Origin of the sequence: Collimonas sp. OK242, assembly GCF_900107095.1 — a bacterium.
In the GTDB taxonomy this organism is placed as follows: Bacteria; Pseudomonadota; Gammaproteobacteria; order Burkholderiales; family Burkholderiaceae_D; genus Collimonas.
In genome coordinates this window covers 173015-286729 of record NZ_FNOR01000002.1, presented here as the reverse complement: position 1 = coordinate 286729, position 113715 = coordinate 173015, and the positions used below count along the sequence as shown (strand labels likewise).

The 113715-nt window shown below is 55.5% G+C and carries 113 protein-coding genes and 3 pseudogenes (2 of these 116 only partly in view); 48 read left to right on the top strand and 68 right to left on the bottom strand.

The window, feature by feature from the left end:
* Window positions 1-213 carry the 3' end of an ABC transporter substrate-binding protein gene (locus BLV81_RS02925; protein ID WP_092352218.1) on the top strand. It extends 726 nt beyond the left edge of the window, so 213 of the gene's 939 nt are visible here — the last part of the coding sequence; its start codon lies off the left edge, out of view; its stop codon occupies window positions 211-213.
* Window positions 214-448: 235 nt separating this feature from the next.
* Window positions 449-1525, top strand: a complete 1077-nt coding sequence (locus BLV81_RS02920; RefSeq protein ID WP_092352216.1) for a porin — start codon at window positions 449-451, stop codon at window positions 1523-1525.
* 95 nt (window positions 1526-1620) lie between these two features.
* On the opposite strand, the gene BLV81_RS02915 is transcribed toward BLV81_RS02920, so the two are convergent.
* From BLV81_RS02915 to pcaC, 7 genes are all read right to left on the bottom strand, one after another.
* Window positions 1621-2109, bottom strand: a complete 489-nt coding sequence (locus tag BLV81_RS02915) for a GFA family protein (protein ID WP_092352364.1) — start codon at window positions 2107-2109, stop codon at window positions 1621-1623.
* A gap of 140 nt (window positions 2110-2249) precedes the next feature.
* A complete protein-coding gene (locus BLV81_RS02910) occupies window positions 2250-4259 on the bottom strand; it encodes a DEAD/DEAH box helicase (RefSeq protein WP_092352214.1) in 2010 nt (669 codons plus the stop codon).
* A 301-nt stretch (window positions 4260-4560) separates the two neighbouring features.
* Window positions 4561-5322, bottom strand: a complete 762-nt coding sequence (locus BLV81_RS02905) for an ABC transporter permease (protein WP_092352212.1) — start codon at window positions 5320-5322, stop codon at window positions 4561-4563.
* Window positions 5319-6251, bottom strand: a complete 933-nt coding sequence (locus BLV81_RS02900; RefSeq protein WP_092352210.1) for an ABC transporter ATP-binding protein — start codon at window positions 6249-6251, stop codon at window positions 5319-5321. Before BLV81_RS02900 ends, BLV81_RS02905 begins: the two co-directional genes overlap by 4 nt.
* Window positions 6244-7407 carry an ABC transporter permease gene (locus BLV81_RS02895; protein ID WP_092352208.1) on the bottom strand — a complete coding sequence of 388 codons (1164 nt, stop codon included), beginning with the start codon at window positions 7405-7407 and terminating at the stop codon, window positions 6244-6246. Before BLV81_RS02895 ends, BLV81_RS02900 begins: the two co-directional genes overlap by 8 nt.
* Complete coding sequence (locus BLV81_RS02890) at window positions 7404-8333, bottom strand: glycine betaine ABC transporter substrate-binding protein OsmF (protein WP_092352206.1); 930 nt, start codon at window positions 8331-8333, stop codon at window positions 7404-7406. The genes BLV81_RS02895 and BLV81_RS02890 overlap by 4 nt, the downstream gene beginning before the upstream one ends.
* A 52-nt stretch (window positions 8334-8385) precedes the next feature.
* On the bottom strand, window positions 8386-8769 hold the full coding sequence (pcaC, locus tag BLV81_RS02885) for a 4-carboxymuconolactone decarboxylase (RefSeq protein WP_092352204.1): 384 nt from the start codon (window positions 8767-8769) through the stop codon (window positions 8386-8388).
* Window positions 8770-9112: 343 nt separating this feature from the next.
* Between pcaC and BLV81_RS02880 the strand changes: the two genes are divergently transcribed.
* On the top strand, window positions 9113-10228 hold the full coding sequence (locus tag BLV81_RS02880; protein ID WP_092352202.1) for an ABC transporter substrate-binding protein: 1116 nt from the start codon (window positions 9113-9115) through the stop codon (window positions 10226-10228).
* 79 nt (window positions 10229-10307) lie between these two features.
* Here the strand turns inward: BLV81_RS02880 and BLV81_RS02875 are convergent, their stop codons facing one another.
* The gene (locus BLV81_RS02875; RefSeq protein WP_092352200.1) at window positions 10308-11102 is read right to left on the bottom strand and encodes a type IV pili methyl-accepting chemotaxis transducer N-terminal domain-containing protein; all 795 of its coding nucleotides are present in this window, start codon (window positions 11100-11102) and stop codon (window positions 10308-10310) included.
* A 272-nt stretch (window positions 11103-11374) separates the two neighbouring features.
* On the opposite strand from BLV81_RS02875, the gene BLV81_RS02870 reads away from it, so the two are divergent.
* From BLV81_RS02870 to BLV81_RS02860, 3 genes are read left to right on the top strand one after another with little or no spacing between them, the layout of a single operon-like run.
* Window positions 11375-12406, top strand: coding sequence for an MBL fold metallo-hydrolase (locus tag BLV81_RS02870; protein ID WP_092352198.1), 1032 nt, complete (start codon window positions 11375-11377; stop codon window positions 12404-12406).
* Window positions 12385-12630: a hypothetical protein gene (locus BLV81_RS02865; protein ID WP_255364895.1), complete on the top strand. Its 246-nt coding sequence runs from the start codon at window positions 12385-12387 to the stop codon at window positions 12628-12630. The genes BLV81_RS02870 and BLV81_RS02865 overlap by 22 nt, the downstream gene beginning before the upstream one ends.
* A gap of 46 nt (window positions 12631-12676) precedes the next feature.
* Window positions 12677-12901, top strand: a complete 225-nt coding sequence (locus tag BLV81_RS02860; protein WP_092352196.1) for a hypothetical protein — start codon at window positions 12677-12679, stop codon at window positions 12899-12901.
* A gap of 78 nt (window positions 12902-12979) precedes the next feature.
* On the opposite strand, the gene BLV81_RS02855 is transcribed toward BLV81_RS02860, so the two are convergent.
* The 6 genes from BLV81_RS02855 to BLV81_RS02830 all read right to left on the bottom strand — a co-directional run bounded on the left by BLV81_RS02855 (window position 12980) and on the right by BLV81_RS02830 (window position 17804).
* Window positions 12980-13609, bottom strand: coding sequence for a malonic semialdehyde reductase (locus tag BLV81_RS02855; protein ID WP_092352360.1), 630 nt, complete (start codon window positions 13607-13609; stop codon window positions 12980-12982).
* 118 nt (window positions 13610-13727) lie between these two features.
* The gene (locus BLV81_RS02850) at window positions 13728-14657 is read right to left on the bottom strand and encodes an MlaD family protein (RefSeq protein WP_092352194.1); all 930 of its coding nucleotides are present in this window, start codon (window positions 14655-14657) and stop codon (window positions 13728-13730) included.
* Window positions 14658-14675: 18 nt separating this feature from the next.
* Complete coding sequence (locus BLV81_RS02845; protein WP_092352192.1) at window positions 14676-15488, bottom strand: ABC transporter ATP-binding protein; 813 nt, start codon at window positions 15486-15488, stop codon at window positions 14676-14678.
* 52 nt (window positions 15489-15540) lie between these two features.
* Window positions 15541-16665 carry an MlaE family ABC transporter permease gene (locus tag BLV81_RS02840; RefSeq protein WP_092352190.1) on the bottom strand — a complete coding sequence of 375 codons (1125 nt, stop codon included), beginning with the start codon at window positions 16663-16665 and terminating at the stop codon, window positions 15541-15543.
* Window positions 16666-16731: 66 nt separating this feature from the next.
* Window positions 16732-17490 carry an alpha/beta hydrolase family protein gene (locus BLV81_RS02835; protein WP_092352188.1) on the bottom strand — a complete coding sequence of 253 codons (759 nt, stop codon included), beginning with the start codon at window positions 17488-17490 and terminating at the stop codon, window positions 16732-16734.
* Between the two features lie 101 nt (window positions 17491-17591).
* Window positions 17592-17804 carry a hypothetical protein gene (locus tag BLV81_RS02830; protein ID WP_092352186.1) on the bottom strand — a complete coding sequence of 71 codons (213 nt, stop codon included), beginning with the start codon at window positions 17802-17804 and terminating at the stop codon, window positions 17592-17594.
* Between the two features lie 206 nt (window positions 17805-18010).
* Here BLV81_RS02830 and BLV81_RS02825 point away from each other — a divergent pair, with 206 nt between their 5' ends.
* The 3 genes from BLV81_RS02825 (at window position 18011) to BLV81_RS02815 (ending at window position 19587) form a co-directional block, all read left to right on the top strand.
* Window positions 18011-18334 (top strand): DUF190 domain-containing protein, encoded by a 324-nt coding sequence (locus BLV81_RS02825; protein WP_092352184.1) that lies wholly within the window; start codon window positions 18011-18013, stop codon window positions 18332-18334.
* Between the two features lie 134 nt (window positions 18335-18468).
* A complete protein-coding gene (gene wrbA / locus BLV81_RS02820; protein WP_369823792.1) occupies window positions 18469-19056 on the top strand; it encodes an NAD(P)H:quinone oxidoreductase in 588 nt (195 codons plus the stop codon).
* Between the two features lie 150 nt (window positions 19057-19206).
* Entirely contained in the window at window positions 19207-19587 is a 381-nt protein-coding gene (locus BLV81_RS02815; protein ID WP_092352180.1) for a SirB2 family protein, read from the top strand.
* Between the two features lie 23 nt (window positions 19588-19610).
* On the opposite strand, the gene BLV81_RS02810 is transcribed toward BLV81_RS02815, so the two are convergent.
* The 7 genes from BLV81_RS02810 to BLV81_RS02780 form a co-directional block, all read right to left on the bottom strand.
* Complete coding sequence (locus tag BLV81_RS02810) at window positions 19611-20018, bottom strand: ribonucleotide reductase subunit alpha (RefSeq protein ID WP_092352178.1); 408 nt, start codon at window positions 20016-20018, stop codon at window positions 19611-19613.
* Between the two features lie 46 nt (window positions 20019-20064).
* Window positions 20065-21303 (bottom strand): MFS transporter, encoded by a 1239-nt coding sequence (locus BLV81_RS02805; protein WP_255364894.1) that lies wholly within the window; start codon window positions 21301-21303, stop codon window positions 20065-20067.
* Between the two features lie 70 nt (window positions 21304-21373).
* Complete coding sequence (locus BLV81_RS02800) at window positions 21374-22171, bottom strand: peptidylprolyl isomerase (RefSeq protein WP_092352174.1); 798 nt, start codon at window positions 22169-22171, stop codon at window positions 21374-21376.
* Window positions 22172-22186: 15 nt separating this feature from the next.
* Window positions 22187-22873 (bottom strand): respiratory nitrate reductase subunit gamma, encoded by a 687-nt coding sequence (gene narI / locus BLV81_RS02795; RefSeq protein ID WP_092352172.1) that lies wholly within the window; start codon window positions 22871-22873, stop codon window positions 22187-22189.
* A gap of 69 nt (window positions 22874-22942) precedes the next feature.
* A complete protein-coding gene (gene narJ / locus BLV81_RS02790; RefSeq protein ID WP_092352170.1) occupies window positions 22943-23629 on the bottom strand; it encodes a nitrate reductase molybdenum cofactor assembly chaperone in 687 nt (228 codons plus the stop codon).
* Window position 23630: 1 nt separating this feature from the next.
* A complete protein-coding gene (gene narH / locus BLV81_RS02785; RefSeq protein ID WP_092352168.1) occupies window positions 23631-25172 on the bottom strand; it encodes a nitrate reductase subunit beta in 1542 nt (513 codons plus the stop codon).
* Window positions 25169-28975 carry a nitrate reductase subunit alpha gene (locus BLV81_RS02780; protein WP_092352166.1) on the bottom strand — a complete coding sequence of 1269 codons (3807 nt, stop codon included), beginning with the start codon at window positions 28973-28975 and terminating at the stop codon, window positions 25169-25171. Before BLV81_RS02780 ends, narH begins: the two co-directional genes overlap by 4 nt.
* Window positions 28976-29377: 402 nt before the next feature.
* On the opposite strand from BLV81_RS02780, the gene BLV81_RS02775 reads away from it, so the two are divergent.
* The 4 genes from BLV81_RS02775 (at window position 29378) to BLV81_RS02760 (ending at window position 34332) form a co-directional block, all read left to right on the top strand.
* Window positions 29378-29974, top strand: coding sequence for a hemerythrin domain-containing protein (locus tag BLV81_RS02775; RefSeq protein ID WP_092352164.1), 597 nt, complete (start codon window positions 29378-29380; stop codon window positions 29972-29974).
* Window positions 29975-30083: 109 nt separating this feature from the next.
* Window positions 30084-31118, top strand: coding sequence for an alcohol dehydrogenase AdhP (gene adhP, locus BLV81_RS02770; RefSeq protein ID WP_092352162.1), 1035 nt, complete (start codon window positions 30084-30086; stop codon window positions 31116-31118).
* Window positions 31119-31150: 32 nt separating this feature from the next.
* Window positions 31151-32722, top strand: coding sequence for an oleate hydratase (locus BLV81_RS02765; RefSeq protein ID WP_092352160.1), 1572 nt, complete (start codon window positions 31151-31153; stop codon window positions 32720-32722).
* Window positions 32723-32751: 29 nt separating this feature from the next.
* Window positions 32752-34332 carry a L,D-transpeptidase family protein gene (locus BLV81_RS02760; RefSeq protein ID WP_092352158.1) on the top strand — a complete coding sequence of 527 codons (1581 nt, stop codon included), beginning with the start codon at window positions 32752-32754 and terminating at the stop codon, window positions 34330-34332.
* On the opposite strand, the gene BLV81_RS02755 is transcribed toward BLV81_RS02760, so the two are convergent.
* From BLV81_RS02755 to BLV81_RS02740, 4 genes are read right to left on the bottom strand one after another with little or no spacing between them, the layout of a single operon-like run.
* Window positions 34320-35450 carry an ABC transporter permease gene (locus tag BLV81_RS02755; RefSeq protein ID WP_092352156.1) on the bottom strand — a complete coding sequence of 377 codons (1131 nt, stop codon included), beginning with the start codon at window positions 35448-35450 and terminating at the stop codon, window positions 34320-34322. The two genes, BLV81_RS02760 and BLV81_RS02755, sit on opposite strands and share 13 nt — an antisense overlap.
* Entirely contained in the window at window positions 35447-38191 is a 2745-nt protein-coding gene (gene rbbA / locus BLV81_RS02750; protein WP_255364892.1) for a ribosome-associated ATPase/putative transporter RbbA, read from the bottom strand. The genes BLV81_RS02755 and rbbA overlap by 4 nt, the downstream gene beginning before the upstream one ends.
* Window positions 38188-39258: an HlyD family secretion protein gene (locus tag BLV81_RS02745; protein WP_369823791.1), complete on the bottom strand. Its 1071-nt coding sequence runs from the start codon at window positions 39256-39258 to the stop codon at window positions 38188-38190. Before BLV81_RS02745 ends, rbbA begins: the two co-directional genes overlap by 4 nt.
* Window positions 39258-40754 carry an efflux transporter outer membrane subunit gene (locus BLV81_RS02740; RefSeq protein ID WP_092352150.1) on the bottom strand — a complete coding sequence of 499 codons (1497 nt, stop codon included), beginning with the start codon at window positions 40752-40754 and terminating at the stop codon, window positions 39258-39260. The genes BLV81_RS02745 and BLV81_RS02740 overlap by 1 nt, the downstream gene beginning before the upstream one ends.
* Window positions 40755-41033: 279 nt before the next feature.
* Between BLV81_RS02740 and BLV81_RS02735 the strand changes: the two genes are divergently transcribed.
* The 4 genes from BLV81_RS02735 (at window position 41034) to BLV81_RS02725 (ending at window position 44207) form a co-directional block, all read left to right on the top strand.
* Window positions 41034-41495, top strand: a complete 462-nt coding sequence (locus tag BLV81_RS02735; RefSeq protein WP_092352148.1) for a universal stress protein — start codon at window positions 41034-41036, stop codon at window positions 41493-41495.
* Window positions 41496-41514: 19 nt separating this feature from the next.
* Entirely contained in the window at window positions 41515-42015 is a 501-nt protein-coding gene (locus BLV81_RS02730; RefSeq protein ID WP_092352146.1) for a DUF1269 domain-containing family protein, read from the top strand.
* Window positions 42016-42525: 510 nt separating this feature from the next.
* On the top strand, window positions 42526-42828 hold the full coding sequence (locus tag BLV81_RS23460) for a hypothetical protein (protein ID WP_143036255.1): 303 nt from the start codon (window positions 42526-42528) through the stop codon (window positions 42826-42828).
* 503 nt (window positions 42829-43331) lie between these two features.
* Window positions 43332-44207 (top strand): hypothetical protein, encoded by an 876-nt coding sequence (locus BLV81_RS02725; protein ID WP_143036254.1) that lies wholly within the window; start codon window positions 43332-43334, stop codon window positions 44205-44207.
* A gap of 83 nt (window positions 44208-44290) precedes the next feature.
* On the opposite strand, the gene BLV81_RS02720 is transcribed toward BLV81_RS02725, so the two are convergent.
* Window positions 44291-44890, bottom strand: a complete 600-nt coding sequence (locus BLV81_RS02720; RefSeq protein WP_176992716.1) for a type II secretion system protein N — start codon at window positions 44888-44890, stop codon at window positions 44291-44293.
* 78 nt (window positions 44891-44968) lie between these two features.
* Window positions 44969-45172, bottom strand: a complete 204-nt coding sequence (locus BLV81_RS02715; RefSeq protein ID WP_092352140.1) for a CopG family transcriptional regulator — start codon at window positions 45170-45172, stop codon at window positions 44969-44971.
* 486 nt (window positions 45173-45658) lie between these two features.
* Between BLV81_RS02715 and BLV81_RS02710 the strand changes: the two genes are divergently transcribed.
* Window positions 45659-46021: a hypothetical protein gene (locus BLV81_RS02710; protein ID WP_143036253.1), complete on the top strand. Its 363-nt coding sequence runs from the start codon at window positions 45659-45661 to the stop codon at window positions 46019-46021.
* A gap of 45 nt (window positions 46022-46066) precedes the next feature.
* Here the strand turns inward: BLV81_RS02710 and BLV81_RS02705 are convergent, their stop codons facing one another.
* Window positions 46067-46813: a hypothetical protein gene (locus BLV81_RS02705; protein WP_143036252.1), complete on the bottom strand. Its 747-nt coding sequence runs from the start codon at window positions 46811-46813 to the stop codon at window positions 46067-46069.
* Between the two features lie 440 nt (window positions 46814-47253).
* On the opposite strand from BLV81_RS02705, the gene BLV81_RS24140 reads away from it, so the two are divergent.
* Window positions 47254-47382: a hypothetical protein gene (locus BLV81_RS24140; protein WP_255364890.1), complete on the top strand. Its 129-nt coding sequence runs from the start codon at window positions 47254-47256 to the stop codon at window positions 47380-47382.
* 9 nt (window positions 47383-47391) lie between these two features.
* Window positions 47392-48141, top strand: a pseudogene (locus BLV81_RS02700) (YoaK family protein); the annotation flags it as partial.
* Between the two features lie 74 nt (window positions 48142-48215).
* Here the strand turns inward: BLV81_RS02700 and BLV81_RS02695 are convergent.
* Complete coding sequence (locus tag BLV81_RS02695; RefSeq protein WP_092352132.1) at window positions 48216-48416, bottom strand: CopG family transcriptional regulator; 201 nt, start codon at window positions 48414-48416, stop codon at window positions 48216-48218.
* 226 nt (window positions 48417-48642) lie between these two features.
* Between BLV81_RS02695 and hyfB the strand changes: the two genes are divergently transcribed.
* The 6 genes from hyfB to BLV81_RS02665 are packed head-to-tail and all read left to right on the top strand — an operon-like array spanning window position 48643 to window position 55791.
* Window positions 48643-50652: a hydrogenase 4 subunit B gene (hyfB, locus tag BLV81_RS02690; protein ID WP_092352130.1), complete on the top strand. Its 2010-nt coding sequence runs from the start codon at window positions 48643-48645 to the stop codon at window positions 50650-50652.
* Window positions 50649-51599, top strand: coding sequence for a respiratory chain complex I subunit 1 family protein (locus tag BLV81_RS02685; protein ID WP_092352129.1), 951 nt, complete (start codon window positions 50649-50651; stop codon window positions 51597-51599). The genes hyfB and BLV81_RS02685 overlap by 4 nt, the downstream gene beginning before the upstream one ends.
* 1 nt (window position 51600) lies before the next feature.
* On the top strand, window positions 51601-52260 hold the full coding sequence (locus BLV81_RS02680) for a formate hydrogenlyase (RefSeq protein ID WP_092352127.1): 660 nt from the start codon (window positions 51601-51603) through the stop codon (window positions 52258-52260).
* Between the two features lies 1 nt (window position 52261).
* Complete coding sequence (locus BLV81_RS02675) at window positions 52262-53719, top strand: hydrogenase 4 subunit F (protein WP_092352125.1); 1458 nt, start codon at window positions 52262-52264, stop codon at window positions 53717-53719.
* On the top strand, window positions 53720-55279 hold the full coding sequence (locus tag BLV81_RS02670) for a hydrogenase large subunit (protein ID WP_092352123.1): 1560 nt from the start codon (window positions 53720-53722) through the stop codon (window positions 55277-55279). It begins immediately after the preceding gene.
* Complete coding sequence (locus BLV81_RS02665) at window positions 55279-55791, top strand: NADH-quinone oxidoreductase subunit B family protein (RefSeq protein ID WP_092352121.1); 513 nt, start codon at window positions 55279-55281, stop codon at window positions 55789-55791. Before BLV81_RS02670 ends, BLV81_RS02665 begins: the two co-directional genes overlap by 1 nt.
* 10 nt (window positions 55792-55801) lie before the next feature.
* Here BLV81_RS02665 and BLV81_RS02660 read toward each other — a convergent pair whose 3' ends face one another.
* The gene (locus BLV81_RS02660) at window positions 55802-56674 is read right to left on the bottom strand and encodes a fused MFS/spermidine synthase (RefSeq protein ID WP_092352119.1); all 873 of its coding nucleotides are present in this window, start codon (window positions 56672-56674) and stop codon (window positions 55802-55804) included.
* A gap of 389 nt (window positions 56675-57063) precedes the next feature.
* Here BLV81_RS02660 and BLV81_RS23845 point away from each other — a divergent pair, with 389 nt between their 5' ends.
* Window positions 57064-57237, top strand: a complete 174-nt coding sequence (locus BLV81_RS23845; RefSeq protein ID WP_176992715.1) for a hypothetical protein — start codon at window positions 57064-57066, stop codon at window positions 57235-57237.
* A gap of 10 nt (window positions 57238-57247) precedes the next feature.
* Here the strand turns inward: BLV81_RS23845 and BLV81_RS02655 are convergent, their stop codons facing one another.
* Window positions 57248-57604, bottom strand: coding sequence for a DUF167 domain-containing protein (locus tag BLV81_RS02655; RefSeq protein WP_092352117.1), 357 nt, complete (start codon window positions 57602-57604; stop codon window positions 57248-57250).
* A gap of 185 nt (window positions 57605-57789) precedes the next feature.
* Window positions 57790-58770 (bottom strand): fused MFS/spermidine synthase, encoded by a 981-nt coding sequence (locus BLV81_RS02650; protein WP_092352115.1) that lies wholly within the window; start codon window positions 58768-58770, stop codon window positions 57790-57792.
* A 160-nt stretch (window positions 58771-58930) separates the two neighbouring features.
* On the opposite strand from BLV81_RS02650, the gene BLV81_RS02645 reads away from it, so the two are divergent.
* The gene (locus BLV81_RS02645) at window positions 58931-59701 is read left to right on the top strand and encodes a hypothetical protein (RefSeq protein WP_092352113.1); all 771 of its coding nucleotides are present in this window, start codon (window positions 58931-58933) and stop codon (window positions 59699-59701) included.
* A gap of 30 nt (window positions 59702-59731) precedes the next feature.
* Here the strand turns inward: BLV81_RS02645 and BLV81_RS02640 are convergent, their stop codons facing one another.
* From BLV81_RS02640 to BLV81_RS02605, 8 genes are all read right to left on the bottom strand, one after another.
* On the bottom strand, window positions 59732-60667 hold the full coding sequence (locus BLV81_RS02640; protein WP_092352111.1) for an alpha/beta fold hydrolase: 936 nt from the start codon (window positions 60665-60667) through the stop codon (window positions 59732-59734).
* Window positions 60668-60771: 104 nt separating this feature from the next.
* Window positions 60772-61839 (bottom strand): alpha/beta fold hydrolase, encoded by a 1068-nt coding sequence (locus BLV81_RS02635; RefSeq protein ID WP_176992714.1) that lies wholly within the window; start codon window positions 61837-61839, stop codon window positions 60772-60774.
* A gap of 413 nt (window positions 61840-62252) precedes the next feature.
* Window positions 62253-62825 carry a DUF6529 family protein gene (locus BLV81_RS02630; protein ID WP_143036250.1) on the bottom strand — a complete coding sequence of 191 codons (573 nt, stop codon included), beginning with the start codon at window positions 62823-62825 and terminating at the stop codon, window positions 62253-62255.
* Window positions 62826-62887: 62 nt separating this feature from the next.
* The gene (locus BLV81_RS24135) at window positions 62888-63586 is read right to left on the bottom strand and encodes a CDGSH iron-sulfur domain-containing protein (RefSeq protein ID WP_092352105.1); all 699 of its coding nucleotides are present in this window, start codon (window positions 63584-63586) and stop codon (window positions 62888-62890) included.
* Between the two features lie 107 nt (window positions 63587-63693).
* Window positions 63694-64077, bottom strand: a complete 384-nt coding sequence (locus tag BLV81_RS02620) for a cupredoxin domain-containing protein (protein ID WP_092352103.1) — start codon at window positions 64075-64077, stop codon at window positions 63694-63696.
* Between the two features lie 3 nt (window positions 64078-64080).
* On the bottom strand, window positions 64081-64986 hold the full coding sequence (locus BLV81_RS02615) for a metallophosphoesterase family protein (protein WP_092352101.1): 906 nt from the start codon (window positions 64984-64986) through the stop codon (window positions 64081-64083).
* A gap of 79 nt (window positions 64987-65065) precedes the next feature.
* Window positions 65066-65455 carry a c-type cytochrome gene (locus BLV81_RS02610; protein WP_255364888.1) on the bottom strand — a complete coding sequence of 130 codons (390 nt, stop codon included), beginning with the start codon at window positions 65453-65455 and terminating at the stop codon, window positions 65066-65068.
* Window positions 65456-66227: 772 nt separating this feature from the next.
* Entirely contained in the window at window positions 66228-67121 is an 894-nt protein-coding gene (locus BLV81_RS02605) for a transporter substrate-binding domain-containing protein (protein ID WP_092352099.1), read from the bottom strand.
* Between the two features lie 530 nt (window positions 67122-67651).
* Here BLV81_RS02605 and BLV81_RS02600 point away from each other — a divergent pair.
* Together BLV81_RS02600 and BLV81_RS23455 are read left to right on the top strand one after the other, a co-directional pair.
* Entirely contained in the window at window positions 67652-68134 is a 483-nt protein-coding gene (locus BLV81_RS02600; RefSeq protein WP_092352097.1) for a hypothetical protein, read from the top strand.
* On the top strand, window positions 68134-68451 hold the full coding sequence (locus BLV81_RS23455) for a hypothetical protein (protein ID WP_143036249.1): 318 nt from the start codon (window positions 68134-68136) through the stop codon (window positions 68449-68451). The genes BLV81_RS02600 and BLV81_RS23455 overlap by 1 nt, the downstream gene beginning before the upstream one ends.
* A 78-nt stretch (window positions 68452-68529) precedes the next feature.
* Here BLV81_RS23455 and BLV81_RS02595 read toward each other — a convergent pair.
* Window positions 68530-68912: pseudogene (locus tag BLV81_RS02595) on the bottom strand (transposase); the annotation flags it as partial.
* A gap of 334 nt (window positions 68913-69246) precedes the next feature.
* On the opposite strand from BLV81_RS02595, the gene BLV81_RS02590 reads away from it, so the two are divergent.
* The 3 genes from BLV81_RS02590 (at window position 69247) to BLV81_RS02580 (ending at window position 73372) form a co-directional block, all read left to right on the top strand.
* Entirely contained in the window at window positions 69247-71565 is a 2319-nt protein-coding gene (locus tag BLV81_RS02590) for a DUF6600 domain-containing protein (RefSeq protein ID WP_092352095.1), read from the top strand.
* Between the two features lie 392 nt (window positions 71566-71957).
* Window positions 71958-72767 (top strand): MlaD family protein, encoded by an 810-nt coding sequence (locus BLV81_RS02585; RefSeq protein WP_255364886.1) that lies wholly within the window; start codon window positions 71958-71960, stop codon window positions 72765-72767.
* Window positions 72764-73372: an ABC-type transport auxiliary lipoprotein family protein gene (locus BLV81_RS02580; RefSeq protein ID WP_092352091.1), complete on the top strand. Its 609-nt coding sequence runs from the start codon at window positions 72764-72766 to the stop codon at window positions 73370-73372. Before BLV81_RS02585 ends, BLV81_RS02580 begins: the two co-directional genes overlap by 4 nt.
* Here BLV81_RS02580 and BLV81_RS02575 read toward each other — a convergent pair.
* From BLV81_RS02575 to BLV81_RS02535, 9 genes are all read right to left on the bottom strand, one after another.
* Window positions 73369-73920, bottom strand: coding sequence for a cytochrome b (locus BLV81_RS02575; RefSeq protein WP_092352089.1), 552 nt, complete (start codon window positions 73918-73920; stop codon window positions 73369-73371). The two genes, BLV81_RS02580 and BLV81_RS02575, sit on opposite strands and share 4 nt — an antisense overlap.
* Window positions 73921-74184: 264 nt before the next feature.
* Window positions 74185-74637 (bottom strand): chromate resistance protein ChrB domain-containing protein, encoded by a 453-nt coding sequence (locus BLV81_RS02570; RefSeq protein WP_092352087.1) that lies wholly within the window; start codon window positions 74635-74637, stop codon window positions 74185-74187.
* Window positions 74638-74714: 77 nt separating this feature from the next.
* Entirely contained in the window at window positions 74715-75341 is a 627-nt protein-coding gene (locus BLV81_RS02565; protein ID WP_092352085.1) for a LamG domain-containing protein, read from the bottom strand.
* On the bottom strand, window positions 75338-75967 hold the full coding sequence (locus BLV81_RS02560) for a superoxide dismutase (RefSeq protein ID WP_176992722.1): 630 nt from the start codon (window positions 75965-75967) through the stop codon (window positions 75338-75340). The genes BLV81_RS02565 and BLV81_RS02560 overlap by 4 nt, the downstream gene beginning before the upstream one ends.
* Window positions 75968-76111: 144 nt before the next feature.
* Window positions 76112-77275, bottom strand: coding sequence for a chromate transporter (locus BLV81_RS02555; RefSeq protein WP_092352081.1), 1164 nt, complete (start codon window positions 77273-77275; stop codon window positions 76112-76114).
* 2 nt (window positions 77276-77277) lie between these two features.
* The gene (locus BLV81_RS02550; RefSeq protein ID WP_092352079.1) at window positions 77278-78228 is read right to left on the bottom strand and encodes a chromate resistance protein ChrB domain-containing protein; all 951 of its coding nucleotides are present in this window, start codon (window positions 78226-78228) and stop codon (window positions 77278-77280) included.
* Window positions 78229-79276: 1048 nt separating this feature from the next.
* The gene (locus BLV81_RS02545; RefSeq protein WP_092352077.1) at window positions 79277-81451 is read right to left on the bottom strand and encodes a xanthine dehydrogenase family protein molybdopterin-binding subunit; all 2175 of its coding nucleotides are present in this window, start codon (window positions 81449-81451) and stop codon (window positions 79277-79279) included.
* Window positions 81448-81921, bottom strand: a complete 474-nt coding sequence (locus BLV81_RS02540; RefSeq protein ID WP_092352075.1) for a (2Fe-2S)-binding protein — start codon at window positions 81919-81921, stop codon at window positions 81448-81450. The genes BLV81_RS02545 and BLV81_RS02540 overlap by 4 nt, the downstream gene beginning before the upstream one ends.
* A gap of 324 nt (window positions 81922-82245) precedes the next feature.
* The gene (locus BLV81_RS02535; RefSeq protein WP_092352073.1) at window positions 82246-83202 is read right to left on the bottom strand and encodes a GlxA family transcriptional regulator; all 957 of its coding nucleotides are present in this window, start codon (window positions 83200-83202) and stop codon (window positions 82246-82248) included.
* A 198-nt stretch (window positions 83203-83400) separates the two neighbouring features.
* On the opposite strand from BLV81_RS02535, the gene BLV81_RS02530 reads away from it, so the two are divergent.
* The 9 genes from BLV81_RS02530 to BLV81_RS02490 all read left to right on the top strand — a co-directional run bounded on the left by BLV81_RS02530 (window position 83401) and on the right by BLV81_RS02490 (window position 91731).
* Window positions 83401-83976: a TetR/AcrR family transcriptional regulator gene (locus tag BLV81_RS02530; protein ID WP_092352071.1), complete on the top strand. Its 576-nt coding sequence runs from the start codon at window positions 83401-83403 to the stop codon at window positions 83974-83976.
* 69 nt (window positions 83977-84045) lie between these two features.
* Window positions 84046-85257, top strand: a complete 1212-nt coding sequence (locus BLV81_RS02525; protein WP_092352069.1) for an MFS transporter — start codon at window positions 84046-84048, stop codon at window positions 85255-85257.
* A 170-nt stretch (window positions 85258-85427) separates the two neighbouring features.
* A complete protein-coding gene (locus BLV81_RS02520; protein ID WP_092352067.1) occupies window positions 85428-86180 on the top strand; it encodes an SDR family oxidoreductase in 753 nt (250 codons plus the stop codon).
* 191 nt (window positions 86181-86371) lie between these two features.
* Window positions 86372-86779 carry a nuclear transport factor 2 family protein gene (locus BLV81_RS02515; RefSeq protein WP_092352356.1) on the top strand — a complete coding sequence of 136 codons (408 nt, stop codon included), beginning with the start codon at window positions 86372-86374 and terminating at the stop codon, window positions 86777-86779.
* Window positions 86780-87023: 244 nt separating this feature from the next.
* A complete protein-coding gene (locus BLV81_RS02510; protein WP_092352065.1) occupies window positions 87024-87602 on the top strand; it encodes a TetR/AcrR family transcriptional regulator in 579 nt (192 codons plus the stop codon).
* Between the two features lie 318 nt (window positions 87603-87920).
* A complete protein-coding gene (locus tag BLV81_RS02505) occupies window positions 87921-89174 on the top strand; it encodes an NADH:flavin oxidoreductase/NADH oxidase family protein (protein WP_092352063.1) in 1254 nt (417 codons plus the stop codon).
* Between the two features lie 317 nt (window positions 89175-89491).
* Window positions 89492-90358, top strand: a complete 867-nt coding sequence (locus tag BLV81_RS02500) for an alpha/beta fold hydrolase (protein ID WP_369823790.1) — start codon at window positions 89492-89494, stop codon at window positions 90356-90358.
* Between the two features lie 80 nt (window positions 90359-90438).
* The gene (locus tag BLV81_RS02495) at window positions 90439-91284 is read left to right on the top strand and encodes an alpha/beta fold hydrolase (protein ID WP_218134238.1); all 846 of its coding nucleotides are present in this window, start codon (window positions 90439-90441) and stop codon (window positions 91282-91284) included.
* Between the two features lie 66 nt (window positions 91285-91350).
* Entirely contained in the window at window positions 91351-91731 is a 381-nt protein-coding gene (locus tag BLV81_RS02490) for a helicase (protein ID WP_092352059.1), read from the top strand.
* Window positions 91732-91815: 84 nt separating this feature from the next.
* Here the strand turns inward: BLV81_RS02490 and BLV81_RS02485 are convergent, their stop codons facing one another.
* From BLV81_RS02485 to BLV81_RS24130, 10 genes and pseudogenes are all read right to left on the bottom strand, one after another.
* The gene (locus BLV81_RS02485; RefSeq protein ID WP_092352057.1) at window positions 91816-92640 is read right to left on the bottom strand and encodes an SDR family NAD(P)-dependent oxidoreductase; all 825 of its coding nucleotides are present in this window, start codon (window positions 92638-92640) and stop codon (window positions 91816-91818) included.
* 58 nt (window positions 92641-92698) lie between these two features.
* Window positions 92699-93511 carry an oxidoreductase gene (locus tag BLV81_RS02480; protein ID WP_092352055.1) on the bottom strand — a complete coding sequence of 271 codons (813 nt, stop codon included), beginning with the start codon at window positions 93509-93511 and terminating at the stop codon, window positions 92699-92701.
* An 84-nt stretch (window positions 93512-93595) separates the two neighbouring features.
* Window positions 93596-94047 (bottom strand): annotated as a pseudogene (locus BLV81_RS02475) (TetR/AcrR family transcriptional regulator).
* Between the two features lie 143 nt (window positions 94048-94190).
* Window positions 94191-95195, bottom strand: a complete 1005-nt coding sequence (locus tag BLV81_RS02470) for an NADP-dependent oxidoreductase (RefSeq protein WP_092352053.1) — start codon at window positions 95193-95195, stop codon at window positions 94191-94193.
* A gap of 159 nt (window positions 95196-95354) precedes the next feature.
* Window positions 95355-96362, bottom strand: coding sequence for an NADP-dependent oxidoreductase (locus BLV81_RS02465; RefSeq protein ID WP_092352051.1), 1008 nt, complete (start codon window positions 96360-96362; stop codon window positions 95355-95357).
* Between the two features lie 97 nt (window positions 96363-96459).
* A complete protein-coding gene (locus tag BLV81_RS02460) occupies window positions 96460-96873 on the bottom strand; it encodes a hypothetical protein (RefSeq protein ID WP_092352049.1) in 414 nt (137 codons plus the stop codon).
* 4 nt (window positions 96874-96877) lie between these two features.
* Window positions 96878-97954 carry an alkene reductase gene (locus BLV81_RS02455; RefSeq protein WP_092352047.1) on the bottom strand — a complete coding sequence of 359 codons (1077 nt, stop codon included), beginning with the start codon at window positions 97952-97954 and terminating at the stop codon, window positions 96878-96880.
* 39 nt (window positions 97955-97993) lie between these two features.
* Complete coding sequence (locus BLV81_RS02450; protein ID WP_218134237.1) at window positions 97994-98791, bottom strand: SDR family NAD(P)-dependent oxidoreductase; 798 nt, start codon at window positions 98789-98791, stop codon at window positions 97994-97996.
* 68 nt (window positions 98792-98859) lie between these two features.
* A complete protein-coding gene (locus tag BLV81_RS02445; protein ID WP_092352043.1) occupies window positions 98860-99468 on the bottom strand; it encodes a TetR/AcrR family transcriptional regulator in 609 nt (202 codons plus the stop codon).
* 13 nt (window positions 99469-99481) lie between these two features.
* Window positions 99482-99727, bottom strand: coding sequence for a hypothetical protein (locus BLV81_RS24130; protein ID WP_255364908.1), 246 nt, complete (start codon window positions 99725-99727; stop codon window positions 99482-99484).
* A gap of 292 nt (window positions 99728-100019) precedes the next feature.
* Between BLV81_RS24130 and BLV81_RS02435 the strand changes: the two genes are divergently transcribed.
* The gene (locus BLV81_RS02435; protein ID WP_092352039.1) at window positions 100020-101003 is read left to right on the top strand and encodes an alpha/beta fold hydrolase; all 984 of its coding nucleotides are present in this window, start codon (window positions 100020-100022) and stop codon (window positions 101001-101003) included.
* A 93-nt stretch (window positions 101004-101096) separates the two neighbouring features.
* Here BLV81_RS02435 and BLV81_RS02430 read toward each other — a convergent pair whose 3' ends face one another.
* Window positions 101097-102014 (bottom strand): LysR family transcriptional regulator, encoded by a 918-nt coding sequence (locus BLV81_RS02430; protein ID WP_092352037.1) that lies wholly within the window; start codon window positions 102012-102014, stop codon window positions 101097-101099.
* A 317-nt stretch (window positions 102015-102331) separates the two neighbouring features.
* Between BLV81_RS02430 and BLV81_RS02425 the strand changes: the two genes are divergently transcribed.
* Window positions 102332-103912: a sensor histidine kinase gene (locus BLV81_RS02425; protein ID WP_092352035.1), complete on the top strand. Its 1581-nt coding sequence runs from the start codon at window positions 102332-102334 to the stop codon at window positions 103910-103912.
* A gap of 1 nt (window position 103913) precedes the next feature.
* Window positions 103914-104537: a response regulator gene (locus BLV81_RS02420; RefSeq protein ID WP_092352033.1), complete on the top strand. Its 624-nt coding sequence runs from the start codon at window positions 103914-103916 to the stop codon at window positions 104535-104537.
* Here the strand turns inward: BLV81_RS02420 and BLV81_RS02415 are convergent.
* The 5 genes from BLV81_RS02415 to BLV81_RS02395 all read right to left on the bottom strand — a co-directional run bounded on the left by BLV81_RS02415 (window position 104523) and on the right by BLV81_RS02395 (window position 110146).
* Window positions 104523-106286, bottom strand: coding sequence for an FAD-dependent oxidoreductase (locus tag BLV81_RS02415; protein WP_092352352.1), 1764 nt, complete (start codon window positions 106284-106286; stop codon window positions 104523-104525). The two genes, BLV81_RS02420 and BLV81_RS02415, sit on opposite strands and share 15 nt — an antisense overlap.
* Before the next feature lie 99 nt (window positions 106287-106385).
* Complete coding sequence (locus tag BLV81_RS02410; protein ID WP_092352031.1) at window positions 106386-107822, bottom strand: catalase; 1437 nt, start codon at window positions 107820-107822, stop codon at window positions 106386-106388.
* A gap of 166 nt (window positions 107823-107988) precedes the next feature.
* Window positions 107989-108969: an MBL fold metallo-hydrolase gene (locus tag BLV81_RS02405; RefSeq protein ID WP_092352029.1), complete on the bottom strand. Its 981-nt coding sequence runs from the start codon at window positions 108967-108969 to the stop codon at window positions 107989-107991.
* Window positions 108970-109053: 84 nt separating this feature from the next.
* Complete coding sequence (locus BLV81_RS02400; protein WP_092352027.1) at window positions 109054-109338, bottom strand: XapX domain-containing protein; 285 nt, start codon at window positions 109336-109338, stop codon at window positions 109054-109056.
* Between the two features lie 118 nt (window positions 109339-109456).
* Window positions 109457-110146, bottom strand: coding sequence for a hydrolase (locus BLV81_RS02395; protein WP_092352350.1), 690 nt, complete (start codon window positions 110144-110146; stop codon window positions 109457-109459).
* Window positions 110147-110430: 284 nt separating this feature from the next.
* On the opposite strand from BLV81_RS02395, the gene BLV81_RS02390 reads away from it, so the two are divergent.
* Together BLV81_RS02390 and BLV81_RS02385 are read left to right on the top strand one after the other, a co-directional pair.
* Entirely contained in the window at window positions 110431-111066 is a 636-nt protein-coding gene (locus tag BLV81_RS02390) for a response regulator (protein WP_092352348.1), read from the top strand.
* A 228-nt stretch (window positions 111067-111294) separates the two neighbouring features.
* A complete protein-coding gene (locus tag BLV81_RS02385; protein ID WP_176992711.1) occupies window positions 111295-111876 on the top strand; it encodes a c-type cytochrome in 582 nt (193 codons plus the stop codon).
* A gap of 29 nt (window positions 111877-111905) precedes the next feature.
* Here the strand turns inward: BLV81_RS02385 and BLV81_RS02380 are convergent, their stop codons facing one another.
* Together BLV81_RS02380 and BLV81_RS02375 are read right to left on the bottom strand one after the other, a co-directional pair.
* Entirely contained in the window at window positions 111906-112481 is a 576-nt protein-coding gene (locus BLV81_RS02380; RefSeq protein WP_176992710.1) for a TMEM175 family protein, read from the bottom strand.
* Entirely contained in the window at window positions 112478-113176 is a 699-nt protein-coding gene (locus tag BLV81_RS02375; RefSeq protein WP_092352022.1) for a YoaK family protein, read from the bottom strand. The genes BLV81_RS02380 and BLV81_RS02375 overlap by 4 nt, the downstream gene beginning before the upstream one ends.
* Window positions 113177-113316: 140 nt before the next feature.
* Between BLV81_RS02375 and BLV81_RS02370 the strand changes: the two genes are divergently transcribed.
* Window positions 113317-113715, top strand: the 5' portion of a protein-coding gene (locus BLV81_RS02370; RefSeq protein ID WP_255364880.1) for an isochorismatase family protein. 363 nt of this gene lie beyond the right edge of the window; 399 of the gene's 762 nt are visible here — the first part of the coding sequence; its start codon is at window positions 113317-113319; its stop codon lies beyond the right edge, outside the window.

The window sequence follows — 113715 nt, the reverse complement described above, 5'->3', positions numbered from 1 at the left end:
GACTCTGGTAAACAGCAGAAAGACGCGATTCGCGACGGCAGCATGGCCGGCGCCATCACCCAGAACCCGGTCGGCATCGGCTACAAGACGGTAGAAGCCGCCGTCAAGGCGCTCAAGGGCGAGAAATTACCGAAGGTGATCGACACCGGTTTCTACTGGTACGACAAGAGCAACATCAACGATCCCAAGATCGCAGCCGTGCTTTACGACTGATCTTCCGGGCTCCGACACGAACCGGTGCCGCCAACAAGCTGCATCGGTTCGGCAATCAAGCGCGACAACTTTACCCATAACAAGGACTGCCGATAGCTGACGCGGTCAGCGCCACTATCGGCTACTTTCTGCTGCGCGCTCGCAATACCTAAGGCTTCTAGCGAAGGTTCGAATCTATCTCCGATGCTGAGAGGAGGGCGTTCGAACAAAATTCAACTATAAAAGGGGACTAAGCATGAAAAAAATCACATTGCAATGCATGCAGGCCGCGGCTGCCACCATGCTGATCGGCGCCGCTTGTATTCCGGCGCAGGCGCAGACCAGCGTCACTGTCTATGGCCGGGTTGACGCCGGCGTCGACTATCAAACCAATGTTGCGCTGAAAGACGCCAGCGGCAATCCCACCGGCCAGACAGGCAGCAAGCTGGCGGCATCCGGCAACCAGTGGGGTACCAGCATGATCGGCTTCAAGGGCAACGAAGATCTGGGTAGCGGCCTTAGTGCCTTCTTCCTGTTGGAATCCGGTTTTGACGCCACCAAGGGCACTACCAACGGCAGCGCCTTGTTCAATCGGCGTTCCTATGTCGGCTTGAACGGCGGCGCCGGATCGATCAAATTCGGTAAAAACCTGTTTATCGTCAACGATGTCTGGTACCTGGATCCTACCGGCCAGCAATTCATGGGCACCGCCAGCCTGGTCAAAGGCCGCAACTGGCCGGGCGCCAACAACGTCATCGAATACCAGACTCCGACCTGGGGCGGCTTTAACGCCACCATGCAGACCAGTCTGGGCGAGCAGGCAGGTTCCACCAAAAACGGCCGCAGCGACGGCATTTCACTGGTGTACACCACCGGCGGACTCGAACTGCGTGCGATCTATGACGTTATCCGCGACGCCAACGGCCGTTATACCAGCGTCTACACCGCATCCAAGGATCTGATTGTGGGCGGCACCTATACCGTGGACCAGTTAAAGCTGTTTGCCGGCTACGAAAACATCTCGGCCCCGGACGCAGCCGCGGCTGCCGATCCGGACAAGCTGAACCACTACTGGATCGGCGTCAATTACGCGGTTACACCGGCGTTGACACTGATCGGTGCGGCGTTCCATGCCAAGCTCAACCACGATGCGGGAAGCGCCAGCCTGTTCATGGTCGGCGCCAACTACAATCTGTCGAAACGGACCTTGCTGTATGCGGCGGTCGGCACGGTGCGCAACAAGGGTAACGCCGATTTCGGAACGGAGTTCGATAGCCCGTTGCCAGGCCACGCACAAAATGGCGGTTACGCCGGTATCAGTCACTCTTTCTAAATGTTGTAGCTTGTTGCGGCAATCCGGCTCGCCAACCAGCAGCCGGATTGCTGGTTATGCTGCATGTGGAATCGGCACCTGCCTCCCAGGGCGTGTCATGCAAGAAGACCGAGCCGCTGATGCCATTCAAACAGGGATTCACGCGGAAATTCAGCGAACTGCTTGTCCTTGCGGCCTGCCTTGACCTCCACCCACGGCGCTTTGTAGGCTAATAGCAGATGGGTATGTTCGGGTGGCGTCGGCAGCGGTGTATCGATGGCGGAAGCAAAAGGGTGGACTAGCTCAGGCCATTCCGGATCGTAGAGCCAGAGCGCGCTGCCGCAGCGCCGGCAAAAATGCCTTTGGGCTGTGCTGGTATGGACGCGCTGTTCGCCTTTTCGTTTGAGTTTGGCGTGGTAGACGCTGACGTCGTCTTGCCCCAGTACTTTCAAGGTCCTGGCGTCGCCGCCGAGATTGATGGCATATCCGCCGCCGCCTTGGGTCTTGCGGCAAATCGAACAATAGCAGCGCTGGTAGGGATACGGCGAGTCGCTATCCAGACTGAAGCGAACTGCGCCGCAATGGCAGGATCCCTTGAGCTTCATGGTTCTCTCCTGGTTGCTGCCGCCCATGTACAGCAACGTTTCCTTGTCTTTGCGTAGATGCAAAAATGGCGGCAGGTCTTGCGACCACCGCCATTTTATATCTTCGGCGCTGTTGCAACAGCGTTGTCAATTTTTATTAATTACGCGGGCTTAGGCCCCTTGCGATGGGGCTTGGCCGGCCTGGCTTTACTCGCATCGGTACGAGCGGCAAAATCGCTTTTTCCTTTGAACGGCGGTTTTTTAGCGCCATCTTTTTCAAACACTCTTCTGTCGCCGCCGGATTTTCCCGGCGTCAGCTTGTCCGCGAATTTCTTGACGGGCTGACCGCCATGCGGCATTGCTTCATCGGCAGCGCTTATTTTCAATTGCTGCCCCGAGACCCATACTTTTTTCAGATGCTCCATCAAATCTTTCGGCATGCCTGCAGGTAAATCCAGGGTGCTGTAGTCATCAAAGATTTCGATGCGGCCGATATGTTTGGCTTCCAATCCCGCTTCATTGGCGATGGCGCCGACAATGTTGCCGGGTTTGACGCCGTGGCTATGGCCGACTTCGATGCGGAAGTGCGCCATGTCAAAATCGTTGCCGTGGCCACGATCTTTTTTTGGCGCAGCCGGACGTTCGCTGCGATCGCCATGCTCTGAACGTGCTGGACGCTCAAATTGATCTGGCCGTACTGAACGTTCAGGGCGCTCAAAGCGTTCTGACGGCGACGCTTTTTCAAAACGTTCGCCACGCTCAAATCTGCCGCCACGCACAGGTTTCTCATCCGACCAGGATTTGGCGGATGCTGATTTGCGTGCTTCAAATGGCTCCGGGGCGCCGTGCTTTTTATCCAGCAGCAACGGCTCATTGCCGCGCGCCATTTTGGCCAGCGCCGCAGCAATCTCTACTGCCGGTATGTTTTGTTCGCGTTCGAAATCTTCAATGATGGAAGCGTATTCTTCCAATGCGCCTAGAGCCAGGGTGGCGCTGATCTGCTCTTTGAATCTGGCGATGCGGACGTCGTTGACGGCTTGTACAGTCGGCAAGGTCAATGGCGAGACGGGTTGGCGGGTCGCACGCTCAATTGCTTTCAGCAGATTTCTTTCACGTGGCGTGATGAACAGAATCGCTTCACCGCTGCGGCCGGCACGGCCGGTGCGGCCGATACGGTGGGTATAGCTTTCCGGATCGTGCGGCACGTCGTAATTGATGACGTGACTGATGCGTTCGACATCCAGGCCGCGAGCAGCGACGTCGGTGGCGACCAGGATATCGATCTTGCCGTCTTTCAGTTGCTGAATGGTGCGCTCGCGCTGTTGTTGATTGATATCGCCGTTAATCGCCGCGGCGGAAAATCCGCGTGCCTGCAATTTGCCCGCCAATTCTTCCGTGCCCATTTTCGTGCGTGAAAAAATGATCATGCCGTCGAAAGTCTCAGCTTCCAAAATGCGCGTCAAGGCATCCAGTTTGTGCATGCCGCTGACTAGCCAATAGCGCTGGCGAATGTTGTCGGCCGTGCCGGTTTTGGCGGCGACGGTGATTTCTGCCGGGTCGCGCAAATAGGTTTTGGCGATGCGCTTGATCACCGCTGGCATGGTGGCCGAGAACAGCGTGGTCTGGCGGCTTGCCGGGGTTTCTTTCAAAATCCGTTCGACATCGTCGATGAAACCCATACGCAGCATTTCGTCGGCTTCATCCAATACCAGTGTCTTTAATTTGGACAGGTCCAGCGAACCTTTATCCAGGTGGTCGATCACGCGCCCCGGCGTTCCTACCACCACATGCACGCCGCGACGCAATGCGCTTAATTGCGGGCCGTAGCTTTGGCCGCCGTAAATCGGCAACACATGGAAACCCGGGATATGGGTGGCGTAACGCTGGAACGCTTCCGCGACTTGAATTGCCAGTTCGCGGGTTGGCGCCAATACCAGTGCTTGCGGCGTGCTTTGTTTGAGATCGATGCGCGACAGGATAGGCAGCGCAAAAGCGGCGGTCTTGCCGGTACCGGTTTGCGCTTGCCCCAAAACATCGCGATTGCTGAGCAGGATCGGGATAGTCGCCGCTTGTATCGGTGACGGTGATTCATAGCCGACTTCCTTGAGCACGCGTATCAAGGGCTCGCTCAGGTTTAAATCGGTAAATAAGGGAATTGCTTGTTCAGACATGACATCACTCGCTGGTTTGTGCTTGTTGGGTCGAATCGCACTACGCGAAACAATGACAGGACCTACGCAAAACCGAGCCCGAGAGCTCTTTTTTGCGTAAATCTTTAAATGAGACGCGTAGTTTACTCTGTTGTGATGCCAAAGGAGGCGAATTGATGGATATTGCACAGCAACGCGCTGTCAAAGTATGTTGAATTATTTGTGTTTCAGAATGGCAACATGCTTTTTGCAGAAATACATCAGGAGTCAGTGGCCTGCTTGCCCATTATCTTATTGCCATCATGATATCTGCTTCAATAAGCTAGTTGCTGTCGCGGCGCAAGTCGACGCTTACCGCTGGCGCCCAGCGTTGCGACAACAGCTCAAACAACTGATCGGCCACAATCGCCAGCAGCGCAACCAGCAGCGCGCCCTGGATCACATAGGCTGTGTTGAATCCGCTCAGGCCGACGATAATCGGCAGTCCAAGGGTTTTGGCGCCGACGGTGGAGGCAATTGCCGCCGTACCGATATTGATCACTACCGAGGTGCGCACGCCGGCCAGTATCACCGGCGCCGCCAGCGGCAGCTCTACCCGGCACAGGATTTGCCAGCGATCCATGCCGATGCCGCGCGCAATGTCGAGGATCGAAGGCGGGATCGATGACAAGCCAGCCATCGTTCCTTGCGCCACCGGCAGTACGCCATACATGACCAGCGCAATCAGGGCAGGGGTTTCACCGAAGCCGATGAGCGGTACGGCTACTGCCAACACCGCTACCGGAGGAAATGACTGGCTGATGGCGAGTACCGTTTCCAGCGAAGAACGGAACGGCCGTCCCGCCGGCCTGGTGACCAATAAACCCGCCGCCACCCCTCCCAGCACCGCGACGACGCCAGACAGCAGCACAATGTTCAGATGCGCCAGCACCAGCGCGGCAAACGAATCTTGCCTATACATAGGGCGGGCCAGCTCAGGAAAGGCCTTGGCGAATAGCGGCGCCGTCAGCGGCATGCCAAAGGTAAAACCCAGCAGCAACAGACTGCTGACGGCAAGCCAGCGATGGCGATAAAACCGTCTCATCGCGGACTTTCCAGCAAGTCGGCGAAATATAGTACTCCCGCGGGTTGGCCATGCTCATCGATAACCGGCAAGCGAGCTTCTTTACGAGTGATGAAGGCTGACAGCGCCTCGCGCAGCGTACTGCTGCTGCGAATCGGTTCGCCGGGTATGGCGGGTTGCATCCGTGCCCTGCCGGCGATCTTGTCCAGGCCGAGCAGCCGGACGCCGACATCGCTCTGGCCGACGAATTCGCGCACAAAATCGTTCGCCGGCGACAGCAGGAAGTCGCGCGGCGCCCCCTGTTGCACGATGCGTCCATGATTCATCAGGACGATGCGTTCGCCTAATGCCAGGGCTTCGTCGATGTCATGCGTTACCAGCACGATCGTCTTGCCGGAAAGCTTGTGGATATTGGCCAGCTCCTGTTGCAGGCTGGCACGCGTAACCGGGTCAAGCGCGCCGAAGGGCTCGTCCATCAACAGCAGGTCAGGATCGGCCGCCAGTGCGCGCGCCACTCCCACCCGTTGCTGCTGGCCGCCGGAAAGCTGGTCCGGATAGCGATGACGGAATTCCTCTGGGGGCAGATGCAACAGGTCCAGCAGCTCGCCGACGCGCTCGCGGATGCGTGCTTTCGGCCACTTCAGCAATGCCGGGACGGCGCCGATGTTTTGTTCCACCGTCCAATGCGGAAACAGACCGACCGACTGGATCGCGTAGCCGATACGGCGCCGCAATTGTTCCGGCGAGTGTTCGACAATATTCTTGCCGTGCAAGCGGATGCTGCCGCTATCCGGTTCCAGCAAACGATTGAGCAGTTTCAGCATGGTCGACTTGCCGGAGCCGGAAGTGCCGATCAAGACGGCGAACTCGCCACTGTCGATCGTCAGAGACAGCTCATGGACCGCTTGCGAGCCGTTGAAGGCTTTGCTTACCTGGCTGATTTCAATCATGGTTCTGGCCCCTGAAGATAGAAATCGCTACCTTGAACAGCGTATCGACACCGATAGCCAGCAAAATCACCGGGATTACTCCCAGCAGCACCAGATCCAGCGCGCTGCTGGCCATGCCCTGGAACATGATGGCGCCAAACCCGCCGGCGCCGATCAGCGCCGCCACCACCGCCAGGCCGATCGCTTGCACGGCGGTGACACGGACGCTTGCCAGGAATATAGGCAAAGCCAGCGGCAGCTCGACACGAAAGAATATCTGCCACGGCGACATGCCGATGCCGCTCGCCGCCTCGCGCACGGCGGGCGGCACTTGTTCCAGTCCGGCCAGGGTGCCGCGGGTCATCGGCAACAGCGAATACAATGTCAACGCCAGCAATGCCGGCGCCAGGCCGACGCCGCCAATTCCAGATTGTGGAAACAGGCTGCCCAGCAGCGCCAGCGGAGCGATGAGCAAGCCGAACAGTGCAATCGAGGGGATGGTTTGTATTGCGTTCAGGACCGGAAACAGCAACTTGTGTGCTAGCCGGCTGCGAAAAGACAGCGTACCGAGCAAAGCGCCGATCAGTACTGCCGGCATTACGGAAAACGCCACTAGCTGCACATGGCGTAACAGCGCCAGGTCGAAGGCATCCTGATGATTCTGGTATTCCTGCAACAGTGAAAGCCTGTCCAGGCGGCCCGATACTAGCAGTGCGACGATGGGCGTCAACGCTGCCAGTATCACCGTTACCCGCGCCGCCAACGACAGGGCGAGGCCTCGCAGCGCCTCTGCCAGTTGCAGCCAGGCAGTCAGCAGCAATAACCAAAAAGCGCCGCCGAACGAGACCCGCACCAAGGAATCGATGTCCCCGGTGCGGAGCCGGGCTTCATGTCCGGCCAACGCCAATAGGCCGCCGCTCAGGCCCGCCGCCGCAATGACCAAGATAATGCAGCTGGCCCGGGTTGGCGGCAGCCAGGGAGCAAGCAGCAACGGCAAAGCAGGAAGCGCCAGCAGCCAGTAGCGAGCGCCCAGCTGGTAAAGCAGGATGCCCTGGCCGCTGAGCAGCCGGTTGGGGGCGCTGGTAAGCAAGGGCAGCTTGGTGCAGGCGATGATTGCGACGATGATCAGCAGCAGGTGCACCGGATTCCGCAGTTTTGCCGGCTGCGTCATGGTCATTTGATAAAACCTTTGCTGCGCAGGTAATCGCCGGCGATTTTGCGGGCGTCGCGTCCTTCGATCGCAATGCCGGCGTTGAGTCTCTGCAGCGTCGGGCTATCCAGCGAAATGAATACCGGTTTCAGCAAATCGGGGATGTTCGGGTACTTCGCCAGCACCTCGTTGCGGATCACCGCGGTTGGCGCATAGACCGGCTGCACCGCTTTCACATCGTCGAGCGCCACCAGTCCCATTGCGGCTATCGCGCCGTCGGTGCCGTACACCATCGCGGCATTGACGCCTGAAGTCTGTTCCGCGGCAGCTTTAATCGTCGCCGCCGTGTCGCCGCCGGCCAAGGTCAGCAGCTGATCCTGTTTCAGCTTGAATCCATAGCTGCTTTCAAACGCCGGCAAGGCGTCCGGACGCTCAATGAATTCGGCCGAGGCTGCCAGCTTGAAGCGGCCGCCCTGATTGATCCAGCGACCCAGATCAGTCAGCGTCCTGAGTTTGTTGGTCTGCGCGATATCCTGGCGAACCGCGATAGACCAGGTGTTGTTGGCCGGGGCAGGGGTTAGCCATACCAGCTTGTTTTTTTCAAAATCCAGCTTTTTGACCAATTGATAAGCATGGTCGGCATTTTTCCAGGCCGGGTTCTTTTCATCGGAAAAGAAAAAAGCGCCGTTGCCGGTGTATTCCGGATAGACATCCACCTCGCCGGAGATGAGGGCGCCGCGCACCACTTTGGTGCTGCCGATCTGCAGGCGATTGACGGTCTTGATGCCATTCGCCTCCAGCACCAGTTGGATCAGATTGCCCAGCAAGGCACCCTCGGTGTCGATCTTGGAACCGACGCGAACCGGCTCAGCCGCCTGCGCGCAAGGGGATAGCAGGACGGCGGCCAATGTGGTGACCAGTACGGCGCCGAGCAGGCGGCGGTAGATACTCATGTTGACTCCGTTATGGCGCGATGACGATACAGGTAACGGCATCTTATATGGCCTAGAGATCCGCCGCCGCCATTTCAGACAAAACCTCTTGCGCCGCACGGAAAGCATCGACCGCCAGCGGTACGCCGCAGTACACGGTTGCGTGCAGCAGAACTTCCCGTATTTCTTCCACCGTGGCGCCGTTGTTGCGGGCGCCGCGCACATGTCCCTTCAGTTCTTGTGTGCGCCCCAGCGCGGTCAGCATTGCCAGCGTAGTCAGGCTGCGGGTTTTCAGGTCTAGGCCATCCCGGCACCAGACCGTGCCCCAGGCATTGCGGGTGATGTATTCCTGCAGCGGCCGCGTAAAGTCATCGGCATTGGCGAAAGCCTTGGCCACGAATTCCTCGCCCATTACCTGTTTGCGTATTTGCAAGCCTTCTTCGAATTGCTTGTCCATGCATTTCCCCTCTGTTTGCAGAATCAGTTCTATCTGAGATCAGGCGTTTTCTTCAAAACCCGATAAGGACATCATCTCCTACCTGCACGCGGCGCACAATTCATACAATTTGCGATGGTGCTAAAAATATAATGTAATACATTATAAATATAATATAGATAATTGATTTTAAAAGAGATTATTGTTTTGTATTGTAATTTCAGGAAAGGGATTGGCAAAAAATGCGCGCTCCTGCCTGGCTCAGATCTTGCGAGAATCAACTGGATAATAAATTGAAAGCTAATTGCAAGCTTTGGAAGAGTATTGTCGAACGAAAATAATTACAACCAGGGAGACAACCATCATGAGAACGCTTATCGCAGCGTCCGCCGCGCTTTTTTTCTTGGCATCGGCAGCAATCGCCAACGCACAAGAAAAGATCGTCATTGGACAATCAGTAGAGTTATCGGGCGAAGCCACCGGCAAGGAAAACATGGAGGGGGCGCTGGCCTATTTCGCCTGGGTCAACGCCCAGGGCGGCGTATATGGACGGAAAATCGAGCTTAAGTCCTATGACGATAAACGCAAACCGGAAGCCGCCAGGCTCAATACCGAGAAGCTGTTAAAGGAAGACAAGGCGCTGGCATTGTTCGGCTATCGCAGTACGCCAACGGTAGAAGCCGTGCTGCCCTTGTTGTTGACAGAGAAGGTGCCGATGATCGCGCCATTCTCGGGCGGACAAAGCTTGCACCAGCCATTCAATCCATACCTGTTCAATCTGCGCGCCAGCTATCAGGCCGAAACGGCGAAAATGGTTGAGTTATTCGGTTCCCTGGGGATCCGCAAGGTGGCCATCCTGTATCAGGACGACAGCTTTGGCAAGGATGGGCTGGCAGGTTTTGAACGCAATCTGGCGGCGCACAAGCTGAATGCCGTGGTAACTGCGAACTATGACCGCAAGGATCTGAAAATTGACAAGGCCGTCAACGCCATCGTGGCGGCCAACCCGCAAGCGGTGCTGATGGCTTGCACGCCGTCAGTCTGTGCCGATTTTGTCAAACAAGTCCGCAAGCAGGGATTTCATCCTGCCTTCATGATGCTCTCCAATGTCAGCTCCGATACCTTCTTCGAATCGCTGGGCGACGACGGGCGCGGTGTGAGCGTGATGCAAGTGATGCCCTATCCGAAAAATTATAGTGCAGGCGCGGCAAGGGAATTCCAGACCGTTTTGAAAGGAATGGCGAAACCTCCGCCGACTTCTTATTCGACATTCGAAGGCTTCGTAGCGGCAAAGCTGTTGACGGAAGGATTGCGCAGGGCCGGCCCCAATCCAAGCAGGGAAAAACTGGTGGCGGCACTGGAAACGCTACGGGATTTTGACCTGGGCGGGGTGAGGGTGTCGTATACCCCGACGAATCACGACGGATCGAAATTCGTGGAAATGATCATGATCGGCAAGCATGGGTCGATTCTGCGTTGATGCTGAATCCGGGTAAGCCGGTGTTCCCGGCTGCCGTCGCGACGCTGTGCCGGGAAAATTCACGGCCCATCGTTGTTTGTCAGCCAAGCTGCTGATACAGCCCGGTAACGCCGTCCATTACCTCCAATATGCGCTCGCTGGTGGTGGCGACGTTGACTGCATATTGCTGATGGTTTCTTTGATCTCCGCTTTGGCGCAGCGCGCCGTCAAAAAACATCCATTGCTGCTGCGCCAGCAGCAGCTCGTCACGGATTCTTGTCGTGTTGCCGGACGAGCTGTTCAGGATTTGCATGCCGCTTGTGAACTCCTTGCGCGCCTGTTCCAGTTTGCCGATGGCGTCGGCCGGCGCCACATCCCATTGCAGCGCCTGATAAAATTTAGCCATTCTTTGTGACAGCATGCGCTGGCGCCCGGAGATGTTTACCAACTGCCCACTGGCGCTGCCGGAATATTTTTCCAGTTGCACAGTGGCAGTTTGAGCCATCGCCAGCAGCTCCTCATTGATGACCATGATGTTTCTGGCATCTTGTTGATTAGGCGTTTTCCCGGCTAATACCTGTTTGTAGCTAAGCCAGGTTTTCTCCATTTCGGCTAGCACCAGCTTGTTTTCATTGGTTGGAGCAAAAGTGCGAAGCTCGGCAAGCTGCCGCTCGAAGAGGCTAAGGGAAGCGTCCAGGATTTTCCTGGAACGCTCGGCGTCAATCGTTTGCCCCAGTTGCAAATAGGCTTTCGCCAAGCGCTGCGACAGCATCCTTTGTCGTCCCGACTTGTTGATGGCGTCGTTGATGTTGAGGATCTGCGCCAACGTATAGGAAAACGCTCCCAGGCTACCCGCAATGACAATCGTCTTGCCAAGAAACCGTCTTCTATCCATGGTGCTTTTCTCCGTTGTCATTTGATGTTTGTTTCCAATATGCAAATTTCATGCCTGATTCCAGGCACCAAAATGAAGCATTCAATCATCAAGACGCAATCTTCTGAAGTCGTCTGGTGCGATTGCAACGGCTTCAGTCCGCTTACAAATTATTTGCACCAGGCAGTTTACTTTTTTTGAATTTAAACTACACTGTGTAGTGCAATAATTCCTTGCTGCCTGAGATCAACAAGGAGTCATTGACCAACCAGCATTTAAACAGGGTAAGTAGCATGACAAGTGAAACGCTCAAGGCTTTCAATACGCATATTCAGCCGCAATCTTCGCATTGGCGCGACGGCAAGTTCAGGAATCGTCGCTCCATGCACAAGAACGGCCTATGGAAGACATTGCAAGTCCTGTGGCGCTTCGCTTTCGCCAAGCCAGCCGGAACGGTGCCGGCCAAACCGATCCCGGTGCAGGCAATCAGCAGCGAACAACTGCTCTCGGCACCGGATCGTTCGCTATTCCGCCTGGGCCATTCCACCATGCTGCTGAAGCTGCGCGGTGAATTCTGGCTGACCGACCCGGTGTTTTCCGAGCGCGCCTCGCCGTTGCAGTGGATAGGCCCGAAGCGCTTTCACCAACCGCCGATCAGCATCGCCGAGCTGCCTCCCATCAAAGGAGTAGTCTTGTCGCATGACCATTATGATCATTTGGATTACGACGCTATCCTGCAGTTGGCCGGCAAGGTGCAGCATTTCCTTGCGCCGCTGGGAGTAGGGGACACGCTGATCAAATGGGGCGTGCCGGCGCAGAAGGTGCAGCAGCTGGACTGGTGGCAAAGTACCCGGGTAGACGGCCTGCAACTGGTGGCGACACCGGCGCGTCACTTTTCAGGGCGCAGCCTGGCCGACGGCAATCGGACTTTGTGGGCTTCCTGGGTGATATTGGATGATGATTTGCGGCTGTTTTTCAGTGGCGATAGCGGCTATTTCGAAGGTTTCAAGGAGATTGGCAATCGTTATGGGCCGTTCGACCTGACCATGATAGAAACCGGAGCTTACGGCCATGACTGGCCGGACGTGCACATGCAGCCGGAACAGACCCTGCAAGCCCATCTCGACCTGGACGGCAAGCACTTGCTGCCGGTGCATAACGGCACCTTCGACCTTGCGCTACACGTGTGGCAAGACCCGTTCGAGCGCATCGTCGCGCTGGCAGAGCAACAGGGAGTAGCGCTCAGCACGCCGCAAATGGGCGAATTGCTCAGCCTGGCCGCGCCGCAGACAGGGCGACCCTGGTGGCGCGAACAGTCGCTCTGAGCCGAAATCGAGGGGCGATTTTGCCAGAGGAAAAAATAGATAAATCCATTGTTTGCGAGAGCGAATATCTCTTGCTCGTGACTGAATTCGATTTTTTGTGGGGCCGTAAGACAACCCTGCTGGAGCAAGCTCGCATGGAGCGCATGATTAGCTTGATCGATGCCTATGACGAGAAGCGCCGCCCAGAAATTTCCCAACCCGTCTCATTTCAATTTCATGAATAGGTGATTGCGGACATGTTAGGATTGCCTTGCCATCAAGGAGGCGGTCATGACGCATGAATTTGAATACAAAGGCATCCATTACTCGGTCACAGTCTATGAGGAAATAAAGGGGCGATGGACCTGGTCCTTCCAAATCGAGAACGGCGCAATTCGCAAATGTATGGACTTGCCAATGGAGCAAGAGGAGATTGCGCGCGAAGAAGTCATGCGTAAAGTGAAATGGATGATTGACCATAAAAAATGGCTCCCGCCCTCCCGCTCAGCGTCGTGATGCGCAGCTAAACATGTCGGCGGGGTGTCGACGGAGGCGAGTAAAAGGGTAAATGGGCCGGTACCCGACCCAAATCAATCACAGCAATTTGCATGCCTCGTCGAAATCGAGACGGGGACTGCGTGGGAACAGTTTGTCCGGGTCGCCATAGCCCAGATTGCACAGGAAATTGGTTTTGATGTGACTGTCGGGGAAATATTCATATTCGAAATTCAATGGCTTCGTCACCGGAAAAAATTCGTGATCGACTTTCACCTGGTCGAATCCCGACATCGGGCCGCAGTCCAATCCGAGGGCGCGCGCGGCCAACATGAAATAGGCTCCCTGCAGGGAGCTGTTACGCCTGGCGGTGACCTCGGCAAGTTCGGGCGTGTCCGCGAACCAGGCGCGGGCGTCGGCATGCGGAAACAGCTTTGGCAACTGCTCATAGAATTTTCCGTCGTAGCCAATGATCGCCGTGACCGGGGCCGCCATGGTCTTGTCCACATTTCCAGGGGCCAGCGCCGGCCGCAGCCGCTCCTTGGCTTCCGGCGTACGCAAGAACAGAATACGCGCCGGCGAACAATTGGCGCTGGTCGGCCCCCATTTCATCACGTCATAAAGACGCCGCAGAATATCGTCGCCGACCGGCTTTTCCAGCCAGGCATTGTGTGTACGGGCTTTAAAAAACAGAAGGTCGAGTCCGTCTTCGCTTAGTTGCTGGCTCATGGCGATCACCTCATGGTCGGTTAGATGCATCGGTGCTTTCAACACACCAGTATAGTTGGCAGGAATTAAAATGAAATGGCTTTCTGGCTCCGCCAAACAATGTGCTTGATACAGGAAGTCAATGTATCTCGGTTGGCGCCGCAAATCCAACCTCGCCCGGCCCCGGCGGTGGGGGTTTTCGCCCGAATAAAATGCTTTGCGGTTGCTGTTCGACGTCCGACAGCACGCGATCCAGCACATGGGAACTATGCGAAAAATCGTTGATCATGACATGTAGTTGCGGCAACGCATCCTTTAAATCCTGGCTGGTCTGGCCCAGATTGTCAGCGGTGCTGCGAATGCGATCCAGGGTGTCTACGCGGGTACGGACTTCTTGCGTGAGACCGTTTAAATTTGACAGCAAGGGATCCATGCGCGCCAACGCTTTGTCGGTGCGGGCGCTGATGGCGGGAAGCTTTTCCAGCGTCGGCTGCAGTTCGGCGGCGAGGTCGGCGATCCGGCCTGAAGCGGTCTTGAGGTTGACGATCGTCAGCGACAACTGTTCCAGATTGTCGTCATTGAGCAGTTTGTTCAGCCGTTTAGCCGCTTGGCCTGTGTCGCGCAGCAAATCCTGTCCCGAATTGCCGATCTGGTCGAAAAACGAGGGCCGCATCTCGATGCGGCCAATTTCGTCTGGATTGAGCGCGAATTTTTCCGGTTTGCTGCCGTCGTCGTCCAGTTGCACGAAAGACAGCCCGGTGATGCCCAGGTAACTCAGTTGCGCATAGGTACCCTGGTTGATGGGGGTTCCCTGGTCGACCCCGATCTTGATCAGGATGACATGCGGGTCGGCCGGGGAAAACCGGATATCCTTGACCTTGCCCACATCCACGCCGCGCAGCCGCACCGGCGCGTTGCGGTTCAGGCCTGACACCGGCGTCCTGGATAACAGCAGGTAGTCCTGTTGATCGGCGGTATTGCCGTTCAACCTGATCGCTACGAGTATCAGTCCGACGCAGAGCAACACCAGGAACAGGCCGGCAGACAGGGCATGGGCGCGGTTTTCCATTGACCATCTCCTTATACTTCATGCAACGTGCAGGCCGACGGCCAGCTTGTCGCGGAAATCCTTGACGTTTTCCTGTTCGCAGCGCTTGATGTGGCCAAGGAAGAAATTCTGTACGAATGGATCGGGGTGGTGCACGATTTCCCACAGCGGACCTACCGTCAGCAGTTGCTGGTTAGCCAGCACGGCCACCCGGTCGGACAGCGCCAGCAGGGTGTCGACATCATGCGTCACCATGACCACGGTGAGATTCAACGCGCGGCGCAGGGATTCGATCAGTTGCACGAAGCCGTGGCTGCGCTCAGGATCGAGGCCTGCGGTGGGTTCGTCGAGGAACAACAGTTCCGGGTTGAGCGCCAGCGCGCGGGCCAGGGCGACGCGCTTGACCATGCCGCCTGACAGTTCGGACGGCATCTTGTTGGCGCTCATGGCGTCGATTTCCACCAGATCGAGTTTCATCATCACCAACTCACGGATCACGTCTTCGGGCAACGCCTTGAGTTCGCGCAGCGGCAGAGCGACGTTGTCGAATACGCTCAATGCCGAGAATAGTGCGCCTTCCTGGAACAGGACGCCCCAGCGGTTGCGGGTCTGGCGCAGGTCGGCCACTGTGCAGCCTTGCAGCGGGACGTCGAACACTTTGATGGTGCCGCGGCTGGGAGCTTCGAGTCCGAGCATGAGGCGCAGCAAAGTGGTCTTGCCGCTGCCAGAGCCGCCGATGATCGCCATCACTTCGCCGTAATTCACGCTTAAGGTGAGATCGCGATGGATGACGGTATTGCCGTACCGGGTCCATACGGCGCTGATGTCGATGATATGGTCTGTTGTGCTCACGTTAGAACCTGCGTGTTCATTTTTGGCGGATATTGTTCATTGTTAACCGGCCCTAGAAACCCACATTCGAAAAAATCACGGCAAATATCGCGTCCACGACGATCACGATAGTGATCGAAGTAACGACCGATTCCGTGGTGCTGGCACCCAAGCTTTCCGTGTTCGGCTGGATCTGCAATCCGTAGTGGCAGGCGATCAACGCGACCAGCATGCCGAATACGGAACCCTTGCACAAGCCTAGCCACAGGTTGGCGATCGGTACTGCGGCGGGCAAGCCGTGCAGAAACTGCCGATAACCGATGTCTAGCTGCAGGTAGGCCGACAACATGCCGCCGAGCAGCGCGGCCATGTCGCTCCAGATAATCAGCAGCGGCAGGGTGATGGCTAGCGCCACGACCTTCGGCAGCACCAGGCGCTGGGTATGGGAGATGCCCATGGCTGACAAGGCGTCGAGTTCGCGGGTCACGCGCATGACGCCGAGTTGCGCCGTCATCGAGGAACCCGAACGTCCGGCGACCAGGATGGCGGCCAGTATCGGCCCTAGTTCGCGCACAATGCCTAAGCCCAGGATATTGATGATGAAGACGTCGGCGCCGTAATTTTTCAGTTGGATAGACGACAGATAGCTCAGCACCACGCCGACCAGAAATCCAACCAGTGCGGTGATGGCCAGCGCCTGGCTGCCGGTGCGATGGATGTTGGCGGAGATCTCGCGCCAAGGGATATCACTTGGGTGGCGCAGCAGATACAGCCCGTCCAGCAGCAGATTGCCGGCCAGGATCGTGATGAGCCGCAGACTCTTGCAGAACGACAGCAGGCCCTGGCCAAGTTTCACCAGCAGCGCGAGCCGATCGCGCGGCACCGGCGGCGGAGGTGAAAATGGTTGTGCGGCCAGATTGGCGAACATCTCTTCGTATTCCGGCTTGAGCAGGATATCCGGCCGCCGCCGGCCCCACATGCGCCACAGGAACAACGCGCCTGCGGTGTCCAGTTGCTGGATCGCGCGCAGGTCCCACCTGGCAGTGTCGTCTTTGGCGTATTGCGTCAATTGCGGCCGCAAGGTGGCGACATCCGGCAAGATGACGCGCAACAGCCAGGTGCCGCTGACTTCAATCCGGTTGATGCCGTCGGCATCGGTCACACGCAGCAAGCGTGGCGGCGTCATGGTGATGCTCATGTCTGGCGACGCGCCGCAATGAAGTAGAGCGGACTTGGCGGCGGCAGCCCGAGTTTGAGTGGGATATCACGAAACATAGCGATGGCTCCATGCTGCGATCATGTTTGCCACATAGGTCGCGTCCTGTTTGCGCGTCAGGAGATGATCGGCATCGTCGAGCGATATAAAGCTCTTCGAGTGTTTTGCCGCGGTAAAGATATGCATGGCGTTCGAGATGTCGACGGTGGTGTCGCGCGGCGCATGCATCACCAGCAATGCTTTCCTGAGGTGGGCGATCTTGTGGTTCAATTGCTGCTCCCTGGCATCCTGCAGGAACTGGTGCTTGATCCTGAACCGACGGCCGGACAGCTGCACCTCCGCTTCGCCATTGACTTCGATCTCCCCGATTTTATCCCGGAACAGCCCGATGACATGACTCGGATCGCTGGGAGCGGCGATGGTAACGATCGCGCGGACTTCCGGAATGTCGGCGGCAGCGGATAGCACCGCAGCGCCACCCAGGCTATGGCCGATGATAAGCGCCGGCGCGCGATAAACCTGGCGCATATGGTCGGCAGCGGCAATCAGATCCGCCACATTCGAGGAAAAATTGGTGTTGGCGAATTCGCCTTCGCTGGCGCCGAGACCGGTGAAGTCAAAACGCAGTACGGCGATGTGATGGCTGGTCAGCGCCTGCGCGATGCGGCTGGCAGCGAAAATGTCCTTGCCGCAAGTGAAACAATGGGCAAACAGGGCAAAGGCTTGCGGTTCGCCTGACGGCGCATCGAGCCGCGCCGCCAGCTTTTGTCCGTAAGCGCCTACAAAATCAGTGCGTTCGCTTATCATTCGCCACTCTCCGCCAAACTGAGCAGGGTTAGGAAAATTGAATATAAATTTGGGTGCTATGAACGATATTACGCCTCAACGCTGATAATTTCTCGACATGATCAAGATGGGACTACCGCGCACCAGACACAATCGCTGCCTATCCATCGTAAAAGATCCGTCAGCAGGGTATTGACATCAAAAAAGATGACGATAGCCAGGCAGACAGCAATCAGCGTCACAAAAAATTTCAAAACTTTTTGCCAATTGCCCATACCGTCGCTATGGGCAGTCCAATAGTCACGAAGGTGATGATGTTTCATTTCGGTAAACATCGCACTTGCTCCTTATTCGATGAAACGCCATGAAATGGATAGGAAAATAATGCAAATATGCAAATATGCAAATATGCAAATATGCAAATATGCAAATATGCAACATATTGATATGCGCAAATCCTCAACAATTCCTTTGCCACCGATTCATATTAGACGAGCGCCAACTATACTGATAGCGGGACCATCCTCTTGGCGGAGGCAGCATGAAAGGCTTTCAGCTAGAATTCTTTACGCAGCAGGATCGGCGCCACAAGGGCAAGCAGCTATCGAACTGGCTGCTCGATGTTGCACATTCACATGGCATTCGCGGGGCAACCGTTTTTACCGGCGCCATCGGATACGGACATGACCGGCGATTTCATTCGGCGCATTTCTTCGAACTTGCAGATCAACCGGTGGAAGTCACCATGGTCGTGAGCGAAGAGGAGTCGGATCGCCTATTCGAATTTTTGCTGCAAGAGGGTGTGCATATGTTCTATGTCAAGCTGCCTGTGGAATTTGGCAAAATCGGCCAAGCCGATGCCTGAAACCACCGCATGCTCAGTTTTTCCGTGTTTTTTGAGGATGAACGCCAATCAGCAACCAGGCGCTATCCGATATTTGACGTACCATCTAAAGGAGAGCTTCCGTGACAACCAAAATACAAGTGGTGTTCTACAGCATGTACGGACATGTTTATGAGATGGCCGAAGCCGTCGCCGCCGGAGCACGCGAGGTCGCCGATACAGATGTTGCGCTGTACCAGGTTGCCGAGCTGGTGCCCGACGACATACTCGAAAAGAGCGGCGCCAAGGCGGCACGCGCGTCATTTGCACATATTCCAGTGATCACTGCGGAGCAACTGACAGACGCCGACGCTGTCATTTTCGGAACGCCTACCCGGTTCGGGAACATGTGCGCCCAGATGCGCAACTTCCTCGATCAGACCGGCGGACTGTGGATGAACGGGGGCCTGATCGGCAAGGTCGGCAGCGTCTTCACCAGCACCGCGACCCAGCACGGCGGGCAGGAGACCACGCTCACCAGTTTCCACAGTACGCTGCTGCATCAAGGGATGGTGATTGTCGGCGTGCCTTATTCAGAGCAGGGGCTGCTCAACATGGACGAAATCACCGGCGGCACACCCTATGGCGCCTCGACGCTCACCAAAGCTGACGGATCGCGCAGGCCGAGCGCCAACGAACTCGCCATCGCGCGCTTCCAGGGCCGGCACGTGGCCGAGATCGCGAAGAAAATAGGGGCGAAGTAGTTTGAGGAGGGGAATCAGCGACGTCGGCAAAAAAAATCATATTGGCGTGACACAATACTATTATGTCAGCCGCCGGCGAAGACCAGCATAAGATCGCTTGTCCGGCCGGACAAGCGAACTCAAAACCGCCATTGTTGCAGCACCCCGCCTATGAACTATACATCGATCAAGCATTTTCATATAGCTTGCGCCACGCTCAGCGGCGGTTTGTTTTTTCTGCGCGGGATATGGATGCTACGTGAATCGGCAATGTTGAAGCAGAGCTGGGTCAAGCTGGTGCCGCAAGCTGTCGACACCTTGCTCCTCGTCAGCGCTCTCACCATGGTAATTTGGAGCGGGCAGTATCCGTTCGTTCAAAACTGGCTTACCGTCAAGATCCTCGCGGTAATTGCCTACATCGCAATCGGCAGCATCGCATTAAAACGTGGCAAGACCAAGACGGTACGGGTTTACGCATTCATCGCGGCGTTGGCCACATTTGCTTATATCGCGTCGGTGGCAGTAACGAAACAAGTACTCGTGCTTGGTTAATGCGATTAACCATACAGTGGTCGCTATGAGGCCATTGATACGGGCTGGCCACGCGTGTCGAACGGAATGAACATGCCGGCGGAACCGGCCTTGATCGCCGCCACCATCTGGTTCAACGGCGCCTCCGCATCTTCGGTTTTTGGCGCGCGCCCGTCCCGGCCCGAAAGGGCGGCGACGAAGACGATGGTCCAATCCAGCAGGAACTGGCGGGACTCTTCAAGCAGTTCGTTAAAGGTACTCAATTCTTCCGGTATTTTATCCAGGCACATCAATGGCGTTAATGCGCCGCCGACGCCTGCCTCGAAGTCGCTTCGCTGTTCTGCGCTGCAATCCTCCGGCAACTCCATCTTGGTAAATACGAAAAGCAGACGCTGCGGTTCCGCTTGCTGCCGCGCCGCGCTTAGCAAATCTTCAAAGCTTGAAATATTCATGCTGTTTCATCCATATGGTTAGGTATTGATGCATGCCCAATGCGGCTCAGGAAGTACTTAGCCGGCCATCGATCCGGACTTGCCGCACGCTGGATAGATACAGCAGAATCAATGATACCCAAACGACCCCGTAGAGCAACATAAAACAGCTTGAACGTATGCCAAGCCAATCCAGTATCACGCCGAACAAGATCGGCAGCAAGAAACCGCCAAGGCCGCCAGCTAAGCCGACGATGCCCGTCACAATACCCATCTGCTGCGGGAAATCGTCGGCAACATACTTGAATGTCGATGCCATGCCAAACGCGAATACCGTGCCAAGCACGAACAGCAATCCGATGAAGACGGGGACTCCCAGATGGATATGGAAGCTGCGTGGGCCGTTGATCGTGCTCACCACAAAAGCGGTGTCGGGATAGGACAGCAGGAACAAGCATACCCACGCAACCCATAGTCCCCACCAGGTCACATTATGCGCACCGAAACGGTCAGCCAGGCCGCCGCCGAGCGCGCGCAATACCGATCCCGGCAATGAGAAGCCGGCAGCCAGCGCCGCTGCGGTGACCACCGAAAATCCGAATTCACCCTTCAGGTACTGCGGAATCCACAGCGATAACGCGGTAAAGCCACCGAAACAGATAGAGTAATACTGGCAGTATCTCCAGACTTTCGGGTTCTTTAATATCTGAAACTGTTTGTGCAAGGATCCAGGCGTTTTGCCGGCGCCTGGATCAGGGGCGGAGCCGAGCCAGAAAATGATTGCGGTGGCGATTAGCGCCAGCGCATATATTTTTGGCACTGCGCGCCAGCCATAGGCCGCCTGTAGCGAAGGCGTAATGAACAAGTTGACCGCAGCGCCGGCCGTACCGGCGCCGAAAAAACCCATGGCGAATCCCCGTTTTTCGGGCGGGAAGAAGCGGGCGACATAGGGCGTACCCACCGCGAACGATGCGCCAACCGCGCCCAGGCATAGTCCGATCGCCAGAAACTGCCAGAACACCGTCGCATAGGAAATCAGGAAAACGGGGATGGCGCAAAGGACCAGCAACAGCGTCATCACCAGGCGGCCGCCGAAGCGGTCGGTCCAGATTCCCAAGGGTAAACGCAAAAGTGCGCCGGTCAGAACGGGCGTGGATGTGAGCAGTCCGAACTCGGTGCCGTTCAGGTTAAGCTCGGTTCGCAGCCCAATGCCGATCACGCCGAACATCATCCAGACCACGAAACAGACCATAAACGCCAGCGTGGTGACGGACAAAACCAGCATGGGACTTTTTTGTGAAGTCATGACTGCTCCAGATCAGGGCGCAAGGCCGATAAAATAGACATCCGATGCGGATGCCAACCCATGGTGATCGTCATTGCAACAGGAAGCCAGGCCGCACCTCCAGCGTGATGCCAGTCAGTTCAGCGCCGGACGCCAACAGTGTCAGGTACTGCTGAATCGATTTGTGCCGCACATGCTCCGAGAGATAGCGCTGGATGAGCTCTCGTACCGCTTCGAAAGGCAGCGCAACACCAGCGATGCGGCGCTCCACTACCACAATATGGAAACCGTAGCGTGATTTGACCAGTCCCGGCAACAGGCCGATGTGCGTGCTGTCGAAGATGGCTGCCTCAAATTCCGGGACGCTTTCGCCGCGGCTCAACTGCCCTAGATTGCCACCGGCCTGGCCGGAAGGGCAGTTCGATAAGGTTTGCGCAAGCGCTTCGAATCGATCCGGATGCCGGGCCAGCTCGCGGTGGGCTTCTTCGGCACGGGCGCGGACCTTCGTCATTGGCGCATTCTCTGTCAGCGCAAAGAGAATGTGACGCGCAAAAACCAGATCCGGACTGCGGAATTTCTGCGAGTTCGCTGCATGATAACGCTGACATTCTTCTTCGGATGGACACGGGATCGGGCAATCGGCCTCAAGCAGATGGTCAATGGTTGCGTCGTCGAGTCCGGCGCCGGCCGTCAACAAACCTTTTTCGACGGCCTTTTGCGTCAGCAATTCGCGCACCGCCAAGGCCAGGCGTGCAGCGCGTTCAACATCGGCGCCGGCTGCATGGTGCGCCGCTTCGGCTGCAATTGCCTGCGCATCGATCACGACGCCGTTGACGCTGAGTTCGGCGATGTCGGATGCCGCGGGAGCGTCAATCGTATTGAGGGACATGGGATATTCCTCGGATTAGCGCTTGCGCACGATCTGGTGCGGGCGCAACAGATAGGTGACGGTCGCCAAGCCGCTCCAGATATGGACCAGGCGCGTAAAAGGGGAAACCAGGAAAATGGTGAATCCCAGCGCGATATGGATCTTGTAGACCAATGGCGCCTGGGCGAGGAGAGCGGCGACGTCCGGCTGAAACGTGACTATCCCTTTTACATAATCGCTCAGGACTTCGAACATTGCGCCGTCCATATGGGCGATCGACAGCGGCACCGTGGCCAGGCCAAGTGCGAGCTGCAGCCACAATATCGCCAGCACCAGAATATCCGCAGGCGCACTGTTGATGCGGATTCGAGGATCGGAAAGTCGGCGGTAAAGCAAAATCGATAAGCCGATGATGGCGACGATGCCGGCGCTGCCGCCTGCGGCCATCGCCACGAATTGATGCTGCGATGCATTCAGAAACGGCGACACCATCCAGTGCGGCGCGAGGAAACCCGCGAAATGGCCTGCAATCACGATCAGCACGCCAACATGGAACAGATTGCTACCCAGGCGCAATTGACGGCGTCTTAGCAGTTGTGACGAATCGCTCTTCCAGGTGTACTGCTCGCGATCGAAGCGGATCAGGCTGCCGATGAGCCAGATGGCAAGGCAGATGTAAGGATAAACGCCAAAAATAAATGATTGAATAAAATGCTGATTCATAAGCCGTCTCCAACGAAGATCGTTCTTTCAAACGCACGCAACCGAAACCGGATCACTCTCGGTCACCGGTTAGCGCGTTGGTCTTTTTTCATAAAACCGGATGGGCTGGGCTGGTGCGCAAGCCGGGGCTTGCGCACCGAGGAAACTCACGGGTTCGTCTTGCCATTCCTTGTCCAGCGCCTGGCCATCGATTTCCTGGTCTGGGGGCGGTTCCGCGGCAAGCGCCGTTATGCTCATCGGTAATTCACCCGCCAGCGGCAGCAATGCGGCAACCGCAGAGCAATAGGGCGTACCGCGCTCGGCGAGCTTGGCCGCGATCGCCCGGATGATGTCGGCTATCTCGCCAAGCAGCCGGTACGCCTGTGCAGGCGTTTCCTGGGCCAGGAACTCCAGAAACACCGGCAGGTAATCCGGTAGCTCGCCGTTGCCAAGAAACAGTCCCTTCGTTTCGTACATGGCGAGCAAATCAACCATGGCTTGTCCTCGCTCACGCGATTCGCCATGGACATGCTCGAACAGATAGAGAGAGGTGGCCCGGCCGCGGTCGAAGGTTTCGACGTATTCTTCTTGCGAATCCATGAGCGGCTGCATCGACAGCCGGTCGACCAGGCCGATCAGGGCGACCCGCGTCGCTGGCGGGAACGCCGGATGGACGGGCAGCGTGGCGCGGATCTCCGCTAACGCGTCAAGCAACGATTGATCGGGATAATCGAGCAGGGCGCTCAACATGCTGAAGATATGCCGCTTGTCTTCCATTCTATTCCCCCACCGGATGTATCGGAATCATCTTGCGTTCCGTAATGACAGTCTTGCGGCCGCCGAACAGGCTGGTTTCGGGCGTGCTATCCGAGCATCCGTTACCGAACGAGAAGCCGCACGAGGCGCGCAGGTCAAACGCATCTTCCGCATATTCGCGATGCGCAGTGGGAATCACGAAACGATCTTCATAGTTGGCAATGGCCAGATAACGATACATTTCGTCGACTTGCGCCGTACTCAGGCCGACTTCGTCGAGTACCTCGGGGCTTTCTCTACGTTCGACATGGCGCTCGCGCATGAAGCCGCGCATGGCCAGCATCCGCTTGAGGGCCAGGCGCACCGGCGCTTCGTCGCCGGCCGTGAGCAGGTTGGCCAGATAGCGCAACGGGATACGCAGCGCATCGACATCCGGCAACAGGCCTTTCATGCCGAGCCGGCCGTCGTTGGCGGCCGAATTGATCGGCGAAAGGGGCGGGACGTACCAGACCATGGGCAAGGTACGGTATTCCGGATGCAGCGGGAAGGCGATTTTCCATTCCATTGCCATTTTATATACAGGGGAACGGCGCGCTGCTTCCAGCCAGTTGTCCGGTACGCCATCGCGGGCCGCCTGCGCGCGCACGGCCGGATCGTTCGGGTCGAGAAAAATGGAGAGCTGGGCTTCATACAAATCCTTCGGGTCCGCCGCCGATGCCGCTTCCTGGATACGGTCAGCATCGTAAAGCAGGACGCCGAGATAGCGAATCCGGCCGACGCAGGTTTCCGAGCATACCGTCGGCTGGCCTGCTTCAATACGCGGATAGCAGAAAATGCATTTTTCCGATTTCCCGCTTTTCCAGTTGTAATAAATTTTCTTGTAAGGACATCCTGATACGCACATGCGCCAGCCCCGGCATTTGTCCTGGTCGATCAGCACGATGCCATCTTCTTCACGCTTATAAATCGCACCGGAAGGGCAGGAGGCGACGCAAGCGGGATTGAGACAGTGTTCGCATAGGCGCGGCAAATACATCATGAAGGTGTTTTCAAATTCGCCGTAGATGTCGGTCTGCACCTGATCGAAGTTATAGTCCTGCTTGCGCTTTTCAAATTCTCCGCCAAGGATTTCCTCCCAGTTTGGCCCGCATTCTATTTTTTCCATCCGTTTGCCTGTGATCAGCGACCGCGGGCGGGCGACCGGCACGACTTTGACGTCGGGGGCATTATGCAGATTGGCGTAATCGAAGGTGAACGGCTCGTAGTAATCGTCGATCTCCGGCAGGTTAGGATTGCCGAAAATCTGCGAAAGCACGCGCCACTTGCTGCCGGCGCGCAGTTCGATCTTGCCGTTCGCGCGGCGCTGCCAGCCGCCGTTCCAGCGATCCTGGTTTTCCCAGTCCTTGGGATAGCCGATGCCGGGCTTGGTTTCGACGTTGTTGAACCATGCGTATTCCATCCCCTCCCGCGAGGTCCAGACGTTTTTGCAGGTAACCGAACAGGTATGGCAGCCGATGCACTTGTCGAGATTCATCACCATGCCGATCTGGGCGCGGATTTTCATCGTTTTTCTCCGGATTCTTCGTCGCTCGCGGCAAATGCCGGGGCATCCTTGGCGAGGATAGGGCGGTCGCCGATGGCAACGGCCGGCGTCGATTCATCCTTCCAGTCGACCATGTTCATCTTGCGTACAATCACAAATTCGTCGCGGTTCGAACCGACCGTACCGTAGTAATTGAAGCCGTAGGAGAGTTGCGCGTAGCCGCCGATCATGTGCGTCGGTTTCAGCATGACGCGCGTCACCGAATTGTGGATGCCGCGCACTCCGGTGATTTCAGAACCGGGCGTGTTGATGATTTTCTCTTGCGCGTGATACATGAATACGGCGCCCACCGGAATCCGTTGGCTGACTACCGCGCGCGCGGTCAACGCACCGTTCAGATTGAAGGCTTCGATCCAGTCATTGTCGATCACCCCGATTTTTCTGGCGTCAATCTCGGAAATCCAGACGATAGGCCCGCCGCGCGACAAGGTCAGCATCAGCAAATTGTCGGTGTAGGTGCTGTGGATACCCCATTTTTGATGGGGCGTCAGGAAGTTCAATGCGATCTCCGGGTTGCCATTCGAACGGCTGCCGGCCATCCCCACTGTGCTGCGGGTGTCGATCGGCGGTTTATAGACGCACAGCGATTCGCCAAAATCCCGCATCCATGCGTGATCCTGGTAAAGCTGCTGGCGCCCGGACAAGGTGCGCCATGGAATCAGTTCATGCACATTGGTATAGCCTGCGCTATATGACACGTGCTCCGATTCAATCCCGCTCCAGGTCGGAGACGAAATGATCTTGCGCGGCTGGGCCTGGATATCCCGGAAACGGATTTTCTCATCCTCGCGCGCCCGCGACAGATGCGTGTGATCGGCGCCGGTGAGCTTGGACAACGCTTGCCAGGCTTTGAGCGCGACGGCGCCGTTGGTTTCCGGCGCGAGCGACAGAATCACTTCGGCCGCATCGATCGCCGACAGGATTTGCGGCCGTCCATGCGATATGCCTTGGTCCGTGACCGGATAATTCAATGCCCGAAGTTGTTCGATCTCTTCTCCGGTCTGCCAGCTGATGCCCTTGCCGCCATTGCCGAGTGAGTCCAGCAGCGGTCCGAGCGATGTGAATTTGCGATAAGTATTCGGATAATCGCGTTCGACGATCGTGACGCTACCCATCGTTTTTCCGGGAATCGGGTCGCATTCATGACGGCCCCAGTCGGCAACGCCATCGGTTTGCGCGATTTCACCGGGGCTGTCGTGCTGCAGCGGCGACAGCACCACGTCATGTTCCATGCCCAGATGGCCGTCGCTCAACTCAGAGAATTTTTTCGCAATGCCCTTATAGATTTCCCAATCGCTTTTGGACTGCCATGCGGGGTCAACTGCGGTCGACAAGGGATGGATGAAAGGATGCATGTCGGACGTATTCATATCGTCCTTTTCATACCAGGTTGCGGTCGGCAGCACGATGTCGGAATACAGGCAAGTGGTGGACATCCTGAAATCCAGCGTCACAACCAGATCGAGCTTACCTTCGGGGGCTCGGTCATGCCATTTTACTTCCTTGGGCAAAAGTCCCGCGCTGCTACCTAGGTCTTTTCCTTGCACGCCATGCTCGGCGCCGAGCAGGTGTTTCAGAAAATATTCATGCCCTTTACCTGACGATCCGAGCAAATTGGAACGCCATATGAACAGGTTTCTCGGAAAATTTTCCGGTGCGTCCGGATCGACGCATGACATTTCAAGCGAGCCGTCCTTGAGGCCTTGCGCGACATGCGCGGCGGCATTCAAGCCGGCAGCCGCGCGGCCGATATCGAGCGGATTGCTCTTGAACTGCGGGGCGGAGGGCAACCAGCCCATGCGTTCGGCCCGGACGTTATAGTCGATCGGGCTGTCGGCGAATCTGCTGCCGTCGGCCAACGGTGACAGCAACTCGGTGACCTTCATCGTTTCATAGCGCCATTGATCGGTATGCGCGTAGAAGAATGAGGTGCCGTTCATGAAACGCGGCGGACGGTGCCAATCGGTCGCGAACGCGAGCGGCAACCAGCCGGTTTGCGGCCGCAATTTTTCCTGGCCGACATAATGCGCCCAACCGCCGCCCGATTTGCCGACGCAGCCGCACATGACGAGCAGGTTGATGATGGAACGATAGCTCATGTCCATGTTGAACCAATGGTTCAAGCCGGCGCCCAGGATGACCATCGACTTGCCTTCGGTCTTGTGGGCGTTATCGGCGAATTCGCGAGCGACCTTGATCACATCCTGTCGTTTGACGCCGGTAATTTTTTCCTGCCAGGCAGGGGTATAGGGAAGGTCGTCGTCGAAACTGGCGGCGACATTGGCGCCGCCCAGCCCCTGGTCCACGCCATAGTTGGCGATGAACAGATCGTATACCGTCGCTACCAGCACTTCGCCTTTGGCGGTGGCGATTTTACGTACGCCGATTCGGCGCGGCAATATGCCGGCATGGCCGGTATGCGTGAAGTGTGTATGTTCGACGTTGCCGAAATAAGGGAAGGCAACCTCGAGTACTTCATCATGGTTTGCCACAAATGACATGAGCGGCCGAATCGGCGTGCCTGCGACATCCTCTTCTCGCAGATTCCATTTCCCGGCGTCGCCGCCGTCTTTTTGTCCCCAGCGAAAGCCGATGGATCCGACCGGGGTGACCAGTTTGCCGCTCAGTTCATCGATGGCGACCGTCTTCCAGGCGGCATTGTTGTCCTGGCCGAGCGCATCGTCGAACTCGTCCGAACGCAGCATGCGTTCCGGCACATAATGGTCACCCTGTCTGACGATGCGCACCAGCAGCGGCATGTCGGTAAAACGCCGGCAGTAGTCCGCGAAATATGCGCTCTTGCCTGCGACATGAAACTCTTTCAGCACGACATGGCCCATGGCAAGTCCGAGCGCCGCATCGGTGCCTTGTTTCGGATGGAGCCAGATATCGCCGAATTTCGCGCCCTCGGCATAATCGGGAAAAATCGATACGACTTTGGCGCCGCGGTATCGGACCTCGGTCATGAAATGGGCGTCCGGAGTGCGCGTTTGCGGCACGTTCGACCCCCACATCATGATGAAGGTCGAGTTGTACCAGTCCGCCGATTCGGGCACATCGGTTTGTTCGCCCCAGGTTTGCGGCGAGGCGGGCGGCAAATCGCAGTACCAATCGTAAAAGCTGAGGTTGACGCCGCCGATCAGCGACAGGTAACGGCTGCCTGCGGCATAGGAAACCATCGACATCGCAGGTATCGGCGAGAAACCGACTATCCGGTCGGGTCCGTGTCGTTTGATGGTATGGATGTTCGCCGCAGCGATGATTTCGTTGACTTCGTCCCAGTCCGAGCGGATGAAACCGCCCAGGCCGCGCCGTTTTGTATACGTGGCGCGCGCCTCCTGATTTTCCACAATGGCGCTCCATGCTTCGACCGGCGCGAGGGTCAGGCGCTTTTCGCGCCACAGCCTGAGCAGGGCGCCGCGGATCAGCGGATATTTGAGGCGATTTGCGCTGTAGAGATACCACGAGTAAGAGGCGCCGCGCGAACAGCCGCGGGGCTCATGGTTAGGCATGTCGGGACGGGTTCGCGGATAATCGGTTTGCTGGGTTTCCCAGGTGACGATGCCGCTTTTCACATAAATCTTCCACGAACACGACCCGGTGCAATTAACCCCATGGGTAGAGCGGACGATTTTGTCGTGCTGCCATCGCTTCCGATAGGCATCTTCCCATCCACGGTCTTCCTGGGTCGTGGCCCCATGACCGTCGGAAAACGTCGGCCGCTTTGTGGAAAAGTATTTTAGGCGATCTACAAAGTGGCTCATCCAGTCTATCCCCTGTCATTTGAGGTTACGACTTTACGCAGTTTAAGTCGGCTTCTGGCAGGTATCCGGCAGTTTTTTGATATGCCTCAAATTTATGAATTAAATAAGGCGCCAGCACTTGAACAACCGGTGGTGAAGGTCGTTTAATAGATTATTTCCTGTCATGACGCAAAGTCTCGCTCGCCTGCCATGGTGTTTCAGCTGCGCATCAAGGGGAAATCAAATGGCAATCCCACATCTTTCATCTGGCGCCATCATAAGTATATTGTCATTAGGAAATTCGATTAACAATACGTCAACTGCTGCGATTTCCAAGGACGAACATCTTGCTGTAGCTGGGCCGATACTCACTAATGAATGGCGCAACCTTTAGCGTTATCTTGAAAATTGAAGGAGTCGATCATGCAATCGCTGCGGCAGCGTAATGCCATACGCACCATATTGGACGAGCACGAGCAATTGGCTATCGTGGTCCACGGCATGCTGCATTTTGTGCGCCTTATTGATAAAGGCGAAAAAACGCCCGGACTAATGGTGTTTCGCGCGATGCTCTACTACATTCGCGAGTATCCGGAGCAAGTGCACCATCCAAAGGAAGACCAGTACCTGTTTAAGCTGCTGCGAGACCGTACAAATGAATTTGACGCTACGCTCGCTGAGTTGGAGTTGCAACATACGCTGGGTGAAGCGCTGGTGCGGGAACTGGAACACGCGCTCACTCGCTATGAGTTAGAGGGCAGCCCCGTATTCCCGGTGTTTCGTGACCTGGTGGAGAAATATGCTAAATTTTATTTCAACCACATGCGCTTGGAAGAGGAGGTGGTTTTACCTGCCGCCCAGCGTCTGTTGACGCCAGAGAACTGGGCTGTGGTTGACGCTGCATTCGCTGGCAATCTCGACCCGTTTGCCGGGAGCAATTTGCAATATGACCTCGAACAACTGTTTTTGCTGATTGTGAATATCATCCCCGCACCGACCAATCCGGGGCCTGCGATCTAGGCCGCGTTGACCTAGATTGCCGGGGAAATTTGATTCACATCAATAACGCTGCCGGCCGCCGCGGTTACGCTGGCGCCTATCACTTATTTATCCAAATGAAAGGCGCATCATGACAAATAAAATGCAAGCTGCCGTTGTCGAACAGTTCGGCAAACCATTAGTGATACGGGAATGGGACATTCCCGTTGCCGGCCCCGGTCAGATCCTGGTGAAAACCGAAGCCTGCGGCGTATGCCACACCGACCTGCACGCCGCCCACGGCGATTGGCCGCTAAAACCTGGGTTGCCCTTCATTCCAGGGCATGAAGGCATCGGTCTGGTCGTGGCGATAGGGACCGGCGTGACCACGGTGAAGGAGGGCGACCGGGTAGGGGTGCCGTGGCTCTATTCGGCTTGCGGCCATTGCGAGTATTGTCTTTCGGCGCACGAAACGGTATGCGCGGCAGCGCAATTCGGCGGCTACACGAAGAATGGCGGCTTTGCCGAATACATCCTGGCCGATGCCAACTATGTCGCCCATATCCCCGCGGGTCTTGCGGCCGTCGATGCGGCGCCGATTATCTGCGCCGGAATCACCTCGTATAAGGGGATCAAGGAAACCGACACAAAGCCTGGCGACTGGATAGTCATTTCAGGTATCGGAGGCTTGGGAAATCTGGCCATCCAGTACGCGAAAGTGATGGGCTTGCGCGTTTGCGCGGTTGATATCGACGACGGCAAACTGGCCAGCGCCAAAGCCCTGGGCGCTGATCTGACGATCAATGCCCGGGCCGGCGACGCGGTGGCCGCCATGCGAGAGGCGACCGGCGGCGGCGCCCACGGCGTCTTGATCACGGCGCCTTCGCTTAGCGCATTCCAGCAAGGCGTTGCCATGACCCGCAAGTGCGGAACCTGCGTCCTGGTGGGTCTGCCGCCAGGCGAATTCCCGTTCCCGCTGTTCGACGTGGTGGCAAATTGCATCACGGTGCGCGGCTCGTTCGTAGGCACGCGCCAGGACATGGCCGAAGCGCTTGCCTTTGCCGCCGAAGGCAAGGTCAAGGCGCATATCGAATTGCAGCCGCTATCTGCCATCAATCGTGTTTTCGAACGGCTTGAGCATGGCGACGTTGCGTCTCGGGTGGTGATCGATTTCCGCAAGAACTGAGCAAAACGGATCATAAATTTTCAGAGGAATCAGTGACAATGAACAAGAAAGCATATCTGGTGGGAGGCGGCATCGGCTCCATGGCGGCCGCCGCATTCATGATCCGCGACGGCAAGATGCAGGGCAGCGATATCACCATCCTGGAGGCTGCTGCCGTTGCGGGCGGAAGCCTGGACGGATGCGGCAATCCGGAACAGGGCTACTCCATGCGCGGCGGCCGTATGCTGACCTTCGACAACTACGAATGCACCTGGGATCTGTTCAAGTCGATTCCGTCGCTGACTGCGAAGAACCAGTCTGTGCTTGAAGAAACCATTGAATTCAACGAGCTGCACAGGTCTGATTCAAAGGCGCGCCTGGTCGACCGCTGGCGCGGCAAAGCGCCGGTGACGTCGATGGGTTTTTCGATGCAGGATCGCGCCGAACTGCTAAAACTCAGCAATACGGACGAAGACACTCTAAGCAACAGCCGTATCACCGATTGGCTGTCGCCGCCTTTCTTTGAGACTGCATTCTGGTACATGTGGTCCACCACCTTCGCTTTCCAGCCCTGGCACAGCGCGGTAGAGTTCAAGCGCTATCTACATCGCTTCATGCTGGAATTCACACGTATCGAAACGCTGGGCGGCGTCAAGCGCACCATCTTCAATCAATACGACTCCCTGGTTCGCCCGCTGCACAGCTGGCTGCTGGCGGAGGGCGTCAGTTTCGTCATGGATTGCGCGGTGACGGATCTTGAGCACAAGACAGTCGATGGCATGTTCGTGGTCAGCGCCATCCGCTGCCGGCGGCAAGGCGTGAGCGAGGTCATCGAAGTTCGGCCTGGCGATCTGGTTTTCTTTCAAAATGGCTCAATGACCGATGCCTCCAGCCTGGGTTCCATGACGACTGCGCCTGCTCCCTTATCCAAGCTTGACAGCGGCGGCTGGACGCTGTGGGAAAAGCTGGCGCAGGGCAGGCCGGAATTTGGGAATCCCGCCGTCTTCAACAGCTGTATTGCCCAGTCGTCTTGGGAATCGTTCACGGTAACCGCGAAGAATCCGGCGTTCTTCAGCGGCATGAAGAACTTCAGCGGAAACGAGGCAGGAACCGGCGGCCTGGTAACATTCAAGGATTCCAACTGGCTGATGTCGGTGGTGCTGCCGCATCAGCCGCATTTTCCCGGCCAGCCCGATGATGTACAGGTATTCTGGGGTTACGCCCTGTTTCCGGACAGAGTGGGAAATTTTGTCGCCAAGCCGATGGCCGAATGTAACGGCGAGGAAATTCTGCGCGAGCTGTGCGGGCATCTGCGCTTCGATCGAGATTCGCTCGCCCAGGCGATCTGCATCCCATGCCGCATGCCCTACATTACCAGCATGTTCATGCCGCGCACGCGTGGCGACCGGCCGTTGCCGGTCCCGCAGAACTCCAAGAACCTGGCCTTCATCAGCCAGTTCGTCGAAATTGCGGATGATGTCGTTTTCACCGTCGAATATTCGGTGCGCGCGGCGCAAGCGGCGGTCTATCAATTGCTCCGTGTCGATCGTCCGGTGCCTGCCGTCAAGCCGCATGATAAATCGCTCGCAGTCCAATTCGAGGCGTTGATCAAAGCGTTGCGATGACGTGTGACAGCAAGGAGGCAGCGGCAATAATGCATCGTCGCCCATGGTCTGCCGGACATGCGATCTTTTCGGTAATCTTTCTTTTATCCGGGTATAGCTGGAACGCATTTGCCGATGAGCTGCCAGCCTGGTTTGAAAATGGCCAGCCGAGCACCGATGCCATCCAGGCAGTCCAGATCCTGCAGTCCTCAGACCAGGATGGACTTGACCCGGACGACTATCACGCCAACGTCCTGGCGCGCATCGTCGGCGATGCCAAGCGCGGAGCGCGCTCTTCGAGTGAGGGCGATATCGAACATTCGGCGTTAATGACGCAGGCAATGGAGCAGCTCATCGTTGACCTGCATTTCGGACGGCTGGATCCGCGCGCTATCTATCCGTCTTTCAAGACGCAGCCGAAACAGCTGGATCCCGCTGCATATCTGCGGCAAGCCTTGGCCCACCATGCCCTGGCAGCCGCCGTTCGTGCCGCCGCGCCGCAGCTGCCGCTCTATGCCCATCTGCGGCAAACGCTGGCCGCGTATCGCGAACTGGCTAAAATCCCGGCTTTGCAGCAGCGCTTGCCACAGCTTCCCGCCAACCGGCTTGCCCCCGGCCAGTCGTATGCCGGCGTCAATCTGCTGGCGCAACGATTGGCTGCACTGGGCGACATGGCTACCGCCGCACCGGCCGGCACCGACTATAAAGGAGCCGTGGTCGAAGGCGTCAAGGCGTTTCAGCTCCGGCACGGCCTGGACGGCGATGGCATAGTCGGCAAGAACACCTTTGCGGAACTGAATACGCCGCTCACGCAGCGCATACATCAAATTGAACTGACTCTCGAGCGCTTGCGATGGACACCGCTTCTGATGAGCGACCGCATGATAGTGGTTAACATCCCGGAGTTTGTCTTGCGTGCCTACGGGACCAAGGATGGCGACCTCAGGATCAGCATGAATGTCATTGTCGGCAAGGCATTGAACAGGCAGACGCCGCTGATCGTCGAAAACATGCGGTATATTGAATTCAGTCCTTACTGGAATATCCCGGCTTCAATCGCCAGAGCTGAAGTAGCGCCGCGCTTGCGGCGCGATCCTGCCTATTTCGATCAGCAAGGCCTCGAATTCGTCAACAATGCGGGAAAGGTCATTGCCGATCTATCAGCTGCGAATATTGATGCGGCGATGCGAGGAACAATGCGGATCCGCCAGCGGCCCGGCCCGGCCAATGCGCTGGGCGATATCAAATTCATCTTTCCCAACAATGACGACATTTACCTGCATCACACCCCGGCAGTCGCTCTGTTCGGGCGTGAGCGGCGTGATTTCAGCCATGGCTGCATTCGGGTGGAAGATCCGGTGGCGCTGGCAAAATTCGTCCTGCAAGATCAGCCGGAATGGACGGCGCAACGCATACGCAGCGCAATGGACAGCGGAAAATCAGCTACTCTGCGGCTCAGGCATCCGTTGCCGGTTGTCATTGCATACGCTACCGTGATTGTAAAAAAGGATCGCAAAGTCTATTTTTTTAGCGATATCTATGGCAACGATAAAGTGCTCGACACAGCGTTAAGGAAAAAAGAGACGGCGCGGCGCAATGCGCGCGCGAATGCATGGAGTCAGCCCAACTGACTGATGGTCCTGCGAAAGCGTAAATGTGAAGCGGTAAACAATGTGACCCCTATCGCGATCAGCATCAACATCGGTTTCCAGACTACCTGGATGCCGGCTCCGCGATATAAGATGGCCTGTCCCAGTTCTACAAAATAAGTTGTCGGTGCAATCAGCATGGCATTTTGCACGAATAGCGGCATGCTCTCGCGCGGCGTGCTACCTCCTGAAAGCAGTTGCAAGGGCAGCAGCACCAATACCAGCAGCATGCCAAACTGCGGCATGGAGCGCGCCAGCGTGGCCAGGAAAATGCCCATTGATGTGGTGGCGAACAAATGCAGCGCCACGGCCAGCATGAACAGCGCGATCGATCCCTCAATCGCAACATGCAGCATGCCTTGCACGACAAGTACCAGCCCGAGCATCGCCGCCAGCAGCACCACCAGTCCCATCGACCATATTTTGGCCAGCATGATTTCGAAAGGCGTCACCGGCATCACCAGCAAATGCTCGATGGTGCCATGCTCGCGCTCACGGATCAAGGCGGCGCCGGTCAGGATGATAGACAGCATGGTGACGTTGTTGATGATTTCCATCAACGCACCGAACCAGGACTGTTCCAGGTTTGGATTGAAACGCATGCGCAAAGCCAGATCCACGGGAGCAGGAGCATTGCTGCGGTAATGCTGCAAGAAGGCGGCGATTTCGGAGCCGACGATTTGCTGAATGTAGCCATTGCCCGTAAACGCTTGGGTCATGCGGGTGGCATCAATATTCAGCTGTATGCTGGACGTATGGCCGGCAAGCGTATCGCGCTGAAATCCGGGAGGAATATCCAGCACGAAGGTATACTCGCCGTTGTCCATGCCGGAGTCCATCTCGGCGATTGAAACCAATTTCGGAATCTTAAAGTGAGGGGGGTAGAAACTGCTCACGATACGTGCCGAGAGCTGCGAGCCGTCTTCATCGACAATCGCGATAGATGCGTTGTGCAAGGTTTCCGGCATGGCTGTGGCGGCGATATAGATGGATGCCGTGAATGTGTACAGTATGAGCAGCAGCATCATGGGGTCGCGCAGCAGGCTCCATAATTCCTTGATGCCCAGATGAAGAATGTTTTTACATTGCCGAAGCTTCATGATTCCTGCTTTTTCAGTAAGAGCACGGCCAATCCCAGGATGACGGGCGCCGCTATCAATAGCGGCCAGAAAGAAGGCGCCAGCCTGGAGATATCCAGGCCCTTGCTGAATACGCCACGGCTGATATTCAAGAAGTATGTTGCCGGGTATATGCGGCCTATGAATGCGCCTATGCCTTCCAGCGATGAAACCGGATTCAGCAAGCCGGCGAATTGCACGCACGGGATGATAGTGCCTATCATGGTGACGAACATGGCCGCGATCTGGCTCTTGGTAAAAGTGGACGCCAACAGGCCGAACCCGGTAGAGCAAACCGCGAAAATCAGGGCGGCCGCGGCGAGTGTCGGGAAACTGCCGGTGATTGGTACGCCAAATATGGTAACCGCCAATATCGTCAGCAACAGAAAATTGAACATGGCAAGGGCAATGTACGGCAGCTGCTTACCGAGAAGAAATTCAGTGCGCGTGACGGGAGTGACATACAGATTCATGATGGAGCCAAGTTCTTTTTCGCGTACGACCGACAGCGCCGCCAGCATCGCGGGAATCATCAGCAGCAGCAGCGGTATGATGGCCGGTATCATTGCCGGCAAGCTTCTGACATCGGGGTTGTAACGGTAACGGGTTTCCAATGCGCCCATTAATCCAGGCTTCTGGCCCAGTCTGCGCCTGGCAATGTCGGCCAGCCACATCTGATGCATTGTTTGTACATAGCCGCGTATGGTTTCGGCCCGGATGGGCATCGCACCGTCGACCCAAGCGCCTACCTGCACCGCATGGCCTTTTGCGAGATCGCGTGCGAAACCGGGCGGTATTTCCAGGGCCAGCGATAATTCTCCGCTACGCATGCGCCGGTCAAGTTCTGCATAGTCGGAGAGGGCCGGCTTCTCGACGAAATAATGCGAGCCGGACAGGCTCAGCGCATAACTCTGGCTCAGCATGGTCTGGTCCCGATCCAGCACTGCATAGGGCAAATTCTCGACGTCCAGGCTGATGCCGTAGCCGATGATAAACATCAGTATCGCGGTGCCGAGCAGCGCCAGCGTGGCCCGCACCGGATCGCGCCGCAATTCCAGCGATTCGCGCCACATGTAGCTGGCCATGCGGCCCGCACTGAAATGGCGGTGCTGAACATCCGTGATGCGGGAAGCTGCAGCTGCGGGTGGCGCGATGCGCTCTGTCGCCATGGCAGCATCGCCGGCTTTTTCAAGATAATCGATGAAAGCAAGTTCCAGCGTAGCCGCACCGCATTGCTGCACCAGCGCTTTGGGAGAATCCGTCACCAGCACCCGGCCGGCATGCATCAGTGAAATCCGGTCGCATCGTTCCGCCTCGTTCATGAAGTGAGTGGAGATGAAAATCGTCACCTGGTCATGCCGCGCGAGTTCTATCATGAGACGCCAGAAATCGTCGCGCGCGACAGGATCGACGCCGGAGGTCGGTTCGTCGAGGATCAGAAGTTCAGGCTTATGCACCATCGCTACCGCCAGCGACAGGCGTTGCCGGATGCCGAGCGGCAGACTGTCTGGCAGGGCGTCAAGATTGTTCACCAGACTGAAGCGCTGTGCCAGCTCAGTCACCCGCGGCACGATATCCAATGCCGGCACATCGTACAGACGCGCATGCAGCACGAGATTCTGGCGCACGGTCAGTTCGCTGTAGAGTGAAAACGCCTGCGACATGTAGCCCACGCGGCGCCGCGTATCGATATCTCTGGGGTCGAGCTCGCGGCCGAACAGCCATGCCTTCCCTTCGCTGGCCGGCAGCAGCCCGGTCAGCATTTTCATCGTGGTCGACTTGCCGCAGCCATTGGAGCCGAGAAAGCCAAAGATTTCCCCGCGCCGGATGCGGAAATTGACATGGTCCACCGCAAGAAAATCACCAAAGCGCATGCTCAGGTCTTTTGCTTCGATGGCAATCTCGGCGTCCTCGGACTGACATAGCGGCGGAACGTCGACAGCTTGATGGCCGCGCCGCTTTTGTTCTGGTAGAAGTGCGATGAAAGCTGCTTCCAGGGAGTGGGTGGCAGTCTGGGCCAGCAGCTGATCCGGCGTGCCGGCGGCCAATATCTGCCCGGCGTCCATCGCAATCAACCAGTCGAAGCCCTGGGCTTCTTCCATATAGGCCGTGGCGACGACGATGCTCATGCCTGGGCGAGTCTCGCGTATGCGGGCAATCAGCTGCCAGAATTGAGAGCGGGCCAAAGGGTCGACGCCGGTGGTAGGTTCATCGAGAATCAACAGATCGGGATCATGGATGAGCGCGCAGCATAGCCCGAGTTTCTGCTTCATGCCGCCAGACAGTTTTCCTACCGGGCGGTCAAGAAACATAGCCAGCCCGGTGCTGGCGCTAAGTTCGTCAATGCGGCGCCGGCGTTCCTTGCCGCTGTGGCCGAACAAGCGCCCGAAAAACTGCAGATTTTCTTCTACCGATAGAGTCGGATAGAGATTTTTCCCCAAACCTTGCGGCATGTAGGCAATACGCGGACATACCAGTTCGCGATGGCGCCTGTCCGCCATGTCGCCATGCAAGGTTTCGACGCTCCCCTGCTGTACTGAACGTGCGCCGGCGGCCAATGACATCAGGCTGGACTTGCCGACGCCGTCAGGACCGATCAAGCCCACCATGCGCTGAGATGGCAAGGAGACGGTGATGTTGTCCAATGCCGCGTTCTTGCCATAACGCAGGCTGACTCCGCTCAGGCGGACGACCGGCTCCAGGTCAATGTCTGCCGCATTCACTGCGGAACCTTGAGCGCCAATTGTGCCGGCCAGGCGGCTTGCCGGTCGAGCTTAACCCAGGCCACGCCGGGTATTCCGGTTTTCACTAGGCTTAGGTGCTTCAGCAGCAGGCCGCGGTCGATTTTCGCTTTCACGCGAAACATCAGTTTTTGCCGTTCGCTGCTGGTTTCCACTGTCTTTGGCGTGAACTGTGCGGTGCTGGCAACGAAAGATATGGTCGCCGGAATGACATATTCCGGAGCGGCATCGAGCACCAGCCGTACCTCGCCTCCCAGCGCCAGTTTGCCGACGGCGGTTTCGGGCAGAAAGAAAGTCATGTAGACGTCGCTCAGGTCGACCAGGTTGAGCACCTTGCCGCCGCTGGCCAGCACTTCGCCCGGTTCAGCCACCCGATATTGAACGCGGCCGTCGCGCGGCGCCGTAAGCTGGCTGTCGGCAATATCGACTTCGATGCGGGCCGTGGTTGCGCTGCCGGCGCTGGCCGCCGAGCGAGCGCCGGTCACCTGGGCCTTGGCCGCCTCAATTGCGGCTCGGGCGGCAGCGACTTGCGCATTCGCGGCATTCAGCGCCGCCTGGATGCTGCGCACACGGGCCCGATCGTCGTCCAGTTCCTGCTGTGAAGACGCGCCTTCGACAGACAAGGTCTGCGAACGGATCAAGCGTCGTTGCGCGGCATCGAGTTCGCTTGCCCGCTGCACCACCAGCGCCTGCGCGGCGACCGTATTGCTTTCGCGCACCGCCACTTCTGCCTGCGCGGCGGCGACCGTATTGAGCGCCTGTTGCTGTCTGGCGACTGCCTCCTCTCGTTGCGCCTCCAAAGAACGGATTTGCATGCTGGCCAACGCTTGTCCCGCCTTGACGAAATCGCCTTCATTGACGAAAATTTCGTCGACCCGGCCCGCGAGCTTGGTAGCGACGTCGATCTCGGTCGCCTCGATGCGGCCGTTGCCATTGGCGAATCCAGCGTCGGGACCGACAGGCGCCATCACGCGCCATCCAAGATATCCGAGCGCCATGGCAAGCGCCACTAGAGCGGCCGGGATAAATTTGTTCTTAAAACGAAAAATCATGTCGGTCCGGGTGTAGAGGAAGTGAGATCAGGATGATTGCTGGCAGACGCGCCGCCGCCAAGAGCGCTATACAGATGGACTTTGCTGGAAAGCAGAGCACGGCGCGTCTGAACCAGTTGTTGTTCGGCTACCAGCAGGTCGCGCTGGGCATCAAGGACTTCGAGATAGGGCGATGCGCCATTGTCATAACGTAATTTGGCGAGCCGCGAACGTTCCATTTGCGCGGCCAGCGTCGCTTGCTGAATGCGGACTTGCTCGCTTAGCCAATGACGGGCCGATAAGGCATCGGAAACTTCGCGAAACGCCGTTTCCACTGTCTTTTCATAATTCACCACTGCAAGCTCACGGCGCACCTGCGCCAAATCCAGCCCGGCACGGTTGCGCCCGCCGTCAAATATCGGCACTGAAATACTTGGCATGAAACTCCATGCCTGGCTGCCGGCCTGGAACAGGCCGTTTAGCTCGGCGCTGGCGGAACCCAGGGTGCCGGTGAGCGCAATGCGCGGGAAGAAGGCCGCACGCGCCGCTCCTATATTGGCATGGGCTGCGCGCAATTGATGCTCGGCTACGGCAATATCGGGTCGCGCCGCCAGCAAGTCCGAGGGCAAACCCACGCGCGGGTCGCGCATGACAGACGCATCGTCGAATGGCTGGTCCTGCGATAGCAAGTCAAGCGGAGCGCCAACCAGCTGGGTCAGCAGATGCATTTGTGTCGCACGTGCTTGTTCCAGTTGGGCGCCCAGCGACTGCGCCTGGGTCAGCAAGGTTTCCACCTGAGCCAGGTCCAGTTGCGAGATGGCGCCGACCTCAAAGCGCCGCTTGAAAATATGAAATGATTTGTTCCTGCTGGCGATGGTCTGCCGGGCCAGGGAGACGCGTTCGTCCAGCTCGCGCAGCGTCAAGTAGCTGTCCGCTATGTGCTCTACCAGCAATATGGCAAGTGCGCGTCGCGCGTCGTCGGTGGCAAGAAAATTCTCCAATGCGGCATTCTTCAGGTTTTGCACGAGTCCCCAGAAATCCAGCTCCCAGCTATTCAAATCAAGGCCGGCCTGGTAATTGCCGGCGCTTAACGCTTGGCCAGTCAGGTTGAGATCGCCAGGAACACGCGAGCGGCCGCCGGCGATGCCGGCGCCAACCGCCGGGAATTGCGCGGCGCGCTGGATGCCATAAGCTGCGCGCGCCTCCGCCACTCGCAAGATTGCCATACGCATGTCACGGTTATTCTCCAGGCCCTGCGCAATCAGCGTTTTCATCGCCGGGTCGGTAAAATATTCGCGCCAGCCGATCGAGTCGGCAGTATTCCCGCCATTGTCCGAGGAGGCCTGCGCGAAGTCTGGATAAGACGACGACACGGGAAAGGGAGGGGGCGCATAAACCGGCGCCAAAGAAGTGCAGGCGGCCAATCCAAGTGCTAGCGACGCAGGCAATATCGACAAATAGCGGATTGCAGCGTAGCGCCGTCGTTGCCGGCTTGAGTCGTGGCGTTTCGTCATATCTGCCGTCTGCGGCGCGCGGGAAGGAAAGGCCTAGAGTAACAATCTCGCGGTAAAACAACTTGATTCAGATCAAGTATTCATTGCGTAGATCCTATCTGGCGTGGATACGGCGATTCCCATGGAGCAAGCAGATCGGCCTGATTTTGATACAGGTCAAATGGCTCGCTGCCCGCTTCTATACCATTCGATGTGCTTTCCTCGGAGCTTGTCAGAAAGTGCGATGGCATATTTTCCAAGCTTGCTTGTTTTACTCAATTGACATTCAGGACATCGATTATGTACACCAATATCTTAGTTCCAGTCGACGGCAGCCCGACTTCAGACTGCGCGGTAGCTGAAGCCGCAAAACTTGCTGCAATCTGTTCCGCGCATGTGCGCCTGCTGCATGTGCTTGATATGGCTGCGTACAGCAGCGGTTTCGAGCAGGCCGAAGTCTATATCAGCCAGATTCGCCCCCTTGCGCTGACAGCAGCTGAAGATTTGCTCGCCCGTGGGCGAACTACCCTGGAAGCGGCCAAAGTTGCGGTTGACACTGAGCTGCGGGAAAGCATCGGTGGACGCGTAGCCACGATAATCGTTGAACGCGCAACGGCTTGGGGCGCCGATGTAATCGTGATGGGAACACATGGCCGCCGTGGTCTGGAGCGCTTGATGATGGGCAGCGATGCAGAACTGGTGGCTCGCACTTCGCCTATGCCGGTGCTGCTGGTCAAATCTACAGAACATTCTTCCGTCTGACATTCTCCAAGGACCGATCATGAAAAAAGAACATTCGCCAGCCTATATATTCGGCACGCACGAGGCCGCCGAGCAGGCGATCCGGGCGCTGGGCCAGGCCGGCTTCGATGTCAGGAAATTGTCGTTGCTCGGCAAGGGCTATCACAGTGAGGAGCATCCGGTCGGGTTTCGCACCGTAGGCGAAAGAATCAGGTCCTGGGGTGGGGTGGGGGCTTTGTTTGGCGGTGCGTGGGGCTTGTTGCTGGCCCCGACCGTCTTTTTCTTTTTGCCGGGATTAGGTCTGATGGCGACGGCCGGGCCTTTGGTATCGGCGCTGGTTGGCGCATTTGAAGGTGCGCTGTTTGTGGGCGGCGCTTCAGCCTTGGGCGCAGCGTTAACCGATAGCGGCGTAGCGGAGGATCAGGTGATCGAATACGAGACAGCCTTGAAGGCGGACAAATACCTGCTGATCGTGCATGGCAGCGCCGAAGAGTTGGCTCAGGCAGCTAATGTTTTGGCTGACATCGCGACTACAGTGTAACGCTAAAACAAGATCGGGGATTTCAGTAGGTATGGCGGAAGATGCTCGGTGGACTCTATGGCGATTGCCAAGCCCTTTATGTGAGGAACAATCCAGGGCTCAACACCCCGCAAACCTGCATGAACCCCGATATTCTGCATTCAAATTCTCTGTCGAATTTTGACAAAAACGTCACGTAACCGTTCGGATCTTCTGGCATCCACTGGCAAATTTTGACAAGATTCGTGCTCAAACATTGATCAATCCATTCTGAGCGATAGCTAGAATAAATTCCTGACGCAGCATTGTTAGGTATACTTCGCCGATGGAAAAACAATATGGAGTCCTCTATTGTTCCCAGGGCCGATTCTCGCAAGCTGTCAAGAGGATTGTGGGAAATGCAAGCTCTTGTCAACCGGCAAGCGTCACTGTTGTTCGATCAACGAAAACAGGCAAGGACGCTGAGTGGCCGGCGGTTGAGGCAGCTTCCTTGCACTCGCTTACGCGTGCAACAGCAAGGCAGTTTGCGGCATGACGCGGCGGGATGCTCGCTTCACTGCGAAAATTCCGGCCACGGCAGTGGACGAGTGGCGTCGAAAAGCTGGATTTTCTTCCGGCGCTTCTAAGCTGGCCACATTTCCGCACTCTCAAGCCAAAGATTTCCGCGCAGACCATCTCAGCTGCGCCAGCCTGCCATTCCATGAGGACTTCGGGGAATCGGCGGGCTATTCCGCATTGGTAAACGATGCAATTCCAGCGAAGGAATTGATGGCAGCAGGGCCATCGATCAAGCCAAATATCACAACAGAAGAAAGGAGGTCACGAATAAAATAATTCCCGACATTTACGCTCAGTAGCCTTGATGCCCGTGCCGCCCATAGTCTGCGTTGTTCGGTGGCGCTAGCGCGCTCCTGTTTTCACGGATCAGAGTACTTTTGGGTCGCGCCTGGGTTCGCATGCGCGCCGGAGCTGTACGTGTTCGCGCATCGGGCAGGGAATATATGCTATCTGGTCGACCAGCTTCAGGGTCGATTCAGGCCTCGCAATAAATTCCGATTTATCGCCCGCAGCCGCGCAAGACTTTTTTCAGGTTTTTTCTTGTTCGCCAAGAAACCAGCCGTTTCTTGGTCGAATGATGCTGCCCGTTCGGACATGAATCAAGCAGCGATGGTTCACGCTGACCCGAATTCGGCGTATCCGATGATGCCCGCGGTGGGAAGGGGCTCGCATTGGACGCGGCGATCAAAGGTTGCAAATAATAAATTCTTTCTTAATCTTATGGAATTGTAATGTATAAATTGAAATCTGTCATTGTCATTTTAGGAGCCATGCTCGGTATGGCTATGCAAGGCGAAGCAAATGCATGGGGATCTTGGAAGCAGGCGCCAGCGCCGACTACAACGACTACCACCACCACTACCACCGCAGTCAATTACACCTATCCGCAAATGTACGGCGTGACCATTGACGACATATCGGGATTGACTGACACGACCACCGCTCTGTCCAAACTGGCGAAGAAGCCGACCGCCCGCATTGTGTTCGACGAATGGCAGCCTGCATCCGGCTACCGTAGCGCGACCGTGGCGATCAACAAAGTCAGTTATGTGATGGGTGAGATCCTTGACTCGTCGGCGATGGATCAATACACCGTTCAGCAATACCTGAGCCGCACCAGCGAGTACACGGCAGCCCTTGGCGACGTGGTGAACATCTGGGAAATCGGCAACGAAATCAATGGCGAATGGCTGGGCAATAACGCCGACGTGGTCGCCAAGATGACCGGTGCTTACGATATGGTCAAAGGGCAGGGCAAGGTTGCCGCTCTGACGTTGTACTACAATCAGGACTGCTGGTCCAATCCAGCGAACGAGATGTTCACCTGGGCGAACGCGAATATTCCGGCGCGCATGAAAACCGGGCTGGACTACGTGCTGGTCAGCTATTACGAAGAGGACTGCAACGGCTTGGTTCCGGATTGGAATGCAGTGTTTACGAAGCTGTCGGCCATGTTTCCAAACTCAAAAGTCGGGTTTGGCGAAACCGGCACTACTACTACCAACAAGGCTGCCTACCTGACGCGTTACTACACCTTGAAGCCACCGGTAAAGAATTATATCGGCGGCTATTTCTGGTGGTATGGCAAAGAAGACTTGGTGCCGTACACGCAACCGCTGTGGTCGACATTGAATAACGTGTTGTCGGGCAGCTGATAACAGGGCGCTTGACTCTTTGGTGCCTTGCGGCAGTCCGCAAGGCACCTTGGCTTTGGCGATCCGCTACAACAAAAAAACGACTAGCGGCCGGCATGATGCGGCCTGCCGGGCCGTGTCGCAGGCGCCGCAGCCGGGGTTGCCGGCGCTACAGGTATGGCTGGCTGCTCCCCAGCCGCAGGCGCCACGGGGGGGATTGCCGACGCCACAGGCAGGGCCGTCTGCTCCCTAGGTGGAATCGCAGGCAGAAGCGCCGGCGCCATTTCCAGTTTGGTCTCGGCATGCTCGGGCAGGATTAACCGCTTGAGAATGCCGCCTTCCGACAACAGCACATAGGTCTTATGCACTTCCTTGATGCTAGTCCCCGGCCCCACTTCTTTGCCAACCCGGACCACTTGCGCGGGCTGGCCCTCAGCGCTCAGGATAACCACGCTTTCCACGGCATTTTGCGCCACCACCACGCCCATCAGCCGGTAATTGCTGGCCGCCACGCTTCCATGACCGCCAAACAATCCTGCCGCCTGGGAAATATCGATCTGTGGCGCCTCTGCTTGCGGCGGTGGCGCAAGCGCACGTGGCGGCGGCCTGACCAGCTCCATGACCCAGTATGCGACACAGGCACTTAGCAGCATGAATAAAGCCAGACTGACGAGCCCGGGCAAACGCGCGATATGGCGGCGCATATTTTTGCCGATCATTCTGTTGAAATAGCCACCCATGTTCCCATTGCCCCCTGGGAGTGAATTTACGCGAGCGCAGCCCTAGTCTTTGTCCTGCGCCTTGAGATTGGCGCCGAGAAGTTGGCTCTTCGTACTGTAGTTCACGCCATGCCGCTCAAGGTAGTCGCGAATAAGTTGGCGAACGACTTGGGATGGCGTCAGGTCTTGCGCAGCGCACAGGTCTTCAAACGCCTTCTTCTTCACGGGATCGATCAGCACGGTTAAACGAGCTGTTTTAACTTCCATGGTTCCACCTTGTGTTGAAGTGGGAAATATTATCATCTAATTATAATTTGATATTTTGAGATTGTCGTCCAACGTTTTGCTGCATGGCTTGCAGCCTGGCTTTTCAGCCAAAGTGGCAGATGTCCTGGCGCCATCGTCTATGCGTAAACTGCCTACCTGATTTGAGCGTATCCGGCACTTCGCAGTGCAAGCCTGAGTGCCGGTTTGCCCTTCCAAAATCGGCGCTGGCAGGCCCGGAGGGCATTGCAAATACATGGTGAAATAATTGCAAGAACGTGTCACAAATCCACTATATTGATAAATAGAAGGCGGTGTGCGCGGTACATCATGGGATTCTCAGAGTTTGTGATCTAAGGCTTGTTCGTGGCGTTCGAACTGTTTGGCGGTTGTTTTGCCACTACTTTCGCGCCAGGCCATGGATCTGCCAGCGATCTTGGATCATCCATCCGCCGCCTGGAATAGGTCGTCCATTTTATGAGGTTCGTCATGGAATTCCGAGAGGTAGTGGTGTATGCGGTGTTCGTTGCGCTCGGATTGGTGGTGATATTCTGGGCAACGTATCTTGGCAGCGGCCAGACCGGAAACCTGGGTCTGGAGGCAATGGATATCAACGAAACCGAATCGGATGCGCCCCTATCTTCATCGTTCCGCTTTGAACATGCGGATGCCATGACCGAAGTGATAGGCAGTTATATGGGGACGCAGATTTACCGTTATGCCGCCATACACGGGGTTGACTACCAGTTCGATCACATTTTCCCGCCTAAAGGGGAAATCCAGGAGGACCGGCGTGCATGTTGCCTGGCGCCCGGATTAATCTACCTGCCGGTGCCTTACCCCAAAGAGTAATTCAACTCAACGGGATGGATGTCCACAAGAATAGGGCGCGTTCCACTACCACCAGCGTTCCGACCTGCGCTTGGCGGGCCGGTGCAGCGTTGGCGATTTCTCGGTTTTCCAATACACACCGCCCATCAGTTGCGCTGCTTCCACTGCGTCCTCGTTCAGCTGATTGGTGGCCACATGATCCAACTCTCCGTCGGCGCCGACGATCCGAAACAATTTCACCGGATGGTCGCCCGGAAAGCTTTTGAGTTTGACCACTTTACCGTGCCGCAAAGCGTCAGCGCCAAAGACAACGCTCTTCACGGATTTGTATTTATCCGCTCCGTCGCCGTCGTCGGCCAGGCGATTATTTCTGATCGGGCACCAGTACGCTTTACCGTAACGGTCTATGAGCAGCATGAGCGCTTCCGTTGCGTACCACCGCTTCATCAGCACGGTTGAAAACGGTGTTGCCTTATTGCGTATTGCCTTGTTTAGCATGTCCCGCACATGATCAAGTGTGGTCTTGCCATCTTTATCCGAGGCAAGTACTCGATGATCCAGCACCCAACATACCTGGCTAATCGGGTTGATGTAGATGCAATTGATTATTTCGCTCGCGTTGGATGGGGAATTTATGTTGCCGTCGCCGTGCGCCATGGCGGCGCCGAAAGTATATTTTTTTTGGGTAACCGTGAGATCAAAGACGATCAAGCCGTTCGCATGGGATGCCAATTTAGGTTCGGGTGCTTTCCAAGCCAGGCGGGGTGTTTCCCACGCGCGTAGAAAAGTAGCCAGGTTCCGTATTTTTTCCAATTTCCGCTCCCGTCTGATACCAGTGCCGGCCATCCCGACACGCTTGTCCGCTTTGACGCATTCAGAAAATGCCAGGCCGAGCGCCGGCCATTTACCCTTTTGCCATGTGTGCGGGTTGAAGGGGAGCGTCAGATCCCATATGCATACCGCATTTTATCACTCTTAAATGTAAGTATGATTACAATGTAATGATAATAAATGTTGTTGTAATTGCGCATTAAAAGCATGAAAAATTAAGACGTCAAGCCGAGGAAATAACACGCAATCAACAGTGGATGATAATATAATGCACATATTAAGCGAATGTTCCGACCTGGATTGACGGTGGGCATGCAGATGTAGTCCACGTTAATTAACGCGTCGGTCAGCCCATCTGCCACCAGCATCGCGGCCGCCCATTCGTACTGACATTGATGTTGTCCCTACTAGGATTAATGCGCATGAGCCGCGTTATCAAGTGCATCCCGGTCACGGTGATCGCTCTGAATGCTGAAGGTGCCCGCACCATTGCCCGGGCATGCCTGTGGCGGATTTTTTTCGATCCGTTGACAGCGCAGGCGGAGGAATAGCGATCAATTATGGCCATCTATTTCTTGCGCCGTTTAACCGGTAGAAAACGCAGCGTTGAAGCCAATGAACATCTCGGATTGACGCTGGCCTTTGTGGCGGGCGCCACGAATGCGGGGGGATTTTTGGCGGTACGCCAATATACGTCGCACATGTCCGGCATCATTGCCGCCATGTCGGACGACCTGGCTTTGGGCAATGTGTCTCTGGCACTTGCCGGCTTGGGGGCCGTGCTGTCGTTCCTTGCCGGGGCCGCCTGTTCGGCAATCCTGATCAACTGGGCACGTCGCAAGCGACTGCATAGCGAATATGCATCATCCCTGCTATTGGAAGCGTTTCTGCTGCTGTGTTTCGGGCTGCTCGGCGCCAATTTGTCCTTGCACATGGGATTATTCATTCCCGTCACCGTGATGCTGCTGTGCTTCATCATGGGGCTGCAAAATGCCATCATCACCAAGATTTCCAAGGCCGAAATACGCACCACCCATGTGACCGGATTGGTGACCGACATCGGCATTGAATTGGGCAAACTGTTTTACTGGAACATGGAGAGAGAGCGGCCGAGCAAGCCGATGGTGTTGGCAAATCGAAAGCGGCTAAAGCTGCTATTGCTATTGCTGTCGATGTTTTTTGTGGGCGGCGTTGCCGGCGGGATGAGTTTCAAGCACATCGGATTCATGTCGACGGTGCCGCTCGCATTTTTGCTGTTGATCCTTGCTGCCGTTCCGATTCTGGATGACGTATTCATGCGTTTGCACAGGATCAGAAAACGCGCCTAGCCGCCATTTGATCGCCAACTGTCCTGGCGACGACGGTCACGCGGCCAACATCTGGCTCATGCTGCTGGCAGACTGGCCTCTTTGTCGGCAATACGGCTCTTCGTGCTGTAGTCAACGCCATAGCGCGTCATGTATTCGCGCATGAGCTGGCGCACGACTTGAGACGGCGTTAGATCTTGTCCTGCGCACAGTTCCTCAAAGGCTTTTTTCTTAATGGGATCCACGAGCACGGTGAGTCGAGCTGTTTTGTTTTCCATGGTTATACTCTATGATAGTTGCAGTGATTACATTATAATGTGATTATAATTGGATGCATTAACATTTCGCGTTTCTGTTGTATTCAGTCGAGTGTGGCGCCGTTCAGTCACCGGGCGCATCAATCTGCGTCATTGTGCTGGATGCACTGGTCAATACCAAGCCAAATATTATACGTTCATCGCTGCGTTGCGCATCGGAAGTGACGAACAGAGGTGAGGAGCAGCAGTGGCAGACTTGCTTGCGATAGACTACATACTACTGATCGTAGCCGGGTGGCTTGTGATTGGCGCCTGTGGCCTATTCGTCATGAAACGCACTGCGATTGTGGCCCATCTGCTGTTTCCGCTTGGCGCTGTGCTCGGGGTGATGCTGGGCATCGTTGGTTTGCTCAGCTGTTTTGGCTCGCCACAAATCGCCATCCTCTCGTTGGGCCTACCCGGTTTGCCGTTTCATCTGCGGCTCGACAGTTTATCTTCCTATTTTCTCGTCGTTCTCGGCATGGTTAGTACGGGCGTTTCTCTTTTTTCTGCCGGCTATTTCCGGCACGGCGAGGGGACGCCGCCAGGGCTCTTATGCCTTGAATATCATACCTGCCTTGCCAGCATGGCGTTGTTGTTGATTGCTGACGACGCGTACGTGTTCATGGTCGCATGGGAAACGATGACCTTGTCGGCCACGCTACTGGTGATCGCCAATCATCGCCTGCCCGAAGTACGCTACGCGGGCTTTCTATACTTGCTGATATCGCATATCGGCGCGCTCGCACTGTTGCTGTGCTTCGGCCTGCTGCAAGCCAATACCGGCGACTACACCTTTGCCAACATGCGCCTTCAGCATGTGGAACTATTTTGGGCATCGATTGCTTTCTTTCTTGCGCTATTCGGATTCGGGGCCAAGGCAGGGATATTGCCATTGCATGTCTGGCTGCCGGAAGCGCACCCGGCAGCGCCATCGCCGATCTCTGCGCTGATGAGTGCCTTTGTGTTGAAGACCGGGATTTACGGCGTGCTGCGGGTCACGTTCGATCTGCTGCATATTCAAGTGTGGTGGTGGGGCGGGGTGGCGTTGGCGGTCGGCCTGGCCACTGCCTTGTTCGGCGTCGTGCTCTCCGCGGTCCAAACCGATATGAAGCGCCTGCTTGCCTATTCGTCGATTGAAAATGTCGGGCTGATCTTTGCCGGCATCGGCTTGGCGCTGCTATTTCGCGCCTATGGCATGACCAGCCTGGCTGCACTGTCGCTGACGGCAGCGCTCTATCATGTAGCCAGCCACGCCGCGTTCAAATGCCTGCTTTTCCTCGGCACCGGCACCGTGCTGCATGCGACCGGCGAGCGCAATCTCGGACGATTAGGGGGGCTCATGCGCTTCATGCCCTGGACCGGATGGGCGGTACTGATCGGGGCGCTGGCCGCTGCCGGCCTGCCGCCGCTGGGCGGCTTTGTCTCCGAATGGCTGCTGTTGCAAAGTTTCTTGTTTACCCCGGGATTGCCCAATTCATTTCTGAACATGCTTATTCCTATCGTTGCTGCGGTGATTGCCTTGGTGGGCGCCTTGGCCGGTTACGTGATGGTCAAGTTCTTCGGGATTATTTTTCTCGGTCAACCTCGCGAGCAAAAACTGAACCAGGCGCACGACGCCGACCGCTGGGAATGTCTCAGTTTTGGATGGCTGGTCGCGGTCTGCCTGTTTGTTGGTTTGTTCCCGGTTCAAATGGTGACAGTGCTTAGCCAGGTCACGCACCTCCTGGTCGGCGAAGGCATCGCCACCACCGTCGCCAAGAACGGCTGGTTGCTGCTGGCGCCGGTCGCCCCGCAGCGCGCGAGTTACACGCCCGCAGTGTTTATGATGATGCTGATTGTGTGCTGCCTGCTAGCCTATTTGCTGGTACGGCGCTTCTATCATGGCCGCTTCAGGCGCGCTGCGCCCTGGGGCTGCGGATACCCTTTTCAAAGCGCGCGCATGCAAGATACCGCGGAAGGTTTTGGTCAGCCGATTCGCGAGATTTTTGGCCCGTTTTTTAGAATGACGCGCGAATTGCCGACAGCATTTGATAAAGCGCCGCACTACAGGGTAACGATTGAAGATCCATTTTGGCCGTGGCTATATCGTCCGATCGCCGCCGGCGCCGAACGCATTGCGCGCGTCGTCGGCATGCTGCAGCACGGCCGCATCGCGGTGTACCTGGTCTACAGCTTCCTGACGTTACTGCTGTTGCTGCTGGTGGTGACGCTATGATCACCGCCGTCGGTTTTGTCTCGCAATGCCTGGAAATTCTGTTGGCGCTGGCCGCAGCGCCGCTATTGACGGGATGGGTTAACCAGTGTCGGGCATGGCTGCAAAATAAATCCGCTCCTCCTCTCCTGCAGCAGTATCGCATGCTGCATAAACTGTTCCATAAAGAGTCGGTGCTGGCTGAACACGCCACCGCATTGTTTCGTCTCGCCCCCTACATCGTGTTCGGCTGCATGACACTGGCCTGTGGCATCATCCCGACGCTATCGACCAACTTGCCTCTGTCTCCCGCCGCCGACGCTATTGCATTGGTTGGATTGCTCGCCTTGGCACGCGTTTTCATCTCGCTGGCGGCCATGGATATCGGTACCGCTTTCGGCACCATGGGAGCTCGGCGCGAGATGCTGGTGGGTTTCCTGGCGGAACCGGCACTGCTGATGGTGTTGTTTTCGGCATCCCTGATTACGCAGTCGACCCTGTTGACGAGCATCGTCGACACTCTGGTGCATCGGGAGCTGGCGATTTACCCCAGCATGGCCTTCGCCGGTGTGGCGTTTACGATGATCTCGCTGGCAGAAAACGCCCGCATACCGGTCGACAATCCGGCGACGCACCTGGAACTGACCATGATTCATGAGGCCTTGCTGCTCGAATACTCGGGCCGGCATCTCGCACTCATGGAGTGGGCTGCCAGCCTCAAATTGTTTGCCTATTCATGCATCGGCATCGCCATCTTTTTCCCTTGGGGAATCGCCGACGCCAACCACACATTCGCGTTGCTCCTGTCGCTGCCGATCCTGGCGGTGAAGCTTGCCATTGGCGGCGCCTTGCTGGCGCTGATCGAAATGAGCAGCGCCAAGATGCGTATTTTCCGGGTGCCGGAATTCCTGACGACAGCGTTTTTGCTGGCGGTCATCGGCATGCTCGTGCATTTCCTGCTGGGAGCCTAAGATGACGCATTTCGCCGTACAACTCATCAACATGCTGGCCGCCACGCTGCTGATGCTCAATTTCGCCATGCTCAGCCAGCGCAGGATTCTGTCCTTGATTCGCCTCTATACCTTGCATGGGGCGACCCTGGTCACGTCCGCTCTGGTGGTGGCATTCATCACGCATGATAACGACCTCTACTTTTCCGCCGCATTGACCTTGCTGCTGAAAGTGATATTCATCCCGTGGATACTGCATCGGCTGATACTGCGTCTGGACGTCAAATGGGACGTCGAACCGCTGATCAATATTCCCACCACGATGCTGATTGGGATTGTGCTGGTGATTATCGCGTTCAATCTCGCATTGCCCATCGCCAGGTTATCTTCCTCCGTCGCGCGCGGCACCCTCGGCATTGCGCTGGCCTGCATCCTTCTGTCCCTGATGATGATGATCACCCGCTCCAAGGCGGTACCGCAGGTGATTGGCTTTCTCGCCATGGAGAATAGTCTGTTTTTCGCCGCGACAGCAGCAACCAACGGCATGCCGATGATCGTCGAACTCGGCATTGCACTCGACATTCTGGTCGGCATTTTGATACTCGGAGTATTCATGTTCCAGATCCGCGAGCAATTCGACAATCTCGACATCCATAATCTGGAAAGTTTGAAAGAAGACTGACATGTATCCATTGCTGATCGTCCTGCTCACCCCCTTGCTTGGCGGCGTCACGCTAGGCCTGGCCGGTCAGCGCGATGCGGCGCCGGAAATCAATGTCGGATTCAGCCTGACGACCTTTGCCGCGGCAGTCGTGCTGACGGCAAACATCATCGCCAGCGGCCCCGCGTTCGCGTTTGGGAAATTGTTTTTTATCGATCCGCTCAACGTCTTCCTCGTCACCTTGACGGCCTTCGTCGGTTTGACGACATCTTTGTTTTCGCGACCATACATGCGCATCGAACGCGATCACGGCAAGATGACGCCAAATCGCATGCGCTTGTACCACAGCATGTACCAGCTGTTCATGTTCACCATGCTGCTTGCGCTGATGACCAATAACATGGGCATCTTGTGGGTGGCGATGGAAGGCGCGACCCTGGCGACCGTTCTGCTGGTGAGCGTGTATCGCACCGCGGCGAGCCTGGAGGCCGCCTGGAAATATTTCATTTTGTGCGGGGTCGGCATCGCACTGGCGCTGTTCGGCACGATACTTCTGTACCTGGCTGCCGATCGTCAACTAGGCGGCGACACCGACGCCTTGTTGTGGACTAATTTGAATAGCGTGAAGACGCAGCTCGAACCAGCCATCATGTCGCTCGCATTCGTATTCCTGCTGGTGGGCTACGGCACCAAGATGGGGTTGGTGCCGTTGCATAGCTGGCTGCCCGACGCCCATGCTGAAGGGCCGACACCGATCTCGGCGGTGCTGTCGGGCCTTTTGCTCAATGTCGCACTCTATGCGGTGCTGCGCTTCAAAGTGCTGGCGGACGGCGCCTTGCACAACGGCATGCCTGGCAAGTTGCTGGTCGGCTTCGGCTTGCTTTCGGTGCTGGTCGCGACGTTTTCCTTGTCGCGGCAAAAGGATGTCAAGCGCATGTTTTCTTACTCGTCGATCGAGCATATCGGGCTCATGACTTTTGCATTTGGTATCGGCGGCCCCATCGCGACCTACGCCGGATTGCTGCACATGACGGTACATTCACTGGTGAAATCGGCCATTTTCTTTACCGTCGGCCATGCAACACAGAAAGCCGGCACCCAGGTCATGGATAATATCCGCGGCTTGGTAAAAGTCAGTCCGACCGTCGGCTGGGGCATGCTATTGGGAGCGCTCGCGATCCTCGGCATGCCGCCGTTTGGGGTGTTCGCCAGCGAATTCCTGATCGTGACCACCGCCATGCGCGAATTGCCATGGGCGACGCCGATACTCCTATTGGCCTTGGGCGTCGCGTTTGCCGCGATTTTTTCTCGTGTGAAGGAAATGGTCTTTGGCGAAACGACCGCGAAACCGTTGCCGCACTCGCCGGCGCTGTTACCTGTCTTTATTCATCTTGGCCTGGCGCTCATGCTTGGCTTGTATATCCCGCCCTACCTGAACGGCTGGTTTCGACAGGCAGTCGATATGATTGTGGAGCGATGAATGGACATTGAAGCGCTTGTCGCACGATATGCGGTCCCCTTTACCGCGCTGCCGGGAATGGCGCCCGTGTGCACTGCGGATGTCGGCGCGCAGGATTGGCTGCATATTGCAAGCATCATTCGTGCAGAAGGAGGGCGGCTGCTTTCGCTTTGGGGTACGGACAAACGACCGCTGGCCGATCAATGGATCATGTCGGCTGCGTATTGCGTCGCAGAGGGCGTGCTTTGGCTTCGGTTAGTGGTGAGCGAACAGGACGGATATCCCGACCTTTCCGGCGTGTTTCCTGGCGCGCTGCGGATGCAGCGCGCCGCGTTCGACCTGTTGGGCTTGCGCGCAAACGGGGCAGATGATCTTCGCCCCTGGATTCAGCATGGGCGCTGGCCTAAGGATTATTTTCCGCTGCGCCAACCGTTCTCTGGCCAGGAACAATTCAACTCGCCTCTGGAAAATTATGCGTTTGTGACGGTAGCCGGTGACGGCGTCCATGAAATCGCCGTAGGCCCGATTCATGCAGGCATTATCGAGCCCGGCCATTTTCGGTTCTCGGTCGTCGGCGAAAAGGTATTGCGCCTGGAACAACGCCTTGGCTATACGCATAAAGGCGTAGATAAACTTTTTACGCAGCGCCAGCTCGCCAATGGCTATCAGCTTGCCGGCCGGATCTCCGGTGATTCCACGGTGGCCTTTGCATGGGCATATTGCATGGCGGCCGAGGCTGCCACGGCATGCCAGATTCCACCGCGCGCCCAATGGCTGCGTGCGCTGCTGCTGGAGCGCGAGCGGATTGCCAATCACCTGGGCGATTTGGGGGCGATCGGAAACGATGCCGGTTTTGTGCTGGGCCAAGCGCAGTTTACGATGTTGAAAGAGGAGTGGGTCCGCTTGAACGCCCAGCTGTTTGGACACCGTTTCATGATGGATCGCATTATTCCCGGAGGGACCGCGATGGATCTTGATGCGGATGGCGTCAACTTGATCATGGCCCAATGCGAATACATTGAGACGAAAGTCCAGGCGCTTCGGCTTATCTACGAGGAGCATGCCGGCTTGCAGGATCGTTTTATTTCCTCTGGACGCGTGTTGCCAAAACTGGCAGCGGAACTTGGTTTGTGCGGACTGGCTGGACGGGCCAGCGGCCAGGCATGGGACCTGCGGTCCTCCGATCATGCCATCGCACCCTACACGGCGTTGAATCTTCGCATGGCAACACATCGCGATGGCGATGTTGCTGCACGCGTATATGTGCGGTTCGAAGAAATCATCGAGTCGCTGCGGCTGCTACGGGAAATGCTGCGCCAATTACCATATGGCGCTGTCACAGCCGCTTTGCCCGAGCCCGTAACCGATGGGGTAGGCGCAGGCTGGGTGGAGGGATGGCGCGGCGCTGTTTTTGTAGCGCTGGAGCATGATGCCCAAGGAAACATTCTCCGCTGCCACTGCCATGATCCCTCCTGGCAGAACTGGCCCGTGCTGGAACATGCCATCATGGGCAATATCGTTCCGGATTTTCCGCTCATTAACAAATCCTTCAACCTCAGCTATTCAGGACATGACCTCTGATGTGGCTACTTCTCAAGCAAATCGCGCGCGCCGGCATTCCGGCAGAAGCAGCGCCCGGCGCCAACGATGCATGGCGAACACAGCGTGAACAACTTCATACGGACATTCTCCGTACTCTTGGCCGCGCGCTATGCATTCGCGCAGTCGATGCCGGCTCATGCAATGGCTGTGAACTGGAAATTCACGCGCTGAGCAACCCCTATTACAACATCGAGGGGCTGGGTATTAAATTTGTCGCCAGTCCGCGTCATGCAGATATGTTGTTAGTCACCGGCCCGGTGACAAAAAATATGGAAGCAGCACTGTTGCAAACCTATGACGCCACGCCCCATCCAAAACTGGTTGTCGCCATTGGAGAATGCGCTTGTAGCGGTGGAATTTTTGGTGAGAATTACGCCACATGCGGTCGCGTCGCCAATGTCATTCCGGTCGACGTGACTGTCGCCGGCTGCCCGCCGGCGCCGGTCGACATTCTTCGGGGCATATTGACGGCGGTATCGACGCGAGCATGACGAATGTGAGCTACTCCTCCTCGATGCCTGAATAATCAGCTTGCATGAAGGCGCCGAGCATGTCTGCCCCCGCAATCAACTCAAAATCAGACCTGCTTTTACCGCAGGCAGTCTGTAATCGATCAACCAGGTCACAAAATGCGAGCTTGTGGCGCAGGTCGTGTTGTGTCGCGCGCTTTGCAAGTACAGAACGGAACATGGCGTCATCCAGGCTTTTGACCGAAAAGACAATGCGATTGAAACTGCCACTCGCACTACACCACCATAAGCGCCAATCAAAGACGGCATAGAGCCGCTTCATCATGGGAACCAGATCGGCAGCATCTCCCCACAAATTCGATACCAGAACGCCATCTCGATCCAATGCGGCGTGGCATAGTTGATAAAAATCCTCGGTGCTGAGCGACGGCGCCAGACCGTCGGCAGCATAACCGTCGTGCAAGATGACGTCCGCTCTTTCTTCCATTGCAGTCAGATAGTCGGCAGCATCCGCATGGATGACTTGAAAGCGCTCGTCGTCGTCAGGAATGGCGAATTTTTCTCGCAACGCGATGACATCGCTCTCCAGTTCAAGCACGGTTATGCGGGTTGTCGGCAATTTGCGATAGCAGTATTTGGCAAGGGAGCCGCCACCCAATCCAATCATCACGACGTGCCGGGGCTGTGGATGAAACAGCAAGAACGCCATCATTGCCCGCGTGTAACTGAGCATCAGTTGGTCCGGGGCTGAAATGCTCATCGCGCTTTGAATGAATCTTCCATCGAAATGCAGAGTGCGCATATCTTCATGGTCGAAAACGAAAGGTTTTCCCTTGCTTTTATACAGCACCTCTTCGAAACGGCCGAGAAGGGTCATGTTGTCATCACTACGCGAATTTTTCATATGGGAGATCTGATAAATGTCAGCGCATTCTTAGAGCGCTGAGCGGAAGCAACAACTCGGTTGTACGCCGACAATCGACGTAAATGCATGGCTTCTCTCGGCCTTATGTCCGGCTAATTATGACAATCAATGGGGTGAATTCGTTCTGCCAAACAGCCTATTTAAGCGACATCGCACAATCTTTGTATGCGACTCATATTATCATACTGTTATAATAGTTGCGGCGATATGGCCTGCAAGCTTCGATGGCAACGATGTGCTGATTTCCAACAGGAGGCGGTGCGGGTAAGTTGTATCAAGCGCGATGAAGAGGAAATCGAGTGCAATGCGGACAAGGTTGAAGGCTTGGTCTTAAAAACGTATTTTCTGAAAAAATTTGATCGCCAAGAATGAAAAAAAATGAAATTTGTGACGAAAATTGGGCGAAGCGCCTGGAACAGCGCCCCGAATTGCATGCTGCTGGCATCTGGCAAATTAGACGACTGTCGATCAACGATTATGCGCGGCAGATGTTGAGGACTAGCCAAGAATATTTCATCGAAAATAGGCGCGAAGATGTGTAGTTGAGCCGCGTCAAACCAAGGTTTCCAGTTCCTGCTGGGCAATGACGGCAGGCAGCCGCTTAGGGGCTTTGATGCGCAATTGCTTATTGACATTCATGCGGCCAAACACGACTTCGATATCCGATGTCGCCACGCCGAACTCTCCAGCAAGGAAACGCACCATATGGTCGGTTGCCTTGCCGGCGCGAGGCACCGCCGTGACGCTGACTTTGAGCTGATGTCCTTTGAACTTGCCAATGGCATCTTGTTTTGCGCTCGGTTTGCCGAGAATATTCAAAACAAGTATCTCGCCATCCCAGGAAAAACCGGATTGCCGAACTGAGCGATTTGTTTTGGCAATTCCTGCATTGTCTTTGCTGCGTTTCATCACTGCTTATCACTAGGGCCTGTTAACATTCAATTTGGGAGATGCGTTCAAACCAAAACGTGCGCTGGCAAGGCGCGTGGCGTAGCTGGGGCTGGTGCCCCAGCAAGCCATGCAACGCGGCCAGGTCGCGTCGCTGCGCCTAGGCACGCAACGCCTGCCGCGCGTTCGCACTCCCAAATTGAATGTTAACAGGCCCTAGGCTTGGTGCGTGAATTGGCGCTGGTCAAGCATGCAATCCTGTTCAATCGGCGTTGCAGCAGAATACTCCGGGCGGTCGGATGCAAATCGACGGTGTGCTGACAGACAAGGCCGCGGAGCCGTCCCGCCACGACCTGATCCGGCAGGTCTAACATCGCTCCCTTGCATGCGAAAACAATCGTGTTCGTCGAGTCCTGCGCATCGATGGCAATGACAGCATCGTTAAAACTATGGCGGATGCGATCGAGGATGATGTTGTTCTTCGATTCGGCGTGCAATAGATTGACTGCCATGATGCCGTCTGGCGCCAATGCATGATGGCAGTCGTCATAGAAGAATTGACTGCACAATTGCGCAGGTTGCCCCGTTCTTTCGAAACCATCCACGATCAGGACATCAAACAGGTTGGCGGCGTCGTTGACGAAATCTGCCCCATCCGCACAGAGCACCTGAAACCGCGCATCGTCTTTCGGGATGCAGAAATGCTCCCTTACGGCGATGACTTCCGGATCCTTCTCCACCACGACAATGGATGCTTCCGGCAGATAGCGATAGCAATATTTGGGAAGGGAGCCGCCGCCCAAGCCGATCATGGCAATTTTTTTCGGATCGGTATTGAAAAGCAGGAATCCCATCATGGTTTTCGTGTACCCCAGCACAAGCTCATCCGGAGAATTCGAGTCCATCTCGCTTTGCACCGACCAAATATCAAAATGCAAAGATGCCGCGTTTTTTTTCTGATAAATGAACGGCTTTCCATTATTGGAAAGCGATAGCAGCTGATCAAAGCGGTCTAAAAGCATGGCGATGTAAGCAGTCTTGGTTGGCGATTTTTGTGCGGGGAGCAAGGATTCGATGTAGTCACGCATGGGGCGCATGCGTTCGGCTAGAGGAAGCGAGGTGTTTTGCTCGAAATGAAGACGCTCCAAACAGCTCTTTTCTGCGGCTGAGAACAAACGGTGGGGCATGAAATGTACTTTTAGCTATAAAGCGTTAATTATCATTGTATGATAATACTATAATCATTATTTAACCATCGCATACAAATATAATACAAATATGAATTTGAAAAAAATTGCCGGGAAATCGCAGTTTTACAGTTAAGGCCGATACGAAAGATAAAGTCTGATGGGAAGAATTGAGAGTGCAGTGCGGGAGCAACACAGCCAGCATAGGCTGCCAGAGATAGCGGGAAGTACGAACAATCGTGAGCATGGCAAGACCGAGCCTGCCACAGGATATTTGATAACAGGGCGGCAAGCACCAGGAACGGTTAGGGAAAGTTTGAGTGAGCACCCCTGTGCGTTATTGGTGTTCGATATCAGTAGAGCGCATTCCATGAGGGCGCCTGCGACGCACACCTCTGACGACGGCACGCCGGGCGTGAGGCAACATGTCAACGTGATCGATTGCCTTTATGTGAATCCGATAACCGGAACCTACTTGCCGGTAGACCGGCGGGTAATAGTGTCAGGAAAAGGGCGCAAGACTGCGCAACAGGCTGTCGGGGATATGCTAGTCAATGTCGTGCATCGACAGCGGCTTCCTTGTTCGGTCGTGCTGATGAATAGTTGGTGCGCGACGCGTGATTTGATGCTGCTCGTTGAGCGTTTGGGAAAGACGTATTGGTGTCGCATAAAAGATAGTCGATTGGTGCATGCTGGCGGCCCGGATGAAAACTATCGGACGGCGAACGACATTGCATTCGATAGCGATGCGTTGGTACGCGGCAAGGTGGTCACGCTCAAGAGGCTTCCCGAGAATCACAAAGTCCGACTATTTCGGATCACTGTCGACAGTGGCGCTGTCGAATATATTGTCACGGACCAATTAACTCAAGATGCGACGAATGCTGCCCAGTTGATGCGCGGTCTTTTGCTTAACCGAACCGTCCCTTGAGGTTGACTAAACGCCACTGCCGGCCGCCATTCAAGGCATGGCTGTGGCGAGGGCCGGATGCGATGTACCCTGCTGACTAGCATGTCCTCGTGCATGGATGCGCTCAACAAAATCTGCTATCAGCGGCGCTATCACCGGAAGACATTCTTCCAGCGCGAAGTGTCCGGTATCCAGTAGGTGTAGTTCGGCGCCCGGTACGTCGTCAAGATAGGCCCGTGCACCGGCCTCCAGGAAGAACGGATCGTGGCGACCCCATAGGATCAGTGCCGGTGGCCGGTGTGCACGCAGCCATGCTTGCCATTGCGGATACAGCGCGACGTTGGAGTGGTAATTCAGGGCGAGATCGATCTGGATCTGCGCTCGTCCGGGCAGGTCGAGAAAATGCTGGTCGAGTGTCCAGCCTTCGGGTGCGATGTGCTCCGGATTCGCGGCACCAGTGAGATACTGGCTTCGCGTCACCTCAAGCGTCAGGATATTCAACACGCTGTCCTCAGCACCTTTCACACCAGGTCGCAATGCGGTCATTGCCTGCGCCATCGGACTCAAGCCTGTCGTGTAGGCGTTGCCGTTCTGGATCACCAGACCCTCGATCCATTCCGGATGCCTTGCGGCCAGCCGAAAGCCCACCGGTGCACCGAAATCAAACAGGTAAGCCACGAAGCGACCCAGCCCGAGCGCACGACAGAAACCCTCCATCACGTCCGCCAGCCGTTCAAAGGTATAGGTGAATGGCCCGCCCAGCGTGGAAGGTAGCGGGGCGTCGCTGTGACCGAAGCCAGGGTAGTCCGGCGCGATCAGGTGATAGCGATCGCCCAATGCATCCATCAATCGGCGGTATTGATGCGATGCGGACGGAAAGCCGTGAAGCAGGAGTAAGGTGGGAGCGTCCTTTGGCCCTGTTTCCCGGTAGAAGACCTGGACGCCATCGACATCAACACGGCGGTGTGTGACCTGCGGAATGTTCATCAAGACTCCAGAAAGATGAGTGACTGTGAAAGATGGCTGCGGCTAGTAGGCTGAGATAAAGCGCTGCCTCGCGTACGGTTCGTGGCTGCATGCATTGTCATTGACTATTGCACGCTTAACTTCGACACCTTGCTGCCGTCCTCAATTGGGAAAAAATCCTTCAGCAAACTGAAATACTCATCCGTTTCTTCCACCCAGGGCCGGTGACCGCTGCGCTCGAAGACAACCAGCCTGCTGCTGGCGGCAGGCAAGGCTGCTTTGATTTCACCGGCTATCTTGGGCGTGCCGACACGATCGTAACGGCCGACGCAGACCAGAGTCGGGACCGTGAGGAATTGCATGCGTGAGCGCGGATCATAGCGTTTCATGGTACCGCCCACCTGCCACTCCGGATCGTCGCCTATAAAACTAAGGTAAACGTTGGAATTCGAGGCGTCCGCCGTGTCGCCGGATTGATAAAGCTTACGTTCCATGTCCGGATCGCGCCAGTAGATGTCGAGTTCCGTCTTTCCGTACAGATCTTCATATTCATCGGCGCTCGATTTAACCCCGCGTGTCCGGAGCTGCATCAGTTGCTCCCATATCTCGGGAAACTGATTGCGCGCAGTGAAATTTACGCTGTCGATATTCTGTTGCCAGCTCTGTGCATTAAGCAAGGTGTCGGATAAGACCAGCCGGGCGACATGCTGCGGATATTTTAATGCGTAGGCGAGCGCGGGCATGCCGCCGTATGAATGACCGATCACCGAGATTCGTTCATACCCAAGCGCGATGCGCAGAGCTTCGATGTCTTCCGCGTCGCGTTCTACGGTGTATTCCGAAGAGCGTTGCGGCTCCAGTCTATCCGACCGCCCCCTGCCGATGTTATCCAGATACACGACGGTATGTTCAGCGGCTAGCCGCGAAAACCAAGGGTGAAACGAGGTATGGCTTGAACCGGGTCCGCCGGCGACCAGAAAGACCGGCGAACCGGAACCCTCGGTTTCATAATAGATTTTGCCAAATTTCGAAGGCGCAAACTGCCCTTTACCGTGAATCTCTATCCCGTTCTTCGCAGACGTCTCCGAACTGGCTTGCGCCTGAGCGCTTACGGGAAGCCAGGAGCACGTCATTGCGGCCAATATAAGTGAGCCGATTCTCAAAACACCGCGCTGGCTTGATTGCGATTTCATTTTTTTCCTTTCGTTTATCGAAAAAATCCTTTGCAAAAAAAATATAGCAAGAAACATATTATTGCCGCGGAGAACTATATCCTAACTTGGCGCCAATCGGCAAGACGCCAAATCGGCGTGAGATAGCACTCTGAAGTTGTTCTGGAACAGGCCAAATCCTTCTGCAATGAAGCGTGCTTGCCCGTCGCGCTGCAGCACAGGCGCTTGATTTCCGAGTAGGGTGGTGATTTACTGAGATGGGCCCGACGCCACTAATAAGATCAGACTAGCGTTTCATCCAATTTACGTGTGGAGGTTTGTCATGAGTATCGACATTCTCGGAATTGATTTGGCCAAACGGGTGTTCCAGTTATCGGCTTTGCTAAAGACCGAGGCGGCCAAATCACGCAAGCAAACGAACAGACATGCTATGTCTATATGCCAGCGCCAAAGGTACTGAAGTACCAGAATGCAGATGTAAGCCACAACCCCAGGAGAATGGAGAACAGCGCACTTCCCGCGAGTGGCAGCGCCCAGCCTCGAAAGCCGTTTGAGCGGACAATGAGAACCTTAGCGAGAACGGTCCCGTAGAGAAATGACCCCAGCAATGAGTGAATGTAGGCGCGGGCATCGTATGTCCCGAAGCCGAGCAGGAAGATGCAGTGGTAGGCCACTGGCAATGTCAGCAGGATGGCTGTGCGTCCGGACCAGCGATGCACCACATGGTAGAAGCGGCCCTTCGGCGGGAAGCGTAGCACTTCATAAATACGCGACGCTGTCAGCAACTGGCCCAATGCCAGCAGCAACGCAGCCGTTATCAGCCATGCCTTCATATGCAGGGTGTCGCTGAAGAATAGGTGAAAAAAAGGAGTTTCGTAGGGCTGCCTGACGGTCTTGCTCGCCACAAAACCGACGGTGATTGCGACGAATGCGACGAGCGCCAGAGGAAGCACAAGGAGCGCTCGACTGAGAACGGTCCGCCTGGTGGGATAGGTATTATCGCTCATTGATCTGTTAAACATGATCTGCACCTCATCTCAACGCCGAGCGCCGCGGTCAATTTATCGACTCAGTTCTTGTCGCTGAACCCGATCGACGCATGCGTGCCGTCGCAGAAAGGCTTGTTCTGCGACGCACCGCAGCGGCACAAGGTCACGCGATTGCGTACTTCGTATTCGAAACCATCGCCCCCGATCAGCTGGACTCCGCCGCGCAACCAAAGCGGCCCGGAGCACCCCTTGGCGGGGTCTTCGATCAGGCATATGGATGGCTCATACACCGGCTCGATCGGTTTGCCGGTCTGCTTGTCCCAAGCCACCAGCCGCCCCGAAGGGCAGTCGCAGACCTGGCCTAGGAACTGCTTACTCGCTGAAGGGTTGTCCGTTGCGCTGACGAGATTCCACACCCCTCCATGTGGATCGCAAAAGCGCGCGAACGCGCACAAGCTCTCGACGTCCGTCAATGACATCGTCGGACCTTGTATTACTTTGGCCTGATCGAGATACGGCTGGCGGCTCGCGGTTTCGGTGCCGTCAAATCCAGCTTTCGTATGCGAGCCGTCGCAAAATGGCTTGTTCGCGCTGCAGCCGCAGCGACACAACGCGTATTGCCCATGAGATGGATATTTCTGTTTCTGCTCCCACTTTACCGACTCGCCATCTTCGTTCGCGCCGATGATCTCCTTACTTAGAGCTACGTCGCCCGACACGATATACGGGCCGTTCTTCGAAATTTGAACTTTCGCGCCTTCGGGTTTCTGCTGGTTCATCTGAGGCCTCCGATTGGGTCGGTTAGGTTGGATATCCGCGCCGCTCTGTCCAACGCACCTTGATTATTTCGTCCCGCGTTGATTTCCTTGTAATTACAGAAAATGCATCAGCCTGTTACGGTTATTTTTCCATTCATTTCCTCGTGGCCGCTGCCACAGAAATTGTCACATAAAAAATCGTAATCACCGGCCTTGTCAGGTGTCAGCCTGACTTGAGTAACCTTGCCTGGCGGCAGGTCGGCGCGGATATTCATGTCCGGTATCCTAAATCCATGCACGAAATCCACGGAGGTAAACTCCAACACTACTGGCTCGCCCATTTTCAGGACAATCTGGTTCGGCGTATAGACGAATTTTTTGGCTTGAATTTTTATTACCCTTTCTTTTGCAACATTCTTTGTCTGCCCCCGGGCGTTGATGGCCGCCCCTGATAGAAGCGCCCCGATGCCGTAGACGGCACGTAAACATATCTGCCTTCTTGCATGATCCATGGCTTATGTCCTTGTCACGGGAAATTCAGTGATCTTGTAATCACTGTCTTTGCGTTCAGCTTCCACCTCTCGGAAACCGAGCCCTTTATTCGGCGCAGCGGCATCCCACGGTAACGGCGTGCGTTTATCTTGCGAGCCAGGTGCCGGCAATGGAAAAATGAGCGACTTGGCTGCGTGGTGCGCGATCTGTCCCGTCATGTGGTGATTTTCCTGGTGAATATGGCCATAGAACACCGTTACATTGCTGTATGGCGTCAATAAGGCAATCGCTTTGTCGCCATCGCGGGTGGCCCAATCCCATTTGGGTACCAGATCGAACAGGGGACGATGTGTGAAGACAATAATCCGCGCATCTTTTGCTTGTTTGGCAAGATCGTTTTTGAGCCAATCCAGTTGCACATCGCCAATACTTGCGCCGGGATCGGACACATTATCCAAAGCGATGAAATGCACTCCCTTATGATCAAACACGTAATTCGTCGGGCCAAAGTTTTCCTTGAATGCAGCTCCGTTATCGAGCGAAGCGTCATGCTCTCCCGGGATAAAACGCACCGTTTTTACTTTTAATCCGGCAGCAATCTCCTTGAACTCGGCCATACGCTTCCGACGTTCCTTCGGATCATCCGTCGTGTGGGTCAGATCCCCGGTAAAGATAATAAAGTCCGGTTGCACTTCAAGTGCATTGACAGTTGCAACCGTCTTCTTGAATGTGTTGAGTGCATCCGGATTGGCCGCGCCGCTATACCCCCAATGAATATCAGACAACTGAACGAAATAGAAATCCTCGTAAGCGGACGCCGCCGCCGTTTTGTCGGTCGTTGCAGCTTGCGTCCGGCCATATAGCCCGGAAATAAATACCGCACCGCCGCCGATAGCGGTCAGTTTCATAAAATTTCTGCGATCAATCATGATCTTTCTCCTTTAAATGGTTGGAATAGCTGCAGGGCAGATTGTTACGGAACAAGCGTTTAACAGGTCGGTCGAGTGCTTAGGGCTTCTCTTCTCGTCCCGCCTCCTTCTTCAAATAGGCAATCAAGTCGGCCCGATCTTTTGCGGCAGGCACCATGAAACCCATTTTTTGCCCCGGAATCAGTTTCTCGGGATTTGACAGCCATTTATCCAGCGTTTTCTCGGTCCATACAATGTCGGATGACTTCACAGCTGGTGAATAGAGATAATCAGCGTGACTGCCAGCCTTCCTGCCAAACAGCCCCTTATGTGCCGGCCCAACGCCGTTGTAGTCAATCGAGTGACAGGACATGCACATGGTTTGGTAGAGCTCCTGGCCGCGTATCGCATCGCCGGCAGCGGCTGCGGCACCGCTGAAGCCCATCAGCACGGCCAAGCCCAGGCCAAGGAATAAGTGATCTTGTTTCACGTCGAAATCCTTTCGATTTGCAAGTTTGTTGGCGGCCGGTCGATGTAATCCATTTCTGTAAACGCTATAACCCGGAACCGGAGGGAAATATTCCCGTCAATCTCGATTTATTCACCAGAAACCTGGCCGCCTTATTCCCGCAACGGGTTTTCCTCATGATCTTCTTCGGCCTGCGCCGCTTGTTCGAACGCTTGCAGGTGGGTGGATTGGGCATCGGTGATGGCCCAGTAAGTCATACCGTTGCGCTGCCAGTAGGCCATCGCATAGCCGTCCGAGGCCCGTGCGGCGGGAGTAGGTGTACCGCCGGCATCGGGAAAGATGTACAGGTCAATGGGGTGCTTTTGATAGCGATAGATCAGTACCGCACCAGTGTGTTATCTGGTGCCAACCGGGGGCGGCACTGCGCCGCAGCACCTCTTTTGCGCTGTGGGGCCTATCCATGTTTCCGGTTCTGGAAACACTGGTGCGTGTCGTCACTTGTATAACTGCCGGCCGTCGGAAGTTATTCTCGTCATATTTTTCTGCCTGCTCCCCATGGCAGGGAATAAAATCAAGCGCGCGCACGTATACCGGCGCCAGGAACACACAGGAATCCAACCAAGCGCGTGATTGTGTGGGGGAGGGAGGGACGGTGCCGGCGTAGCTTGCTGCTATTCAGTGGTTAACCTTGCCTCGATGCCGAAGCAAGGTTTTTTTGTTTGAGCATGCGATTTGGAATCGGCAATTGCTCGCAATGACCGAGCATGTCGTTTGCTCAGGTATTCGTCAAGCTTTACAGCGCTGGTTTGTCACTGCGCGCCTTGAGATTGGCTTTGAGCTGTTCGCTCATCGGCATGTTCAGATTCATTCCTTTTGGAGGAATCGGTGATTGAAACCACTTGGCGTAAAGCCTTGCGAATTCGCCCGACTTCATGAGGCGGGTTATGGTGCCATCGACCAATTTCTTGAATTCAGGATCATCTTTGCGAAGCATGCAGCCATAGGGTTCGACTTGCAGCGCATCACCCACGACTTCGAGCGAGTCGGGATTTTTGGAGTTCGCCATGAGGCCAAACAGCAGGATATCGTCCATGGCAAACGCCACGGCGCGATCATTTTCAACCAGCGCCAAGGAGTCGTCATAGTCTTTGCCCAAGACGACCTGTACGTCTAGATTGTTGTCGGCACTGTATTTGCGGAGTACCTTCTCGTTCGTGCTGCCGACGGTGCTGGCGACAGTCTTCTTTGCGAGATCGGCGTAGTTCTTTATGCCGGAGGTCTTCTTGGTCAATAGGCGCGTGCCGGTGTAGAAATGGCTAATTGCAAAAGCCACGTCCTTGCCACGCGCAGCGTTGTTGGTGGTGGATCCGCACTCCAGATCGTATGTGCCGTTGACCAGCAACGGAATACGGGTTTGCGAGGACACAGGAATGTAAGCCACTTCCAAGTTCGGCTTCTTGAGCTTCCTGCGCACATCATCAACGATGGCATCGGTTAGCTCGACCGAGAAACCAACGGCCTTGGTGGGACTAATCAAGTAGCTGAAAGGTACCGATGCCTCGCGGTAAGACACGGTGATTTTGTTGCTATCGGCAATTTTTTTGAGTGTCTGCGAGTTGGAATGAGAAGCGATGGCGGACAAGCCTGCGGCGAGGACTGTCGCTGCTACGAGATATGAGGTTTTCACGGGACTCCCTTGGAAGTATGAAAAGGACAAATAACTATCAACAACACACTGAAAAACGTAAAGGATGAGCGCCAATTTCCAGCGCGCCCACCCAACTATTATTGGAAACATAAAAATTATGCGCCCAGGGAAGGCGAATATTTTGCGCCAGATCAAAAAGTTGAGTCATGTTGCGAAATCGCACGAATTCCATCGTGGCGTTCCCTGCAAACAGGGTCTCCGAAGTCGTCTCGGTAATTGACCCGACTACCGCAGAGTAGTGCAGCCCAACAAGCAGCCCAGCCGACGTCCCTTCCTCAGCTTCGCTCCGGCGGCGCGGCGGCAACACGCACTTGGCATTTACAGTACCTTACTAAAAATTGATTTGGATCAAGTTGTCATTCCTCATAGAAGGCAGAGTCATTTGCGAAGTCGGTAGGTAAGCGAGTGCAATAAGGGGGGGGCACAGAGCGTGGCCCTGACCAATCGATTCCCCGCGTATCTTGCCTATCAATGGACTTATTCAATGGACTTATTAATAGGAGGGCGACATGATTCCGTTCAGTGATTTGATCTTATTTATCCATCCGACTTTCGGCATCTTGGGCATGCTGGCCGCAATATGGGTGTTCGTAGAAACACTGAATGCGTCCGAGGCCAACGCGGCGCGCATTCGCGGATTCGCGCTCGCTGCGGCCATATTCATTGGCCTAGCGTGGATCTTCGGCGGCTATTGGTATGTGAATTTCTACGCGCCGGAAAAGGCCATGATCCTCAAAGGACCTTTCCCGATGGCTCACAACTTCTTCATGGAAACCAAGGAACACCTGTTCTTCATCCCTCTGATCCTGGCCTTCTATTTGCCGTTTGCGGTGCGCGACCAACTGTATTTGAACACAGCGGCGCGCAAAATGGTGCTCGTGGTGACTGCGCTGATTGCCTTGTCGGCGTTCTCGATTGAAGGCGCCGGCGCATTGATCAATTACGGCGTCAAGGTGGCTGCCGTCCACACTGGTGTCAAAGGAGTCGAATAATGAACACGACCACAAGCAAACTAGATGGCATGTCATCCGCACTGGCGTTGGCGGCGGCCATCACGGTGCTCTTCAACACCAGCCTGGCCTGGTTCAAGGACGCCTACGCTCCCCTCAATACCTTCATGGCTCACCTCACCGGACATCATTGGATTACGCACGGACTGGCCGACGTACTCCTTTTCGTCGTCCTGGGATTGATATTCGCCAACAGCGGGACCGCCGACAAGATCGAGGCTGGCAAGTTAACGTTGACGTTGATCATTTCCGTCGTAGTAGCAGGCTTGGGGCTCGCGGGATGGTTTTTCCTGACTTGAAAATTGTTGCCTGAATGAGACGGAGAATGTGATGAGTAAGGACAGAAGTCTACGCATGCAGCGACTCGCAGAAGGCGTGTCGGCAACGGCGTCATTTTCCGCATCGAGCTTGGCGCGATAGCGATAGCAGGTTTGACTGATGCCGAATGCCTGGCATGCCAATCCAATGGTGGCTGAACGCTGGGCTACAGCCCACTGCGCCATCTCTCGCAGTTGAGATGGCGCTACCATTTTCTTGTGAGGGCCCCGGCAACGATCTCGGCCTTGAGCCGTTCTTCGGCATACATCTTCTTCAGACGCCGGTTTTCGTCTTCCAGTTCTTTCATGCGGGCCATCAGCGACGCATCCATGCCGCCGAACTTTGAACGCCATTTGTAAAACGTGGCATTGCTGATACCGTGTTCACGGCAAAGTTCAGGGGCAGGCGAACCGCCTTCGGCTTGCTTGAGGATGGCGATAATTTGGTGGGAGGATTACCGTCAAATCGCCCCCCGTTTAAAAACCAGATAAATGGTAAGATTTGTAACGAGTTAATGCAATTAGGTCGAGAAAACTGGAAATGGCCTATATTTAATTTGTGGCACGAGGCTATTAGCGCATTAAATGGACCTCATCATGGCTAGAAAAAAATAGTTTCTGCAGTGTTTATCGTTGGCGTGCTTGCTGCGTCGGTCTCGACTGCAGCCCTCGCAGACGATCATCGCAATCGCGATCGCGGCACTGGAGTCGCTCTTGCGGCCGGAATTCTCGGTGCCGTGGCGAGTGGATCGCTGATTGCCAACTCGCAGCCAGTTTATGCGGCGCCGCAGCTGCAATAACTCTGCACATCGGATCCTTCGAAAGGAGCCGGCCATGAAAGCAAAACTATTTGCACTCACATGTCTGCTATTCATTGCGGGTGTGCTGTTCGGCCCGTCGGCACTAGCCGATCCGCCCGGACGCGTCGGGCGATTGTCTTATATATCCGGTCCGGTTTCGTTCGCGCCGGCTGGGCTCGATACTGAATGGTCGCTGGCGGCGATTAACCGACCGGTTACCATTGGCGATCGTCTATGGTCGGACCAAGGTGGACGGGCCGAAGTCCATATCGGGTCCACGGCCATACGTTTGGGAACGAACACCAACGTCGATGTGTTGAATCTGGACGGCCGCACGACGCAGTTGCGCATAGTCCAGGGCACACTCAATGTTCGAGTGCGGCACGCCGCGCGCGATGACTTGTTCGAAATTGATACGCCCAATGCCGCCGTGCTTGTGCAGCGACCAGGCAACTACCGCATCGACGTCGATCCCAATGGACGGCAAACCGCAGTCAGTGTGCGTTTCGGAGAAGTCGAAGTGAGCGGGCCGGATGCGAACTTCCTGCTCTACGACGACCAGCAGGCCACGCTCTTCAGCGACTCCCCCGACTACAATCTGACACGGCTGCCGCCCTTGGACAGCTTCGATCGTTTTTGGCTGGCGCGTGATCAACGCCAGGATCGCGTTCGTTCGTTGGACTATGTTCCGGACGATATGACCGGCTATGAAGACCTCGACACCTACGGCTCCTGGGCCACGGTTTCGACTTACGGCGCGGTATGGTTTCCTGCGCGCGTCGCCGTCGACTGGGCGCCTTATCGCGACGGACGCTGGATGTGGGTCGAGCCTTGGGGCTGGACCTGGGTCGATAGCGCACCGTGGGGCTTCGCGCCGTTCCACTACGGACGTTGGGCTTACATACAGGGTCGTTGGGGCTGGTGCCCGGGAGACATACAAGCCCGTCCAGTCTATGCTCCCGCGCTGGTAGCGTTCGTCGGCGGCTCTGGCTTCAGCGCCTCGATTTCAATCGCCAGCGGACCGGTAGTGGGCTGGTTCCCGTTGGGTTACCGCGAAGCATACGTGCCGTGGTACTCGGTGTCGCCAACTTACGTGCGCCAAGTCAATGTGGCGAACGTCACCAACGTCACTAACATCACGAATATCACCAATGTAACGAACGTCACCAACGTCAATTATGCGAACCGCAATGTTCCTTCCGCCATGACAGTGGTTTCCGGCGCGGTGTTCACGCAATCCGGATTGGTTGCGCCGTCGATGCTGAAAACGGCGGCCGTGCAAGAACTGGCGCGTGCTCCGGTCATCCATGGCGGTGCGCCGATCGCACCGGCCCGGCAAAGTCTGAGCGCGGGGCCGGCCGCCGTGCGGCCACCGGCAACGGTGATCAGTCGTCCGGTCGTCGCAATCAATGCGCCCGCGCCACGCCCGGCTTCCTTCGCGGTGCGTCAAGCGGAAATTGCGAAGCAACCGGACAAGCCATTTCAGGTCAGGCCGCTTGAGCCCGCCGCAGCGCCGGTTGGCATAGCGCCGTCGAGCGCTGGCGCGCAAGCGCCAGTGCGGATGATCCAGCCACCACACGGGGGTAATCCGCAGCCTGCCGTGCAATCCAACGCGGGACGTCCGCCGGAAGGTCGTGCCATGCCTCAAGCCGGACAATCACCAGATCAGCCTCCAGCCGGCGCGCCATCTCGACCGCCTGAAGCTGTTGCGCCCAAGGGCCCGGCAGGGACGCCAAGCAACGTGTTGCCTCCGCCGCTGCACCCAGACGAACAAGTCCGTCCTGGCGCGCCGGGCGCAGTCCCGCATCCACCCGAGCCTCGTGGCCTGCAAACGGAAGAACGCGCTCGTCCGGTTGTGACGCCGGGCCGGCCTCCGGCAATGAAGACCCCCGAAGTGCCACGCGTGCCGCAAGCCGAGGAGCGCGTGAAGCCGGGCGCAACCCTGGTCCCGCCGCAACCCGGGCGACCAATCGAAGCACCGCGCCCGCCCCAAGCGGAAGAGCGCGTTCGTCCAGGACCACCGATTGCGCCACAACCGCAGCAGAACATACTGCCGCCTGTGCCGCGTCCCAGAGAGGAAATGGGTCTACCTCAGCCGCAACATCCCGTACCGCCGCCGCGCATAGAGGAACGTGCGCGACCCGCGCCCCCGCCACCCCAGCAGCCGCATCCGGAAGTACGGCAAGGTCCACCTCCGCAGGGAGTGCCGGCACCTTCTCCGCACGAACAGGGCAAGCCGCCCGAGTTGCACCGACCGCCTGAGAAAGACAAAGAGAAGCAAGAAGGAAATCAGTGAACGGAATGGGCTCGCGCGACGGCGCCCCGATGTGCAGCCGTTTTGTTGTGTGAGGTTCGCTGCGGCGCGCCCGGCATTTCATTAATCGGTCATGCGCGGCGTTCGCGTAGACAGCACCTCACCGGGTACGTCTCCGCCGAGCGAGGTTATCGTACTTTTGGTGCAGAATGATACAGTTAGATAAGAAATCAATCGCTTACAGTTCGCACAGAATTTCAAGCGGCGGTGATGTGTAACGCATTGTCGCGCAACGGTTTTGGACACGCTATGTACCAATATCGCGTGGCAATTGCAGGGATGACGGATCAGGCTGGCACCGGCCCAAGCCCCCGCTTGGCCGGCGAAGTTCGGGGTGGTCATGGAGGCGTTGCGCGATGAAAAACGATATCAACATGAAAGCGAGACTCGCGTTCGTGGCGTTCTTGCTGGTCTCGATTGTCGCTGCGGCAATCTGGTATTTTATTTCCGTAAGCGGCTATGTGAACTATCAGATCTCTACCCAGGAGTCCGTCTCCGGCCTCATTGCCGATGCTCCCGTCGAATTCCACGGGGTCGATGTAGGAAAGGTGAAAAGCGTCAAGTTGGTCCATCCGCAATCAGTGCGCATTTTGTTGAGTATCGATAAGACTGCTCCTATCACTTCGGCCAGTGTCGCGACAATTACCTCCCGTGGACTCGCAACGCGAGGGTTTACCGGCTACGTCTACATTGCTATCGAAGACGTCGGCACCGATGCGCGGCCACTGGTCACACGGCCAGGCGAATCTTATCCGACAATACCGACCGCGCCGTCGAAATCAATGACGCTCGATACGACGCTGAATCAGGTGAACGAAAATGTACAAGTAGTCACAGAAATGCTGCAATCGATACTTGACAAGAAGACCGTAGCATCGCTGAAACAATCCGTCGACAGCCTGCAGCAAGTGACCACGGTACTGGCGGCAAATACCAAGAAGCTGAACTCGATCGTCGCTAATACCGAGCGCGCGAGTCATCGTCTTGAGCCACTGCTGGATTCGAGCCATGAGACGGTGAGAGCGCTCCAGACGCAGATCTTGCCGGAAGCTCACAAGACACTATCCAACCTCGATGGCCTGTCCAGTTCCTTTACTGGCGTAGCGACCAAGATCAATCGAGACCCGTCGATCTTGATTCGCGGCGCCACGCCGCCACGGCTTGGGCCCGGGGAAGAGAAATGAAGGTCGATATGGCCAAGGCGGCTTTGGTCGCACTATGCGTCGTCCTATTTTCGGGTTGTACCATGTTTTCGCCGGTTGACATTTCCACCAAGAAGTATGTGCTGAACCGCATCCCGCTCGATCTGCCTAAGCAACAGACTCACTCCGAGACTCTGTTGGTCTTGGTCCCAGAGACCGATCCGATCTATGGCACCACGCAAATGGCCTATACGACCCTGGCTTATCAAATCGCGTATTTCAGCCGGAATGAATGGGCGGAAACACCATCACAGATGATTCTGCCCCTAATCGTCGCGACAATTTCGAACACGCACTATTTCAGGGAGGTTCTGTCGCCTCCCTATTTCGGTCGGCATACTTTCGCGCTGCGCACCGAAATCCTGGAGCTTAAGCAGGACTTCACTTCGGACCCAGCGATGCTGCAGTTCACGATGCGCTTCTATTTGAGTCGCGAGGCAACGAATCAGGTTATTGCGACCAAGGACGTGTCGGTGCGCGAAGCGATGCGAGAAAAGAACCCTTATGCAGGAGTCGTGGCGGCCAACGAGGCTGCGGCAAAAGTATTGCGGGAACTCGCTACATTCGTGGTCGAGAAAGCGCGTTAGGGTAGCATTTTGCGTAAGGTATCGTCCTTGAATACGAAATGATGCCTCAGTGCTGCGCCCACATGGACGAATATGAAAAGGATAAGCACGTAAGCGAACCATTTGTGGATATCGATGAGTCGCTGAAACAGGTAGTCGTCATGAGGAAGGAGGTCAGGCAGCGTGAATAGACCCAGGAACGATACCGGGATGCCAGCGGCGGAAGACATCAGCCAACCAGTCATCGGTAAGGCGAACATCAGTGCGTAAAAGGAAAGATGAACAAATCGGGCGGCGATTTTTTGCCAATCAGGCAGTTGCGCAACCAGTTGCGGCAGTATATGTGTTACACGCCAAGCCAAGCGCACTGCGAGTAAAGCGATTACCAGCAAGCCGAACTCCTTATGATAGAGAATCAGCGTGATCTTTTTCGTATTGAAACCGACATCGGGCAGTGCGACCATGTAAAGACCCAATGCCGCAAGTCCAATGATAAGCAAGGCCATCGACCAGTGGAGCAGAATCGCGACCGCCCCATAGCGATCTTCGGTGTTCTCAATAGGCATCATCGCTCGTGTTCCGTTATCGTTTCCGTTCGTTTGTGCCCAGTATGACACTGGCAACGCTAAATTCAAATGTTGCCGCTGCTAACGGAACTTATCGTACTTTTGGTGCAATTTGGTGTGGTTAGCTAAGAAATTAATCGGCGAATCAATCATTTGCAGTTCACACAGAATTTCAAGTTGCGGTGATTTGTAGCTCGTTGTTGCTCAACGATTTTTGGTTGCGCTCCGTATTAATCCGCACCAAAAGTACGTTAACCCCAGCATGGGTCACATTTTCGGCGGCCATTTGTGTGTTTCACTTTGACAATGCTTGCACCATGCATAGAGTGCGTCGTACATCACCATGCCATGCTTGAGCATCTCGTGGTCATCGCTGAAATTCTGCGACAGCCCCAGCGACAACGCGTATAGCCCAGCTGATTGCGGCGTCAAGTCAAGGCGTGATGTATCAGCTCCGCGCACGATGAGAGCAAGCTGCTGCAATGCCGGATCATTGAGGTGGTATTTCTTGAGGAAGGCGTCGAAGCTGCACAACTCGCCGTCGTGGCTCAGTTCAACGCCAGGTATGTCGTAGGGAATCGCGCCGGTCTCGCCGGCAACGCGCAGCACGTCACCGGGCGGAACGTATAGAAATTCGGCTTGCGCATCGATAAAGCGGACTACCAGCCAAGGGCAGGCGACGCGGTCGATCTTTGGGCGCTCGCGAGTAATCCATTGCATGGCTTTCTCCTTTCATGACGTTAAGAGGCATGAGCCAGGGTTTACATTGAAAATATCCCGGTCATTCATGCGGAAGATCATTTCGTTACCTTTGCTCGGTCATCGAACGTCCCGGATTTAAAGTCGTCAAACTCTGTCACGCTATCGGCCTTTGTCCATACTCCGACTCGACCAGCAGCGGTAATGTGGCTGTCGTCAGTCTCGATATAGCGCTTGCCGTCTAGTAATACCGTGATGTGCGCGCCCTTGAAATCAACACGCAGGTGATGCCACATATGTGGTGCAACGGGCGCATCCACGTATTGGATAGTGTGACGGACGCCGCTAGAGGTGTAGTAGAGGGAAGCGTTGTTTTCGAGTGCGTTGGCGCGCGCCACGTAGTAATTGTCGCCGTCTTGCCAGCGCCACACTATGCCGCCAGCTTGGTCTTCTCGTCCAGCAAGCGGCATGAATTTCACTTCCACAAAGCCGTCGGCAAGCATGATGTCTGGCTTCACGCACCAAGGGAAGGGGGCGTTGCCGGACTGCTTCAATACCCGCCTGCCGGATGGCGCGGCTTCCGATGCCCACTTCGGCGTACCGCCACCTGTTGATCCGCACTGCCAGCCCGCTGGCGCAGATGCTGCCGTTTGCGCTTGCGATTCCTGACCGCCGGCGGCGTAAGCAGCGGTCGCGGTAAGCACGGCAACGACGATGCGGTTCATGTTCGACTCACCTGCCGGGCGGTCTCGATGCGACGGGCAACCACCTCCCATTGGATATTCTTGAAGAAGGCGTCGATGTACTTGGCCGCCGCCGCACCGTAGTCCATCTGGTAGGAGTGTTCGTACATGTCCATGACCAGCAGCGGTAGGGTTGCCGCTGGTCCGTGAGCGTGGTCCGCGAGCCAGTAGTTTTCTAGTTGATGGGTGTGCGTGTTGAAGCCGAGCATCACCCAGCCGGAACCGCCGCCCAGGCCAGCGCCAATGCGACGAAATTCGGTTTCCCAGGTATCGAAGCTGCCGAAAGCATCGGCAATCACTTTACGTTCTGTTGCGCCGGCTTGGCCGTTACCGCCCAGATTGTCGAAGTAATCCTCGTGGAACACCACCGAACCAGTCCGTAGCAGATGCTCGCGCTTCAGGGCGTTGTAGATGTAGGGCGGCGTGTCTTTGTTAGCCAGTGCTTCGGCTAGATGTTTCTTTACCACCTCTAATGCCTTGACCGAGCCGCCATAGTTGTTTTCCCAATGCGAGCGGATCAGGCGTTCCGATAAGCCGCTCAATTTGGCGGGGTCAAAAGCGAGTGGCTTTAGCGTTGTCTGGCTCTCGAAGGCATGCAATGTGGGCATGATGGCTTTCTCCAAAAGAGGTTGGGTGGTGGCAGCCGTGGTCGTACCAAGCACGGCCACGGTCACGGCGGCGGTGCACAGCAAGGATCGACGTTGAAGATCGGGATGCTCGGTCATTGAGTTGACTCCTGGTAGTGAACTGGTTCAGCGATGCATCAAGGGGTAAATCACTATCCCGATCAGCGCAGCGCCGATCACGATAATGGGTTCAGGCAGTTTCTTGAATTTCCACAGCAGCACTGCGGTCACAAGCGCCAGCAGCGCTGTCGGGATGTCGGTGATAGACCTCTGCGCGATCACCACTACCGAACCAGCAATGGCGCCGATGGCCGCCGCCGTGATGCCATCAACGAAGGCGATCAGCGCCGGCAGCTTGCCGTACTTCTTGAAGTAAGGAGCTGCGATCACAGTGACCAGATAGCATGGAATGAAGGTCGCCACGGCTGCCAGGATGGCGCCAGGCAAACCGCTGATCAGGTAGCCGATGAAACCTGTAGTAATAACTACCGGGCCGGGGGTAATCATGGCAACGGCCACGGCATCGACAAACTGTTTGTCGTTGAGCCAGTGATGTTCGGTGACGATGCCGCCATAGAGGAAAGGCACGATGGCCAGGCCCGAGCCGAACACGAAGGCTCCCGCCTTGGTAAAAAACAGCGCGATCTGGATCAGCGTATTGGCATCGGTTGCAGAAGCCAGGGCAATATTCGGTAATTGCGCAGGTAGCAGCACTGCCAGGTTCGACGTGCCGAATTTGGGCTTGCAGCGGATCAGCCAGACCAGGATGCCGGCGCCAATGAACAGCAATGCAATCTCCGACTGCGTGACGATAGTCACGGTTGCCAACAATACGAAGATGCCCCACAGCAGTTTGTCGCGACCGATGTTCTTGCTGGCCAGCTTATGCGCGCTGATGGCCATGATGCCGATCACCGCAGCACCCACGCCGTAGAACACGGATTGCATCCAGGCCAGTCCGCCGAACCCGACGTAGGCCCACCCCAAGGCGACCACCATCAGGAATGAGGGCAGCACGAAGGCAAGCCCTGCTACGGTCGCTCCGCGAATCCGAAAGTGCACGAATCCCAGATAGATTCCCAACTGTGCGGCCAGCGGGCCAGGGGCGATCTGCGCCAGCGCCAGTCCTTCCTTGTAGTCGGATTCGCTGATCCAGCCACGCCGCTCCACCAGGTCGCGATGCATATAGCCAACCAGTGCAACCGGTCCGCCAAAGCCAAACGTGCCCAGGCGCAGAAAGTACAGCATGAGTTGCCACAAGGTGTATGTTGGTTTGCTTGTTTCGTCCATGATTACGATTCCTGGTGCGGCACGGTTTCTTGTTGGAAGGAACTCAGCAGGCCATCAAACACGCTGCTGGCGGTCGCCAGAAGTTGATCGTCATCGGTGATGGCTTCACGCAGCCCGGCCAGGACACTTTCAATTCCCACGGACTCAGGTGGTTGTACGCCGCCGACATCGAGGTAATGCACCAATGCGCCAAGACGCTTGAGTGCTGCTTGCTCAAGGCCGAAGCTCGCCAACAACACCTCGAAACTGACACGGCTACCAATGTGACTGAAGGTCGCGCCGTCGAAGTCGAAACCCAGGGCGTCGGCGGGGCAGTCGCCAGGGGACGCCAGCCATAGCAGCCGGGCTTGCGGGTCAATGAAGCGGCGGATTAGCCAGGCGCAGGCCAATCGATCCACCCAAGGGCGGCGGCGAGTTGCCCAAGTACGTCCCTGATATTGGCTCAAGGCCAGAAGGGAGATCGTTCCATTAACTGGATGAGGTTCGTCCGGGGCTAGCACGCGGGCTGCGCTGAGCTCTAGTTCTTGCAGGGTCGCATCGGTTTGCCGATGCGCTTCACCAGGAAAGAAGTCGATATCGGCAAGGCTGGCAAAAGTCTTGCGCAGCTTACGAATCTGCTTAAGCGTGTCCAGTACCGTGTCGGTCGTGAGTGTTTCCCGTACCTTGACGGCATCCGCCAGCAATGCCGCGTAATCCTCGCTACGGTCGAACAAGCCAACGAAATTAGCGTCATCGGGTTCCTCAACGCGCAGCACAAAGGCGGTGCCGCCACCTGACAGCACGTCAGCGGCGACCATTTCCAACGTATTGCGGCAGGTATCGCGCTCCGGCATCAGATAAACGCCATCGCGCAGCACGGCGGCGCCGCTTGCCTTGAGTGCGCGCCAGGCACGCATGCGAGCCGTTGCGTTCTCAGTTGGTAGGCTGGTAATGAGTGAGATATATGTATTCATGTAGATAATCCTACACAATAGTAGAATTATCTACAAGTTTACTTTTAATGAAAAGTGAGTTGAAAAGATCAAGGACATGAGTGGAATTACTTGAACGGCAGAACACCATGCGCTTTACGACGCCATGGCAAATCGAGGCGCTTTTCGAGAATTGCCGTTTCAGGCCCCGTAAGCCCCGTGTTTTTTTAAGCAGTAACGGGGACGATTTCCGTTGCGTTGATCCAGTTCTCACGCGTATGGAGGAACGCTCTAAGTTAAGGTCCTGCGGTGATGCGAGTTTTTTAGTCGTTTGTTAGCCTGGCCGGCACTTCAGAGCGTGCGTCAGATTCAATTGACGACGTGGTGGCATTTGTGGAGGCCAGCAATAAGCGAATTGCTGAGATGGAAGCCAAAGCAGAAAAGGACGGAAGGTTGTGTAATGGCGCCTGTTTAGCCCATGTGGTTTTTCGTTTGAGCGCTCAAGCCATGTAAATACCGTCGATAGACGTCGTTTCCTGCGGATCGCATTTGACATAATACAAATTATGCGAACATGATGTAGTAATTTTGGTGTTGCATTTCCTAGCTTTTTAAAGCAACACGCCAAGCATAAATGGTATTTTTCAGTGTTGCCCAAATTCACATAATGCAGAGATGCTTATACAACTGTCCGGCACCTCAGTGCCTCAAAGCCTACGTGGCCCGGTCTTGGTGGATCGGCACGGCATCGCGCGCTACTGGGCCGCCGTTTGGGCGACGATGGCTGCAGAGCAGCTAGCTGACTCCACCCATGTCAAAAAACTTCGCTACATCGAGCCAGTACGATTGAGGCACTTTATGAGTTGCTGGACCCAGCATCAGGCCAGAATCCATTTCTCCGAGAGCCGACGCGATGGCGTGTATTTCTGGCATTCATATTGGGGTGCCTCAGAATCCTTTGCCAATACAATATGATCTACATAAGCTCGGATTGATGGAGCGAGCGCTCGCGCGGCCTTGTCTCGGGCCATTATTCCAATCAACGTATGAAGCTCGGCGTGAGTATGCTGGACCGGCATGGCATGCTGCGCTAAGGCTTTGACAAGTCATTGGCACTCACCGGCAATTTTCGGATTCGTTGGCCCGTAGCCGCAAAGATCGCATTGGTGACAGCCGGCGCCAGCGCAGATGTCCCGGCCTCTCCTATGCCTCCGGGATTCTCCGAGCTTGAGACGATGTGCGCCTCGATCACAGGTGCCTCGCTCATCCTAATCACCCGTACATCATGGAAATTCGATTGTTCAATTCGGCCATCCTTAAGCGTCGCCTGGCCGAAGAGCACGCCGCTAATCCCGAAGATCACCGCGCTCTGCACCTGCGCTTCAACTGTATTAGGATTTACGACAATGCCGGGGTCCACAGCGCAAACAACTCGCTTGACGGCGACAGTCCGATCTTTTGCAATCTGCACTTCCGCAACCAGGGCCATGTAGGTGCCGAATGCGTACTGCAGCGAAATGCCACGGCCATGGGCTGAGGGGAGCTTCCTGCCCCAGCCCGCCTTTTGCGCCGCCAAGAGCAGGACTGCTTTTGCACGGGGATTGTGGTCCAACAAGGCCGCCCGGAATGCCACCGGGTCTTGCTTGGCCGCCGCCGCCAATTCATCGATGCAGCTTTCGACGACGAATATGTTATGCGTCGGCCCAACACCACGCCAGAATGCAGTGGGTATGGGCGGCTCGTGATTGACGTAGTCAACCAGAATATTGGGCAGCGCGTACGGTGGTTGCACTGCGCCGTCGACTGTCTCTGGATCCCAGTCGTCCTTGTAATATGGCGGCGCAAAACGCTTGATGATGGACGAACCAGTGATGCGGTGATGCCAAGCGACCGGCCTCCCCTGTACGTCAAGTCCCGCGCTAACGCGATCAAAAAAGTAGGGGCGATACATGTCGTGCTGGACATCCTCTTCACGCGTCCATATGACCTTAACAGGACCGTCTACGTGCCGGGCAATCTGGACTGCGCGCGTAACGCTGTCAAACTCGAGCCGACGTCCAAAACCTCCACCCAGGAGGTGATTATGCACAATCACCTTTTCCAGCGGCAGTCCCGTTACTGCCGCCGCCGCGGCCTGCGCACGCGTGAGTACCTGGCTTCCCAGCCAGACTTCGCAGCTATCGGACCGGACGTGAACCGTGCAGTTCAGTGGCTCCATGCAGGCATGGATAAGGAAAGGAAGTTCGTATGTAGCTTCGAGGCGGATGGTCGCGCCCGCCAGAGCGGCGCTGAAATCGCCTTCGCTGCGTGCCACCGCGGCGCGGCCCATGGATGCCTCCCGCATGGATTTCACAATCTGGGTCGTATCAACCTTTCCGTTCGGCCCGTCGTCCCACTCAATAGCCAATGCAGCGAGTCCTTTGCGAGCGGCACCCATGTGGTCTGCCACAACTGCCACACAGTCTTCAAGGCGCACAATTTGTCGCACGCCTCGTACCGCGAGCGCTTTAGCGTCATTCGCATTACGCAGTTTTCCACCGGTGACCGGGGATTGGGCGAGCGTTGCCACCTTCATTCCAGGCACTACGACATCAATGCCATATTTCGCAGAGCCGTTGACCTTCATGGGAAGGTCAAGGCGTCTTGCCGGCGTTCCGATGAGTTTGAATTCATCCTTGGGCTTCAGCGTTATATTTTTAGGCGGCGGCAGCTTGGCTGCATCGGCGACCAAGGCACCGTAACTCAACCTTCGCTTGCTATCGCTATGAATCACCTCTCCGCGCGCGGCATAGCAGGATTCTGGGGCAACACTCCATCGTTTCGCTGCAGCTTGAATAAGTAACGTGCGGGCCACAGCACCAGCACGGCGCATGGGCTCATAGGCACCACGAATGGCGTTGGAATTGCCGGTGGACTGGAAGCCGAACATCGGGTTGGCATACAGCTTGTCGCTGGCAGGCGCGTGTTCGACCCGCACGGACGGCAGATCGATTTCAAGCTCCTCGGCGATCAGCATCGGAATGCTGGTGTACGTCCCCTGCCCCATTTCCACATAGGCGACAGTCACCGTCACCTGGCCGTCGGGCTCGATACTGACGAAGGCGTTGGGTGAAAACGCCGCCAGCTCGGCGGACGCAATGGCGTCCGCCGACGTAGTGTAGCCAATGCCGATCATCAACCCGCCACCCAGCGTCGCTCCTACTCTCAGGAACTCTCGGCGCGAGACGACCGGACCTGCATCGCTAAGTAGGCGATCGAGTATCATGCTTGCTTCTCCCCAGATTGAGACAGCGAGCGGGCTGCATCCTTGATCGCCGTCCGGATGCGCAGGTACGTTCCGCATCGACAGATATTGCCGTCCATGGCCGCGTCGATATCGGCATCGCTGGGTTGCTTGTTCTTGGCCAGCAAGGCCGCAGCGGACATTAGCTGGCCGGATTGGCAATAGCCGCATTGCGGCACCTCGTGCTCAAGCCAAGCCTTTTGCAGAGCGCTACCGATGCGATTTCCCGAAAGCGACTCAATGGTGTTTATGTTCTTGCCTGCGACCGAGTCAACGGTGGTTATGCATGAGCGCACCGCAAGGCCGTCAATGTGCACCGTGCAGGCCCCGCACATGCCAAGGCCGCAACCGAATTTGGTGCCTGTCATCCCTAGCACATCACGCAAGACCCAGAGGACCGGCGTGTCCCCGTCCACCTCGACGGACTTGCTCTCACCGTTAACCTTCAGCATTGCAGGCTCCTTAGCAGATGCAGCACATTGCGCGGTATTCGGCCGGAAGCACCTGGCCGGCATCCGAATTTTGTTTTGCAAACAATTGTATGAGTGGAGGAGCCCGTCAGCGGGACAAAAACACCTATGTTTTAGGCCAACATAGGTGCCGCCCTTGGCCGTCCATTTGACGACCGATCTCCCCAGACGGTGGCATTTTCATCAACTGCAAACTGTCGGTAGGCTGCGGCGATGTCTCTCTCACCTTCCGGACAAACGCCGATGGCATAGGGGTGGACACTACCTCCCACCAGCTTGAGCTCTTGCCGCGGTGCAGTGAGCAGCCTACGCATCGCTCTGTTCTTCTGTTGCCATGCGCGCGTTGCGTCGAACAACCTGTGGTGGCTGCCCGCAAATACGCAAAAAGGCGCGCCGCATTCTCTCACTGTCCACAAATCCATTCTCTGCAGCGATGACTTCTATTGAGTGCCTGCTTTGCTCCAACATCAGGCGGGCCGCCTCAACCCGCAGATGTTCAATCGCCTTGGCCGGCGACTGCCCCGTTTCAGAGTGGAAGACCCTGCTAAACTGGCGCCGGCTCAGATTCGCAGCTTCAGCCAGATCATCAACGGTTAAAGTCTTCTTAAGATTGCGCCGTGCAAAGTCAAGCGAACTTTGAACGCGATCAGACCTCGCATCCATATCCAGCAGTTCGGAGTGTTGCAACTGGCCGCCGGCACGCCGATGGGAGAGCACGAGCTTTTTCGCGACGGAGCGCGCCAGATCCCGGCCGAAATCCTTTTCGACCATTTCCAGCGCCAAGTCGATCCCAGCACTCATACCGGCTGATGTCCAGACCGGGCCATCGATAGTAAAAATCCGGTCTGGCTCTAGCTTTATTTTGGGATAGCCTTCTTTGAGTTCACTGGTTGCTAACCAGTGGGTTGTCGCGCGGCGTCCGTCCAGAATCCCGGCCTGCGCAAGAATAAATACCCCGGTGCATATCGAAGCCACACGGCGCGAAGATTCCCTGGCCTTCACCGCAAAATCTACCAGCCCAGGCGTCGCGGTAAACGTCGCCATTCCACCGCCAAATATAACCGTGTCAAAGGTAGGTTCCCCGAAGGGTTCAGTCTGGACCATCATGCCATGAGAGCTGGGGATTAGCCCGCCCGTTTCCGAAAGGACCTCGATCTCATAGAGCTCCTTTCCTGCGGATATATTGGCAAATTCAAAGACCGAGAGCGCGGCCATATACATCAGCTGAAATCCCGGTATGAGGACAAAACCTATCCGTCGCATAATTGAAAGATCCCCGTGTGCTTATTGAACATATTAAACAATTGGCAATCAAAGAATCGCATCTATCCTCTTCCTGCACGCCAAGTTGTTTCATTTTGTAGTGACTCTCGGAATCGACTATACATTGCTGCTTCCCGATCATAAAAAATCTGACGAGTCTTGCTTGACAAATGAGATGACTGGTCATATTATATTTTCATGCCAAAGCCAAACGTACACGACCATATATTCGAAGCAGCATTAAAACTCCTCCCTGAGAAGGGTTTCAATGGTTGCAGCGTGCAAGACATTACTGTTTCAGCCGGTGTACCGAAGGGGTCGTTTTACAACCACTTCGAGAGCAAGGAAGCGCTCGGAGCGGAGATCGTGGCCTATTATGGAACACGCGGCAACTTGCGAGATGTATTGAGCGATCAGTCAATCGCACCAGTGGAACGGTTGAGACAGTATTTTGTTGGACTCAATGAAATGATCGTTAGCCGCGACTTTGAACAAGGTTGCTTACTCGGAAATTTTAGCGCTGAACTGCCGGATCAAAGTCCGATCATCAGAAGCGAGTTAGCGCGAGTGTATGAAGCTTGGACCAACACTATTGGGGCGACCATTGCTGCCGGCCAAGCCGATCACTCGATAGGGAGTGAACTGAGCGCGCAGACACTCGCGGGATTTTTGCTCAATGCGTGGGAGGGAGCGACCTTGAGGGCGAGAGTTGAACGGAGTCGCGATGCATTTGATGCGTTCATGGATGTGACGTTTCATAAAATTCTGGTCTGACCCCCCGTCGCAAACAGGCTTTTTTTTCTGGCATTTTTAAGATGACCGGTCATATTATAGGAGATTTACATGACTGCTAAAAATTCCGCCATATCGACGAATGCCCCACTCTACTTGCTGGCGTTGGGTACTTTCGCTGTCGGAGCCGAGGGGTTCATGATTGCAGGGATACTGCCTTCGATCGCCACAGACTTGTCTGTAAGTGTCTCGGTCGCAGGACAGCTTGTGGCAGCCTTTGCTTTTGCATATGCAATTAGTTCGCCGGTCTTAACGGCGCTTTCGGGCGGCATCAATCGCCGCAGGCTGCTTATCTTTTCCATGTGCGCGTTCACGCTGACTAACCTCTTAGCCTGGAGCGCAACCGGTTATTGGTCGTTGATGGGCGCTCGCATTCTACTTGCGTTTGCGGCAGGTTTGTACGTTCCAAGTGCGAATGCTCTCGCGGGAGCGCTGGTTACTCCGCAGCGACGAGGAAGCGCTTTGGCTATCGTCAATGGCGGACTTACGGTTGCCATTGCTCTCGGCGTTCCATTGGGAACCTACATCGCCAACAAATTCGGATGGCGCATGACTTTTGTTGGCCTTGCCATGGTCGCCGCTGTCGCAACCGTAGGGCTTAGTCTGGGCTTGCCAGGGAACATTGGAGCTGGACTACCCGTCGCCAGCCTGCGCGAGCGAATTAACGTCGCACGGCAACCGGCGGTATTGCTGGCGTTGTTGGGCACGACGCTCTGGGCGATGGGTGGATACACTGTCTATACCTACCTCGCTCTGTTTGTTCAAACGGTGACCGCCATTCAAGGCGAGCACGTTGGCTACGTGTTGTTTATGTGGGGCGTGGCTGCTGCGATAGGCGTGGCGCTTGGCGGGACGGCAAATGACAAGTTCGGCTTCCGTTCCGTCATTCTGCCTGCACTCTTCTTTATGGCTGCTTCCTTTTTGATGCTCTCAGCAACAGCTCATCTTCTTCCGCAAACCATGGCGATTGCACCTGTGTTCGTTGCCGTAGCCGTTTGGGGAATAGCTGCGTGGGCCTTTTATCCCGCCCAACAAGCTCGCTTGATGGCCATAGCAGGGATCAAGGTCGCACCGATTGCCCTTTCGCTGAATGCCTCGTTCATGTATCTCGGCTTTTCACTTGGCGCCGGGGTTGGCTCCCTCACCCTGGCTTACAGCCGCGTGTCGAACCTGGGCCTGGTTGCGGCGACATTCGTCGCTTCTTCTTTATTACTGACATTGGGTACGACCCGCCGGAATGTACTCAATGTCGAGTTGGCCTGAGTGGCGCTTAAACACAACTGATGACTCCAACAGATCACAGGGGGAACGACATGACGAATTCGTGAGACGGTAGGAAGATCGACTGGGAACGCCCCGGTTGTTTGACGAACGGGCCAGAGCACGCCCTGCTGCAAATTGTACTTAAACAAACCAAACAAGAGGAACAGAAAATGAAACTGAGTGGAAATACTATCTTTATTACCGGTGGTGGTTCAGGAATTGGGCGTGGCTTGGCAGAGGCTTTGCACAAACTGGGAAACCAGGTAATCATCTCCGGCCGGCGCAAGGGCCATCTGGGTGAGGTAACCAAGGCGAATCCCGGCATGCAGTCGGTGGAACTCAATGTCGAGGATCCTGCCAGCATCGCAGCGGTCGCAACAAAACTGATTGCAGAGCACCCAAAGCTCAATGTGCTGATCAACAATGCCGGCATCATGCAGATCGACGATGCCGCGAGCACAATAGATGAAGGTCTCCTGGTGTCGACCATCACCACCAATCTGATGGGGCCGATCCGGATGACGTCGGCGCTGATCGAGCACTTGAAGAAACAGGACGCGGCTACTGTCATCAATGTATCGTCGGTACTGGGGTTTGTGCCACTGGCGATGACGGCGGTGTATTCCTCCACCAAGGCGGCCATACACTCGTATACCCAATCGCTGCGCTACAAGTTGAAAGACAGTTCGGTGAAGGTGCTGGAGTTAGCTCCGCCCTGGGTGCAAACGGACCTGCTGAATAGTAATGACGAACCTCGGGCGATGCCTCTGGCGCAGTTCATCGACGAAACCATCAAGGTCCTTGGAACAGACACGGAGGAGGTATTGGTGGAAGGCGCAAAGACGCTGCGCAATAACCCGGGACCGGGCGAGGCTGCGCTTGTAATTCAGTTCAACGACACGATGGAGCAACCGCCACATTGATCGGAGATCGCTGTGGCGAGCGACGATGATGCGTTGTGGCGATCTCCTTTCGAGTTGAGTCCTCTGTGCACATCGTCGCCGTCCCAATGTGGCTTGAGATCAAACTGCAGCGTGGTCTGCGAAGATTTTTTTTGATAAGCAGTGCAGGTATCTTTACGGCTGAGAGCATAACCGTGATTTTGGAGAACAAAATGAATGAAACGATTGAAACGAAAAATAAAGCACTTGTCCTTGAGGCATTCGACACCTTGTTTAACAAGCGTGATTACGTGACATGTGAGCGCTATTGGTCGCCCAATTACATCCAGCATAGCGCTCATATTGAACCCGGCCGCGACGGCCTGTTCAATCTCATCAAAAGCGCTCCAGCTACGTTGAAGTACGAACCGGGCGTGATAATGGCCGATGGCGATTTTGTGATAGTGCACGGGCGATTTTCTGGTCATGGCCGGCCGAAGAACTGGATCGCGGCAGACATTCTACGCATCGTCGACGGCATTCTGGTCGAGCATTGGGACGTCATTCAAGACGAGGCTTCGCATGAGGAATCAAAGAGCGGCCTTCCCATGTTCGGCAACAAATTTCCCGAAGAACTTTGAATTATCAGTCCGGGTTGTCGTCGCACAAACGAGCCAACAATGGAGGAAACCTATATGGCTGCGCAAATAGGTACAGACTTCAAACGAACATCGCCTACTTCACCGGTACACAACTAACGTACGACTTTTCCGTTTTATGAGATGCCCTCTCCTTATTTATGACACACAAAAAAGCTTGACTACCATTAAATTACGAGTATACTTTTAACGTACGATGATAATTCAATGAGAAAGAACAACTTCCATGCGTTACGTAAAAGGACAAAAAGAATTGACGCGCTCGCGCATTCTCGAAGTCGCCTCGCGACGTTTCCGTGGCGAGGGAATTGCGGCGGTTGGCTTGGCCGGAATTATGCAGGAGGCTGACCTTACCAATGGCGCCTTTTACGTCCACTTCAAGTCGAAGGAAAATTTGCTCCAGGAGGTTGTCGTCGACACGTTAAACCGCAGGCTTGAAGCGATGATTGCGGCGTCAGCAGAAGGTTTGGGGTTGGAGCATGGGATTCGCGACTATCTCAGCCCTGGGGCGCGCGACGCCGCTGATGAAGGTTGCCCAACGGCTGCGTTAGTTGCCGAAATAGCCCGTCACCCCAAGGAGACCCGCGACTTGTTCACGCGCAAAATTGGCGATTTTCTCGATTTTATCGCCAATAATTTGCCTGGACGTGACCCTATTACGCAGCGCAAAGATGCAGCTGCACTTTTCGGCATGATGGTCGGAACCTTGCAGCTCGCCCGCGCTGTGAGTGATAAAGCAATGTCAGACCAAATTCTTGAGGGGGGAATTGAGGCAGGAATCGCAATCGTTCGAAGGCAGCAATAATAAATAGTTTTGATGTTATTGAATAAATTAGCGCTGGCGATCGACAGCAGTTGCTAGCGAAGTTTGTATATAAAACTCGCAAATAGCGAAATCGCTCTGGACCCTATTGGTGTCCGATCCAGAGTTGTGAATATTTGGGCGCCTTATTTTTTGGCTTCATTAAATTACGATCATACTTTAATTCGACGTTTTATCAATTGAAGAATGAACGCGAAAACCAAACTTTTACTTGCAACAGTACTGGCTTTGACTGTGAGCGGCAGAATATTTGCGCAGCAGATTGGCAATGCGCCACCCCGAAACATATGAGGTTCCAACATGGCAGATTTTTCCTCTACTGATACCGACTTGTTGACCCAGCCTCTGCTCCTGCAGAATGGCTACGTCCTCCGCAACCGTTTGGCGAAGGCGGCAACGAGCGAGACTCTGGCCACTTATGCCAACAACCCGACGCCGAATCTCATCCGGCTATACCGGCGCTGGGCCTCTTCTGGCATTGGATTGCTCATCACCGGGAACGTGATGATCGACCGCCGGGCGCTCGGCGAGCCCGGCAACGTCGTCATCGAGAATGAAGCCGATCTGCCTTTGCTGCGCCAATGGGCGCGCGCGGCGACCGATCAGGGCGCCGCGATATGGGTTCAGCTCAACCATCCCGGCAAGCAGTCGGCCAAAGGTCTGAATGTCAGCAATCTGGCGCCATCGGCAGTGCCATTCAGCCAGGATCTGGCAGCGCTGTTTGAGACCCCGCGCGAGGCCACTTCTGCTGAAATCAACGACATCATCCAACGCTTCGGACGCAGTGCTGCCATCTGCAAGAAAGCCGGCTTCAGCGGCGTGCAAATCCACGCTGCGCATGGTTATCTGATCAATCAATTCCTGTCCCCACACCACAATCAACGCAATGACGAATGGGGTGGCAGCGCCGAAAAGCGGCGCCGCTTCGTGCTGGCTGTCTACGCCGAGATTCGGCGGCAGGTCAGCCCGGACTTTCCGGTCGCCATCAAGCTCAATTCGGCGGATTTCCAGCGAGGGGGATTTACCGAAGAGGAGTCGCTAGCGACAGTCCAGGCGCTAGTCGACGCCGGCATCGACCTTATCGAAATATCGGGAGGGACTTACGAAACAGGGGTTGCCCAGCCACAAAAGGCGTCCACCCTCGCGCGCGAAGCCTACTTCATCGAATTTGCTGAGAAGGTGCGTGCCACAGTGAAGGTGCCGCTAATGGTCACCGGAGGCTTCCGCAGCGCAAGCGGCATGAACGCCGCACTGCGCTCCGGGGCGGTCGACGTCGTCGGCATGGCGCGGTTGATGGTCATCGATCCTGACGCCCCTATGGCGTTGTTGCAAGGGCGGGACAGCAAGCAGCGTGTACGTCCGATCAAGACGGGGATAAAGCAGATTGATCGACTGGGCCTGATGGAAGTCCTCTGGTACACCCTGCAGCTAAAACGCATCGCCAATGGCGCCGAGCCCCGCCCCAACGAAAGCGGTTTATGGGCCTTTCTGAAATCACTTGCGATGAATGGTTGGGGCGCCTATCGAACCCGACGCCTGCGAGCTCGAACATAAACGGACCTGTGGAAATGCGCATGACAGATTAGTGCTTCGCGCAATAGGCGCAGAATTTTATATTTAATATTTTAGGCGACTAGGGAAGCAGTCGCATTCATTTAGAAATACCAACCTTGGAGGTTCTTACAATGCGTCATTTACTGAAAACCAACGCCCTGCTGTTCGCCCTAGCCGCACAGTTCATTTCGCCGGCAACGCGTGCAAGCGAAGGCTCGTCCGACAGTAACCCATCGGCAACGGCTCAATGCAATGTCTCGTCTGACGGCAATTCTCCGACGACGAGCACGAGCAATGAAACATCAGCTAGCGCGAACATCAACCAACCGGCGGTCGACCAAGCGTCGGAGGTCAACTGGAAAAACGTGCCAACGCAAACCATCGCAGCAGATGGAATTGAATTCGCTTACCGGGAACTTGGGAAGCAAAATGGTGGGACACCGGTGGTGCTTCTTGGCCACTTGGCTGCCGTCCTGGACAACTGGGATCCTCGGGTCCTGGATGGTATTGCGGCGAAGCGTCATGTGATTGCTTTCGACAACCGAGGCATTGGGGCCTCCACCGGCACTCCGTCAAAATCGATAGAACAAATGGCGGACGATGCCACTACTTTTATCAAAGCGATGGGCTTCAAGCAAGTCGATATTTTCGGCTTCTCGATGGGCGGAATGATCGCCCAGGAAATTGTGCTGAAAGAACCGCAGATTGTCGGCAAGCTGATTCTAGCTGGAACCGGTCCGGCCGGTGGCGAGGGCATCAGCGATGTTTCCCGGATCTCGAATTTCGAACTTTTCCACGGCCTCATTACGTTTCAGGATCCGAAGCAATATCTGTTCTTCACTCGCACACCTAACGGGATCTCGGCCGGCAAGGCATTCCTAACGCGCCTGAAGGAACGTTCGGAGAATCGTGACAAAGAAATCACATTTTCCGCGTATTTCGCGCAGTTAAAGGCGCTGAAGGCCTGGGGGAAAAAAGAACCTGCAGACCTATCAGTGATCAAAATTCCCGTGCTCGTCGCCAATGGAGACAACGATCGAATGGTCCCAACAAAGAACACGTATGACTTGGCTCGGCGCCTTCCGAATAGCACTCTGATTATCTATCCCGATGCTGGCCATGGCGGAGTGTTTCAGTGTTATGCCGACTTTGTGCCGAAGGCTCTCGATTTCCTTGCTAAATAGGACTCTGAAGAGCGTTATTGCATAAATGCACCAGTAGTCAACTAATCCGCGAAAGCAATCGTCAACAAGAGGATTACATCATGACCGATACACACTTCACTGCGCCAACTCGCTTCGTGGAAGTCGATGGCGACAAATATGCCTATCGTCGTTGGGGCAACAGCACCACAGATCAACCGCCACTTTTCTTTCTGCAACATTTTCGCGGAGGCATGGATCACTGGGATCCCCTCATGACGGACGGCCTGGCTGCGGGACGCGAAGTGATCCTTTATAACGGTCGCGGTATTGCATCTTCTTCCGGCAAGCCGCGCACTCGAATGGAGCATATGGCCGACGATGCAGCAGCGGTCATACGAGCACTCGGTCTTCGCAAGGTTGATGTTTTAGGTTTTTCCCTGGGTGGCTTTCAGGCTCAAGACTTGACGCGACGTCATCCTGACCTGGTCCGCAAGCTCATGCTGCTCGGCACTGGTCCCCGTGGCGGAAATCCGGATTCAGAGCCCGGTGTATTGGAGACGGCTCCGCGCCCCGTCCCGACCGTGGAGGATTTCTTGTTCCTGTTCTTCGGTAGGTCTGAGGCCGCGCAAAAGGCCGGGCGCGACTTCTGGACCCGCCGTCATCAGCGTGCAGACCAAGACCCTCCCAGTTCCCCGAAAGTAATACAGGCTCAAATTGAGGCGAACATGTATTACCTGCCGAAACTCGACCCCAAAGAGCCTTTTTCTCACTTGCGCGAAATCAAACAGCCGACGTTCATCCTTAACGGCGTGAACGACGTGATGGTTCCGACAATTAATTCCTGGTACATGGCCCAGAACATTCCGAATGCGCAGTTATTCATTTATCCCGATGCTGGCCATGCGGCGCAATTCCAGTACCCTGACCGCTTCTTGAAGCACGCCATTCAGTTTCTCGAAGAGTAACTACCGAGAAATGTTCAACACCTTCTCAAGTCATTTTAATAGCACTTGGATTAGGGAAAAACAATCATGCTAAAGTTTAAATTCTTACTATGGGTCCTAACGAAGTTATTGCAAAGGGCCATCAGAAACAACCCGGAGTGCGCCAAGTATGTGCGAGGCAAGAGGCTGATATTCCAGATAAGAACTATTGGAGGGGTTGGTCGTTATTTCACCATAGAGAACGGCGCCGTCAATTCTGTCGCCGGAATTACCAAGACGCCAAATTTCACCATGTCCTTCAGAGATGCTGCCAGAGGTTTTGCGACACTTTCCGCAAAGGATGGCAAAGAAGCCTTTCTGGCAGCGTTGCATAAAGAAGATCTCACAATCAGTGGCGACTTTGTTGAGGTGATGTGGTTCCAAGGATTGACGGAATATTTGCAGCCTAGCAAAAAGCAAGAACACTAAGAGATTACCGAAGACGATTTAATCTTCCTTGAGTTTTCGAGCTGGCTCCGCTTCGCGGTTCTCTGTGATAGTTGCCCGCTTCTCTCAAGTAGCTCTTCGCGCCGGCAGCGCTAACCGGGGCTTACCTAACACTTGAGTCGCAACCCGCGACGCGAACCGCCGCGTCAAGAAGCGCACACCGAAGCACGACAGTTTATTGAACAGGCCGGGCACAACCGTACGCTTGCCGCGCAGCATCGCAAGGATCGCGGCGTGTGCCACGAACTCCGCGCTTTTCGTCGACGCGTTCGCGATCCACGAGTAGTCGCCCCCGCCGGACGCGGCGTGGAACGCGGTTTCGGTGCCGCCAGGGCAGATGCAGGTCACCGATAGCGGCGTGCCGCGGTGCTCGTCATGGAGGCCCTCGCTGAAGTTGCGGACGAACGCCTTCGACGCGGCGTACAGCGCCATGTTCGGCACTGACTGGTACGCGCCGGTCGACGCGATGTTCACCATGTGTGCAGGCTCGGTGCCTGCCTTGCGCGCGTCGACGAAGCACCGCGCGAGCTGGACGAGCGAGGTCATGTTGAGTTGGACGAGCTCCGCGTCGCGTGCCCAGTCAACCTCGTCGAACCGGCGGAAATAGCCGAATCCGGCGTTATTGATCAGGATGTCGATCGGGCCACCGGCGATCGCGGCGTCCCAGAGCGCGCGCGCGGCATCGGGCTTTCCGAGATCTGCGGTAACGATCTCGACCTTCACGCCCTTGCAGGTCGCGGCGACCGCATCAAGTGCGTCGCGGCGCCGCGCCGTCAGCACGAGATCAACACCAAGCGCCGCGAGCTCACGCGCGATTGCCGCGCCAATGCCGCTGGATGCGCCGGTCACCAGCGCGCGTTTGCCAATGTTGACGGTTGTGTATGTATTCAAATCGTTCTCCTTATCGTGTAGAGCGTTATCAAAAGCGGCGTGCGAAACGGCTAGCCGCCTATGCGTCGAGCCGAAGGTCTTTGCGTACTCCGGCGTCCAGCACGCTGGCCGGCGCAAACCTGCGCAGCAGGCGCAAGCGGCTGGCCATGCCCGGTGCGTAGTGGGTCTTGGGACGCACCGCTTCGGCGGCCTTCAACACGATGTCGGCCACCACCTCAGGTCCGTCTGCGCCCGCGATTCCTTCCTTGAGCCGCTGCTCCATGCCCGCGCGAATTTCGCGGTACATGTCCAACGGTGTATCGGGTTGCATTAGATTCGCTTCGAACGGCGTGTTGATATAGGGCGGCTCCACCACCGAGACGCGAATGCCCAGCGTGCGCAACTCATGGTCTAGCGATTCCGAATAGCCGGCGACGGCGTGCTTGGTAGCGGAGTACAGCGCCATATATGGTGCGGGTAGGAACCCCACCACGGAGCCGATGTTGATGATGCGGCCACTCCCCTGGCGACGCATATGCGCTACGACGGACCGGATCATCCGTACCATACCGAAGAAGTTGGTGTCGAAGATAGCCTGGGCCTGCGCAATCGAACTCTCTTCCGCGCCGGCTGGAGCGACTCCGAAGCCAGCGTTGTTGACCAGCAGGTCGATGCGGCCTTCCAGCTGCATCAGCTGCCCGACTGCGGCATCGACCGATTCGTCGCTGGTTACATCCAGGGCCAGCATTTGGAACGGTCGCTGGCCCGCCTGGCCACCGCGTCGGCTGGTGCCGTACACCTTGTAGCCAGCGTTCGCCAGCCGTTGCGCAGTGGCTTCGCCTATGCCCGACGAAGCCCCAGTTACGAGGGCCACTTTATTCATGAGGTTCATACTGTTTTTCCTTTAGTGTTTGACTTTTGCATGACGATCATCATATTTGTTGAGCGAGTTAAAAATCAATAGGTTTAAGTGGCGTCAGGCGATGGGCAGGTGCTTCAAGGTAGCCGCGCGCAGACTGTCGGATAGTGCAGGCTCGTCGGTGACGCGGGCCAACAGCAAGGTACCGACCATGGTGGCGACGGTCACGAGGGCGCGTTCGTGGATACCGGGCTGCCCCCAATCTGGTGACTGGCGGGCAACAAGATCGTCCATTTCTTTGATGTACCGGGTGGTACGTCTGCCGCGACGGCTGCCGACTCCGCACAGGCCCGCCCCGCTGCTTCCGCCAGCATGGCCTCGCGCGAGGCGAAGTGGGCGTAGAAGCTGCCATGGGTCAGGCCGGCCTCTTTCATGATGTCGGCGACTCTGGTTCCGTCGTAGCCGCTGCGACGGATCGCCCGCGCAGCGGCGGACACGATGCGCTCGTGTGCGGCTTTCTTGGCTGCCGTTCTGGCGATGGATTTTGCATTTCGCATGATGCTCATCATATATTTTTTCAAAAAAATGTGTAGTAATATTTTGAGCTAAAGCATCCGCTTGGTTGCGATTTTTTGGTCAGATCGTGCTTCACAAAGCGCCAAGCGACATTCAACCCCCGGTAATCCAGAAGCCTTTCGATCAAGGTCTTCAACTAAGCGCTCACCTTGACCACGACCTTGCCTTTGGCACGTCCCGTCTCAACGTAATCAAGCGCTTCCGGAGTGGATGCGAAAGGAAAAATCTTGTCCACCACGGTGCAGATGGCCCCAGTCCCGATCAACTCAGCGATGTGACGCAATTGCTCGCCATCGGCACGCATAAACAAAAAGACGTAGCTGACTTGATGACGTTTTGCTAGTTTTCTAATCCGATAACTGAGCATGCCCATGGCCATTCTGACGAACCATGCCGCACCGATCGCTCTGGCGAAATCCGGATCCGGCGGACCGGAAATCGAAATCAGCTTGCCGCCAGGCTTAAGCACACGGACTGATTTCATGAGCGTTGCGCCGCCCTGCGTGTCCAGTACGACGTCGTAATCGTGGAGCACGGCCTCAAAATCTGTTTTTTTGTAGTCGATGACGACATCGGCGCCCAAACGCTTGACCCAGTCATAATTCGCGGCACTGGTTGTGGTGGCGACGTACGCTCCCAGATGCTTTGCTAGTTGAATGGCAAAGGTGCCGACGCCGCCGGAACCAGCATGAATCAACACTTTCTGCCCCTTCTTCAGGTTCGCCTTCTCAACCAGCGCCTGCCATCCGGTCAAGCCGACCAGCGGGATGGACGCGGCATCTTCCATATTAAGCGCCTTGGGCTTGAGCGCCAGCGCATTTTCGCTGACTGCAATGTATTCGGCGAAAGCGCCAATGCGCTCCTGCTCCGGTCGCGTATACACTTCGTCACCAGGCTTGAAACGTCGCACACGCGCCCCGGCGCGGACCACGACACCCGCCAGATCATTTCCGAGTATCAGCGGCAAACGGTAAGGCAGTATCAATTTGAGCGCGCCGCTGCGTATTTTCAGATCCAGTGGATTGACGCTGGCGGCATGGATTTGGACCAACACATCGTCTTCCCGCAGTTCCGGCTCCGGCATCTCGCTTGCGTGAACCACGTTGCTGCTTTCATAACGGTCAATGATGAATGCCTTCATTCCACCCTCCAGTGTTCGATTTCCATGGATACAGATGTTGTCGATCGCGGCGCCGGGTCCTCCGCTCAGTATACTCGCGCGCCAAGATGGGGCGCGATCTGTTCCTTAAAATCGATCAAGCCCTACAACCGGATCTGCGCCATTTTTTTGAAGGTACGATCACGTGCTCACCATCTGCACAACGACCTTCCCCTTGGCCCGCCCCCCTTCGAGATAAGCCAGTCCCTCCTTCGCTTGAACGAACGGAACTACCTTATCAATCACCGGACGGATGCGCGATGTCTCAAGCAGCTCGCCGATCTTAGCGAGTTGACGGCCATCTGGACGCACGAACAGGAACGAATATGAGGCGTCACGCTGTTTTGCGAGCCGGATGATCTTACGGCTCAACAGGCCTAATACGAACATCATCAAAAAATTCATTCCGCGTGCGCGTGCGAAGGCGGCATCCGGCGGGCCGACGAGCGAGACGACACTGCTTCCGGGCTTTGCAATCTGCAATGTCTTTTCGAGCCCATCTCCGCTGATCGTACCCAGGACGACGTCATAACCCCGCAGCACTTCCTCAAATTCCTGCTTCTTGTAATCAATCACCTCGTCAGCGCCGAGGCTACGCACCAGATCCACGTTACCCGTGCTGGTGGTGGTCCCTACCTTTGCACCGAGGTGATTTGCCAGCTGGATCGCGAACGTTCCTATGCCTCCCGCACCTGCTGGGATAAACACCTTCTGCCCAGGCTTAAGCCGTGCGCGTTCAGTGAACGCTTGCCACGATGTAAGTCCGACCATCGGAATCGAGGCGGCTTGCACAAAGTCCAGATTGACAGGTTTAAGCGCAGCGGCATGCTCGGGCACGGCGGCAAACTCAGCAAGAGAGCCGCCGCCCAGATCGAAGATGCTGGCGAACACAGCATCGCCGACCTTAAAGCGGGTCACGCGACTGCCGACTTCCACCACGACACCTGCCAGATCGCTCCCCAGCGTAGCCGGCAGCTGAAACTTGAGGATAGGCTTAAACATTCCTTTCGGAATCTTGTAATCAATCGGATTGAGGCCGGCGGCGTGCACCTGGACCAGCATCTCATCCGGTCTGATCTCAGGCCGAGGAATATCGGCAAACGCGATGTGATCGGCCTTGCCGTAACGTTTTAAGATAAGTGCCTTCATTATTCTATTGCCTTCTTTGTTTTCGTTAAATATGCATCCTGTTCGAGTACTGGCGGAGACGTTATCCAGCTTCTCAACACAGGCGGTCGTTGCTGGATTACGCTTTTCTACGCCGATGGTTGCTGTCCGACTGGGCGGGGTGGCCACACCCTACAAACAAGAACGCCAGCATGAGCGCGACTTCGATGAAAACGGCTATCAGGATTCTGGGGGAGGCATTCCCTGTCACCAATTCAAGGATCCCCAGTGTCGCGAGCATGAAACAGGCAGCCACAACACCTTTGATCAACGCTGATCGAGCCGTTGACGACTCGGCATTTCTGGCTGAGAAGAGCATGACGGCGATTCCTGCATACAGCGCTGCCGCACGCCGGCTGACCAATCCGGCTGAAGATGTGAATTCAATTCCCCAATCTGACAACAGGAGTTGAGGCGCCAACATCCAGATTAGCGCCAATGCGAAGAAAAGAAGCGCGGACAAGGTCGCGAGAGCACGGAAGTTGCGTTTCATGAACTTAACCTGCCAGCGCCGAATAGTCCGTATAACCCTGCGGTCCAGGCGTATAGAACGTGCTTGGATCGGGGGCGTTCAACGGCGCGTTTTGGCGCATGCGTTCAACCAGGTCAGGATTGGCCAAAAAGGCCCGGCCCATCGCTATCAAATCCGAGTGGCCTTCAATCAGCGCTTGCTCCGCGCTGTCTTTGTCGAAACCGCCGGCAAGAACGAAGGGACCGTCAAACGCCGCTCGCAGATCGGCCTTCAGCTTGGCTGGAACAGGCGGAGCGCCGATCGCCGAGTGATCCAGGACATGTATGTACATGAGGCCGAGGGCGGATAACTCCCTCACCAGCGCCACATACTGCTCATCCACTTCCGCGAAGGATCCGGTGGCATTGAAAACCCCATGTGGCGATAAACGGATACCGACTCGCTCAGCCCCGATCTCCTTTGCGGCGGCGCGGGCGACCTCAAGCACTAGCCGGTTACGCCCTTCGGGTGTACCTCCGTAGCCATCTGTTCGGCGGTTGACATTGGCATTCAGGAATTGCTCGAGCAAATAGCCGTTGGCAGCGTGCAATTCGATTCCATCGAAACCGGCGGCGATGGCCAGACGCGCGGCGGTTGCAAACTCATGAATCGCAGCCGCAATGTCGCCATCGGTCATCTCGCGCGGCGGCGTGTGCGGTTGGCTCCCATGGCTATCGGTCCACATCTCGCCGGGGCATCTGTCGGATGATGGCCCCAGTACTTCGGCCCCGACCGGCAGGTTTGCCTGATGGCTCACTCGCCCCGTATGCATCAGCTGAACGACGATCTTGCCGCCCTTGCCGTGGACTGCATCCGTTACGAGTTTCCAGCCCTGTACATGGGCATCATTGAATAAGCCCGGTATGCGCGCATAGCCCAAACCGTTCGGCGATGGAGAAGTACCCTCGGTAATAATAAGGCCAGCACTTGCACGCTGCGAATAGTAGGTAGCCATCAGGCTGTTCGGCGTGTTGTGCTCGACGGCACGACTGCGAGTGAGCGGAGACATCACGGCCCGATTGTTGAGATTGGTGGCACGTAGAGAGAAGGTTTCAAATAGCATTTTTCGGCAATCCTTAAAAAGATATTTTGATTCGTAAAATCAGGCCGGTAGAAGGCGCGGTGCAACCTTGCCGGTTTGTGACGTAGCGAAGAGTGCGAGACGGGCCGATTCAAAGCGTTCGATCAACTCCGCGTCAGCCACCGAAGGCCAGGTGATGTTTTCGCCTTTATCGAACGCAGACAAGGCTGCGTCCACCAGGTCATCCGTCGACATTACGGACTCCGGAGCGAGAGCCGCCAGGGGCACGCCGGACCTGTCCCAGATCTCTGTGGCCGTGGCGGCAGGGAGTACGACCTGAACTTTCACGCCTGTATCGGCAAGTTCATGCTGTAGCCCGCGGCTGAACGCCAGAACGAACGCTTTGCTTCCGCTGTACACGGAACTGATTGGCAGGGAGTTCACCGCCAATACAGAGGAAACATTGATGATCAGTCCCTCATTGCGCGACTTCATCCCAGGCAGGACTGCATGTGTCAAGCGCGTCAGGGCTGTGATGTTCAGCACGATCTGAGTCAAAGAGTCCTGTAAGGGGCTGTCTGAGATTGGGGCGAGTCGTGCGATGCCAGCATTGTTCACCAAGACACTGACCGCCGAATTATTGGAGAGAAATTGCTCGATGCTAGCCTGACCAGCCTCCGTTTCAAGGTCGGCGATCATTAGTGCGACCTTCACGCCGTGCGTCCTTGCGATCTTGGCCGCTAGCGATTGCAAGCGCTCCGAGCGTCGCGCAATAAGCACTAGGTCATAGCCCCGTTTAGCCAAGCGGTCGGCATAGACCGCGCCGATGCCAGATGATGCACCAGTCACAACTGCAATTTTTCGAGAAGAAGTAGGCATTATTAGTCCTTAATGTGAAATATATATGATGATCATCATATTTTAATGCAAAAAAACTGCCGATAAACTCAAGCGGCAGCCGGTATAAATTGCTTCAGTGCAGCTGCGCACAGCGCTGCGGACAGCTTGGGGTCGTCAACGGCACGCGCAACCATGGTGGTGCCAATCAGGGCGCAGACCAGCGCCATTGCCTGCTCGTGCGCCTGCGGCTGCCCCCAGTCGGGTAATTGGCGGGCGAATAGATCGATCATTTCCTTGATGTGAATGGTCGCGGCGCGTCGCACTTCCGGTGCCTGGCGCGGCATTTCCGAACCCAGCGCAGAGACCGGACAGCCAGTCTCGATGGCCGCGATATGCTCCTGCGACAAATACGCCTCCATCATGGCCTGCAGCGCTTTCCCCGGCGGCGCGGCCGCCGCCACGCGTGCCGCTAACGCAACTGATTCAGCACCGGCACGGTCCCCGGCTTCCGCCAGCAAAGCGTCGCGCGACTCAAAATGGGCATAGAAACCGCCGTGCGTCAGGCCGGCTTCTTTCATGATGTCGGCGACACCAGTACCTCCGTAGCCGCTGCGGCGGATGGCGCGAGCCGCCACTTCCACGATACGCTCGTGCGTGGCTTCCTTGCGGCTTACGACAGTGTGTTTGGTAGATTTCGCATTCATGACGATCATCATATATCATTTTTAATCAATGTGCAGGCACCGATTCAGAAAGGATAGCTGTACTGATCATTGGATGACCGATAACAATAGAAAAATGGAAAGAGACATCCTGCAGATTGCTGTTCTGAAGATGGCCTTTGCCCAGCGCAAACCAGCCGCCGGCCGGATTTGCCACATCGGCCAAGGCACTGTCTATGGAGTTTCCGCCTATCGGGCCGTACTTGATCAGAACCGGGCTGGTCCAAGCATGAGTCGCAAAGGCAATTGCCATGACAATGCCGTGGCTGAAAGCTTCTTCTCCAAACTCAAGAACGACGTTTTATCATGCGGAACCACAGAGAAGTAGATCGGATTGAAGATGCCCCCGCCACCCCATCCAGGATGCTTTTGCACATGGCAAATCCGGTCAACCGCGTTGCACGACAAGCCGATGTTCGATGTGGCCTGCTACTGGTCTTTTGGTAGTAGCAGGTTACTAGTCGCGCGACTAGACTTCTCATTGCTTATTCAAGCGCCCACGGTATTTAACATACCCCTACCATTCACCAAGAAAGGCCAATATCATGTCCAAGAAAATCGAACGTGAAGAAATCAGCTCACGCCGCAAATTACTGGTCTCCGCAGCAGGCGTTGCTGCCGGCGCAGCCACCGCCGTTCTGGCATCTTCGAATGCCGCCGCAGCTTCCGCCAAACCGACGTCTGGCGACAGCGTAGGCAAACACACGGGTAACACCGTCACAACCAAAGACGGCACGCTGATTCATTACAAGGACTGGGGAACAGGCCCGGTTGTCGTGTTCAGCCATGGCTGGCCGCTACAGGGCGACGCTTGGGAAGACCAAATGATGTTCTTGGCTACTAACGGCTATCGCGTAATTGCACATGATCGTCGCGGACACGGCCTGTCGAGCCAACCTTGGACCGGCAATGACATGGACACATACGCCGACGACCTAGCAACATTGATGGATGCCCTGGATCTGAAAGGTGCGACTATGGTTGGTCATTCCACCGGCGGTGGCGAGGTAGCGCGTTACATCGGACGTCACGGTAGCAAGCGCGTCGCCAAGGCGGTGCTGGTAGGTGCAGTGCCTCCGCAAATGGTTAAATCCGCCAATAATCCTAACGGTTTGCCGATGTCCGTATTCGACGGCATTCGGAGTTCGGTTCTAGCCGATCGCTCACAATTCTTCAAAGACTTGACGACCCCGTTTTACGGTTACAACCGCCCTGGCTCCAAGCCTTCCCAAGGTGTCCGTGATACATTCTGGGCTCAAGGCATGCAGTGCGGGATTAAAAACGCGTACGATTGCATCAAACAATTTTCGGAAACCGACTTCACCGAAGATTTAAAGAAAATGGATATGCCAACTCTGATCGTTCATGGCAGCGATGACCAAATTGTGCCTATCGATACGTCCGGCAAGGCTTCTGCGAAAATCGTCAAAAACGCGAAGTTGCTTATCTATGACGGCGCACCTCATGGTTTGCCAACCACTCACAAAGATAAATTGAATGCAGATTTGCTCGCATTCTTGAAGTCTTAAACGATGCATGGTCGGCGCTGTAATTCATACAGTGCCGACTAGAAAGAGAATCATGCGAGGCAACTCACAAATCTCGATGCATGACAGCACTGATTATTTCGGCTGGTTGAAATCGACGTGCTGACGAAAAATTTCCTCTACCCAATCGGCGAATAATCGAAGCTTTGCCACATTTCTTCGATTTTGTGGATATAACAATGATACCGGCATGGGTACTGGCAACCATTGAGAAAAGACTTCCACCAAATCACCACTGTCCAGATATTCTCGTACCTGGTACCGTGCAGGCTGTATCAGGCCGAGGCCCTGAAGACCGCAAGTTACATGAGCATCGGCATCATTTACCGAGACGACGCTCGTCATTTCAACTTTCACCACCGTCCCCTCCACCTGAAAGTCCCAATCAAACGCCCGTCCGGTTCTTCCAGAACAGTGTGTCACCATGCGATGGTGCTGCAATTCGTCAATCGTGCGGGGGGTGCCGTAACGTTTCAAATAAGATGGCGACGCGCAAGTGACGAACTGCATGCTGCCAATCTGTCGGCCGACGAGAGAAGAGTCTTGCAGGCTCCCGGCACGCAGAGCGCAATCGACACCCTCCTGTGTCATGTCAACCAAGCGGTCTGTGAGGCTCAAGACCAGCTCCAGTTCCGGGTACGCATCATAGAACTCGGCAATGCGAGGAAGCACCACATGGCGCCCAACGGCGCCCGGCATATCGATACGTAGCTTGCCCTTAGGTCCCTTCTGGCTATGATCACGAAAACTGCTTTCAATCTCCTCAATAGCAGCAAGGATTTGGGTACATTTTTCAAAATACTCGGCGCCATCCGGCGTCAGGGACAGGCGGCGAGTAGATCTTTGCAAAAGCCGGGTTCCCAGAAAAGCCTCCAGGTTTTGCAACGTCGAAGTCAATGATGCACGTTGCAAATTTAACGTTTCAGCTGCTTTCGAAAAACTGTTGGCCTCAACAATTCGCACGAAGGTCTGCATAGCTTTCAGGCGATCCAAGACGCTCTCCTCAAGATTGTTCAATTAAATCATACAGTATGGAAGGGGTGAAACATAACAATCTTTGATCGGATATTCCCTAAAATGAGTCCAGGAAGCATCTTGTTCCGCCTTTAACTGAACCGACACAAAGATCAATATCAATACCCCTTTCGTATAAACGACAATCCCGCTTCGCCAAGCATAATCTCAGCATCCCTTCGTTTTTATCGCAATGAATTTTTCTATCAACTTCTCACAATTGACACGGGCATTTAAAAAAAAACAATGCACACTACGCCTGACTGCATGAACCCAAAATTGAATCGTACAAACGTATGAACGCAATATTGAACAGCCAGCCTATGATCGATTTATCGGCGTCGAAACTCGTACCGTTGCACGCGAACCGTTTGATAGTCTTGCACCGGGCAGAACGCATGGCCTGCACCGCTATGGAAACCGCATTGGTAGCCTTGCCTGCCAGCCATGCTCAAAATCCGGAAGCACGACATCTTTTAGAGTGCGAGTTCAATCTGCGAAAGCGACCAGACCCCAATTGGACCTTGATGTCCCTATCGCTAGAGCCAGGCGACCAAGAGGAGTCTGCACTTATTTTTCCAGATCCAGGAGGTGTGCCACTATGCAGTCTTCCAAAAGAGCTGTTACCGACACAAGCAGCGCTTTCGCTCGAAAACGCCCATCTATCCAATCAATTGCAATTGGAAATTGAGCGTCGCCGAAACACCGAAGATGCTCTGAAAGCCAGCGAAACGTCTCTCGAAATCGCGCGGATGCTTACCCAATCCGGCATCTGGCGATGGAATATTGAAACCGGTGAAATTAATTGTTGCGAGGAGCTGATTCGAATACTGGATTTTGATCCTCCACCCCATACAGTTACTATCGACGAATTCATGGAGCGCGTCCATTGCGACGACAGGCCGCAGGTCGAAAGCGAAATATACGAGGTGCTAAACGCGGGCCAAAGCCTGCAGCAAGAATTTCGCGTTACGCTGCCTGACGGCACCCTGCGTCATCTGCGAAGCGTCGGACGGGTCGAACTCAACCGCGCTGGCCAGTTGGAATTTTTCGGATCAATAATAGACGTCAGTGATCAAAAACGTTCTGATGAAGCATTACGCCTTGCACAGGGCGAACTTGCCCGTGCGGCGCGGATAACAACAATGGGGCAATTCGCTGCATCAATTGGCCACGAGGTCAGTCAGCCTTTAGCCGCCATCGTACTAAATGCCGATGCTGCGCTATGTTGGTTGCGGCAAGAGCCAGCACAATTAACCCAGGTCAGGGATGCCTTAAAGCTGATACTTCAAGCGGGTAATTCTGCGGGGAGCGTGATCCGAAGCATTAGAGGCATGGCGTGTAAATCCGGGCCTGAAATTGCTCCTTTTGTAGTGGACGATGCAATTCGGGAGGTGTTACTACTACTTCGAGCTGAATTACAAAAACGTAAGATCGGAGTCCGTACCCAATTTACGCTTGGCACACGCTTGCTCAATGCCGATCGAGCGCAATTGCAACAGGTCATGATGAATCTTTTGTTGAACGCGATTGACGCAATGAGCTGCATCGAGGGCAGAACGCGTTTGCTGGACGTTCGATCTGCGATCGTAGATACCTCCGGAACCGTCAGCTTCAGCATCGAAGACAATGGCATAGGCATTGACGCCAATTCAGCCGAATGCCTGTTCGATCCTCTTTTTTCGAGCAAGTCCGATGGTATGGGTATGGGGCTGACAATCTGCCGTTCAATTGTTGAGTCTCATGGCGGGCGAATTTGGTGCACATCGCGACAACCAAACGGTACTTCCTTCCATGTCAGTTTGCCGCCGGACGGCGCGCGGATTGGAATGTCCGGCAATAACAAAATTCTGAATTCCGACAAGAAATTTACGTGATATGGAAACCATTTCAATTCTGATCGCGGACGACCATCCGCTGATACTCGCGGGTCTTACATCGTTGATTAATGCTACACCCGGGTTTCATCTGGTGGCTCAGGCCTCGGACGGACGCCAGGCATTGGATTATTACGAGCAATTGCGTCCAAACGTGGTTCTCATGGACCTCAATATGCCGGAAATGAACGGGGTTGAAACAATCGGCCGTATTCGCCACATAAATCCCAACGCGTGTATCGTGATCCTAACATCGTACCAAGGCGAAGAGGATGTCTACCGGGGTCTACACGCGGGTGCACAAGCATATTTGCTCAAAGACTCAGGAATGGAGCAACTGATCAAATGCATAAAGACTGTCGCCGCAGGAAGCAAATTCTTGCCGACTGAAGTTGCATCGAAATTGGCCGAGCGGATGGAGACAAACAGACTGTCTAAACGCGAACTGGAAATTCTCGTTCATCTGGCCACCGGGAAGAGTAACAAGATGATAGCGCGCAGCGCCGGGATTGAAGTCGGCACCGTAAAATTCCATGTGAATAATATCCTTGCGAAGCTCAATGTTGCAAGTCGGACCGAAGCAGCAACTGTTGCGGCCCGACGCGGCCTGCTAAGCATCTTTTGACGTGAGGCGATCTGAGTTGCTGAGGTAGGCGTGAATTTGCGCGACTACGGCAGCTCCCTCGCCAACGGCTGCAGCAACGCGTTTAACGGAACCTGCACGCACATCACCTATAGCAAATATTCCCGGTGCGCTCGCTGCTAATCCAGAAGCGCCCGCAACTCCGGCATTGGAGGCCTGCCCGGTAAGGACAAATCCTTTCTGATCGAGATTCAATCCGCAGCTATGCAACCAATCGGTTTGAGGTTCGGCGCCTATAAATAAAAACAGCCTGGACGTGGAAATTATTCTCTCGCAACCATGCTGTAACAACCTTACCGCTTCAAGCCCTTCGTCAGAGCCGTCCAACGCAGACACAATCGAATCGGTATGAAGGCTTATGTTTTCCGTTGTTGCGATGCGTTCTATCAGATAGGCAGACATACTGTCCGTCAATCCAGGTCCGCGTACGACCATGTGTACCTTGAGTGCATGCGAAGCGAGAAAAACGGCCGCCTGCCCTGCTGAGTTTCCGCCTCCCACCAATACAATTTCCTGTTCAAAACAAAGCTTTGCTTCGATGGGCGATGCCCAATAGTGGATACATCTTCCTTCGAAGCGCTCTACCCCCGCCAGATCCAGGCGCCTATAGCGCGCGCCAGATGCGATCACCACCGTTTTTTCCTGCACATAACTGGCGTCGTTCAATACAGCGCGACGTGGTGTGGTATCACAGCACAAATCAACCACGCATAGCGGAACTGCAATTTCTGCACCGAATTTTTGCGCCTGAACATAAGCGCGACCAGCCAGCTCTTGACCGGATATTCCAGTTGGAAAACCAAGGTAATTTTCGATTCGGGCGCTGGCTCCCGCCTGACCGCCAAAAGCGTGCTGCTCAAGGACTAAAACTGACAAGCCTTCCGACGCTGCATAGACTGCTGCTGCCAGTCCCGCCGGCCCTGCGCCGACGATGAGGACGTCATATACCTGAGAGCTTTCCAACAGAGGCAACATCCCCAGATTCCTTGCCAAGGCGTTTTCGCTGGGGTTAAAGCCGACTCCCCCGTCCGGATAAATCACTAAAGGCATTTGTTGTGGCGCCGGCGCATAAACCTGAAGAAGTGCGGCAGCGGCCGGGTCGTCATCTGGATCAAGCACGGTATGCGGATGCCCGTTGCTGGTCAGGAAATTTTGAAGCCTCACCATATCCGGGTTGCCAAGCCGGCCGACAAGGGCCGGGCCGCACTCCCCGGTATCGAGGAGATTCATGCGACGCAAAATCAATGCGCGCATGATACGCTCGCCCAAATCTGCGTGGCTGACGATCAAGCGACGTAACATCAATGAACTGATCTGCAAAGTACTTACTTCGCCGATGGCAGTGCCTTCAACGAGCGACGGCCGGTCCGATAGCTGACTGATCTCCGCTGTAAATTCCCCCGGACCGTGATGTGCTACCGTAAATTGCCTGTTCAGGCCATCATGCCGGCTAATCACCACCCAACCTGCCAGAATTATATGCATGCCGCCGGAGGCTTTGCCCGCCCGGAAAATGGTTTCCCCTGGACGCCAATGGTGCACAATCCCAAAGCGCATTGTTGCGCTTATCTCAGCCATTGTCAGTACCGGGAAAATCTGCTTTCGACGGCTCTCGATATCAACCGGATTTGCTACCGGCGTTCTACCTGCGTGAGGACGCAATGCCGGAGATTGGAAATTCAGATCAGAAACATCTGCGGACGGGACACCGGCACTATGTAGATCACTCATGATTATTAAACCCAAAATGGATTGAACGACCGGATGTTTCGCGTTCGTCACGCCGGGACCGAGCCAGAGGCGCTGTCCCGGCAGTGAATATCATTCGATTTACGACGCGATCTTGCGCAGTGCCTCGGCTACGCCAGCGCCGTATGCCGGATCGGCTTTGAGGCAGTTGCCGACGTGACGCGCCTTCACTTCATTGGAGACACCGCGCATTGCACGGGCGGTATTATCAAAGAGCAGCTGTTGCTGAACTGGCGTCATCAGCCGGAACAACACTCCGGGTTGTGAATAATAATCCTCGTCGACGCGATGGTTCCAATGGCCTGCGGCCCCGCTGATAGCCAAGGGAGGCTCACGAAAATCCGGTTGCTCCTGCCATTCGCCGACGCTGTTCGGCTCATAGGCAGTCGTTCCTCCTTGATTGCCGTCCATCCGCATCTGGCCATCCCGATGATAGCTATGGAAGGGGCATTTCGGCGCATTGACTGGAATCTGATGATGATTTACGCCCAATCGATAACGCTGCGCGTCGCCGTATGAAAACAGCCGCCCCTGTAACATCTTGTCCGGAGAAAAACTGATGCCAGGCACGATCTGAGCGGGATTAAATGCAGCTTGCTCGACCTCTGCAAAGAAATTCTCAGCGTTGCGATTTAGTTCCATCACACCAACCTCGATCAGCGGATAGTCCTTATGTGGCCAAACCTTGGTCAGATCGAATGGATTGATGTGATAAGTCGCTGCGTCTTCCTCTGGCATAATCTGGACAAACAGCGTCCAGCGCGGAAAATCTTTCTGCTCGACGCTTTCGTATAAATCGCGTTGCGCGCTCTCCCGATCGCGGCCAATCAAGGCTTCCGCTTCGGCGTCGGTCAAATTTTCAATGCCTTGCTGGGTCTTGAATGTAAATTTCACCCAAAAACGCTCATTTTCTTGATTCAGGAAGCTATAGGTATGGCTGCCAAATCCGTGCATATGTCGGTAAGTACGCGGCAAACCCCGATCGCTCATGACCACAGTGACCTGATGCAAGGCTTCAGGCAACATGGTCCAAAAATCCCAGTTGCTGTTCGCATTGCGCAAACCTGTGCGTGGGTCGCGTTTGATCGCGTGGTTCAGATCTGGAAACTTGAGGGGATCTCGCATGAAGAACACCGGGGTATTGTTACCCACCAAATCCCAGTTCCCATCTTCCGTATAGAATTTCATTGCAAAACCGCGGATATCGCGTTCTGCATCCGCCGCCCCGCGCTCACCAGCCACGGTGGAGAAACGAACAAACATCGCGGTTTTCTTACCCACTTCCGCAAACAGCTTTGCTTTGGTATAGCGGGTAATATCGTGGGTCACGGTGAAGCTTCCATATGCGCCGGCTCCCTTCGCGTGCATCCGGCGCTCAGGAATCACTTCGCGGTCGAAATGCGCGAGCTTTTCAAGGAACCAGATATCCTGCAACAAAGCCGGGCCGCGTGGTCCCGCAGTCTGAATGTTTTGATTGTCAACGACGGGGGCGCCAGCTGCAGTGGTAAGTTTTTTCATGGTATCTCCGGGGTTAAGTTGTATCAGAATAGCCCCGTTGCCCCGCGCTTCCACCTGCCGAAAGCACACTTTTCACCATACATTTGGATCAGGATGTGCAAGATTTTTGCCGAAAAAATTCCAGATAAATCCAGCTTTTTCATGCCTAAGAAATAGGCAGGCGAAATTACCGTATTTGCGTGTAGTTCATCGGGATCCAGCGAAATCCTTTGCCATTTACGCCTACATGCCCCATACCTGGAAACGGCAGATGCGCAGCACCGACCAGGATGCCATCCTTAGCGGCACTGGAAAAAACTTTCAGCCGCTCAGCAGCAGCCTGTTTTTGGTCACTGTCAAATGCGATGGTGACAGATGGTGTATCAAACTGCACAGCGGCTACATGGATCAGGTCACCGATCAGCAGCAACTTCTGCCCCTTGCTTTGTATCAAATAACTAGTATGCCCAACCGTATGACCTTGACTAAGGACGCTACTCACTCCAGGCACCAATTCTGCATCCCCATCAAATGGGATGTATTTTTCTGCCTCAACGTATGGACTCACCGACGCAATTGCCCCCTGAAAAAACCCTTTATTATCCGGCGTAGCTCGATCCATGTTCGATTTGCTCAACCAAAACTCGGATTCATGCCGGTCTGCACGTAATACCGCGTTCGGGAATGCAATCGCTCCATTCGCCATTAAGCCGCCCACGTGATCAGGATGCATGTGCGTGAGATAGATTTCATCGACCTGTTCGGGCTGGTACCCCGACGCTTTTAAATTTGTTATCAACTTTCCTAGCGTCGGTCCAAATAGATTGCCGGCACCGGTGTCGATCAAAATAAGTTTACTTCCTGTGTTGACCAGGAAAGTATTTACAGATGTCTCAAGCGGGCTTTGCTCGAACGCATAGGCCAGGGCCTGATCGGTTTTTTTCTGACTCTGATTTAACAGTTTATTCATCGGCAGATCAACGGTGCCGTCGCTCAACGCCGTGATTTCGAATTCACCAACCATAATGCGGTAAAACCCTGGCGCTGGGTTATGCGCCATAGGAGCTGCAGCTTGCGCTGATAAACTGTTCAGCATGTTGAACGCAGTAAGTGCGATGCCAGCGAGCAGCATGGGTGCACGACTTGAACTGAATAATTTACGGATCATTTGTATCTCTCTATGTTTGGTCGTGCCCCTTCAACTATTAGGGAATGCACTCAATTTATAGCCGTGCGCTATCGAACGTAGCAATTAAGCTTCGTTGTCCACCTTCGAATCCGCCGATTCTTTTTTTGCCAGCACATTCGGCGCCGCCACACCGGTAATCTTGCTGACGCATTCTGTGCGTAGCCATGAGACAGTGACCGCCTCGCCGACAATCAGACGCTTGACAGTCGGCACCACCTGCTCGCCGATCAACATGCCCAACAAGCCAATTAGAGCAATCGCAGGCGGAGCTGGCGAGCGCACTTGCAGGAGCGCGTAAATTACGCCTACCAATAGCCCGGCGGCCAGGGAAATAATATAGACCTTCATGTGCTTTCTCCTTCTGATAATCACCGCAGCTGAGCCGAATTGCAGCAGCTGTTCGAGAATTGCCGCACCTGCACACAACTATAAATTGAGTGCAGACACGGCTTTTTTTTGGAGGGGCTTATTTCTTAGCTGGGACCGGGGCCAGAGTCTCGTGGCTGCCTGTAATGCGCTGCGGCGCTTTATGCACCATCGTGTACGCATAATCGACACCCATGCCGTAGGCGCCGGAATGTTCCTTCACTATCGCCATAACGGCATCATAGGTATCTTTCAGCGCCCAATCGCGCTGCCACTCGAGCATGACTTGCTGCCAGGTCACCGGCACAACGCCGGCTTGGATCATGCGCTGCATGGCGTAGTCATGCGCTTCTTTCGACGTGCCGCCAGAAGCATCGGCAACCATATATATCTCGTATCCGCCTTCAAGCATGGCGCATAGAGCGAAACTGTTGTTGCAAACTTCGGTCCACAAGCCTGAAACTACTACCTTCTTTTTACCGTTGGCAGCGAGCGCGTCGCGTACTTTTTGATCGTCCCAGGAATTCATGGAACTGCGCTCAAGGATATCTTTGCCCGGAAAAACGTCGAGCAGTTCGGGATAGGTATGACCCGAGAATGCCTCGGTTTCCACAGTAGTGATAATGGTCGGAATATTAAAAGCTTTCGCCGCTTTGGCGAGGGCAACGGTATTGTTCTTCAACACCTGACGGTCAATCGACTGGACTCCAAAAGCCATTTGGGGCTGCTGGTCGATGAAGATGATCTGGCAATTCGTCGGGGTCAATACTTCAAGTTTCGGGTTCATCATGATGGGATCCATTCATTGTTGGTAAAAACGATACCTTGGCAAACATGCAACGGCGCGAATATACGCGCCATCACCACCATGCTATGCCTTCCAAAAATCGAAAACCACTATCTAAATATATGACGCGACGCTTTTGTCGAGGATTTCTTTGTTTTTATCCAGGGACAAATCAAAAGCATTGGAATTTTTTGAGGATGGGCAAATTGAGGCAATGAATACAAGCCGAGTGATTGATATAGTATATGCGTTGCGCTCTTAAATTCGCCAAGGAAACTCCCCCTGCAATGACGACAACTTCGCCGCCACCGATCCGGGTGATGATCGCCGATGATCATATTTTGATGCGAGAGGGCATCGCCGCCGTCCTTGCCGGCTTCGACAGCATTGAGTTGGTCGGACAAGCGGGCAACGGGCAAGAGGCAATCGAACAGTTCCTGCGCTTGCGGCCGGATATAACGCTAATCGATCTTCAAATGCCGCTTTTAGGCGGATTCGATGCAATGATGTCGATCCGTTCTCTGGATAGAAACGCCCGTATTATCGTGCTCACCTCGTACAAGGGCGACGCGCAAGTTGGACGCGCACTAAAAGCCGGTGCCGCGGGTTATCTATTCAAGGGTGCGTTACGAATGGACCTGGCAGCGGCAATTCAGACTGTCCATGCAGGTGAAAGATATATTCCTCCTGAACTGGCCGCTGAAATCGCAGCCTACTTTGAGTGCGATGCGCTATCTGGGCGGGAGCTGGAGGTATTGCGGCTTGTTGCCCATGGCAACACGAACAAAGAAATTGGGCGGCAACTCGCAATCAAGGAAGAGACCGTCAAAGCACACGTCAGCGCTGCGCTCGCAAAACTCGGGGCAAATGATCGAACACATGCGGTCACTATTGCCGTACGACGCGGATTTTTAGAGGTATGACTGCAAAGTCAGCCACCGTCTCTTGGCATCCGCGCAGCTTTGGCAGGCCATGTATGTAGTCAGTTGCCACAATATGCGAACTCCCCTATCTTTCGCTCAGTAGAACTTAATTGGTTTTCCTCGTATCGTTAAAAAAAACCAGGAAACCTCATGACTACCTCTCCGGCACACAAGCAATTCCCTCCCCGTTTTCGCGCCTTGACGGCAGCTAGCCTGACTTGCTGCTCATTGTTGCTGTCCGCAGTACCAGCTATTGCGGCAGACCAGCAGAGTGCGATCCAGCACGGCCGTCAACTCGCGCAAGCCTGCGCCGCGTGTCACGGGATCGATGGCAACACGGCTAATCCTGCGCTCTATCCGAACCTGGCAGGACAAGCACCCGCTTACCTGGAACTGCAGTTAGCCAATTTCAAGAGCGGGGAGCGCCCGAACCCGATCATGAAGGGTTTTGCGGCCTCACTGAAAGACTCTGACATGCATGATCTCAGCGTGTATTTTGGAGCACAAGCTGTTAAAGCTCAGCCATCATCAAACCATGAGCTGGAAGAAAAAGGAAAGCGCATATTTACCAAAGGAAGCGCAGCCGGCGCACCAGCTTGCGCAAGCTGCCACGGCGCCGAAGGGCATGGCCAGGCAGCATTTCCGCGCATTGCATCACAACCGGCCGGCTATACCCTGAAGCAATTACATGTCTATCGTGACGCGCCGAAGTTTAATAATCCATTAGCGACTGTCATGAAGGGAGTTGCCGTCAAGCTTAGCGAGGATGAGATGAAATCGGTTTCGGCTTATATCGCAACGGTTCCATAGGCATGCCTGGCGAGAGTCCGCCTACTCAGTCAGTCCCAGCCTAAATTCTCTATACGGCGATCAGGAACAAACCAAAGAACAGCCACAGCCACATACACACACAAGCCGGCAATCCCGTTCCATAGCGAGAGCAATATTGCCAGGATATAGAGGAAAATCGAGATCTGGTTTTTCCTGCCATTACCCAGGGCAAGAGCCAGGCGAGAATTTTCCCCTTCCTTTGCAAGCAAGGCCTTGCCTAACAAAAGGAAGGCGAAGGAAGACATCAATAGCACAACCCCGTAAACGGCAACTGGCGGCGAAGCGGATGGGGCCACGCTAACCCAGGCGGTAACAAAAGGGATCAACGATAGCCAAAACAAAAGATGCAAGTTGGCCCAAAGAATCAAGCCGTTTACGCTGTGCACCGGTTGCATCAAATGGTGGTGATTGACCCAGTATATTCCGACGTAGATAAAACTCAGCAGGTAGCTAAGCAGCAGCGGTGCAATAGCAGATATCTCTCCCCAGCCGGTGCCACGAGGGATTTTAAGGTTGAGGACCATGATAGTGATCGCAATCGCGACCACCCCGTCACTGAAGGCCTCCAACCGGTTCTTGTTCACGCGGCGCCAACCTGTATCCGATCCAGATTCCATTGCATGATAATCATGCAACACAAAATGGCGATGGGAAAAAGTAAGGCGCTAAACCCGATAGCCATATAAGCAAACGCCGCAAGAATAGCTCCGCCACCAAAGGCTGCCAAGGGCCAGATGAACTTCGCGCAGCGTTCTCCGACGGCCTTGTCCGCCGCACCACGCATTACGTCCACAGTGTCGATGACAATTTGCGTGACATTTCCAGTCATCATCGAAGTAGGTGCCAAATGAGATAACAGCAACTTGCTAGTCGCGCTATGCACCCCCATCGCCGCGGCGCCCAACAGGCCGGCAGCCATCGCCAGCGGCGTGGCGTCCACCCCTATCGGCGAGGCAAGCCAGCCACACACCATGAAACCAAACAGCAGCAACATCTGCAGCATCAGAGACAGTGTCAAGCCTGGCCACTGACGACTCTGGGAAGCTGCGATCAGGAGACGAGCGGCAGCGACCCCAAGGATAAAGGCCGGGAAAGCCAAAAACTTCAGAAGAATGGAGACATGTGACGGATCAGCCAATGCCGCGCCAATCAATACAAAGTTCCCTGTAACATGGGCTGTGAACAGCCCAAACAAGGCAATGAATCCGAGTGTATCTACATACCCGGCGACACAGCCAAGGCTGATCCCCTGTAATTGATTTCGACGATTTGCATCCATACTTCCACTCTCCTGGCATCAGCATTACAAAATTCATCGCCCCGCTCTTATAGAGCGCCGCAGCATCAGCACATGGTATCCGATTGCGGTGTCATATCGCCCTGCCATTTGGCCAGCTCGACCAAGCAGGAGCCGCAACCATGCTCGCCCGATGGAAAAACCTGATCTTTTGGTCCGTGTCTATACCGATACCAACGACTAAACTACCTGATAGCAATTTCGCGCTTCGGCTATTGACGCCGTTCTTGATCGCATCTTCTTCCTCAAAGGCTGATATGAATCCATCAGAACAATTACTGACCCCGCAAAACTGTGCGCTGGTCATGCTGGATCACCAGGCAGGTCTCAATTTCGGCGTGCAATCGATTGACAGGCAGCTTTTGATAAACAATTCTGTGGCGCTGCTAGAGACTGCCCTAACTTTCGCGCTGCCAATAGTGGTTAGCACTTCAGCAAGCAAAGTTTACAGTGGCCCGCTGCTTCCAGATCTGCATGCTTTGATTCCCGACCAGGACATTATCGAGCGCAAAAACATGAAT

What these genes read in the sequence shown, in the direction of transcription:
- BLV81_RS02920 (WP_092352216.1), top strand. Translation starts at nt 449, where the DNA reads ATGAAAAAAATCACATTGCAATGCATGCAGGCCGCGGCTGCCACCATG.
- BLV81_RS02915 (WP_092352364.1), bottom strand. Translation starts at nt 2,109, where the DNA reads ATGAAGCTCAAGGGATCCTGCCATTGCGGCGCAGTTCGCTTCAGTCTG.
- BLV81_RS02910 (WP_092352214.1), bottom strand. Translation starts at nt 4,259, where the DNA reads ATGTCTGAACAAGCAATTCCCTTATTTACCGATTTAAACCTGAGCGAG.
- BLV81_RS02905 (WP_092352212.1), bottom strand. Translation starts at nt 5,322, where the DNA reads ATGAGACGGTTTTATCGCCATCGCTGGCTTGCCGTCAGCAGTCTGTTG.
- BLV81_RS02900 (WP_092352210.1), bottom strand. Translation starts at nt 6,251, where the DNA reads ATGATTGAAATCAGCCAGGTAAGCAAAGCCTTCAACGGCTCGCAAGCG.
- BLV81_RS02895 (WP_092352208.1), bottom strand. Translation starts at nt 7,407, where the DNA reads ATGACCATGACGCAGCCGGCAAAACTGCGGAATCCGGTGCACCTGCTG.
- BLV81_RS02890 (WP_092352206.1), bottom strand. Translation starts at nt 8,333, where the DNA reads ATGAGTATCTACCGCCGCCTGCTCGGCGCCGTACTGGTCACCACATTG.
- pcaC (WP_092352204.1), bottom strand. Translation starts at nt 8,769, where the DNA reads ATGGACAAGCAATTCGAAGAAGGCTTGCAAATACGCAAACAGGTAATG.
- BLV81_RS02880 (WP_092352202.1), top strand. Translation starts at nt 9,113, where the DNA reads ATGAGAACGCTTATCGCAGCGTCCGCCGCGCTTTTTTTCTTGGCATCG.
- BLV81_RS02875 (WP_092352200.1), bottom strand. Translation starts at nt 11,102, where the DNA reads ATGGATAGAAGACGGTTTCTTGGCAAGACGATTGTCATTGCGGGTAGC.
- BLV81_RS02870 (WP_092352198.1), top strand. Translation starts at nt 11,375, where the DNA reads ATGACAAGTGAAACGCTCAAGGCTTTCAATACGCATATTCAGCCGCAA.
- BLV81_RS02860 (WP_092352196.1), top strand. Translation starts at nt 12,677, where the DNA reads ATGACGCATGAATTTGAATACAAAGGCATCCATTACTCGGTCACAGTC.
- BLV81_RS02855 (WP_092352360.1), bottom strand. Translation starts at nt 13,609, where the DNA reads ATGAGCCAGCAACTAAGCGAAGACGGACTCGACCTTCTGTTTTTTAAA.
- BLV81_RS02850 (WP_092352194.1), bottom strand. Translation starts at nt 14,657, where the DNA reads ATGGAAAACCGCGCCCATGCCCTGTCTGCCGGCCTGTTCCTGGTGTTG.
- BLV81_RS02840 (WP_092352190.1), bottom strand. Translation starts at nt 16,665, where the DNA reads ATGAGCATCACCATGACGCCGCCACGCTTGCTGCGTGTGACCGATGCC.
- BLV81_RS02835 (WP_092352188.1), bottom strand. Translation starts at nt 17,490, where the DNA reads ATGATAAGCGAACGCACTGATTTTGTAGGCGCTTACGGACAAAAGCTG.
- BLV81_RS02830 (WP_092352186.1), bottom strand. Translation starts at nt 17,804, where the DNA reads ATGTTTACCGAAATGAAACATCATCACCTTCGTGACTATTGGACTGCC.
- BLV81_RS02825 (WP_092352184.1), top strand. Translation starts at nt 18,011, where the DNA reads ATGAAAGGCTTTCAGCTAGAATTCTTTACGCAGCAGGATCGGCGCCAC.
- wrbA (WP_369823792.1), top strand. Translation starts at nt 18,469, where the DNA reads ATGTACGGACATGTTTATGAGATGGCCGAAGCCGTCGCCGCCGGAGCA.
- BLV81_RS02815 (WP_092352180.1), top strand. Translation starts at nt 19,207, where the DNA reads ATGAACTATACATCGATCAAGCATTTTCATATAGCTTGCGCCACGCTC.
- BLV81_RS02810 (WP_092352178.1), bottom strand. Translation starts at nt 20,018, where the DNA reads ATGAATATTTCAAGCTTTGAAGATTTGCTAAGCGCGGCGCGGCAGCAA.
- BLV81_RS02805 (WP_255364894.1), bottom strand. Translation starts at nt 21,303, where the DNA reads ATGACTTCACAAAAAAGTCCCATGCTGGTTTTGTCCGTCACCACGCTG.
- BLV81_RS02800 (WP_092352174.1), bottom strand. Translation starts at nt 22,171, where the DNA reads ATGTCCCTCAATACGATTGACGCTCCCGCGGCATCCGACATCGCCGAA.
- narI (WP_092352172.1), bottom strand. Translation starts at nt 22,873, where the DNA reads ATGAATCAGCATTTTATTCAATCATTTATTTTTGGCGTTTATCCTTAC.
- narJ (WP_092352170.1), bottom strand. Translation starts at nt 23,629, where the DNA reads ATGGAAGACAAGCGGCATATCTTCAGCATGTTGAGCGCCCTGCTCGAT.
- narH (WP_092352168.1), bottom strand. Translation starts at nt 25,172, where the DNA reads ATGAAAATCCGCGCCCAGATCGGCATGGTGATGAATCTCGACAAGTGC.
- BLV81_RS02780 (WP_092352166.1), bottom strand. Translation starts at nt 28,975, where the DNA reads ATGAGCCACTTTGTAGATCGCCTAAAATACTTTTCCACAAAGCGGCCG.
- BLV81_RS02775 (WP_092352164.1), top strand. Translation starts at nt 29,378, where the DNA reads ATGCAATCGCTGCGGCAGCGTAATGCCATACGCACCATATTGGACGAG.
- adhP (WP_092352162.1), top strand. Translation starts at nt 30,084, where the DNA reads ATGACAAATAAAATGCAAGCTGCCGTTGTCGAACAGTTCGGCAAACCA.
- BLV81_RS02760 (WP_092352158.1), top strand. Translation starts at nt 32,752, where the DNA reads ATGCATCGTCGCCCATGGTCTGCCGGACATGCGATCTTTTCGGTAATC.
- BLV81_RS02755 (WP_092352156.1), bottom strand. Translation starts at nt 35,450, where the DNA reads ATGAAGCTTCGGCAATGTAAAAACATTCTTCATCTGGGCATCAAGGAA.
- BLV81_RS02740 (WP_092352150.1), bottom strand. Translation starts at nt 40,754, where the DNA reads ATGACGAAACGCCACGACTCAAGCCGGCAACGACGGCGCTACGCTGCA.
- BLV81_RS02735 (WP_092352148.1), top strand. Translation starts at nt 41,034, where the DNA reads ATGTACACCAATATCTTAGTTCCAGTCGACGGCAGCCCGACTTCAGAC.
- BLV81_RS02730 (WP_092352146.1), top strand. Translation starts at nt 41,515, where the DNA reads ATGAAAAAAGAACATTCGCCAGCCTATATATTCGGCACGCACGAGGCC.
- BLV81_RS23460 (WP_143036255.1), top strand. Translation starts at nt 42,526, where the DNA reads ATGACGCGGCGGGATGCTCGCTTCACTGCGAAAATTCCGGCCACGGCA.
- BLV81_RS02725 (WP_143036254.1), top strand. Translation starts at nt 43,332, where the DNA reads ATGGCTATGCAAGGCGAAGCAAATGCATGGGGATCTTGGAAGCAGGCG.
- BLV81_RS02720 (WP_176992716.1), bottom strand. Translation starts at nt 44,890, where the DNA reads ATGCGCCGCCATATCGCGCGTTTGCCCGGGCTCGTCAGTCTGGCTTTA.
- BLV81_RS02715 (WP_092352140.1), bottom strand. Translation starts at nt 45,172, where the DNA reads ATGGAAGTTAAAACAGCTCGTTTAACCGTGCTGATCGATCCCGTGAAG.
- BLV81_RS02710 (WP_143036253.1), top strand. Translation starts at nt 45,659, where the DNA reads ATGGAATTCCGAGAGGTAGTGGTGTATGCGGTGTTCGTTGCGCTCGGA.
- BLV81_RS24140 (WP_255364890.1), top strand. Translation starts at nt 47,254, where the DNA reads ATGAGCCGCGTTATCAAGTGCATCCCGGTCACGGTGATCGCTCTGAAT.
- BLV81_RS02695 (WP_092352132.1), bottom strand. Translation starts at nt 48,416, where the DNA reads ATGGAAAACAAAACAGCTCGACTCACCGTGCTCGTGGATCCCATTAAG.
- BLV81_RS02685 (WP_092352129.1), top strand. Translation starts at nt 50,649, where the DNA reads ATGATCACCGCCGTCGGTTTTGTCTCGCAATGCCTGGAAATTCTGTTG.
- BLV81_RS02680 (WP_092352127.1), top strand. Translation starts at nt 51,601, where the DNA reads ATGACGCATTTCGCCGTACAACTCATCAACATGCTGGCCGCCACGCTG.
- BLV81_RS02675 (WP_092352125.1), top strand. Translation starts at nt 52,262, where the DNA reads ATGTATCCATTGCTGATCGTCCTGCTCACCCCCTTGCTTGGCGGCGTC.
- BLV81_RS02670 (WP_092352123.1), top strand. Translation starts at nt 53,720, where the DNA reads ATGGACATTGAAGCGCTTGTCGCACGATATGCGGTCCCCTTTACCGCG.
- BLV81_RS02665 (WP_092352121.1), top strand. Translation starts at nt 55,279, where the DNA reads ATGTGGCTACTTCTCAAGCAAATCGCGCGCGCCGGCATTCCGGCAGAA.
- BLV81_RS02660 (WP_092352119.1), bottom strand. Translation starts at nt 56,674, where the DNA reads ATGAAAAATTCGCGTAGTGATGACAACATGACCCTTCTCGGCCGTTTC.
- BLV81_RS23845 (WP_176992715.1), top strand. Translation starts at nt 57,064, where the DNA reads ATGAAAAAAAATGAAATTTGTGACGAAAATTGGGCGAAGCGCCTGGAA.
- BLV81_RS02655 (WP_092352117.1), bottom strand. Translation starts at nt 57,604, where the DNA reads ATGAAACGCAGCAAAGACAATGCAGGAATTGCCAAAACAAATCGCTCA.
- BLV81_RS02650 (WP_092352115.1), bottom strand. Translation starts at nt 58,770, where the DNA reads ATGCCCCACCGTTTGTTCTCAGCCGCAGAAAAGAGCTGTTTGGAGCGT.
- BLV81_RS02645 (WP_092352113.1), top strand. Translation starts at nt 58,931, where the DNA reads ATGGGAAGAATTGAGAGTGCAGTGCGGGAGCAACACAGCCAGCATAGG.
- BLV81_RS02640 (WP_092352111.1), bottom strand. Translation starts at nt 60,667, where the DNA reads ATGAACATTCCGCAGGTCACACACCGCCGTGTTGATGTCGATGGCGTC.
- BLV81_RS02635 (WP_176992714.1), bottom strand. Translation starts at nt 61,839, where the DNA reads ATGAAATCGCAATCAAGCCAGCGCGGTGTTTTGAGAATCGGCTCACTT.
- BLV81_RS02630 (WP_143036250.1), bottom strand. Translation starts at nt 62,825, where the DNA reads ATGAGCGATAATACCTATCCCACCAGGCGGACCGTTCTCAGTCGAGCG.
- BLV81_RS24135 (WP_092352105.1), bottom strand. Translation starts at nt 63,586, where the DNA reads ATGAACCAGCAGAAACCCGAAGGCGCGAAAGTTCAAATTTCGAAGAAC.
- BLV81_RS02620 (WP_092352103.1), bottom strand. Translation starts at nt 64,077, where the DNA reads ATGGATCATGCAAGAAGGCAGATATGTTTACGTGCCGTCTACGGCATC.
- BLV81_RS02615 (WP_092352101.1), bottom strand. Translation starts at nt 64,986, where the DNA reads ATGATTGATCGCAGAAATTTTATGAAACTGACCGCTATCGGCGGCGGT.
- BLV81_RS02600 (WP_092352097.1), top strand. Translation starts at nt 67,652, where the DNA reads ATGATTCCGTTCAGTGATTTGATCTTATTTATCCATCCGACTTTCGGC.
- BLV81_RS23455 (WP_143036249.1), top strand. Translation starts at nt 68,134, where the DNA reads ATGAACACGACCACAAGCAAACTAGATGGCATGTCATCCGCACTGGCG.
- BLV81_RS02590 (WP_092352095.1), top strand. Translation starts at nt 69,247, where the DNA reads ATGCGGCGCCGCAGCTGCAATAACTCTGCACATCGGATCCTTCGAAAG.
- BLV81_RS02585 (WP_255364886.1), top strand. Translation starts at nt 71,958, where the DNA reads ATGAAAGCGAGACTCGCGTTCGTGGCGTTCTTGCTGGTCTCGATTGTC.
- BLV81_RS02580 (WP_092352091.1), top strand. Translation starts at nt 72,764, where the DNA reads ATGAAGGTCGATATGGCCAAGGCGGCTTTGGTCGCACTATGCGTCGTC.
- BLV81_RS02575 (WP_092352089.1), bottom strand. Translation starts at nt 73,920, where the DNA reads ATGATGCCTATTGAGAACACCGAAGATCGCTATGGGGCGGTCGCGATT.
- BLV81_RS02570 (WP_092352087.1), bottom strand. Translation starts at nt 74,637, where the DNA reads ATGCAATGGATTACTCGCGAGCGCCCAAAGATCGACCGCGTCGCCTGC.
- BLV81_RS02565 (WP_092352085.1), bottom strand. Translation starts at nt 75,341, where the DNA reads ATGAACCGCATCGTCGTTGCCGTGCTTACCGCGACCGCTGCTTACGCC.
- BLV81_RS02560 (WP_176992722.1), bottom strand. Translation starts at nt 75,967, where the DNA reads ATGCCCACATTGCATGCCTTCGAGAGCCAGACAACGCTAAAGCCACTC.
- BLV81_RS02555 (WP_092352081.1), bottom strand. Translation starts at nt 77,275, where the DNA reads ATGGACGAAACAAGCAAACCAACATACACCTTGTGGCAACTCATGCTG.
- BLV81_RS02550 (WP_092352079.1), bottom strand. Translation starts at nt 78,228, where the DNA reads ATGAATACATATATCTCACTCATTACCAGCCTACCAACTGAGAACGCA.
- BLV81_RS02545 (WP_092352077.1), bottom strand. Translation starts at nt 81,451, where the DNA reads ATGATACTCGATCGCCTACTTAGCGATGCAGGTCCGGTCGTCTCGCGC.
- BLV81_RS02540 (WP_092352075.1), bottom strand. Translation starts at nt 81,921, where the DNA reads ATGCTGAAGGTTAACGGTGAGAGCAAGTCCGTCGAGGTGGACGGGGAC.
- BLV81_RS02535 (WP_092352073.1), bottom strand. Translation starts at nt 83,202, where the DNA reads ATGCGACGGATAGGTTTTGTCCTCATACCGGGATTTCAGCTGATGTAT.
- BLV81_RS02530 (WP_092352071.1), top strand. Translation starts at nt 83,401, where the DNA reads ATGCCAAAGCCAAACGTACACGACCATATATTCGAAGCAGCATTAAAA.
- BLV81_RS02525 (WP_092352069.1), top strand. Translation starts at nt 84,046, where the DNA reads ATGACTGCTAAAAATTCCGCCATATCGACGAATGCCCCACTCTACTTG.
- BLV81_RS02520 (WP_092352067.1), top strand. Translation starts at nt 85,428, where the DNA reads ATGAAACTGAGTGGAAATACTATCTTTATTACCGGTGGTGGTTCAGGA.
- BLV81_RS02515 (WP_092352356.1), top strand. Translation starts at nt 86,372, where the DNA reads ATGAATGAAACGATTGAAACGAAAAATAAAGCACTTGTCCTTGAGGCA.
- BLV81_RS02510 (WP_092352065.1), top strand. Translation starts at nt 87,024, where the DNA reads ATGCGTTACGTAAAAGGACAAAAAGAATTGACGCGCTCGCGCATTCTC.
- BLV81_RS02505 (WP_092352063.1), top strand. Translation starts at nt 87,921, where the DNA reads ATGGCAGATTTTTCCTCTACTGATACCGACTTGTTGACCCAGCCTCTG.
- BLV81_RS02495 (WP_218134238.1), top strand. Translation starts at nt 90,439, where the DNA reads ATGACCGATACACACTTCACTGCGCCAACTCGCTTCGTGGAAGTCGAT.
- BLV81_RS02490 (WP_092352059.1), top strand. Translation starts at nt 91,351, where the DNA reads ATGCTAAAGTTTAAATTCTTACTATGGGTCCTAACGAAGTTATTGCAA.
- BLV81_RS02480 (WP_092352055.1), bottom strand. Translation starts at nt 93,511, where the DNA reads ATGAACCTCATGAATAAAGTGGCCCTCGTAACTGGGGCTTCGTCGGGC.
- BLV81_RS02470 (WP_092352053.1), bottom strand. Translation starts at nt 95,195, where the DNA reads ATGAAGGCATTCATCATTGACCGTTATGAAAGCAGCAACGTGGTTCAC.
- BLV81_RS02465 (WP_092352051.1), bottom strand. Translation starts at nt 96,362, where the DNA reads ATGAAGGCACTTATCTTAAAACGTTACGGCAAGGCCGATCACATCGCG.
- BLV81_RS02460 (WP_092352049.1), bottom strand. Translation starts at nt 96,873, where the DNA reads ATGAAACGCAACTTCCGTGCTCTCGCGACCTTGTCCGCGCTTCTTTTC.
- BLV81_RS02455 (WP_092352047.1), bottom strand. Translation starts at nt 97,954, where the DNA reads ATGCTATTTGAAACCTTCTCTCTACGTGCCACCAATCTCAACAATCGG.
- BLV81_RS02450 (WP_218134237.1), bottom strand. Translation starts at nt 98,791, where the DNA reads ATGCCTACTTCTTCTCGAAAAATTGCAGTTGTGACTGGTGCATCATCT.
- BLV81_RS02445 (WP_092352043.1), bottom strand. Translation starts at nt 99,468, where the DNA reads ATGATGATCGTCATGAATGCGAAATCTACCAAACACACTGTCGTAAGC.
- BLV81_RS24130 (WP_255364908.1), bottom strand. Translation starts at nt 99,727, where the DNA reads ATGGCAATTGCCTTTGCGACTCATGCTTGGACCAGCCCGGTTCTGATC.
- BLV81_RS02435 (WP_092352039.1), top strand. Translation starts at nt 100,020, where the DNA reads ATGTCCAAGAAAATCGAACGTGAAGAAATCAGCTCACGCCGCAAATTA.
- BLV81_RS02425 (WP_092352035.1), top strand. Translation starts at nt 102,332, where the DNA reads ATGAACGCAATATTGAACAGCCAGCCTATGATCGATTTATCGGCGTCG.
- BLV81_RS02420 (WP_092352033.1), top strand. Translation starts at nt 103,914, where the DNA reads ATGGAAACCATTTCAATTCTGATCGCGGACGACCATCCGCTGATACTC.
- BLV81_RS02415 (WP_092352352.1), bottom strand. Translation starts at nt 106,286, where the DNA reads ATGAGTGATCTACATAGTGCCGGTGTCCCGTCCGCAGATGTTTCTGAT.
- BLV81_RS02410 (WP_092352031.1), bottom strand. Translation starts at nt 107,822, where the DNA reads ATGAAAAAACTTACCACTGCAGCTGGCGCCCCCGTCGTTGACAATCAA.
- BLV81_RS02405 (WP_092352029.1), bottom strand. Translation starts at nt 108,969, where the DNA reads ATGATCCGTAAATTATTCAGTTCAAGTCGTGCACCCATGCTGCTCGCT.
- BLV81_RS02400 (WP_092352027.1), bottom strand. Translation starts at nt 109,338, where the DNA reads ATGAAGGTCTATATTATTTCCCTGGCCGCCGGGCTATTGGTAGGCGTA.
- BLV81_RS02395 (WP_092352350.1), bottom strand. Translation starts at nt 110,146, where the DNA reads ATGATGAACCCGAAACTTGAAGTATTGACCCCGACGAATTGCCAGATC.
- BLV81_RS02390 (WP_092352348.1), top strand. Translation starts at nt 110,431, where the DNA reads ATGACGACAACTTCGCCGCCACCGATCCGGGTGATGATCGCCGATGAT.
- BLV81_RS02375 (WP_092352022.1), bottom strand. Translation starts at nt 113,176, where the DNA reads ATGGATGCAAATCGTCGAAATCAATTACAGGGGATCAGCCTTGGCTGT.